Origin of the sequence: Exiguobacterium sp. s125 (assembly GCF_018618605.1) — a bacterium.
GTDB classification, from domain to species: Bacteria; Bacillota; Bacilli; order Exiguobacteriales; family Exiguobacteriaceae; genus Exiguobacterium_A; species Exiguobacterium_A oxidotolerans.
In genome coordinates this window covers 56,359-171,701 of sequence record NZ_JACSMI010000003.1, presented here as the reverse complement: position 1 = coordinate 171,701, position 115,343 = coordinate 56,359, and the positions used below count along the sequence as shown (strand labels likewise).

Annotated in this window: 115 protein-coding genes and 1 riboswitch (2 of these 116 only partly in view); of the genes, 59 read left to right on the top strand and 56 right to left on the bottom strand. The window is 46.4% G+C overall.

Annotation, left to right across the window (positions count from 1 at the left end):
* Positions 1-58: the start of a heme oxygenase gene (locus KNQ05_RS10540; protein WP_029332105.1), read on the bottom strand. Its footprint begins 272 nt before the window's first position; the window shows 58 of its 330 coding nt (coding positions 1-58); it begins with the start codon at positions 56-58; its stop codon lies off the left edge, out of view.
* Positions 59-142: 84 nt separating this feature from the next.
* Between KNQ05_RS10540 and KNQ05_RS10535 the strand changes: the two genes are divergently transcribed.
* The 5 genes from KNQ05_RS10535 (at position 143) to KNQ05_RS10515 (ending at position 5,287) form a co-directional block, all read left to right on the top strand.
* Positions 143-775, top strand: a complete 633-nt coding sequence (locus KNQ05_RS10535) for a methyltransferase (protein ID WP_214766294.1) — start codon at positions 143-145, stop codon at positions 773-775.
* 42 nt (positions 776-817) lie between these two features.
* On the top strand, positions 818-1,699 hold the full coding sequence (locus KNQ05_RS10530; RefSeq protein ID WP_214770251.1) for an ABC transporter ATP-binding protein: 882 nt from the start codon (positions 818-820) through the stop codon (positions 1,697-1,699).
* Positions 1,696-2,499 (top strand): ABC transporter permease subunit, encoded by an 804-nt coding sequence (locus KNQ05_RS10525; RefSeq protein ID WP_214805341.1) that lies wholly within the window; start codon positions 1,696-1,698, stop codon positions 2,497-2,499. The genes KNQ05_RS10530 and KNQ05_RS10525 overlap by 4 nt, the downstream gene beginning before the upstream one ends.
* Before the next feature lie 145 nt (positions 2,500-2,644).
* A complete protein-coding gene (rlmN, locus tag KNQ05_RS10520) occupies positions 2,645-3,718 on the top strand; it encodes a dual-specificity RNA methyltransferase RlmN (RefSeq protein ID WP_088838241.1) in 1,074 nt (357 codons plus the stop codon).
* A 123-nt stretch (positions 3,719-3,841) separates the two neighbouring features.
* The gene (locus KNQ05_RS10515) at positions 3,842-5,287 is read left to right on the top strand and encodes a DEAD/DEAH box helicase (RefSeq protein ID WP_214770247.1); all 1,446 of its coding nucleotides are present in this window, start codon (positions 3,842-3,844) and stop codon (positions 5,285-5,287) included.
* Between the two features lie 34 nt (positions 5,288-5,321).
* Here the strand turns inward: KNQ05_RS10515 and KNQ05_RS10510 are convergent, their stop codons facing one another.
* From KNQ05_RS10510 to KNQ05_RS10490, 5 genes are all read right to left on the bottom strand, one after another.
* Positions 5,322-6,644, bottom strand: a complete 1,323-nt coding sequence (locus tag KNQ05_RS10510; RefSeq protein WP_214805339.1) for an NAD(P)/FAD-dependent oxidoreductase — start codon at positions 6,642-6,644, stop codon at positions 5,322-5,324.
* Positions 6,645-7,213: 569 nt separating this feature from the next.
* Complete coding sequence (locus tag KNQ05_RS10505) at positions 7,214-7,849, bottom strand: nitroreductase family protein (RefSeq protein ID WP_214805337.1); 636 nt, start codon at positions 7,847-7,849, stop codon at positions 7,214-7,216.
* Between the two features lie 53 nt (positions 7,850-7,902).
* Complete coding sequence (locus tag KNQ05_RS10500) at positions 7,903-8,538, bottom strand: nitroreductase family protein (protein WP_088838238.1); 636 nt, start codon at positions 8,536-8,538, stop codon at positions 7,903-7,905.
* Positions 8,539-8,555: 17 nt separating this feature from the next.
* On the bottom strand, positions 8,556-9,005 hold the full coding sequence (locus KNQ05_RS10495; RefSeq protein ID WP_239456778.1) for a MarR family winged helix-turn-helix transcriptional regulator: 450 nt from the start codon (positions 9,003-9,005) through the stop codon (positions 8,556-8,558).
* A 156-nt stretch (positions 9,006-9,161) separates the two neighbouring features.
* Positions 9,162-9,830 (bottom strand): YczE/YyaS/YitT family protein, encoded by a 669-nt coding sequence (locus tag KNQ05_RS10490; RefSeq protein WP_214770241.1) that lies wholly within the window; start codon positions 9,828-9,830, stop codon positions 9,162-9,164.
* 158 nt (positions 9,831-9,988) lie between these two features.
* Between KNQ05_RS10490 and KNQ05_RS10485 the strand changes: the two genes are divergently transcribed.
* From KNQ05_RS10485 to KNQ05_RS10460, 6 genes are all read left to right on the top strand, one after another.
* Positions 9,989-10,768: a DUF817 domain-containing protein gene (locus KNQ05_RS10485; protein WP_088838235.1), complete on the top strand. Its 780-nt coding sequence runs from the start codon at positions 9,989-9,991 to the stop codon at positions 10,766-10,768.
* Positions 10,769-10,860: 92 nt separating this feature from the next.
* Positions 10,861-12,129, top strand: coding sequence for a DUF2325 domain-containing protein (locus KNQ05_RS10480; RefSeq protein ID WP_214805335.1), 1,269 nt, complete (start codon positions 10,861-10,863; stop codon positions 12,127-12,129).
* A 67-nt stretch (positions 12,130-12,196) separates the two neighbouring features.
* Entirely contained in the window at positions 12,197-12,871 is a 675-nt protein-coding gene (locus tag KNQ05_RS10475) for a DUF975 family protein (protein ID WP_088838233.1), read from the top strand.
* 191 nt (positions 12,872-13,062) lie between these two features.
* Positions 13,063-13,167: riboswitch (SAM riboswitch) on the top strand.
* A 72-nt stretch (positions 13,168-13,239) separates the two neighbouring features.
* Positions 13,240-14,298, top strand: coding sequence for an LLM class flavin-dependent oxidoreductase (locus KNQ05_RS10470; protein ID WP_214766310.1), 1,059 nt, complete (start codon positions 13,240-13,242; stop codon positions 14,296-14,298).
* Complete coding sequence (locus tag KNQ05_RS10465; protein WP_088838231.1) at positions 14,295-15,242, top strand: ATP-grasp domain-containing protein; 948 nt, start codon at positions 14,295-14,297, stop codon at positions 15,240-15,242. Before KNQ05_RS10470 ends, KNQ05_RS10465 begins: the two co-directional genes overlap by 4 nt.
* Positions 15,243-15,346: 104 nt before the next feature.
* Entirely contained in the window at positions 15,347-15,805 is a 459-nt protein-coding gene (locus KNQ05_RS10460) for an SRPBCC family protein (RefSeq protein ID WP_088838230.1), read from the top strand.
* A gap of 129 nt (positions 15,806-15,934) precedes the next feature.
* Here the strand turns inward: KNQ05_RS10460 and KNQ05_RS10455 are convergent, their stop codons facing one another.
* The gene (locus tag KNQ05_RS10455; RefSeq protein ID WP_088838229.1) at positions 15,935-17,557 is read right to left on the bottom strand and encodes an ABC-F family ATP-binding cassette domain-containing protein; all 1,623 of its coding nucleotides are present in this window, start codon (positions 17,555-17,557) and stop codon (positions 15,935-15,937) included.
* A 294-nt stretch (positions 17,558-17,851) separates the two neighbouring features.
* Here KNQ05_RS10455 and KNQ05_RS10450 point away from each other — a divergent pair, with 294 nt between their 5' ends.
* From KNQ05_RS10450 to KNQ05_RS10435, 4 genes are all read left to right on the top strand, one after another.
* The gene (locus KNQ05_RS10450) at positions 17,852-18,718 is read left to right on the top strand and encodes a prohibitin family protein (RefSeq protein ID WP_088838228.1); all 867 of its coding nucleotides are present in this window, start codon (positions 17,852-17,854) and stop codon (positions 18,716-18,718) included.
* Between the two features lie 255 nt (positions 18,719-18,973).
* Complete coding sequence (locus KNQ05_RS10445; protein ID WP_214805333.1) at positions 18,974-20,458, top strand: hypothetical protein; 1,485 nt, start codon at positions 18,974-18,976, stop codon at positions 20,456-20,458.
* Positions 20,459-20,473: 15 nt separating this feature from the next.
* A complete protein-coding gene (locus KNQ05_RS10440; protein WP_214805331.1) occupies positions 20,474-21,181 on the top strand; it encodes a WxL domain-containing protein in 708 nt (235 codons plus the stop codon).
* A gap of 16 nt (positions 21,182-21,197) precedes the next feature.
* A complete protein-coding gene (locus KNQ05_RS10435; protein ID WP_214805329.1) occupies positions 21,198-22,211 on the top strand; it encodes a WxLIP family cell surface protein in 1,014 nt (337 codons plus the stop codon).
* Positions 22,212-22,259: 48 nt separating this feature from the next.
* Here the strand turns inward: KNQ05_RS10435 and pepT are convergent, their stop codons facing one another.
* Positions 22,260-23,492, bottom strand: coding sequence for a peptidase T (gene pepT / locus KNQ05_RS10430; protein WP_214805327.1), 1,233 nt, complete (start codon positions 23,490-23,492; stop codon positions 22,260-22,262).
* A 108-nt stretch (positions 23,493-23,600) separates the two neighbouring features.
* Between pepT and KNQ05_RS10425 the strand changes: the two genes are divergently transcribed.
* Complete coding sequence (locus tag KNQ05_RS10425) at positions 23,601-24,590, top strand: zinc-binding dehydrogenase (protein WP_214805325.1); 990 nt, start codon at positions 23,601-23,603, stop codon at positions 24,588-24,590.
* A 110-nt stretch (positions 24,591-24,700) separates the two neighbouring features.
* Here KNQ05_RS10425 and KNQ05_RS10420 read toward each other — a convergent pair whose 3' ends face one another.
* The gene (locus tag KNQ05_RS10420) at positions 24,701-25,888 is read right to left on the bottom strand and encodes a class I SAM-dependent rRNA methyltransferase (RefSeq protein ID WP_214766324.1); all 1,188 of its coding nucleotides are present in this window, start codon (positions 25,886-25,888) and stop codon (positions 24,701-24,703) included.
* Positions 25,889-26,316: 428 nt separating this feature from the next.
* Here KNQ05_RS10420 and dcm point away from each other — a divergent pair, with 428 nt between their 5' ends.
* The 3 genes from dcm (at position 26,317) to KNQ05_RS10405 (ending at position 29,640) form a co-directional block, all read left to right on the top strand.
* On the top strand, positions 26,317-27,582 hold the full coding sequence (gene dcm, locus KNQ05_RS10415; RefSeq protein WP_214805323.1) for a DNA (cytosine-5-)-methyltransferase: 1,266 nt from the start codon (positions 26,317-26,319) through the stop codon (positions 27,580-27,582).
* 114 nt (positions 27,583-27,696) lie between these two features.
* Positions 27,697-28,164 carry a very short patch repair endonuclease gene (locus tag KNQ05_RS10410; protein ID WP_214805321.1) on the top strand — a complete coding sequence of 156 codons (468 nt, stop codon included), beginning with the start codon at positions 27,697-27,699 and terminating at the stop codon, positions 28,162-28,164.
* A 135-nt stretch (positions 28,165-28,299) separates the two neighbouring features.
* Positions 28,300-29,640, top strand: coding sequence for a Sau3AI family type II restriction endonuclease (locus tag KNQ05_RS10405; RefSeq protein WP_214805319.1), 1,341 nt, complete (start codon positions 28,300-28,302; stop codon positions 29,638-29,640).
* Positions 29,641-29,739: 99 nt separating this feature from the next.
* On the opposite strand, the gene KNQ05_RS10400 is transcribed toward KNQ05_RS10405, so the two are convergent.
* The 4 genes from KNQ05_RS10400 to KNQ05_RS10385 form a co-directional block, all read right to left on the bottom strand.
* Positions 29,740-30,186 carry an OsmC family protein gene (locus tag KNQ05_RS10400; protein WP_029332077.1) on the bottom strand — a complete coding sequence of 149 codons (447 nt, stop codon included), beginning with the start codon at positions 30,184-30,186 and terminating at the stop codon, positions 29,740-29,742.
* A gap of 109 nt (positions 30,187-30,295) precedes the next feature.
* Positions 30,296-31,228: an aldo/keto reductase gene (locus KNQ05_RS10395; protein ID WP_088838216.1), complete on the bottom strand. Its 933-nt coding sequence runs from the start codon at positions 31,226-31,228 to the stop codon at positions 30,296-30,298.
* 14 nt (positions 31,229-31,242) lie between these two features.
* On the bottom strand, positions 31,243-32,133 hold the full coding sequence (locus tag KNQ05_RS10390) for an aldo/keto reductase (protein WP_214770213.1): 891 nt from the start codon (positions 32,131-32,133) through the stop codon (positions 31,243-31,245).
* A gap of 75 nt (positions 32,134-32,208) precedes the next feature.
* Positions 32,209-32,694, bottom strand: a complete 486-nt coding sequence (locus KNQ05_RS10385; protein ID WP_214805316.1) for a cupin domain-containing protein — start codon at positions 32,692-32,694, stop codon at positions 32,209-32,211.
* Positions 32,695-32,838: 144 nt separating this feature from the next.
* Here KNQ05_RS10385 and KNQ05_RS10380 point away from each other — a divergent pair, with 144 nt between their 5' ends.
* The 3 genes from KNQ05_RS10380 (at position 32,839) to KNQ05_RS10370 (ending at position 35,623) form a co-directional block, all read left to right on the top strand.
* On the top strand, positions 32,839-33,120 hold the full coding sequence (locus KNQ05_RS10380) for a putative quinol monooxygenase (protein ID WP_088838213.1): 282 nt from the start codon (positions 32,839-32,841) through the stop codon (positions 33,118-33,120).
* 172 nt (positions 33,121-33,292) lie between these two features.
* Positions 33,293-34,699 carry a YfcC family protein gene (locus tag KNQ05_RS10375; protein ID WP_088838212.1) on the top strand — a complete coding sequence of 469 codons (1,407 nt, stop codon included), beginning with the start codon at positions 33,293-33,295 and terminating at the stop codon, positions 34,697-34,699.
* Positions 34,700-34,801: 102 nt separating this feature from the next.
* Complete coding sequence (locus tag KNQ05_RS10370; protein ID WP_214770202.1) at positions 34,802-35,623, top strand: DUF1028 domain-containing protein; 822 nt, start codon at positions 34,802-34,804, stop codon at positions 35,621-35,623.
* A gap of 40 nt (positions 35,624-35,663) precedes the next feature.
* Here KNQ05_RS10370 and KNQ05_RS10365 read toward each other — a convergent pair whose 3' ends face one another.
* Positions 35,664-37,298: a glycosyl hydrolase family 28-related protein gene (locus KNQ05_RS10365; RefSeq protein ID WP_214805314.1), complete on the bottom strand. Its 1,635-nt coding sequence runs from the start codon at positions 37,296-37,298 to the stop codon at positions 35,664-35,666.
* A gap of 145 nt (positions 37,299-37,443) precedes the next feature.
* On the opposite strand from KNQ05_RS10365, the gene KNQ05_RS10360 reads away from it, so the two are divergent.
* From KNQ05_RS10360 to KNQ05_RS10350, 3 genes are all read left to right on the top strand, one after another.
* On the top strand, positions 37,444-38,214 hold the full coding sequence (locus tag KNQ05_RS10360; protein WP_214805312.1) for a hypothetical protein: 771 nt from the start codon (positions 37,444-37,446) through the stop codon (positions 38,212-38,214).
* Between the two features lie 175 nt (positions 38,215-38,389).
* Positions 38,390-39,373, top strand: a complete 984-nt coding sequence (locus KNQ05_RS10355) for a YhdH/YhfP family quinone oxidoreductase (RefSeq protein WP_214805310.1) — start codon at positions 38,390-38,392, stop codon at positions 39,371-39,373.
* A gap of 69 nt (positions 39,374-39,442) precedes the next feature.
* Positions 39,443-40,306 carry a hypothetical protein gene (locus KNQ05_RS10350; protein WP_214805308.1) on the top strand — a complete coding sequence of 288 codons (864 nt, stop codon included), beginning with the start codon at positions 39,443-39,445 and terminating at the stop codon, positions 40,304-40,306.
* Between the two features lie 252 nt (positions 40,307-40,558).
* On the opposite strand, the gene KNQ05_RS10345 is transcribed toward KNQ05_RS10350, so the two are convergent.
* From KNQ05_RS10345 to KNQ05_RS10335, 3 genes are all read right to left on the bottom strand, one after another.
* On the bottom strand, positions 40,559-42,094 hold the full coding sequence (locus KNQ05_RS10345) for a M4 family metallopeptidase (RefSeq protein ID WP_214802294.1): 1,536 nt from the start codon (positions 42,092-42,094) through the stop codon (positions 40,559-40,561).
* A 413-nt stretch (positions 42,095-42,507) separates the two neighbouring features.
* A complete protein-coding gene (locus KNQ05_RS10340; RefSeq protein WP_214805305.1) occupies positions 42,508-42,942 on the bottom strand; it encodes a GyrI-like domain-containing protein in 435 nt (144 codons plus the stop codon).
* 22 nt (positions 42,943-42,964) lie between these two features.
* A complete protein-coding gene (locus tag KNQ05_RS10335; protein ID WP_214805303.1) occupies positions 42,965-44,458 on the bottom strand; it encodes an HD domain-containing phosphohydrolase in 1,494 nt (497 codons plus the stop codon).
* A 245-nt stretch (positions 44,459-44,703) separates the two neighbouring features.
* Here KNQ05_RS10335 and KNQ05_RS10330 point away from each other — a divergent pair, with 245 nt between their 5' ends.
* The 5 genes from KNQ05_RS10330 (at position 44,704) to KNQ05_RS10310 (ending at position 50,344) form a co-directional block, all read left to right on the top strand.
* Positions 44,704-47,082 carry an immune inhibitor A domain-containing protein gene (locus KNQ05_RS10330; RefSeq protein ID WP_159173227.1) on the top strand — a complete coding sequence of 793 codons (2,379 nt, stop codon included), beginning with the start codon at positions 44,704-44,706 and terminating at the stop codon, positions 47,080-47,082.
* A gap of 260 nt (positions 47,083-47,342) precedes the next feature.
* On the top strand, positions 47,343-47,543 hold the full coding sequence (locus KNQ05_RS10325) for a cold-shock protein (RefSeq protein ID WP_012371797.1): 201 nt from the start codon (positions 47,343-47,345) through the stop codon (positions 47,541-47,543).
* Between the two features lie 121 nt (positions 47,544-47,664).
* Positions 47,665-48,630 (top strand): ring-cleaving dioxygenase, encoded by a 966-nt coding sequence (locus tag KNQ05_RS10320; RefSeq protein ID WP_214805301.1) that lies wholly within the window; start codon positions 47,665-47,667, stop codon positions 48,628-48,630.
* Positions 48,631-48,706: 76 nt separating this feature from the next.
* Entirely contained in the window at positions 48,707-49,006 is a 300-nt protein-coding gene (locus tag KNQ05_RS10315) for a DUF3817 domain-containing protein (RefSeq protein ID WP_088838201.1), read from the top strand.
* Between the two features lie 102 nt (positions 49,007-49,108).
* Positions 49,109-50,344: a DEAD/DEAH box helicase gene (locus KNQ05_RS10310; protein ID WP_088838200.1), complete on the top strand. Its 1,236-nt coding sequence runs from the start codon at positions 49,109-49,111 to the stop codon at positions 50,342-50,344.
* Positions 50,345-50,428: 84 nt separating this feature from the next.
* On the opposite strand, the gene KNQ05_RS10305 is transcribed toward KNQ05_RS10310, so the two are convergent.
* From KNQ05_RS10305 to KNQ05_RS10295, 3 genes are all read right to left on the bottom strand, one after another.
* A complete protein-coding gene (locus KNQ05_RS10305; protein WP_088838199.1) occupies positions 50,429-50,836 on the bottom strand; it encodes a DUF2231 domain-containing protein in 408 nt (135 codons plus the stop codon).
* 80 nt (positions 50,837-50,916) lie between these two features.
* Complete coding sequence (locus KNQ05_RS10300; RefSeq protein WP_214766346.1) at positions 50,917-52,083, bottom strand: sensor histidine kinase; 1,167 nt, start codon at positions 52,081-52,083, stop codon at positions 50,917-50,919.
* The gene (locus KNQ05_RS10295) at positions 52,076-52,753 is read right to left on the bottom strand and encodes a response regulator transcription factor (RefSeq protein WP_214766348.1); all 678 of its coding nucleotides are present in this window, start codon (positions 52,751-52,753) and stop codon (positions 52,076-52,078) included. Before KNQ05_RS10295 ends, KNQ05_RS10300 begins: the two co-directional genes overlap by 8 nt.
* A gap of 112 nt (positions 52,754-52,865) precedes the next feature.
* On the opposite strand from KNQ05_RS10295, the gene KNQ05_RS10290 reads away from it, so the two are divergent.
* Genes KNQ05_RS10290 through KNQ05_RS10280 form a run of 3 tightly spaced genes read left to right on the top strand, consistent with a single transcriptional unit; the run spans position 52,866 to position 54,633 of the window.
* Positions 52,866-53,171, top strand: a complete 306-nt coding sequence (locus KNQ05_RS10290) for a hypothetical protein (protein ID WP_214770178.1) — start codon at positions 52,866-52,868, stop codon at positions 53,169-53,171.
* A gap of 11 nt (positions 53,172-53,182) precedes the next feature.
* Positions 53,183-54,073: an FAD:protein FMN transferase gene (locus KNQ05_RS10285; protein WP_214766352.1), complete on the top strand. Its 891-nt coding sequence runs from the start codon at positions 53,183-53,185 to the stop codon at positions 54,071-54,073.
* Positions 54,061-54,633, top strand: a complete 573-nt coding sequence (locus KNQ05_RS10280; RefSeq protein WP_214766354.1) for a ferric reductase-like transmembrane domain-containing protein — start codon at positions 54,061-54,063, stop codon at positions 54,631-54,633. Before KNQ05_RS10285 ends, KNQ05_RS10280 begins: the two co-directional genes overlap by 13 nt.
* Before the next feature lie 17 nt (positions 54,634-54,650).
* Here KNQ05_RS10280 and KNQ05_RS10275 read toward each other — a convergent pair whose 3' ends face one another.
* The 4 genes from KNQ05_RS10275 to KNQ05_RS10260 form a co-directional block, all read right to left on the bottom strand.
* Positions 54,651-55,436 (bottom strand): alpha/beta hydrolase family protein, encoded by a 786-nt coding sequence (locus KNQ05_RS10275; protein WP_214805299.1) that lies wholly within the window; start codon positions 55,434-55,436, stop codon positions 54,651-54,653.
* Positions 55,437-56,377: 941 nt separating this feature from the next.
* Positions 56,378-57,934 (bottom strand): ABC-F family ATP-binding cassette domain-containing protein, encoded by a 1,557-nt coding sequence (locus KNQ05_RS10270; RefSeq protein WP_214766358.1) that lies wholly within the window; start codon positions 57,932-57,934, stop codon positions 56,378-56,380.
* Between the two features lie 35 nt (positions 57,935-57,969).
* Positions 57,970-58,143, bottom strand: a complete 174-nt coding sequence (locus KNQ05_RS10265; protein ID WP_012371785.1) for a hypothetical protein — start codon at positions 58,141-58,143, stop codon at positions 57,970-57,972.
* Between the two features lie 87 nt (positions 58,144-58,230).
* Entirely contained in the window at positions 58,231-58,677 is a 447-nt protein-coding gene (locus KNQ05_RS10260) for a hypothetical protein (protein WP_214766360.1), read from the bottom strand.
* A gap of 144 nt (positions 58,678-58,821) precedes the next feature.
* Here KNQ05_RS10260 and KNQ05_RS10255 point away from each other — a divergent pair, with 144 nt between their 5' ends.
* The 4 genes from KNQ05_RS10255 (at position 58,822) to KNQ05_RS10240 (ending at position 62,733) form a co-directional block, all read left to right on the top strand.
* Positions 58,822-59,151, top strand: a complete 330-nt coding sequence (locus tag KNQ05_RS10255; RefSeq protein WP_029332046.1) for a hypothetical protein — start codon at positions 58,822-58,824, stop codon at positions 59,149-59,151.
* Positions 59,148-60,356 carry a glutathionylspermidine synthase family protein gene (locus KNQ05_RS10250; protein ID WP_214805297.1) on the top strand — a complete coding sequence of 403 codons (1,209 nt, stop codon included), beginning with the start codon at positions 59,148-59,150 and terminating at the stop codon, positions 60,354-60,356. Before KNQ05_RS10255 ends, KNQ05_RS10250 begins: the two co-directional genes overlap by 4 nt.
* Positions 60,357-60,370: 14 nt before the next feature.
* Entirely contained in the window at positions 60,371-61,006 is a 636-nt protein-coding gene (locus KNQ05_RS10245) for an NAD-dependent epimerase/dehydratase family protein (protein ID WP_214805295.1), read from the top strand.
* Between the two features lie 233 nt (positions 61,007-61,239).
* Positions 61,240-62,733 carry a peptide MFS transporter gene (locus KNQ05_RS10240; RefSeq protein ID WP_088838189.1) on the top strand — a complete coding sequence of 498 codons (1,494 nt, stop codon included), beginning with the start codon at positions 61,240-61,242 and terminating at the stop codon, positions 62,731-62,733.
* A 61-nt stretch (positions 62,734-62,794) separates the two neighbouring features.
* Here KNQ05_RS10240 and KNQ05_RS10235 read toward each other — a convergent pair whose 3' ends face one another.
* The gene (locus KNQ05_RS10235; RefSeq protein WP_029332042.1) at positions 62,795-64,066 is read right to left on the bottom strand and encodes a purine/pyrimidine permease; all 1,272 of its coding nucleotides are present in this window, start codon (positions 64,064-64,066) and stop codon (positions 62,795-62,797) included.
* A 161-nt stretch (positions 64,067-64,227) separates the two neighbouring features.
* Between KNQ05_RS10235 and KNQ05_RS10230 the strand changes: the two genes are divergently transcribed.
* A complete protein-coding gene (locus KNQ05_RS10230) occupies positions 64,228-64,923 on the top strand; it encodes an alpha/beta hydrolase (protein ID WP_214805293.1) in 696 nt (231 codons plus the stop codon).
* 55 nt (positions 64,924-64,978) lie between these two features.
* On the opposite strand, the gene KNQ05_RS10225 is transcribed toward KNQ05_RS10230, so the two are convergent.
* The 5 genes from KNQ05_RS10225 to KNQ05_RS10205 form a co-directional block, all read right to left on the bottom strand.
* Positions 64,979-65,914, bottom strand: coding sequence for a carbohydrate kinase family protein (locus KNQ05_RS10225; RefSeq protein WP_088838187.1), 936 nt, complete (start codon positions 65,912-65,914; stop codon positions 64,979-64,981).
* Positions 65,914-66,753, bottom strand: coding sequence for a PRD domain-containing protein (locus tag KNQ05_RS10220; protein ID WP_353048342.1), 840 nt, complete (start codon positions 66,751-66,753; stop codon positions 65,914-65,916). The genes KNQ05_RS10225 and KNQ05_RS10220 overlap by 1 nt, the downstream gene beginning before the upstream one ends.
* Positions 66,754-66,865: 112 nt before the next feature.
* A complete protein-coding gene (locus KNQ05_RS10215; RefSeq protein ID WP_088838185.1) occupies positions 66,866-68,278 on the bottom strand; it encodes a sucrose-specific PTS transporter subunit IIBC in 1,413 nt (470 codons plus the stop codon).
* Between the two features lie 175 nt (positions 68,279-68,453).
* Positions 68,454-69,257 (bottom strand): endonuclease/exonuclease/phosphatase family protein, encoded by an 804-nt coding sequence (locus tag KNQ05_RS10210; protein ID WP_214805291.1) that lies wholly within the window; start codon positions 69,255-69,257, stop codon positions 68,454-68,456.
* 92 nt (positions 69,258-69,349) lie between these two features.
* Positions 69,350-71,005: a PTS transporter subunit IIBC gene (locus KNQ05_RS10205; RefSeq protein WP_088838183.1), complete on the bottom strand. Its 1,656-nt coding sequence runs from the start codon at positions 71,003-71,005 to the stop codon at positions 69,350-69,352.
* Between the two features lie 255 nt (positions 71,006-71,260).
* Between KNQ05_RS10205 and KNQ05_RS10200 the strand changes: the two genes are divergently transcribed.
* The gene (locus tag KNQ05_RS10200; RefSeq protein ID WP_214770156.1) at positions 71,261-71,545 is read left to right on the top strand and encodes a helix-turn-helix domain-containing protein; all 285 of its coding nucleotides are present in this window, start codon (positions 71,261-71,263) and stop codon (positions 71,543-71,545) included.
* 90 nt (positions 71,546-71,635) lie between these two features.
* Here the strand turns inward: KNQ05_RS10200 and queF are convergent, their stop codons facing one another.
* From queF to KNQ05_RS10155, 9 genes are all read right to left on the bottom strand, one after another.
* Positions 71,636-72,124, bottom strand: a complete 489-nt coding sequence (queF, locus tag KNQ05_RS10195; protein WP_029332033.1) for a preQ(1) synthase — start codon at positions 72,122-72,124, stop codon at positions 71,636-71,638.
* Between the two features lie 15 nt (positions 72,125-72,139).
* The gene (queE, locus tag KNQ05_RS10190) at positions 72,140-72,856 is read right to left on the bottom strand and encodes a 7-carboxy-7-deazaguanine synthase QueE (RefSeq protein WP_214805289.1); all 717 of its coding nucleotides are present in this window, start codon (positions 72,854-72,856) and stop codon (positions 72,140-72,142) included.
* Positions 72,853-73,308, bottom strand: a complete 456-nt coding sequence (gene queD / locus KNQ05_RS10185) for a 6-carboxytetrahydropterin synthase QueD (RefSeq protein WP_029332031.1) — start codon at positions 73,306-73,308, stop codon at positions 72,853-72,855. The genes queE and queD overlap by 4 nt, the downstream gene beginning before the upstream one ends.
* Positions 73,292-73,960 carry a 7-cyano-7-deazaguanine synthase QueC gene (gene queC / locus KNQ05_RS10180; RefSeq protein WP_088838180.1) on the bottom strand — a complete coding sequence of 223 codons (669 nt, stop codon included), beginning with the start codon at positions 73,958-73,960 and terminating at the stop codon, positions 73,292-73,294. The genes queD and queC overlap by 17 nt, the downstream gene beginning before the upstream one ends.
* Before the next feature lie 256 nt (positions 73,961-74,216).
* A complete protein-coding gene (gene bshB2, locus KNQ05_RS10175; RefSeq protein WP_353048339.1) occupies positions 74,217-74,873 on the bottom strand; it encodes a bacillithiol biosynthesis deacetylase BshB2 in 657 nt (218 codons plus the stop codon).
* On the bottom strand, positions 74,873-75,238 hold the full coding sequence (locus KNQ05_RS10170) for a YojF family protein (protein WP_088838178.1): 366 nt from the start codon (positions 75,236-75,238) through the stop codon (positions 74,873-74,875). Before KNQ05_RS10170 ends, bshB2 begins: the two co-directional genes overlap by 1 nt.
* 64 nt (positions 75,239-75,302) lie before the next feature.
* Positions 75,303-76,118, bottom strand: coding sequence for a bifunctional hydroxymethylpyrimidine kinase/phosphomethylpyrimidine kinase (locus KNQ05_RS10165; RefSeq protein WP_029332026.1), 816 nt, complete (start codon positions 76,116-76,118; stop codon positions 75,303-75,305).
* Between the two features lie 132 nt (positions 76,119-76,250).
* Positions 76,251-77,255, bottom strand: a complete 1,005-nt coding sequence (locus KNQ05_RS10160; protein ID WP_088838176.1) for an inorganic phosphate transporter — start codon at positions 77,253-77,255, stop codon at positions 76,251-76,253.
* A 16-nt stretch (positions 77,256-77,271) separates the two neighbouring features.
* Positions 77,272-77,889, bottom strand: a complete 618-nt coding sequence (locus tag KNQ05_RS10155; protein WP_214805287.1) for a DUF47 domain-containing protein — start codon at positions 77,887-77,889, stop codon at positions 77,272-77,274.
* A 335-nt stretch (positions 77,890-78,224) separates the two neighbouring features.
* Between KNQ05_RS10155 and cbpA the strand changes: the two genes are divergently transcribed.
* The 5 genes from cbpA (at position 78,225) to KNQ05_RS10130 (ending at position 84,507) form a co-directional block, all read left to right on the top strand.
* On the top strand, positions 78,225-78,863 hold the full coding sequence (cbpA, locus tag KNQ05_RS10150; RefSeq protein ID WP_088838175.1) for a cyclic di-AMP binding protein CbpA: 639 nt from the start codon (positions 78,225-78,227) through the stop codon (positions 78,861-78,863).
* Positions 78,864-78,927: 64 nt separating this feature from the next.
* Positions 78,928-79,692, top strand: a complete 765-nt coding sequence (locus KNQ05_RS10145; RefSeq protein WP_088838174.1) for a pyrroline-5-carboxylate reductase family protein — start codon at positions 78,928-78,930, stop codon at positions 79,690-79,692.
* Between the two features lie 174 nt (positions 79,693-79,866).
* A complete protein-coding gene (locus tag KNQ05_RS10140; RefSeq protein WP_088838173.1) occupies positions 79,867-80,430 on the top strand; it encodes a TetR/AcrR family transcriptional regulator in 564 nt (187 codons plus the stop codon).
* Between the two features lie 38 nt (positions 80,431-80,468).
* Complete coding sequence (locus KNQ05_RS10135) at positions 80,469-83,612, top strand: efflux RND transporter permease subunit (RefSeq protein WP_088838172.1); 3,144 nt, start codon at positions 80,469-80,471, stop codon at positions 83,610-83,612.
* A gap of 232 nt (positions 83,613-83,844) precedes the next feature.
* Positions 83,845-84,507, top strand: a complete 663-nt coding sequence (locus KNQ05_RS10130; RefSeq protein ID WP_214805285.1) for a C40 family peptidase — start codon at positions 83,845-83,847, stop codon at positions 84,505-84,507.
* Positions 84,508-84,566: 59 nt separating this feature from the next.
* On the opposite strand, the gene KNQ05_RS10125 is transcribed toward KNQ05_RS10130, so the two are convergent.
* Positions 84,567-85,538: a LacI family DNA-binding transcriptional regulator gene (locus KNQ05_RS10125; protein ID WP_088838170.1), complete on the bottom strand. Its 972-nt coding sequence runs from the start codon at positions 85,536-85,538 to the stop codon at positions 84,567-84,569.
* Positions 85,539-85,556: 18 nt separating this feature from the next.
* Positions 85,557-85,811 (bottom strand): hypothetical protein, encoded by a 255-nt coding sequence (locus KNQ05_RS10120; RefSeq protein WP_088838169.1) that lies wholly within the window; start codon positions 85,809-85,811, stop codon positions 85,557-85,559.
* 170 nt (positions 85,812-85,981) lie between these two features.
* On the opposite strand from KNQ05_RS10120, the gene KNQ05_RS10115 reads away from it, so the two are divergent.
* Positions 85,982-86,440 carry a MarR family winged helix-turn-helix transcriptional regulator gene (locus KNQ05_RS10115; protein WP_088838529.1) on the top strand — a complete coding sequence of 153 codons (459 nt, stop codon included), beginning with the start codon at positions 85,982-85,984 and terminating at the stop codon, positions 86,438-86,440.
* 171 nt (positions 86,441-86,611) lie between these two features.
* Positions 86,612-87,244, top strand: a complete 633-nt coding sequence (locus tag KNQ05_RS10110) for an NAD(P)H-dependent oxidoreductase (RefSeq protein WP_029332013.1) — start codon at positions 86,612-86,614, stop codon at positions 87,242-87,244.
* Positions 87,245-87,293: 49 nt separating this feature from the next.
* On the opposite strand, the gene KNQ05_RS10105 is transcribed toward KNQ05_RS10110, so the two are convergent.
* Positions 87,294-88,016, bottom strand: coding sequence for a WecB/TagA/CpsF family glycosyltransferase (locus tag KNQ05_RS10105; RefSeq protein ID WP_214805283.1), 723 nt, complete (start codon positions 88,014-88,016; stop codon positions 87,294-87,296).
* An 81-nt stretch (positions 88,017-88,097) separates the two neighbouring features.
* Between KNQ05_RS10105 and KNQ05_RS10100 the strand changes: the two genes are divergently transcribed.
* Positions 88,098-88,757 carry a uracil-DNA glycosylase gene (locus KNQ05_RS10100; protein WP_029332011.1) on the top strand — a complete coding sequence of 220 codons (660 nt, stop codon included), beginning with the start codon at positions 88,098-88,100 and terminating at the stop codon, positions 88,755-88,757.
* A 156-nt stretch (positions 88,758-88,913) separates the two neighbouring features.
* Here KNQ05_RS10100 and KNQ05_RS10095 read toward each other — a convergent pair whose 3' ends face one another.
* The gene (locus tag KNQ05_RS10095; protein ID WP_214766381.1) at positions 88,914-89,720 is read right to left on the bottom strand and encodes a Cof-type HAD-IIB family hydrolase; all 807 of its coding nucleotides are present in this window, start codon (positions 89,718-89,720) and stop codon (positions 88,914-88,916) included.
* Between the two features lie 126 nt (positions 89,721-89,846).
* On the opposite strand from KNQ05_RS10095, the gene KNQ05_RS10090 reads away from it, so the two are divergent.
* The 6 genes from KNQ05_RS10090 to KNQ05_RS10065 all read left to right on the top strand — a co-directional run bounded on the left by KNQ05_RS10090 (position 89,847) and on the right by KNQ05_RS10065 (position 95,646).
* Positions 89,847-91,109: a hypothetical protein gene (locus KNQ05_RS10090; protein WP_214805281.1), complete on the top strand. Its 1,263-nt coding sequence runs from the start codon at positions 89,847-89,849 to the stop codon at positions 91,107-91,109.
* A 23-nt stretch (positions 91,110-91,132) separates the two neighbouring features.
* On the top strand, positions 91,133-91,825 hold the full coding sequence (locus tag KNQ05_RS10085; RefSeq protein ID WP_088838164.1) for a response regulator transcription factor: 693 nt from the start codon (positions 91,133-91,135) through the stop codon (positions 91,823-91,825).
* On the top strand, positions 91,822-93,207 hold the full coding sequence (locus KNQ05_RS10080; protein WP_214766385.1) for a sensor histidine kinase: 1,386 nt from the start codon (positions 91,822-91,824) through the stop codon (positions 93,205-93,207). The genes KNQ05_RS10085 and KNQ05_RS10080 overlap by 4 nt, the downstream gene beginning before the upstream one ends.
* A 97-nt stretch (positions 93,208-93,304) precedes the next feature.
* The gene (locus tag KNQ05_RS10075; protein WP_088838162.1) at positions 93,305-93,685 is read left to right on the top strand and encodes a DUF1499 domain-containing protein; all 381 of its coding nucleotides are present in this window, start codon (positions 93,305-93,307) and stop codon (positions 93,683-93,685) included.
* Positions 93,682-95,109: a dihydrolipoyl dehydrogenase family protein gene (locus KNQ05_RS10070; protein ID WP_214802241.1), complete on the top strand. Its 1,428-nt coding sequence runs from the start codon at positions 93,682-93,684 to the stop codon at positions 95,107-95,109. Before KNQ05_RS10075 ends, KNQ05_RS10070 begins: the two co-directional genes overlap by 4 nt.
* Before the next feature lie 3 nt (positions 95,110-95,112).
* Positions 95,113-95,646: a DUF420 domain-containing protein gene (locus tag KNQ05_RS10065; RefSeq protein ID WP_088838161.1), complete on the top strand. Its 534-nt coding sequence runs from the start codon at positions 95,113-95,115 to the stop codon at positions 95,644-95,646.
* A gap of 593 nt (positions 95,647-96,239) precedes the next feature.
* Here KNQ05_RS10065 and motB read toward each other — a convergent pair.
* From motB to KNQ05_RS10050, 3 genes are all read right to left on the bottom strand, one after another.
* Positions 96,240-97,013: a flagellar motor protein MotB gene (motB, locus tag KNQ05_RS10060; RefSeq protein WP_088838160.1), complete on the bottom strand. Its 774-nt coding sequence runs from the start codon at positions 97,011-97,013 to the stop codon at positions 96,240-96,242.
* Complete coding sequence (motA, locus tag KNQ05_RS10055; protein ID WP_088838159.1) at positions 96,988-97,773, bottom strand: flagellar motor stator protein MotA; 786 nt, start codon at positions 97,771-97,773, stop codon at positions 96,988-96,990. The genes motB and motA overlap by 26 nt, the downstream gene beginning before the upstream one ends.
* 100 nt (positions 97,774-97,873) lie before the next feature.
* Positions 97,874-98,113, bottom strand: a complete 240-nt coding sequence (locus KNQ05_RS10050; RefSeq protein ID WP_029331998.1) for a hypothetical protein — start codon at positions 98,111-98,113, stop codon at positions 97,874-97,876.
* A gap of 160 nt (positions 98,114-98,273) precedes the next feature.
* Here KNQ05_RS10050 and KNQ05_RS10045 point away from each other — a divergent pair, with 160 nt between their 5' ends.
* Positions 98,274-99,665 carry a TrkH family potassium uptake protein gene (locus tag KNQ05_RS10045; RefSeq protein WP_088838158.1) on the top strand — a complete coding sequence of 464 codons (1,392 nt, stop codon included), beginning with the start codon at positions 98,274-98,276 and terminating at the stop codon, positions 99,663-99,665.
* 75 nt (positions 99,666-99,740) lie between these two features.
* On the opposite strand, the gene KNQ05_RS10040 is transcribed toward KNQ05_RS10045, so the two are convergent.
* The 3 genes from KNQ05_RS10040 to KNQ05_RS10030 are packed head-to-tail and all read right to left on the bottom strand — an operon-like array spanning position 99,741 to position 103,698.
* Positions 99,741-100,481, bottom strand: coding sequence for a sugar nucleotide-binding protein (locus tag KNQ05_RS10040; protein ID WP_159172973.1), 741 nt, complete (start codon positions 100,479-100,481; stop codon positions 99,741-99,743).
* On the bottom strand, positions 100,478-101,563 hold the full coding sequence (locus KNQ05_RS10035; RefSeq protein WP_088838156.1) for an SDR family oxidoreductase: 1,086 nt from the start codon (positions 101,561-101,563) through the stop codon (positions 100,478-100,480). Before KNQ05_RS10035 ends, KNQ05_RS10040 begins: the two co-directional genes overlap by 4 nt.
* Positions 101,560-103,698, bottom strand: coding sequence for a PAS domain-containing sensor histidine kinase (locus KNQ05_RS10030; protein WP_088838154.1), 2,139 nt, complete (start codon positions 103,696-103,698; stop codon positions 101,560-101,562). The genes KNQ05_RS10035 and KNQ05_RS10030 overlap by 4 nt, the downstream gene beginning before the upstream one ends.
* A 191-nt stretch (positions 103,699-103,889) precedes the next feature.
* On the opposite strand from KNQ05_RS10030, the gene KNQ05_RS10025 reads away from it, so the two are divergent.
* Entirely contained in the window at positions 103,890-104,414 is a 525-nt protein-coding gene (locus KNQ05_RS10025) for a restriction endonuclease (RefSeq protein ID WP_088838153.1), read from the top strand.
* Positions 104,415-104,585: 171 nt separating this feature from the next.
* Positions 104,586-105,062 (top strand): LURP-one-related family protein, encoded by a 477-nt coding sequence (locus KNQ05_RS10020; protein ID WP_088838151.1) that lies wholly within the window; start codon positions 104,586-104,588, stop codon positions 105,060-105,062.
* 43 nt (positions 105,063-105,105) lie between these two features.
* On the opposite strand, the gene KNQ05_RS10015 is transcribed toward KNQ05_RS10020, so the two are convergent.
* On the bottom strand, positions 105,106-105,726 hold the full coding sequence (locus KNQ05_RS10015; protein WP_088838149.1) for a DUF1836 domain-containing protein: 621 nt from the start codon (positions 105,724-105,726) through the stop codon (positions 105,106-105,108).
* Positions 105,727-105,843: 117 nt separating this feature from the next.
* Between KNQ05_RS10015 and KNQ05_RS10010 the strand changes: the two genes are divergently transcribed.
* Entirely contained in the window at positions 105,844-106,491 is a 648-nt protein-coding gene (locus KNQ05_RS10010; RefSeq protein ID WP_214766390.1) for a diacylglycerol/polyprenol kinase family protein, read from the top strand.
* A 112-nt stretch (positions 106,492-106,603) separates the two neighbouring features.
* Here KNQ05_RS10010 and ald read toward each other — a convergent pair whose 3' ends face one another.
* Both ald and KNQ05_RS10000 read right to left on the bottom strand, forming a co-directional pair.
* Positions 106,604-107,728 carry an alanine dehydrogenase gene (gene ald / locus KNQ05_RS10005; protein ID WP_214802238.1) on the bottom strand — a complete coding sequence of 375 codons (1,125 nt, stop codon included), beginning with the start codon at positions 107,726-107,728 and terminating at the stop codon, positions 106,604-106,606.
* Between the two features lie 131 nt (positions 107,729-107,859).
* Positions 107,860-109,077, bottom strand: coding sequence for a PucR family transcriptional regulator (locus tag KNQ05_RS10000; protein WP_029331984.1), 1,218 nt, complete (start codon positions 109,075-109,077; stop codon positions 107,860-107,862).
* Positions 109,078-109,239: 162 nt separating this feature from the next.
* Between KNQ05_RS10000 and KNQ05_RS09995 the strand changes: the two genes are divergently transcribed.
* A complete protein-coding gene (locus KNQ05_RS09995) occupies positions 109,240-110,616 on the top strand; it encodes an alanine/glycine:cation symporter family protein (RefSeq protein ID WP_088838145.1) in 1,377 nt (458 codons plus the stop codon).
* Between the two features lie 64 nt (positions 110,617-110,680).
* On the opposite strand, the gene KNQ05_RS09990 is transcribed toward KNQ05_RS09995, so the two are convergent.
* Entirely contained in the window at positions 110,681-111,535 is an 855-nt protein-coding gene (locus KNQ05_RS09990) for a sulfite exporter TauE/SafE family protein (protein ID WP_088838144.1), read from the bottom strand.
* 633 nt (positions 111,536-112,168) lie between these two features.
* Positions 112,169-112,813, bottom strand: coding sequence for a TVP38/TMEM64 family protein (locus KNQ05_RS09985; protein ID WP_214771714.1), 645 nt, complete (start codon positions 112,811-112,813; stop codon positions 112,169-112,171).
* 239 nt (positions 112,814-113,052) lie between these two features.
* Between KNQ05_RS09985 and trhO the strand changes: the two genes are divergently transcribed.
* A complete protein-coding gene (gene trhO, locus KNQ05_RS09980) occupies positions 113,053-113,970 on the top strand; it encodes an oxygen-dependent tRNA uridine(34) hydroxylase TrhO (protein ID WP_088838140.1) in 918 nt (305 codons plus the stop codon).
* A gap of 109 nt (positions 113,971-114,079) precedes the next feature.
* On the opposite strand, the gene KNQ05_RS09975 is transcribed toward trhO, so the two are convergent.
* Together KNQ05_RS09975 and KNQ05_RS09970 are read right to left on the bottom strand one after the other, a co-directional pair.
* Entirely contained in the window at positions 114,080-114,856 is a 777-nt protein-coding gene (locus KNQ05_RS09975) for an alpha/beta hydrolase (RefSeq protein ID WP_214766394.1), read from the bottom strand.
* Between the two features lie 15 nt (positions 114,857-114,871).
* Positions 114,872-115,343, bottom strand: the end of a protein-coding gene (locus KNQ05_RS09970) for a GGDEF domain-containing protein (RefSeq protein ID WP_214802229.1). Its footprint extends 1,205 nt past the window's final position; the window shows 472 of its 1,677 coding nt (coding positions 1,206-1,677); its start codon lies beyond the right edge, outside the window; the stop codon is at positions 114,872-114,874.

Sequence of the window (115,343 nt, the reverse complement as noted above, 5' to 3'; positions counted from 1 at the left end):
GTGCTAGTGCAGCAGCCATCCCTTTTTTGACTTTAATCCGGTTCGTTACGACGATCATAAAAACATCCCCTTTTATCGAATTACGTACCTCTTTAGTATAGTACGATGGAGAAAACAATGCTTGAAAGAAGGAAGTTGAACTATGAATGAACAAGAATATGAAACGCGGCTCCACATTAAAACGATTGATGTCCAGCACCTCTACAATGCCTTCAGTCACTATAACCGTTATGAACCGACCCCATATGCAGCCCTGGATGAGCTATGCGCGGTCTATCCGTTTCATCCTGAGGATACGGTGATTGATTTTGGGTGCGGGAAGGGACGACTGAACTTTTATCTTCACGATCGGTTTGACTGTTCCGTCATCGGAATCGAGATGAACGGTCAGTTTTATGAGGATGCACTGACGAATCAGATGAATTACTTAAAAAAAGTTAAAAAACGGCGCGGGAGTCTTCAATTTGAACATGTCTATGCAGAAAGTTATCCGATTCCGGTAGAAGCGACAAAATTTTATTTTTTTAACCCTTTTTCCGTTCAAATTTTTATCAAGGTCGTCAACCACATCTTACAGTCGGTCGAGCAGGCGCCACGGACCATCGATTTGATTCTTTATTATCCGGCAGATGAATACCGGTATTTTTTAGAGAACCAGACGGCGTTCGAACAAATCGAGGAAGTCCGGTTACGCGATTTATTCGAAAAAAATCATGATGAACGGTTTGTGATTTATCGATTCGCTACGTCCGACACGATGACAGAACGGGTATAACTAACTGTAGCCATTTCTTAAAAAAGAAATGAGGCGGTTGAAGTGATTCATCTCGAACATGTCACGAAAGCGTTCGCGTCGGGTAAAGGAATATTCGATGTCAGTTTTTCTGTCGAGCCGGGAATGGTCTTTGGTTTCATTGGTCCGAATGGGGCAGGGAAATCAACGGCACTTCGTCAATTGATGGGCTTGATTGCTGCTGACTCCGGTCATGCGACGATTGGTGGATTTGATTGCTGGGTTGAAACAAAAGAAGTGAAACGACTCGTCGGTTATCTGCCGGGAGAAATCAGTTTGCCGGGAGACTTTACGGGAGACCACATCTTACAGTTGATGCAACAATTGCATGGTGGGGACCGGAAGCGTCAAGCGGATTTACTTGAGCGCTTTCCGTTCGATCCGAAAACGAAGGTGCGGAAGATGTCTAAAGGTACAAAACAAAAACTCGCACTCGTCGGATGTTTCATGAAGGACGCACCGGTCTATCTCCTTGATGAACCGACGAGTGGACTCGATCCATTGATGCAGGAACGATTTCTGACGTGGTTAGAGGAAGAACGTCGCCTCGGAAAAGCAATCTTGATGAGTTCGCACCACTTCCCGGAGATGGAGAAGTCGTGCGACCGAGCAGCGTTGATAAAAAATGGACGAATCATCGTTGAATCCGATATCCATGAACTGATCCGGTCGAGCCGGAAACAGTATACGGTCGAATTCGGTCTTGCTGCACAGGCGGAACAATTTGCGATTCAAGTCGGGGCGACGCAAAAACAACAACGTGTCTCCTTTTTGACAAGTGACCAATTGACACTGAATCAAGTTCTCCGTCTTCTGACTGCGTACGATATTCGTTCGATTCAGACGACGGCTGATGATTTGGAGCATGTCTTTTTGCACTATTACGGGGAGGGTGACGAATCATGAGCGTGGTCGTCTGGTCTTTACTCAATCAGAACGTCAAACCGATCGTTGCCTATTCACTTGGTACCAGTTTGTACTTATTGTTGCTCGCCGCCTTGTATCCATCGATGATGAAGACCGGTCTGCTCGAGGCAAAACTCGAAGCTCTCCCAAAAGAATTGTTACAGGCATTCCAATATGACAAGGTGACGTTCAATAATCTGCTCGATCTCTTAGCCGGCAATTATTACGGCTTGATTTTTCAAGTTATTGCGACGTTTTATATGTTGTCCCTCGCGGCACGGTTACTTGCCCGTCCGATCGACAATGGCGAATTGATTTTATATCTAGCATCCCCGATCACGCGGATTCAATATACGGCAGCAGCGCTCATCGTCATGCTGATTGCGAGTACCTGTCTCATTCTATTGAATGGGCTCGTTTTACTGATGGCGGACTGGACGATGTCTGGTATCTCGATTGATGGTATGACTTTATTGCGACTGCAAGTCAATGCTTTGTTTTTGCTGTATGCGGTTGCTGGTTTCACGTTGTTTATCACGACACTCTTTGACGATGAGCGTCGTGCCTTTTCCGTCGCTGCCGGTGTCCTCGTCTTCTCGATTGTCTTGACGATTGGAGCGGGCTTAAGTGAAAAAACGGACTGGATGCGTTATGGATCGATCTTCAGTTTGTTTGATACGGGACGATTGCTGGCGGGGACAGAACATTTACTGTTGCACATCCTTCTACTTGTGCTAATCTGTCTGATGTTCAGTAGTTTTGCTTTTATCAGTTTTCGAAAACGGAATTTATCGATTTGAGGCATTTTTTTGACAAAACAAAGCGAAACAGCCTTTCGAAATCTACAGAAAGTGAACATTTAGGATTTGAACGTTGCGTAAGTGCCCGATTTTTACTAAGATAAAGGAATGTTATAGTTCTGGAAAAAGAAATGAGGTCTCACTAATGAATAAACCATCCATTTATGGATTAACAATTGAGCAGATGACAGACTGGTTATCGCATCAAGGTCACAAGCCGTTCCGTGCGAAGCAGGTTTGGGATTGGCTTTATCGTAAACGTGTCACTACTTTCGCTGAAATGACGAATGTCAACAAGGATTGCCTTGAGTTGTTAGATCAGAGTTTTGCGATTGGCTCGATGACAGAATCAGTTAAACAGGAATCAGCGGACGGAACAATCAAGTTCCTCTTCAAGTTGTATGACGGCAGTTTGATTGAAACAGTCCTCATGCGTCACAAATACGGACTCTCTGTCTGTGTGACGACACAAGTCGGTTGTAACATCGGCTGCAGCTTCTGCGCGAGTGGATTGATTAAGAAGAGCCGCGATTTGTCAGCTGGTGAAATCGTCGAACAAATCATGAACGTCCAACATCACCTCGATGCTGTCGGTAAAGAAGAACGTGTCAGCCACGTCGTCGTCATGGGTATCGGTGAGCCGTTTGATAACTTCGACAACATGGTCGACTTCTTGAACGTCATCAAAGATCACAACGGTCTTGCGATCGGTGCACGTCACATCACTGTTTCGACAAGTGGTCTTGCTGATAAAATCTACAAATTCGCAGATTTAAAACTTCAAGTGAACTTGGCGATTTCATTGCACGCACCAAACAACGAGTTGCGCACACAAATCATGAAAATCAACCGTGCGATTCCACTCGAAAAATTGATGCCTGCCATCGATTATTACGTGAAGACGACGAATCGTAAAATTACGATTGAGTACATCTTACTTCGTGGAGTCAATGACCAAAAAGCACAAGCAATCGAACTTGCGAAATTATTCGAAGACAAACGTCACTTGACGTATGTCAACTTGATTCCGTACAACCCGGTTGATGAGCATGGTCAATATCAACGGAGTACGTCAGAAGATATCTCGACATTCTACGATACGTTGAAAAAGAACGGTCTCAACTGTGGTGTTCGTCTCGAGCACGGGACAGACATCGATGCAGCATGTGGACAGTTACGTAGTAAACAAATCAAAAAAGATAAAGTCGCAGCAAAATAAGCAAGTGGAGCTTCCTGTCACTCTGACGGGAAGCTCTTTTGACGTCCTGCGGAAAGTAGCGCATAATGAGAGGTCATGAGATGTACGGTCAATTCGAAACTATATAATAAATGAGGGATTCACATGCCAAAAAAACCATTCACTGATTTTCAACTCAGTTCACCAATTTTAGAAGCGATTGAACAACTTGGTTACCATACGCCGACGGATGTCCAACAAGCCGTCATTCCGGTCGCCTTGTCTGAAAAAGATATCATCGTCAAATCACGCACAGGAAGCGGGAAAACGGCATCGTTCGGCATTCCACTCTGTGAACTCGTCGAGTGGGAAGAAAATAAACCACAAGCGCTAATTTTGACACCGACGCGTGAACTGGCGCTGCAAGTCACGGAAGACGTGATGAACATCGGGCGTTACAAGCGGATTAAAGCGACAGCCGTTTTCGGGAAACAGCCGTTCCGTGGTCAGGTCACGGAATTAAAACAGAAGACCCATATCGTCGTCGGAACACCAGGTCGTGTGCTCGATCACCTCGAGCGAGGGACACTTTCGCTTGAAAAGGTCAAATACCTTGTCCTGGATGAAGCGGATGAGATGCTGAACATGGGCTTCCTCGAGCAAGTCGATACGATTTTAAAACAACTGCCGACACAACGGACGACGATGTTGTTCTCAGCGACGTTCCCGCAAGACATTCACAAGCTGAGCGAACGTTACATGCAGTCGCCGAAAGAGGTCGAAATCACGACAAATGCAACCGAAATCGCTCAAATCGATCACAGTTATATTTCTGTAACCGATAAGACGAAATTTGCAATCCTGAAAGACGTCACGGTCGTCGAAAATCCGGACCGTTGTATGATTTTCTGCCGGACGAAAGAACATGTCGATTTTGTCGCCCAAGGACTGACGGCGATGGAGTATCCGGTCGAGAAAATTCACGGCGGGATGGAACAGGACGAGCGCCTTGCGGTCATGAAGGCATTCCGTGCAGGCGAATTCCGTTACTTGGTCGCGACAGACGTCGCAGCACGTGGAATTGACATCGAAAACATCACCCACGTCATCCAGTACGACATGCCGGTCGAAAAAGAAAGTTATGTGCACCGGACGGGTCGGACAGGGCGTGCGGGCGCAATGGGGAAAGCAATCAGCCTCGTGACGGAAGCGGATATGCGCCGTCTTCGTGAAGTCGAACAGTACCGTGGCGAAGCAATCGAAAAACGTCAAGCACCGACGGAACGTGAATTGATTCGGACGGCAGATGCGTTCGAAGAGAAAATCACGACGACGGATGTCCGCACATCAAAAACACAACAACTGAACGCTGACATCATGAAGCTCTATTTCAATGGCGGGAAGAAAAAGAAACTTCGGGCCGTTGATTTTGTCGGAACGATTGCGAAAATCGAAGGGATGACTGCTCAGGATATCGGGATCATCACGATTCAAGATACGGTAACGTATGTCGAGATTCTGAACGGTAAAGGGCCACTCGTCTTACGCGCGATGAAGACGACGAAGGTCAAAGGGAAACAACTGAAAGTATATGAAGCGTTTAAAAAATAAGAACTGAATGAAAAACAGCCGTTTTGAGAGAGCTTTACTCTCCCGAAACGGCTGTTTTTTGCTGTAAGACTTGTCCGAGGTGGAGACCGCTCGCCGCTGCTTGCGAAAGCGAATGGGTCGCGCCGGAACAATCCCCGATTGCATACAGTCCCGTGATGTCTGTTTCGAAGTCACGGGAGGTCGCGAGGACCGGAGCGTAAAACTTCCCGTCCATTCCGTAAAGCAATGTATCAGGGGAGAGCGGAGTTTCGAGCAAACGTCCGAGCCGCTCGAAAAATCCGAGTAACACGGCGAGATCGGTGTCCGGGACCTCGTCGAGCAGGTTTCCTGGTGTTGCTTCGAGCGTCGGGACGACTTGATTGTGAGCGATTCCGGTTGCTGTAGAAGCTACACCGGCAAGCAAGTCACCGAGACGTTGGACGACGATCCGGTCCGACCCCTGGTTGATTTGTCCGATGACTGAAGTCGCAAATTGATTCGCTGCGGTCAACGTATCGAAATAGCGTGGTAAAAACAACGTGAAGTTTAAATTTGCCGTCCCCGTCGTCTGTTCGCGGAAATTTTGTCCGTCCGGCATGACGAGACCTTCTTGATATTTGCGGATAATCCGACCGGTCGGATTCATGCAGTAGGTGACGGCCGTTCCAGCGTCAGATGCGTATGCCAGTTTCGTTTCGAACGTGTCCTGTAATACAGTCCGAAAAGGCGCTTCATCCATTTCAATCCGAATCCCGAGGTCGAGTCGTGTTTTCGATTGCACCAGACCGAGCTGCTTTAGCTGCTGGCGCATCCAGTCCGTTCCGGAACGTCCGGTCGCAAGCACGACTCGTCGGCTCGAGAACGTCTCTGACGCTGTTTTGAGTGTGAATGTAGTATCCGCTTGCTTCTGTATCTGTTCGACTTGAGTCGAAAAGCGGAACGTGACCGTCTGCATCAACATGTCCTCCAGTCGGGCGAGCACCTGTTTCGTAAGTGAAGTTCCGAGATGACGGACGGACGTCTCGATTGTATGTAAACCAGCGTCTTCAGCACGCGCCGCAAATGACGCATTATGAGTGGAATACAAAGGGACCTCCAGTGCTCCGTACTGACATAGGACGGCATCGACTTGTTGCATTAAGCGGAGTGTCGTTTCCGGACCTAACTTTTGTTCGAGTTCGCCCCCGAACTCTGTTGAATAATTGTATTTTCCTTCTGATTTACCGAGTCCGCCAAAGCCGAGGTAAGCGTCTGTCACGGTTCTTTCGGCTAACGGTTTTCCGGCGTCAATCACTAAGACGGATTGTCCGTCCTGTACGAGTTCGTGTGCCAGAAAAATTCCGGCGACACCTGCGCCGATGATCGTTACGTCATACACCTGCATCCGCTCCTTTTTCGTTCAGTATACAAAAGGATTGAGCCGAACTGAATTTAAATGCAGAGGAGGGACAGGAGATATAGCAAAAAGCACCCCGTTAAAACGAGGTGCTCAGCGTGTAGACAACGTGTTATCGGGAGATCAAGCGTCTTTTTTCGTTGCTTTCCTCCGTAGGAGTCAACGGAAACGATGCTTTTTTAGGTAGAGCACAGTCGTACAGCCGCTTTGAAGACGGGACAGGGAAGCGCAAACTGATTGCATCTCGATATAGCTTTTTAGATCCGATACGTACTCCAATCTTCCGTTGTGGTGTATTTTTTTATTTTATAAATAGGAAGTAAAGCTAAAAAAGCCTCGATTTCCGATCCAATCGCTTCCTAGTGGAAAGCAAACAGGAGCGACCCTGCAGCTTTGCTGAAGCGGCGCGATGTTTGCCACAGGAAGACGATTGGGAAGGAAAGAGAGAGCAAAAAAAGATGGAAAATCACATTTAAGTGACTTTCCATCTAGTTTGTCTACAGTCGGAGCACCCCGTTAAAACGAGGTGCTCTCTTCGTCGTGCGGATTGCTTATTTCCAATCTGTGATGTCGTTGATTGGAAGACGGACTGATGGATATCCTGCGTCAACGGCTTTCCCGATTGAAAGGAGCATGACAGGGAGGTAACGATCTTTATCCATGCCGAAAGCTTCAGCGATTTGATCTTTTTCGTATCCACCGATTGGGTTTGTATCGTAACCGTGCGCACGAGCGACGAGCATCAATTGCATCGAAACAAGACCGGAGTCGATCAAGATGCTGTCACGAAGTGTGTCTGTATCTTCTGGGCGGTAGAATCCTTTGATTGCTGGTACTTGGCGATCGCGGACTTCTTGCGGCATAAGCCCTTTTTCAACAGCCATGTCGTAGATTGTATCGATGCTATCAACCGCATTCATGTCGCCGAACACAGCGATGACAGCAGATGATGTCTCGACTTGGACTTGGTTGAACTTCGCGAGTGGAGCGAGTGTCGCTTTTCCTTCTTCGCTGTCGATGACGAGGAAACGCCATGGTTGCATGTTGACGGAAGACGGTGCGAGTGTTGCTTCTTCAAGAATTTGTGTCATTTCTTCTTTTGAGATTTTTACGTCCGTGTCGTAGTTGCGGATTGAGCGACGGCCTTTTACGATTTCCATAAAGTCAGTAGTTGTTTGAGTTGTCATAGTATTCAATCTCCCTTGTTGTGTTCTCTATTTTTTGATGAAGCGAATCGAACTTATTTCCAGTCTGCGATATCGTTGATTGGAAGACGGACTGATGGGTATCCTGCATCAACAGCTTTCCCGATTGAAAGGAGCATGACTGGTACATAACGATCTTTATCCATGCCGAAAGCTTCAGCGATTTGATCTTTTTCGTATCCACCGATCGGGTTCGTATCGTAACCGTGTGCGCGAGCGACGAGCATCAATTGCATGGAAGCAAGACCTGAGTCGATCAAGATGCTGTCTTTAAGTGCACTAGCAGGAACGTTTTCATACATACCTTTGATTGCCGGAACTTGACGATCGCGGACTTCTTGCGGCATAAGTCCTTGTGCGACGGCCGTATCGTAAATGTTTTCGAGTTGATCGATGGCGTTCATGTCACCGAAGACAGCGATGACAGCAGATGATGTCTCGACTTGGACTTGGTTGAACTTCGCGAGTGGAGCGAGCGTCGCTTTTCCTTCTTCGCTGTCGATGACGAGGAAACGCCATGGTTGCATGTTGACTGAAGACGGTGCGAGTGTTGCTTCTTCAAGAATTTGTGTCATTTCTTCTTTTGAGATTTTTACGTCCGTGTCGTAGTTGCGGATTGAACGACGGCCTTTTACGATTTCCATAAAGTCAGTAGATGTTTGTGTTGTCATGAGTAAGCTCTCCTTTTTTATCGTGCAGTAGTTTTAGGTAATGTTAACGCGTTATCTTCAATGCGCTGAATCATTTGTGCGAGTTGATCTTGTTCTTCTTCAGTAAAGCCGGTTAACAGACTTTCCAAGAAGTCATCTTTTTGCTGGCGCAATTGTGTGATACGCGTGGCACCCTCTGCAGTTAATGAGACGAGGATGACACGGTTATCGCTCTCAGAACGGACACGTTGAATCATTCCGTTCGTTTCGAGATGTTTTAAATGTCGCGTCACGGCAGCGTTGTCGACATTGACGCGTTGCTGCAATTCTTTTTGACTAATTGTCTTTCCGACCTCGAGTTGGGCTAGTAAGTCCATCCGAGTCTGACTGAAGCCATCTGTACATAAATCAAATTTTTGCGCAATCGTCTTATTGACCGAGACGAGCGCATAAATGAGGCGTCCTTTTTCCGTACAAGAAATACTCAAATCATCACATCCTTCCCTTCGTCCCAAGAAACCTTTGACGTATCAAAGATTGATATGTAAACGAATATAACGTGTATTTTTTACAGGTGCAACTAATCTGCTTCATCCACAAAAAAAAGATACCATTTCTTTCGAAACGATATCGAGTCAGGCGGCTCAGCTGATTTTTTGTTCGTTCGGTCGAACGACCCCAGCATCGATTGCGGCAATCATCCGGCGGAAATAGACTAACCAAAATTGAAGAAACGGTCCAATCAAAAAAATCGATAGAATCGTCCCGAAAAAGACGGGACCACCGAGTAACCAACCAAGACCACATGCCGTTATCTCCATGATTGTCCGCATCATCCGGATTGAGGTTCCGAAGCGTTCGGCTAACGTCAAGGTCAATCCGTCACGTGGACCGGCGCCGTATCCGACGGCGACGTATAGCCCTGCCCCCATGCCGATGATGAAAATACCGAAGATGAGCCATAAGGCGTTCAACCAGACAGTTGAGAACGACGGAAGCAGATGAGAACCAAGTACGAGGTTCATGAAGACACCGACGAAAATTGCATTGACGAGTGTCCCGACTTGCGGTCGAATCCGGTCGAGTAAGTATTTGACGAGGACGAGCAGCAGACCGACGAGAAGAATGACCGTCCCGACTGACAAAGGTGTTTTGTTTTGAAGACCGAGATGCAGGACATCCCAAGTCGAGACACCGAGGTTAGCGGTGATCATGATGGAGGAACCGACGGCGAGTAAAAAGAGACCGCTTAAAAATAAGAACCACTTCAACGTTGCGCGCAGCAACCAGGACGTATGGAAACGTTTGAACATCGTTGCGTGTCACCTCGATTCAATAAGATACGTATTCGTTAACTGTATCACGTTCGTGGACTAAAGCAGAAGCAACAAATTGTCGAATGTCCAACTTGAGAAGGAGGGAGGTACGGCGAACGTCTCGTATACTTAAAGAAAGAAGAGGAGGGACGTCGATGCGATTGATCCGCCATCTCATCCGTTTTACATATCTTGAAGCGCTCTGTTGTATCTTTCCAGTAGCCATCTTTGCTGCACTCGCCTTATCACGTTATTTGCCGAGTGAACCGATTGCCCGTTATGACATCCTGTTACTGTGGTGTCTGTTCGTCCAAGTCGCCTTACTCGTGACTCGTTATGAAACGAAAGAAGAGTTCAAGCTGATTCTTATTTTTCACGTCATCGGATTAGGACTTGAGCTGTTTAAAGTCCACGTCGGCTCGTGGAGTTATCCGGAAGACGCTGTTTCGAAAGTGTTTGGTGTTCCGCTCTACGCAGGTTTCATGTATGCCAGTGTCGCGAGTTACATCTGTCAGGCGTTTCGGCGACTTGATCTTCGGTTTACGTCCTTTCCACGTCCGACCCTCGCACTTGCTGTCGGGAGTTTGATTTACTTAAATTTTTTTACGCACCACTGGATGCTCGATTTACGGTGGTTCTTGATGGGACTCGTCATCGTCGTCTTCTTTAAATCGTGGGTCTACTTCCGACTAGAGGATACGGTTTACCGTCTCCCGCTTGTCTTATCATTTTTACTAATTGCCTGGTTCATTTGGCTGGCGGAAAACATCGTCACCTTTTTTAAGGGCTGGGTCTATCCGCATCAGCAAGAGGGCTGGGCACTTGTCGATTTTGGCAAATTATCGTCTTGGTTCTTACTCGTCATCATTACCGTCTTGATTGTCGTCGTCGAAAAATACCGAAGTGGCGACTCCGCAGTCGAAGTTAAATCGTAACCCGTAATAAAAAAATACCCGGTTGTTTTTTTACACGGGTGAAGCATCTTGACCTTGCTATAGTTGGAAAAAATAGCAAAGGGGTTTTTAACATGATGCATCACGTAATCGAACGAGCGAAGGAGTTAGTTACAAGCAAACTGAACATCGTCGAGACAGCAGACGACTGGGGTTTGTTACTTGAAGAAATCAACGGAATCGATGAATGGGTCCAGCTGTCGCAGTACTACGCGCCACGTCAAACAACGACGAAACTAGTAGAACGTCCGGAAACACCATCTAGCCTCCCGATCAAAATGATCCAGGAACGGAAGGAAGAAGTTGAACGGACTGTCGAACAACGGTATTCCTATACGTTCGAACGGCAATTAAAGGGCGGCTCGTTACGGGAATGGCCAAACAGTCATGTCTCAGAAACAGAAATCCGTGACTGGAACCTGGAGCATGGGATGGAAGTCCGTGTCCAAGTCCTACATCAAGATGAGCGCCGGACGTCGCTTGAAATCTTAGCCGTCGTCGCGACGGATCAAGTAAAACCACTTGCAGAGCGAATCGTTTTTGAAAAGTGTATCGTCAAGAACCATGGCATCATCGAAGCGACGATTGACGGTCCACTGCAAGATGAGACGGGAAAACCGTTCTATTACACGACACCACTCGAAGACATGCGGTTCTTCCAACTGAAAGCAGGTCAACTCGTCGACCTCGTCATGTGGAAAGGTCATCCGGAGACATTGACGATTGTCTGGAAACACGCATTTCATTATGAAGTACCGACCATGACGGAATTACCGGCACGCGACGTATCGAATGGTTCGCCCGAGTCCGCCACTGCGTCACCTGCAAACAAACAGGCGAAAACAGGACGCTACGACAAGATGATGCAACGGAAACCGAAGGCGAAGAAAGTCAAAAAAGAGCGGCGCCTCCGGGAAAAGAAAGTCCAGCAACTCGAACGTCTCGATACGACGACATTACCAGGTCAACCAATCGAATTCGTCGATAAAACGGCACTCGATTTTGCTTCCTACGACGGCATGCGTCTCGTCATCGTCGGTAATGAGCAACAGCGCGCCGTCTACCGCGACTTCTTTGCGGAGACGGGAGTCGAATTAATCCATCTTGGCGGTGATGCCCAAGCTGCGAAAAAAATTGCCTGTCTCGCGAAAAAGACAGATGCGATCGTCGTCATCAAAAGTCGCGTCTCCCACGCAGCAGCGGCACATGTCCTCGTGCAAGCAAAAAAGCACGATATTCCGTTTGCGATTGAACGACTCGATGGACGAAGCTCTTTGTATACGGCGTGCCAGCAACAACTTGAAAAAGCAATGGTCCAACGTTTACTAAAAGACGAGCGTTAAAAAGTGAAACCTCCTCAAAAATAAACCGTAAAGAAAGGTAGCACTTATTTTTGAGGAGGATCTTTCGATGTCAAAACAATTAAAATTAGCAGCGCGCGAGTCGTTGCAGGGACGATGGGGCTTCATGGCATTAATGATGTTGTTGTTCTTAATCATTCAAGGCGTTCCGAACGGATTTGCGTCCTCACCCGAAGAGGATTTCCAATTTATCGACTTGATTGGTATGCTCTTGACGGTGTTGACCTTACCGGTTGCAATGGGATGGTCATGGCTCGCCCTATCTGTCGCCCGAGACGAGCAGACGAAAGTCGCCGATTTGTTTGAGCCGTACAAAATGTTCTTGAAAGCCATTGGAGTGTCAATCGTCCAAACCTTTTTCTTAGGGCTATGGTTCTTACTTTTCATCATTCCAGGAATCATTAAGTCATTCTCTTACATGTTGACGTATTACATCATTCGGGACGAACCATCGATTGGCATCCTTGATGCCATTACGCGTTCACGCCAAATGATGGATGGACACAAAAAAGAGGCGTTTTTCCTCGTCCTTTCGTTCATCGGTTGGTTCTTGCTCGGAATTGTTACGATCGGAATCGGTTTCCTCTGGATTGGCCCGTACTTCAGCGTCACAATCGCGAAGTTCTACGATCGCGTGCGTGGGGAAGAAGTTTCGACGACTGGTCACCGGACAGCCATGATGGATGCAAATCACAATGACTCACCGTTCGTATCACCAGAATGAATTGATTTTGAACAGCACCATACAAAGCAGGGATTGCCATCTTAAACCGATGTGCAATTCCTGTTTTTAGCTTCTAGACAAAGAAGTATCAAGAAACAGAGTGATTTTCCAAATGTTTTTTTAATTCCGATAGGAAAAGAAGGTTTAAAGGTTGCTTTACTCTGCTAAAAGATGTACGCTAATTTCAATTATTCTTATCACGAGAAGTCGAGGGACTGGCCCGACGACACTTCAGCAACCCCGCATGAGCGGAAGGTGCTACTTCCAAGAGGAATTTATTCCTTTGAAGATAAGAGCCGACAGTAGACATTCGTCGCTCTTTTCTAAACGAAAAGAGCGATTTTTTATGCAAAAAGGGGGCACAGGGGATGGAATACGGATTTTGGTTACCAATCTTCGGGGGTTGGTTACGAAACGTCGAGGATGAACAAATGCCAGCGACATTCGATTATGCGAAACAAGTCGCACAGACGGCAGAACGGATTGGCTTTTCTACGACATTGATTGCAGAATTGAACTTAAACGACATTAAAGGAATAGCCGAACCGAGTCTTGAGGCGTGGACGACGGCAGCGGCGATTGCGGCGACAACGGAACGGTTGGAAATCATGACAGCCGTCCGGCCCGGTTTTCATAATCCGGCGACGACAGCAAAAATGGCGGCGAACCTCGATCAGTTGAGTAACGGACGTTTTACGCTCAACGTCGTCTCGGCCTGGTGGGAGGAAGAAGCCCGTCAATACAATGGGATTTTTACAGCCCATGACGAACGATATGCCCGGACGGAAGAATTCGTGACGGTCATGAAAGGATTATGGGCGGACGCATCACCCTATAGTTTTGATGGGGCGTACTATCAGCTGGAACGGGCAGAGCTTCACCCGAAACCCGTTCAGCGTCCCGGAATCAAGCTCTACGCTGGTGGTGAGAGTGAGACGGGGAAACAGACGATCGTCAATCACTGTGATGCCTATGTCATGCATGGAGGAACGGTCGATGAAGTCGCGACGAAAATTACGGATATGAAAACCCGCCGCGCGGCGACCGGGAAGCAGCCGCTTGCGAGTTTCGGACTGGCGGCCTACATCATCTGTCGCGAGACGGAAGAAGCGGCGCTCGAAGAATGGCACCGGATTACGAACGTTAAAGAAGACGGTGCCGGATATGCCGGGTATGACGACTTCGTCAGTAAATCGCAACTCGAACAACAGGTCAAACGAAATGACTATTCGGTCTCAAACCGGGGACTGCGTCCGAACTTGATTGGGACGCCGGATCAAATCGCAGAACGGATTCTTGAATTTGAAGCAGTCGGCGTGACATTGCTCTTGCTTCAATTTTCTCCGCAACTCGAAGAAATGGAACGCTTTGCCCGCGAGGTCATGCCACGCGTCGAAGCGAAACGAAAGGTAGGTCAACTAAAATGACGAAAATTCATATCTTACACGAAAATCAGGAATGGACGGATCATTTAATCAAGCGACTCGAGGAACTCAACTTACCGTATGAACAGTGGCACCTCAACGAAGGGGTCGTCCCACTCGATGAAACACCACCGGAAGGCGTTTTTTACAGCCGGATGAGTGCCTCGTCCCATACGCGCGGGCACCGCTATGCACCAGAATTGACGGAAGGGGTCCTCGCTTGGCTCGAAGAACATGACCGGACCGTTTTCAACGGAACCCGTGCGTTACGACTCGAGGTCAGTAAGGTCAACCAATACACCGCCTTACGAAAAGCAGGTATCCGTGTTCCGAAAACGACGGCAGCCGTCGGACGTGATCAAATCGTCCAAGCCGCTCAAAACATCGGAGTATCGTCGTTCATCACGAAACACAATCGTGCCGGTAAAGGACTCGGCGTTCAATTGTTCCACTCGATTGAAGCACTCGAGACGTATCTTGACGGACCGACATTCGATGAGCCGGTCGACGGCATCACGTTGATTCAAGAGTACATTCAAGCACCTGAACCCTACATTACGCGTTGTGAATTCGTCGGTGGTAAGTTCGTCTATGCGGTCCGTGTCGATACGTCGGAAGGATTCGAGCTCTGCCCCGCGGATGCTTGTGTCATCGATGATTTGTTCTGCCCGGTCGGAGAAGAGGCGGCAGAGACACCGATGAAATTCCAAATTGTCGACGGGTTCGATGACCCGATCATCGCCCAGTATGAAGCGTTCCTGCAAGAAAATAAAATCGCGGTCGCCGGGATTGAGTTCATCAAGGATGCAGACGGGACGATTTATACGTACGACGTCAATACGAATACGAATTACAATTCGGACGCTGAAGCGGCAGCTGGGAAGTTCGGGATGCTGGAACTCGCAACATTCCTTGGTCATGCGTTAGAACGTCAAACCGTGAAGTGAACATCAAAAACCACTTGAAGTAAGAAAAATACCCTGATTGTGCCGGAGTCGAGCGTTAGAACGACGGACATCAGGGTATTTTTAAACTAAAAGGAGGTGGTGTCATGGTGACGTGGCGTGAAGAAAAAGTACTTGCGATTCCAATCGAACAGGCGTGGCATCTGTTTGATCACGATCGACTGCAACGACTCATTCCGGGTGTCGTCCAGCATGAGGTGATTGAACGTAAGCCGGGCGTCGTCGGATCGACGTACCGGCAAACCTACATGCAAGGGAATCGTCTTGAAACCTACATCGTGACCGATCTCGCTTATACGAATGAACCGGACTATAAACAAAATACGATTGGTTTTACGTTAGCGAAGATGTTTCGCCTTGAGATGTCGTTTGCGCTGAAGCGAATTGATGCGACGAGCTGCCGTTTGATTTACACGGGGAAAAATGAAGGCGTCAACTTCGTCGGTCGCAGTCTCTTATCGTTAGGCGGAGAACGTGAAAACGAGAAAATCGTCAAAGGATTTCTCGAGCGGCTCGAAAAAGAAGTGAAGCAAATCCAAGAATAAAAAGGTACGCTTACTCTCGATTACTGCGAGAATAGGCGTACCTTTTTAAGTAAGGAAGATGATACTTAACAAAAAAATATAAACGTATTTACAAAAAACTGCCCCCGATTAACGAGGACAGTCGACAAATCAATGTGCGTATAACGCAGTCAATTGTTGTTGGATTGAATCGTTGTTGAGGTACTCATCGTACGTCGTTTCTTTATCGACGATTCCGTTTGGTGTGAGTTCGATGATCCGGTTCGCAATCGTTTCGACGAACTGATGGTCATGCGAGCTGAAGAGCATCGCACCTTTGTAAGCAATCAAGCCATCGTTGAGTGCTGTGATTGATTCGAGGTCTAAGTGATTCGTCGGATCGTCAAGGACGAGGACGTTTGAACCACTGAGCATCGCTTTCGATAACATACAACGGACTTTTTCTCCCCCAGAGAGGACTGACGCTTTTTTCATGACTTCTTCTCCGGAGAAGAGCATCCGACCGAGGAAACCACGGAGGAATGTGTCACTTTCATCAGCTGGTGAGTATTGGCGCAACCAATCGAGAATCGTTTTGTCAGACCCTTCGAAGAACTCCGAGTTGTCTTTTGGCAAATACGATTGTGACGTCGTAACACCCCATTTGAATGTCCCGCTGTCTGCTTCCATTTCACCCATTAAAATTTTAAACAGTGTTGTGATGGCGATATCGCTTTGGCTGATGAATGCCACTTTGTCTGTTTTATTTAATGAGAAACGGACGTTGTCGAGGACTTTGACGCCATCGATTGTCTTCGAGAGACCTTCAACCGTCAACAAATCGTTTCCGATTTCACGTTCCGGTGAGAAACCGACGAACGGATAGCGGCGTGATGACGGACGGATGTCGTCAAGTGTGATTTTATCGAGCAACTTCTTCCGTGACGTCGCTTGTTTCGCTTTTGAAGCGTTCGAGCTGAAGCGCGCGATGAAGGCTTGAAGTTCTTTAATTTTTTCTTCTTTTTTCTTGTTTTGGTCGCCAGCCATCCGTGAAGCGAGTTGGCTTGACTCATACCAGAAATCATAGTTCCCGATATAGAGTTGAATTTTCCCGTAGTCGAGATCGGCCATGTGCGTACAGACGTTGTTGAGGAAGTGACGGTCGTGGGAAATAACGATGACCGTGTTCTCAAACCCGATCAGGAATTCTTCGAGCCATTTGACGGCTTTCAAATCAAGACCATTGGTCGGCTCATCGAGTAACAGAATATCCGGCTTACCGAACAACGCTTGCGCGAGCAAGACTTTAACTTTTTCTCCACCTGTTAATTCAGCCATTGTTTTTGTGTGCAGGCTTTCTTTGATTCCGAGACCTTGAAGGAGCATCGCAGCTTCAGACTCAGCTTCCCAACCATTCATTTCTGCGAATTCTCCTTCGAGTTCAGCGGCACGCATGCCGTCTTCATCCGAGAAGTTTTCTTTCATATAAATTGCATCTTTTTCTTTCATGACTTCATACAGACGTTTGTGTCCCATCATGACGGTTTCGATGACTTGGAACTCTTCATATTCATAATGGTTCTGACGGAGTACGCCAAGACGCTCACCCGGTGTGATGATGACATCGCCTTGTTGTGCTTCGATGTCTCCTGCAAGAATTTTGAGGAAAGTCGATTTACCGGCGCCGTTCGCACCAATCAGACCGTAACAGTTACCTGGTGTGAACTTGATGTTGACGTCTTCGAATAATTTGCGGTCCGCAAAGCGGAGGCCGACGTTTTGTACTGTAATCATATAGAGATGAACCCTCGTTTCTAGTGTGTGATGTGCTGTTACGAGTGTACCACAAAATGATACGGCTCGTTTCAAGGACAAAGTTCTTTACATGTTAAGACAGATTCTAAAAATAAGCAACCATGGTCATGAAACATTTTCTGAAATCAACCGTATAAGTTAAAGAGACAGGATGAAGGAGGGATGAGAAATCATGGCAACATTGTTTACCTTACTGTTTTTCGCACTCATCGCCTTGTTAGGAATCGAACTGTATAAATATATCCAAGACAAAATTGACAAAGGGGACTCATAATGAGAGAAATCAAACCAAAGAAAAGAATTAACCCAGCGATGATCATCGCCGGTGTCATCGTCGTTGCACTCCTTGCCATGACACCGTTCATCGTCGAACAGATTGAACCGGGGCAAGTCGGTGTCGTCTACAAACCGTCAAGCGGTGTCCAGGACGAAACACTTTCGCAAGGGTGGCACGTCGTTTCACCGATCACACGTGTGACGGAGTATCCGATTCGGACACAAACGAAGTCGCTCGACAATATGACACTCGCGACAAAAGACGGGAAGAACATTGTTGTCGACTTTACGTACAGTTTTGCAGTCTCTCCCGATCAAGTCACGAAAGTATTCAATAAGTTCGGACCGATCGATATCGATGAAATCGCAGATGGCTATTTGAAACAACGTTTATATGATGCGTCACGAGAGCAAATTTCGAAAGTAACGGTACTCGAATTGTTCGGTGAAGAGTCAGGAAATGTTTCAACGAGCATCCAAACGCAATTTGCAGAAGACGTTAAAAAAATCGGTTTCATCATTGAGGACGTTGCACTCGGTGCTCCGAAACCAGATGAAAAAACACAAGAAGCCATCGATTCTCGTGTTAAAGCCTCACAAGAGCTAGATAAGAAGAAAACGGATCTCGCGATTGCCAAAGCTGAAGCAGAACGACTTCGTGTCGAGGCACAAGGGGAAGCAGATGCGCGTTTGATTGAAGCGCAAGGTTTGGCGAAAGCACAGAAGGAACTTCAAAAAACGTTGACTGCCGAAATGATTCAATATGAAGCTGTCAAGAAGTGGGACGGAAAGTCACCACTTGTGAGCGGGTCGGGCAGCATGGTGCAGTTGCCGCTTCCGGATCAGGAAACAGAGAAGGAATAAGTAATGGAATACACCTTCCGATGGGAAGGTGTATTTTTTTGAAGATTTTAAACAGTAAATTATAATTTTGATAAAGTGATACGAGAGAATAAATGAGTTATATCAAGCATATAAACATATTTCAGGAAAAAAATAAGAAAGATACATCTTTTAAATTGTAAAATAATTGGTTTATTTTAGTGTTTATAAGGTAACTGTTGAAGTAAGTCGTGAATGAGTTAATCGTAATCGGTCGTTAGGAGGGGGAGGTAGTGGTTGATAAAAAAATCTCCAATCCAATCTATCCCAACAATATTAGTGCTTATTATTTTCTTGTCAGGCACACACGCTTTAGCGAATGCAACTTCGATTACGATTAAAGGTAATCCGACGTTAAAAGAATGTGTAAGCATTCTCGAAGCACAACCGCCACCTGACCAAAATGCAATCGATGTAGTCGATTATTGTGAAAACACCTTGAATGAAGCAGAAAATGAATCCAACGAAGAAGCAAAAAAGGAAGAAGACGATAGGGCAAAAGGTGAGGATCAAGCGGTCGTGCCACCAGAAAACGACGAACTTGATCACGCAGAGCCTGCGTCACCGGAAGCATCTTCAACACCCGAGAGTGAAATACCCCTGACACCAGAACCTCAAGCACCAGAAGAGGAAGAGTCCCCAACACCCGAGACTGAGATACCCCCGACACCAGAACCTCAAGCACCAGAAGAGGAAGAGTCCCCAACACCCGAGACTGACATACCCCTGACACTAGATCCTCAAGTACCTGAAGAGAAAGAATCACTAGAATCCGAGGATGAATCATCAACTGCATCAAAGTCACAAAATCCTGCATTAGAGGATAAGGAAATACCTGTCGACGAAGGAGCGGAAAAAGCAGAACAAAGAGGAGCACTCGATGTCGCGTTGGTAGGATCGGTCAACCTGACCGCCGCCTATGAAGCAGCGCAAAGGAAAATTACGTTGACTGCGGATATGCAATCCGTTTTGAGTTTAGGATTAGGAAGCAAATACGTGATTTTTCAACTCCCACAGGAAGTGATGCAATCGATTCAGGCAGGGACAATCAGTTTGAGTTATTCCTATACAGGATTGCTGGGCGCGAAGGTTGCAAATGTACCGGCCAGTTCGATTCAACAAAACGGTAATCAAATTTATGCAGAAGTCGGTTCTTTGCTTGCACTCTCACTTTTATCAAAAGATATCTTTACGTTAAGTTTCAAAGTCAATCCACTTCCGGTCGGAACAAATTCAGTGTATACATTTGAAAGTTCATTGACGAGTAGTGTAGTCGATTTGGATGTTTTAAATAGTGGTTTTGGAATGGCGACTTTAACAATCGGTCCCGTATTTAACCTTAAAGTACCTGAAGTTCTCGATTTTGGAACACAGGAAATTAGAGGGCGAGAAGGTGTAATCAATCGAAAAACAGCGATGACGATTGAAATCTCGCATCAAAATGCTTTGAATTATGATTGGAAACTTCGCGCTAGGTTGACGGCACCACTCTCGAGCGAGGGAGGTGATGTACTAGATGACGTGCTGCTCTTTAAAGTCGGTGCGACAAATCAAACGTTACAAACCATTGATAGCGAAATTGCATCCGGGAAAATGGGAGCGACATCAACAATTTTGACGTATGGACCAAGTGAAGGAATCATTCTCGATTTGACAGGGAAACGACAACGAGCTACTACGTATCAGACGCAAATTCAATGGACATTAGTTAATGCACCATGAGAAGGGGAGATTTGAATGAAAAAACAGTCAACCGTTACTTCATTGTTTGCTAGTGCACTACTACTAGGTGGACCGTCCCTCGTATTTGCAGAAACGTCGTCAGGAAGTTCAACCGCGACCATCACTTTTGAGACGAATAAAGCACCTGACATTCTGGATCCAGCCAATCCCGATGATTCGTACACACCTGACCCAGGTAAGGGTGAAAACACACCGACCGGTAATACAGGACCGTTGACATTAGATTATGCACCAAATTTTAACTTTGGGACACATGAAATTCTTGGAAGTGATGCTATTTTTGAATCGACTGACGAAAAACCCTTTTTACAAGTGACAGACCGGCGTGTCGTGTTGTCTGAATGGACGGTTACTGCCAAGCTGAATACGTTCACGAGTGGAGGGGAAAACACGTTGCCTGGAGCATCATTATCGATAGCGGAAGGCATCGTGAATACACCTACCTATAACGTCGGGGCGACGGCACCCGTGACAAGCGCGATTGAATTGCTTGCGGGTGGTGAAGCAGTAGATATTTTAACGTCGACAGCTGGATCGCCTTACTCTTGGTTACTATCTTGGTTGGGTACTGATGTATCACCTAAGACGGACGGATCACTTTGGTCGAATGACAACATTACATTGAATGTTCCATTGAATCAGCAAATCAAAGGAACGCACGTCGCGACAATCGACTGGGTATTAACGGATTCGATTCCTTGATTAAGGAGGGGATGGGTTGATTAAACGTGGTATAGAGTATCTTGTTGGATTCAGTGGAGTCATCTATCTATTCATGACCGGAGTAGTCGTCAGTGCCGAGAGTAACGTCAATTTTTCGGTTGAAGCGATACCGAATGAATTTCAAGTGGATTCCGGTGTCACGTATTTCGATTTAAGGATACCTCCGGAACAACGAACTGATATGAAAATTCGGATTTATAATCACGGATCAGACGATCAGTCCTATCTTGTCTCGCTCCGAAATGCGACGACGAACGGGAACGGGTTGATTGTATATGAAGAGAAAGGACCATTGACGCTCGCGGAAGTGTCCCTATCCGAGTTAGCTCGCGTGTCGGAAAAGCCAATTACAATTAAAGCAGGAGAGTCGAAAATCGTTTCGTTGAAGCTGACTTTGCCGAAACGAGCGATTGAAGGGGTCCTGCTCGCAGGTATTGAAATCAAGAAACAGGACAAACCAGAAGAGGCATCCGCAGAAGTCGGTGTTCAAAGTCGTCAAGCGTACGTCATTGGTGTAAAGGTTCGATCATCAATCCGGGAGATTGAACCGGATTTGCTGTTCGAGGGAGTAAAAGCAACTTCCTATCTGTCTCGTCCGAGCGTCCTCGTCACCCTCGCGAACCAAGCACCTGCCATCAGTGAAAAATTTCAGGTGGAAGCTGTCGTCAAAAAAGGTGGAAAGGTCATCGTTCGTAAAGAAATGACGGCTCAATTCGCTCCGACGACATACATGACGTTCCCACTTACATCAATGGGAATTTTGAAGCCGGGAACATATCAACTCGATGTTAAAGTAATCGGGAAAGAAAAAAACTGGACGTGGCAGGATGATTTTACAATTAGTGAAAAACAAGTGGAACAGATGAAAAAAACGGTTCCTGACGTCGAACAACATCCGAATTCGTTCCTTGGAGACACATCGAAAATGTTGATGATTGTTTCGCTTTCCATCATCGTTCTTTTACTCGGTTACATTTATCACTTGAAACGAAAAGCATCTTCCGAATAATAAGCAAGCGGCCCTGCTGATTCAGCAGGGCCGCACGTGTGAAGGTACTTATTTTTTTTCGGAGAACCCGTTTGCGATGGCGACGATGACTTCTGTCGCCTTCACCATGTTGTCGACAGAAATGAATTCGAATTTCCCGTGATAATTTTCGCCACCTGTGAAGATGTTCGGTGTCGGTAATCCCATGTAGGACAGCTGCGAACCGTCCGTTCCGCCACGGATTGGCTTGATGATTGGTGTGATACCACGCGACTCCATTGCAGCATGCGCGATGTCAATGATGTGCATGTGCGGTTCGATTTTCTCCCGCATGTTGTAGTATTGATCATTTAATTCCATTTCGACACTACCGGCGCCGTACTTTTTGTTCCATTCCTCGACGAGCGCCGTTAAGAAGTGTTTTCGTGCCTCGAAGTTATGGCGATCGAAGTCACGGACGATGTAGTGGACGATCGTCTTTTCGACGGATCCATCAAAGGAAATTAAATGATAGAAACCCTCGAACCCTTCCGTGAACTCGGGCGCTTCATCACCCGGCAAGCGGTTTTGGAAGGCCATCGCGTGTTTTTGTGAATTGACCATCTTATCTTTTGCTGTACCTGGATGAACGTTCGTTCCATGGAACGTGATTTTAGCACCTGCCGCGTTGAAACTCTCATATTCGAGTTCACCGAGTGGTCCACCGTCGACGGTATAAGCAAACTGGGCATCAAATGCTTCGACATCAAAATGATGCGGTCCGCGACCGATTTCTTCGTCAGGCGTGAAGGCGATACGAATCCGTCCGTGCTTCATTTCCGGATGGGCAATCAAGTAAGCCATCGCCGTCATGATTTCGGCAATCCCGGCTTTATTGTCGGCGCCGAGTAATGTCGTCCCGTCCGTTGTCATCAAGGTATGCCCGACGTAGTTCGTCAAGGATGGGAAATCGTTCGGTGACAGTACGACGGGAATCGCGTCATTTAAGACAATCGGTCCTCCATCATATGCATCGACGAGCTGCGGATTGACGTTCGTTCCTGTAAAATCCGTCGCCGTATCGAGATGGGCGAGAAAACCGATCGTCGGAATGTCGGCGTCTGTATTCGCAGGGAGTGTCGCCATGACGTAACCATTGGCGTCGACCGTGACATCCGTCATGCCGATTTCTTTTAATTCTTCGACGAGAAGACGAGCGAGTGTCCACTGTCCTTCCGTCGTCGGGACGGTCGTGCTTTCATAGCTGGATTGTGTGTCGATTTTTGCATATGTAGTCAATCGACGAATCAAATCTTGTTTCAATGAAAAAACGTCCTTTCTGAGTTGAGTTACGTTCATCATATCATGAAGCGATAATATTCGAGTATTCTGAACCATGCTAAAATGGGAAAGAAAAAAGGGGGAGTACAGATGAAAGCATTTGTTGTCGATCAGTATGGGACAGACGCTACGTTAACAGAAAAAGACGTCACACTCGCTGAAACGGGGCATTACGATTTACGCGTTCGTGTTACGGGGACGAGCTTAAATCCACTTGATACGAAGATGTTTTTCGGTCATGTGGCAGCAGCTCCGACAACTGGAATTCTCCAGGGCGATGTAACGGGGGAAATCATCGAAATTGGATCGAGTGTGACGACTTTTTCTGTCGGCGATCACGTCATCGCCTTCGGAGGCGGATTAGGCGAACGATCCGGTGCACTCGCGGAAGAGATGCTTGTCCCGGAAAGCATGGCCGTCTTAAAACCAGCAGCACTGCGTTCGGAAATTGCCGGATGCCTGCCCGTGATTGGTTTAACGGCGATGGAGGCTTTAAAAGAACGGGCTATGGTTCAACACGGGATGCGACTGTATGTCGTCGGTGGAACAGGTGGGGTTGGTCATCTCGTCGTTCAGCTTGCAAAACATTATGGATGCGACGTGACGGCGAGTGCCGCGAATGATGAAAAAGCGAACTGGCTAGAAGGACATGGGATACAAGTCCATCGGTATCGCGACGAAACGAGTGAAGCGCTACTCGAACGTGTTGCGCCTGACGGTTTCGACGTCGTCATCGATACGGTGGGCGGTGATCATTTACAAGAGTCGTTCGTCTTAGCGAAGGAACGCGGGAAAATCATCTCAATCGCGACACGGACGACACAAGATTTGACGCAAATGCATAGTAAGGCATTGACGCTTGAAGCCTTATTCGTCGCATTGCCGTTGTTAAAAGGAAAAGCAGATGAGATGCGCCGCCAACAAGAACACCTTACGGAAGTCGCCGGTTTAGTCGCAGACGGAACGATTGAACTTCGAATCGATTCGCGTGTCCCGCGCCAAGTGGAAGCGTTAAACGAAGCGTATAAAACCTTCGACCAACACTCGCATTTCGGAAAGGTCAGCGTATATGATGTGTAATCAGAATGTCGACTAACCTAAAAGATTCGGCGTTTGGTTTATTTTTCCTTTTAATACAAAAAATAATTCTGCTAATCGATAGAAGATTAGCAGAATTATTTGTTTTGAGCTTATTTACGGCGGACAAGAACGGCTTTACGTTCCGCTTCTTTCATCGAAGGATGCTCCGGAAAGTCTTCAAGCGAGGAACTTTCCCAAACGATTTCGTACGTTTGACGAAGTTTCTTGAAAGCTTGTTCGACCATTTTCATGAAGCGCTGTTGATCAAATAGCTGACAATCCGTCGTGATCAACAACAGTCCACCGCGATGGGTCATATGAATCGTTTGTTGGATTAAAGCGGGTAAATCGACTTCGGCACGGAAATGGCGTACTTGTGTTTTGACGAGTGCCGGTGGATGGACGATGACAAAATCAAAACGTGTTTTCTTATCAGCTTGATCGATATAATCAAACGCATCTTGGACGAGGATCGTTTGCGCCGCTGGATCAAGCTGATGCAGTTCAAGTTGTTCAATCGTCTTGTTCCGGCTCCGGGTCGAGAAATCGACGCTCGTCGTCTCAAGCGCTCCACCAAGCAGCGCAGCGGCTGTCAACGTCCCTGTATCGGAAAACAGGTTCAAGACATTTCGTCCTGTCGCATGTTGTTTGACGATGGCACGAAGGTCGCGTTGGTTAATGTCGAGACCCGTCCGCATGCCAGCGTCCAGGTGATAGAGAAGCGGAAGACTGTTCTCCTCGAGGACTTCCGGGAAATCTCCCCGTTCACCGGCTAAGAAATCATCGCCTTTGACGGGTTGACCATCAATTTGGAAGGCACGTTTTTCGTAGATGCTCTTAAAGTGGATTAACGACTCGAGGGCAGAGACGATTTCCTGCTTAAATGAATAGATGCCTTCATTTTCGAACGTGATCAAGTAGTGGTGATCAAAACAATCGATTGTCAAACCACCGATGCCGTCACCTGAACCATTGAAGACACGGAACGTATCGATGAGTTCGTTCTCAAAAAAAGCATCGCGCCGGTCGAGAGCAACCTCGATTTTTTCTTTAAAGAAGACGTCATCGATTTCTTGAATCTCGTCCGTCGAGAGCAACCAGCCGAGTCCTTTTTCTTGCTTGCCAAAATAGCCGGTCGCAAGGTATTCTTTATCTTCTGTAGTAAGTCGAAGTAGCGCACCGGCTTCTTTGAGGTGGTTACTTTTTTGGAACAGTTCTTTATAAAGTAAAGGCTGACCATTTTTGATTTGTTCGATAGCCGTCGCTTTGACGACGACAGGATAGATTTCGCGTGGCACGTGAGTTCCTCATTTCTAGTTGTGGATAAGTAGTCAAATTATAGCATAGGAAAAGTTGTCCACATGTGGATAATTCAAATCGATAGATATTTAACATGTCCTTCGTCGGTTTCTGTGGATAATTCAAGATGATTCAGGTGAAAGAGACGTTTTTCGATTGAAAATGTATATGGCTCAATTCATATACATCCATGATTGGGTTATCTTTAATGTAGAAGTGGTGTCTGCGTGGTATTAAAAATACCATAAGAGCGTTTAAACAATTAAATTCTTGTAATGGATAATGTATCTTCTTAATGAAAGAAAAGATACTTTTTAAAGGATTACGCTAATGAATTTGTGTAGTTATTCATGATTTCGATCTATGCAACTTATATTTTGTTTGTTATAATGAATTAAATTAGTAGTACGAAAGGACGTTCGTATTTATGGGAACTGAAAATAAAATGAACACAATCGAGTTATTCGCGGGCGTCGGCGGATTTCGAGTAGGTTTAGAGAAGGCCAATCCCGATATGTTTAAAGTTGTTTGGGGAAATCAATGGGAGCCTTCCAAAAAAGCACAGGATGCTTTTGATTGTTATGCTTCTAACTTTACAGAAGGAATTCATTCTAATGAAGATATTACAAAAGTAAGTGACGAATCTTTTAAAAATCTTGATGCGAAATTAGTTGTTGGTGGATTCCCTTGTCAAGACTATTCAGTCGCAAGAAGTTTATCTGGTGAAAAAGGGATTCAAGGTAAAAAGGGTGTACTTTTTTGGGAAATTAAGCGAGTGATTGAAGCGACTTCGCCTAAATACGTTTTATTAGAAAATGTCGATCGTTTGCTTAAGTCTCCTGCTAGCCAAAGAGGACGCGATTTCGCAGTCATGCTTGCGACTTTTCGTGACTTGTGCTACAAAGTCGAATGGCGCGTCATCAATGCGGCTGAGTATGGACAAGCACAGAGAAGAAGACGTGTATTCATCTTTGCGACACGAAACGATTCTGGCTTTTCAAAAGAACTCGAATCATATGAAGCGGAAGATATTCTTTTTGAAAAAGGATTCTTCAGTCCGGCCTTCCCGGTCAAACACGAAGTCATTAAAAATCGTAAGCTGATTGGAAAACTTCCTGAAGACATCGTTGAAATTTCGGATACATTTTCTGCATTATTCCATAACTCAGGTTATATGGAAGATGGTAATTTTTACTCGATTCATACTGAACCGGTTTTCGAGAAGCCAGTTTTACTCAAAGAAATCCTACAACCTGAAGAAACTGTCCCTGAGAAATTCTATCTGAGTGAAGCTGCTATAGAAAAATTTAATTTCTTACGTGGTGCTAAGAAGATTGAACGAACATCTGCAGATGGGCACAAATACATCTACTCCGAGGGTGGAATGTCGCCGATAGATGATTTAGATAAGCCAGGGCGCACGATGTTGACGAGTGAAGGTACGACGAACCGAAGTTCCCATGTAGTCGAAGTGGACGGTAAGCGTCGCTTCCTGACACCTCTCGAATGCGAACGACTAAACGGATTCCCTGACAACTGGACGAATACGATGAGCGACCGGATGCGTTATTTCTGCATGGGCAATGCTCTAGTGGTTGGTTTGATTGAACGAATGGGAAAACGAATTGAACAACTTGAACACAAATATATGGATGAAATTCCTTCACAAGAAAAATTTTTCTTGAACCAATAAGTTCGTTAGATGCTCCTACGATACATTAGGGGCATCTTTTTTTGTTTTCTTGTCACCTCTTCAAGGGAAAGTAATCATACATATGAGTTTGTGAAGGTGAGGTGGAGGATACCGATGAAAAATAAGAATTTAAGTAAGGTGCATGGAAAAGATACTAAAATGGAAATTCGTGTGAGGAAAGAGTTATGGAAACGAGGACTACGGTATCGCAAGAACTATCGGAAACTTCTTGGAACTCCTGACATCGCATTCCCGAATCTAAAACTTGTCATTTTTTTGGATTCATGTTTTTGGCACGGATGTCCGAAACACTATAAAGAGCCGAAATCGAATATCGAGTTTTGGAGAAATAAAATCAAACGAAATCGTGAAAGAGACAAAGAGCAAACTGAACATTATCTATGTGAAGACTGGACGATTTTAAGATTCTGGGAACATGAAGTAAATACAGAATTCAATCGCGTCATCACTGAAATCATCAAAAAACATGAAGAATTAGCAAGACATCCGAATAAAGAGATAGATAGTGACATCAACGACCCCTTGGAAGAAGAGATTGATTTTGGTAATCCATGTGATTGATACAAGAAAATCAACTTGATTCAATGTAATTCGACTTTCGTTAACGAGATATTTGATTTTATCACATTGTTTGGATAGGGTAATATTGTAAAATGGATAAAATTAAAATTTCGAAATGAAAGTGAGGGAATTGGATTGGATAAATTCTATTATGATTCGAAAGATCCGGCAGATATAGAACGACATGCGAAAGGACTTATCGGAAAAAGTTTTCGAGAAGTCATGCCAGAAGCGACTGAAAATCGTTCCTCAAAAGGAAATCTAGGTACACTTCTTGAGAAACACTACTTCGGGTATAAGCCGAATTCCGAGGCGGCACCAGATTTTGCTGATGCTGGTGTAGAACTGAAGGTCACACCTTATAAAGAATTGAAAAGAGGTAAAAAATTCTCGGCCAAGGAACGTTTGGTCTTGAACATCATCAACTATCAAGATGTAATCAAAGAAGAATTTGATAAAAGTAGTTTTTATCACAAGAATCAACTGTTGTTGATGGTTAATTATCTTTGGAAAGAAGAGTTAGAGAGGTTAGATTATCCAATCACGCATGCTCAACTTTTCCAATTCCCTGAATCGGATTTAGAGGTCATAAAAGCAGACTGGGAATTCATTGTTGATAAGATAAAAGCAGGACAAGCGCATCTATTGTCTGAAGGGGATACAAGTTATTTAGGTGCCTGTACGAAAGGCGCTAACAAAAACAGTCTTCGGTCACAACCTTATTCAGAACGTATGGCGATGCAGCGAGCTTTTTCCTTAAAAGGGTCTTACATGACAGTCATTCTAAATGAATATATCCTAAAGGGTGTCACTACTTATAAAAAAATGGTCGATGGATTAGGTGGCCGTAGATTAGAAGAATGGATTGTCGAGCGGATGAACGGTTTCACGGGGATGACCGTAGAGGAGTTGGAACATCGTTTCTCGGTTGATTCGACTGCAAAATCTAAGCTTTCCATGTTGGCTTCTCGAATGTTGAATGATACTTTTGACGATGCCGGGAAGTCAGAAGAGTTCCAAAAAGCAAAAATAAAATTGAAGACCATGCGCATTGGTATGAAAGGTAAATTGAAGGAAGAGATGTCGTTCCCGAACTTTAAATACACAGAGATAGTTAATCAGACCTGGGAAGAGTCAGATTTGAGAGAAATGTTCGAAACGACAAAATATTTATTTGTTGTTTTCAGAGAGATTAATGCGGACGAATATGTATTCGATCGGGTAGTGATGTGGAATATGCCGTTGAAGACGTTGGATTCAGAAGTTAAGGTTGTTTGGGAAGAAACCGTTAGAAGAATTCGGAACAATCAAGCGGATAAACTTCCTAAAAAATCAGAGTTCAGCGTTTGCCATGTTAGACCCAAAGCCTTAAAAAAATCAGATACATATCCTACCCCGTTCGGAGGAGCAGAGACGAAAAAATGTTTTTGGTTGAATCGAGAGTATATTCTTCAAGTCATCAATGGGGAAGCTTGATAAGTACGTCGAGGCATTTAGCATATCGATAAAAAATATTCATTATTAAGAGCAATACGAGGCCGCGCATTCATGTAGAAGGTGCGGTCTCGTATTCGATTAAGCTTCGACTTCAATCACCGCTTCAAGCGAGACTTTTACATTTCCTGCAAGCGCACGGGTAATCATGCACGAACCTTCCGCTTTTTCCGCGAGGCGACGTGCCATCTTGACCATTGCCTCTGTCGTATCGGCAGGTAAAATCAACGTGGGACGATGAATGATTTGATCATACGTAAAGACCCCGTTCGTCACATCGACGATGCCTTCAGACTCCATCGTCAGCGATACTTTTTTGATGTTGCTGCGCTCGAGCATCGCGGCAAGCGTGATGATGTAGCAGGTCGCGGCTGCGCCAAGTAACATTTCGTCCGGATTCGTCCCGACGCCAGGACCGTCCATCGCTTCCGGAATCGAAATCTTTGTTTTTAAGTCACCGGTCTCGATGTCGCCGATGTCATTTCGGTTTCCCGGCCAGTCTGCTGTTAAGTGAAAATGATGTTTCATTTCAAAATCGCCTCCTCTGTTGTTATCATACGTGTTGTCTTTTTGATTTTCGCGCTATTTGCTCATGAACAAGCCCCCGGTCATCTTGCGACCGAGGGTTTGCATGGCGTTAACTAAAGATTTGATCGATTTTTTTAATGTCTGCATCCGTCAGCTCGACTTCAATCGTTCGGAGCGTATCTGTTACTTGGTCGGCACGTTTTGCACCAGGAATGATGGCATCGATGCCATCTTGCGCAAGGTACCAAGCGAGGACGACATGCGCGACGTCAACCTCTTTTTCTTTTGCAATCGGGCGAAGTAGCTCGACTTTTGCTAAGTTGTCTTTGAAGACATCTTCTTGGAAAAGGGGATCCTTCGCACGTAAATCATCGAACTTCGTATTTTCATCATATTTTCCGGCAAGTAATCCGGCAGCGAGCGGGAAGTACGGAACAAATGAAATCCCGTGTTCGCGGATATAAGGCAGGATTTCTTTTTCTGCATCCCGCTTGAACAAGTTGTACTCGCCTTGATATACGTCGACGTGCCCGTCTTTATTGGCTTCTTTTAATTGTTCGAGTGAGAAGTTCGAGACACCGATCGCTCGGATTTTTCCTTGTTCCTTTAATTCGGCAAGTGCAGCGACTGCTTGATCTTTTGGTGTCGCTTCATCTGGGAAGTGGATGTAGAACAAGTCGATGTAATCCGTTTTTAAACGCTTCAGGCTCTCTTCGACCGACTGTTTCAAAAACTCGGGTGAGTTATCGATGACGACCTCGTCGTCGACGATTTTGTGCGCGCCTTTCGTTGCGAGGATGACGTCTTTGCGTTCGACCGTCTCGCTCCACGTTTCACCAACAAGTTCTTCTGAACGTTCTGGTCCGTAAATAAAGGCCGTATCTAAAAAGTTGATGCCGTTCATCAAGGCGACACGGACTAAATCGCGTCCTGCTTGTTCATCGAGATTCGGGTAAAGGTTATGCCCCCCGACGGCATTTGTTCCGAGACCGATCGGGTGAACCATGAGATCTGATTTTCCGAGTTTGACTTTCGTATCCATAAGCAAATTCCTCCTTAGACGATATCGAGCGATTCTTTTTTAGTTGGAGCAGGGAATGCTTCATCAAGTGCTGCGAATTCTTCATCAGTTAGTTGTAAGAGTGCGGCACGACCATTTTCTTCGACGTGCTTCGCCTGACCGGCTTTCGGAATGGCGATGACATCACCACTCCGCACGACGAAGGCGAGTAGGATTTGTGCCGGGTCGACACCATGTGTTTCAGCAAGGCGTTCAACGGTCGGGTGATCAAGTAGCTTCTCCCGGAGACTCCCGCCTTCTGCTAATGGGCAGTACGCCATGACTGGAATGCCGTGCTCTTTTAAAAGCGGCATCAATTCGTATTCAATCCCGCGTGAGCCAAGGTGATAAAGTACTTGGTTGACGGCACATTGATCGCCGTTTTCTAACGCAAGTAACTCTTTCATATCTGCGACGTCGAAGTTCGAGACACCCCAGCGGCGAATTTTTCCTTCTGCCTTCAACTGCTCGAGACCATCGATCGTCTCTTGAAGCGGGATGTCACCGCGCCAGTGGAGTAAGTAAAGATCGAGATAATCCGTCTTCAGGTTACGTAACGAACGTTCACATGCTTCGCGTAACTTGTCTCCGCTAGCATTATGAGGATAAACCTTCGAGACGAGAAACACTTCTTCACGTCGTCCTTCGATTGCTTCGCCGATTAATTGTTCCGATGCCCCTTCACCGTACATTTCTGCGGTATCAATTAATTCCATTCCACTGTCGAGTCCGACGTTCAAAGCTTCGATTTCCGCTTGTCGTTTTGTCGGTTCTTCACCCATGTGCCACGTTCCTTGACCGAATGCCCGAACGTGTGTTGAATCGGGAAATGCTACCGTCTGTTGTTTTAACGCGGCAAGTAGAATCGTCCGTTCTGTCTCATTCATTCTCGCTTCCTCCTCCAAAATTCACAATAATAGGCTTTACCACGGATGGATAAGAAAAAAACGTCAATCGTTTGTTTACCAATGCTCAAACAAAGGACCTGACTGGCCATAAACGGGGTCGGTCGATGGACGCTCGACGCGTTCAATCCGCTCGAGATTACTCGGTCGTTCGCAGGATTCACCTGTCAACGTATCGTAGTCTTGACCATTTGGATAGGCACCAACCACTTTGAAGCGACGACTCGTATCAAGCGCTTTATGTCCGGTTCCGGCAGGTAAGACGATGACATCCCCAGCAGTCAGCGTAAACGTTTTCCCGAGCGGTCCTCCAATCTGAATGCTGGCGTGTCCCTCGAGAATACCGATGACTTCATGAGCGACACTATGGTAATGATGGAAATCAAAAATACCGTCGACCCAGCTGTTTTGCCAATTGTTCGCACGGAAGGTTTTTTCGATGGCAGAAGGGTCTTCGAAGACATGACGATAAATCAAAACCGGGTAACGTGGATTATTTGGAATCACACCATCGTCCTCGAAACGAAAAAGCTCGATACTCATCGTGTGTGCTCCTCTCTGGTGTCAAAAAAGATACATTTTTTTACCCGAAATCGAATTAAATTAATCTTCTAAGCATCTTTATAGCACTTGCATAATCGAGGTGCTAAACTATGTAAGTTAACGAAAGTTGAAGGAGGAATTTACATGATCGCAATCGAAGCAAAATTAGAAGTTCAACCAGCAAAACGTACTGATTTTTTGGAGGCTACTAAAGCATTGATCGAAGGTTCACGCTTAGAAGCAGGAAACGTCAGCTATGACCTGTTCCAAAGCACAGAAGACGAAAATGTCTTCATGATGATTGAGAAATGGGAAGATCAAGCAGCAATTGAATCACACAACACGAGTGCACATTTCGGACAGTTCGTTGCATTTGCACAAACTGTTCTCGCTAAACCACTTGATGTTCAAATGTTCACTGCATAATAAGTAGGAGAAAAGTCTGGCAATGTCAGGCTTTTTTTTTATGTTTAAATCGAACGAAAGTTCTCTTTTTTGTTACAAAAAAATTAAAACACCTCGAATGCCTGTTACTTTTTCCAAAAATAGGGCATTATCTTAAGAGTAGCTAGATTCAGACTTGAGAGGAGGCAGCTAAATGAACGAACGTAAAGTCCAGGAAGATTCGTCTTCACGCTCTTTCTTTAAAATGCCTCATACATATGCCATTATCATGGGGATTTTACTGATTTCAGTTATCTTGACGTATACGTTACCAGCAGGTCAATTTGATCGTGAGAAACAAGATGGACAAACGGTCGTCATCGATGGTACATACCGGGCGGTCGAGTCGGCACCCGTTAATTTGTTTGGGTTGTTTGAAGCGATACCAAAAGGCATGGAAGCGGGTGCTGGCATCATCTTCTATATCTTTCTCGTCGGTGGTGTCTTCGGTATTATCCGTGAGACGGGAGCAATCGAATCCGGAATCAATCAATTGATTAATCGATTTGGTCAAAAGGGACATATCATGATTCCGATGACGATGTTTGTCTTTTCGATTGCTGGAGCGACGATCGGCATGGCAGAAGAGACGATTATTTTCGTCCCGATCGGTATCATGCTCGCCCGGGCACTCGGTTACGATGCGATGACGGGCGCAGCGATCGTCAGTCTCGGGGCAGCGGTTGGATTTGCCGGCGGAATGCTTAATCCGTTTACGGTTGGTGTTGCACAGTCGATTGCCGAAGTTCCATTGTTCAGTGGGATTGGTTACCGGACTGCAATCTACTTGGCTTTTTTATTCGTGACGATTTTATATGTCATGAACTATGCCCAAAAGGTTAAAAAAAATCCGGAGCGCAGCTTAGTCTATGACTTAGAGAAACATCGGAAAGAAGAAGTAACGACAACATTTTCACGGTTTTCGAAGAAACATGCGTTCGTCCTCATCGTTTTGATTGGTGGCATCACACTTAATGTCATTGGAATCTTTGAGTGGGGCTGGTACTTAACGGAGTTGACGGCATCGTTCCTCATCATCGGTATGCTTGCCGGAATCGCGACGCTCGGTATCAATCGGACGTTCGAAAGTTTGATTGACGGGGCGAAAGCAGTGACGTTCGGTGCCTTAATCGTCGGCTTCGCACGTGCAATCGTCGTCATCTTGGAAGACGGTCGTGTCATCGACACAGTCATCTACGGTTTATCGAACGCCGTCGGACATTTACCGACGTCGCTTGCCGTCATCGGCATGTACATCGTCCAGTTGATTACGAACTTCTTCATTCCATCCGGGAGTGGACAAGCAGCGACGACGATGCCTATCATGGCTCCGCTCGCCGATCTATTAGGGATTGAACGACAAGTCGCAGTCCTCGCCTTCCAGTATGGAGATGGGTTGACGAATATGATTTTCCCGACGAGTGCCCATTTGATGGCATTCCTTGCAATTGCCGGCATCCCGTATGAAAAATGGTTACGATTCGTCTGGAAGTTGTTTGCGATTTGGGTGACACTTGCCTGCGTCGCCTTGCTCCTCGCCGTCACCTTAGGCATTCAATGAACACCGACCTTCCGTGCAATGGGTGCGGAAGGTTTTTTTCGTGCAGGAATCGGGAACTTCTAAGACGAACGTTAGTTATAAGTTCATAAGGGGGATTTCAACATGACATATTCAATCGTTGGCTATTGTGAAAAAGAACAAGCATGGGGAGTCGCTGTTCAATCGAAGTTTCTTGCGGTCGGCAGCGCCGTCCCGTTTGCAAAAGCAGGTGTCGGAGCAATCGCGACCCAATCATTCGCGAATACGACATACGGTCCGGAAGGATTACGGATGATTTCTGAAGGGAAGTCGGCGGAAGAAGTCTTAAAATTGTTGACGGACGCGGACGAAGGACGGGCAGAGCGGCAAGTCGGAATCGTTGACGCAACTGGTCGGAGCGCAACTTTCACGGGAGACGCCTGTAACGACTGGGCAGGCGGAATTGCCGGTAAACACTTTGCCGCGCAAGGGAATATCTTAGTCGACGGCAACACGGTCAAGGAGATGGCCCGTGTGTTCGAGGCGACGGATGGACCGCTCGGTGAACGGTTGTTACGTGCCCTCGCTGCCGGACAAGCGGCAGGCGGTGACTCACGCGGAATGCAGTCGGCTGCGCTCCTCGTCGTCAAGGAAAACGGTGGATATGGTGGTTTCAATGACCGCTACATCGATTTGCGTGTCGACGATCACCCGAGTCCGATTCAGGAGCTCGAGCGGATTTATCAACTGCACACCCTTTACCTGCAACCAAGTAAACCGGAAGAAATCAAGCCGATTGATGATGCGCTTGAATCGGAAGTGATGGATAAATTACTCGAACTCGGTTACCGGGGATCGTTCGAAGAAGCTTTCCGGACGTACCTGCATACGGAGAATTTCGAGATGCGTGAGCATCAGGACCGTACGATCGATACACGTGTCCTTGCTTATCTCCGCGCCCAATGAGAAAAAGCTCTGCACTGACCGAGGTCAGGCAGAGCTTCTTTTATGCGGACGGATGGGTCCGGACAGGCACTTGATAACCGGTTGCGATGAAGCGTTCAAGCTCCGGTTCGGATTTAGCATTCAATCCGACCGTCCCGTCCCCTTTGATCGCGACGTTCATCAAACGGATGCGCTCAATGTGGGGGCCGATCGTAATCCCGTGGCGTGCGGAATCTTCAATCCGGACATCAATGAGCCGGACGTCATCTGCCCCGTTTTCACCACCAAAGACTTGAATGTCCGTTTTAGCCTGACGGAATCCCGTCATCTTGACTTGGCTCAAGGTGACGTTTTTCGCCTTGTACTGGATTCCGATCACCGGCTGTTCCTGGTAATCATAGTTCGGGTCACCGAGGACGGTGAAGTCATGGATGACGACGTTCCGATATGCCGAGACGACGAGTGCCCGCGGTTTTGAGTTTGCATAGAGCGGTGTGTATTGAGGCGTCTGCGCGACGAGCCGTGTCGCGATGATGTTATAGGCAGTTTGTGACGTCGGGTCCGTTGCTTGATGGTGACCGATATGGCGGAAGTTGAACGAGCGGTGGTCATCGATGGAGAGGTGCCCGACGATTTTGACGGTCGAAGCAGCGGACGATGTCGCATGCGCCTTGATTTCGAGTCCGCCGAAACAACGGGACGTCGCATTGTTGAACAACCAGACGTCGCGCGAGCCATCATCGATTTCGATTCCGTTCGAATTCGAAAAGCCGACGGCGTGGGCTCGCCCGCTCGGGTCATGCATGAAGCAGTTCGAGATGAATAAGTGATCGCTATGATGCGTCGTGATGCCATCGTCGCCGAATCCGGATCCCGTCAAGCCGTCGAACCAAATGAAGGAACTACTTAAATTCGCCCGTGCGCCGTCCCCGTTGTAATTGTAGTAAGGTGTCGAAATGTCGAAACAATGGAGCCCGGGATCGACTGCCTCGACGTCGAAGACCCAGCCGTACGTGACATGGGCGTAAGTCAGACAACTCGAATGGTTGCCCCATGTGCTGCTCTTTTTAGCATCACCGATCCGCTCGATGTTCCAGTCAAGGGTCATTTTTTCGACGAGCAGATGATGATTACCGAGTAAGTAATTTTGGTTCGTGATTAACCGGCGTCCTTTCGGGGCATCATCATGCAATTTTATAATCGTCCGGCCTTTCCCGTCACCCGTCAAAATCGTAAAGTTCGGGAGCCGGATCCCGCGGACGATGTATGTGCCGGCAGGGACGTGGACTTGCCGATGTCCGTCCGCAAGTGCTTCCTTGAAGGCAAGCGTGTCATCGGTCTTTCCGTCCCCAATCGCCCCATACGTCCGGACATCGACTTTTTCGACCTGACAGGCCAGTTGTTCGAATTCATAAGTTAGCCGACCGAACCAGCGCGGCCGGACCTCATCCTGTTGACTGACGAATGCTTTCGTCAGGGGCAAGATATGTTTATCGCGGTCTGTTAAAAAAAGTGGCGAGATTAACGAACGTAAGTAGCGGCTCGGATGCGGCGCGCGACGCGGTGCGACGAACGGGCTTTCGGTCATCAATTGTTCCGCACGGGTAATGGCCGCAAGATTCGTGTTACTTTCCGTATATTCAGCAATCAATGGCCCGTTTTGATAGGGATCGTGTGTAGCTTCTAATATGACCATGGTTGAACTCCTCTCTAAAAATCACTACATTCCTTTTCCCATCCCGTCTGTTGTTCAAGCCCTTTTTAAGTAAAATCAAAAAATTCCGTTAATTAGGCTTGAATCATTATATAATGGATAAAAATGACATTAAAGAGGTGGGAGCATGCGATTTCGAAGTCGATTACTCTTGATGATGGGTATAGTTTTGCTGGCACTTGGGATCATGAAACCGTTAGTCGAGACGGGTTATCAAGCACTGCGTGATGTCGAGGTTTTTCCGGCGACGGCAACGGCGCAACAGTGCAGAGAAGATTGTGAAAGCAAGCCGCTCGACTGGTGGTGGCTGAAGTTACTTTGGAAAAAAGAACCGAAACCTGAGGGTGTGATTTATGGTTACGATACGGATGAGAAGAGTGACCGGGGAGGGGAACCTAAAGATAAATTTAAATTCATTTCACTCGGAGTTAAACATGCTGAAAAAGGTGTGGGAGTCGAAGAGGACGGAGGCTTTCCTTACTTCTTAATCGGGTTTAGTGCAGCGGCTGTCCTGTTGCTTGTCCTGCTCATCCGTCGCTTCCGAAAACGCCGTGGCCGGCGAAAAGATGCACTCGAAGACGAAGTGACGCCACCGCAGCAATACCGACAGACTAAGGTGGATTCAGAGGAAACGTTCCCGCCATTGCCGGTCGAACAAGTTCGGCAACAGGTCGTTTTGTTCAATCGTCAGTTGCCGGCGCGCCTGAAACGCCGAGAGACGGAGTCGTTCAGCGAGTGGTTCGGACGAATCGGATTTTTACCGTCGCAGGAATTACGGACGCTGTATGGCATTATCCGTTATGACGAAGGAGCAGACAAAACAGTCGCGAAAGAAACCGTCGAAAAAATCGAACACGATTTCAGATCTTACTTAAAACAAGTTCATCCGAATACTTGAACCACTTCTTCCTCAAGTACTATCCTCGAATCCACAAGTGTCATCACTTGACGTTTTTTAAAAAGTCGGATGAACATGAGACATGATTTGTGCACTGTACGGGTAATTGGGCTATCATGGGGGCATCGCTAAGTCAAAGCATGTCAATTAAGCTTAATTCCTAGGAGGTAGACAGATGGAACAAACGTTTAAAGCATTCGTCGTACGTGAGGAAGAAGGACAATTCGTCGGGGCACTCGAACAAAAACAAGTCGACGACTTACCAGAAGGTGATGTGTTGATTCGTGTCGCCTATTCGTGCATCAACTACAAAGATGCGTTATCGGTCACAGGAAATCGAGGGGTGACGAAAAATTACCCACATACACCAGGCGTCGATGCGGCAGGTCATGTTGTAACATCATCTGATGAACGCTTCAGCGAAGGACAAGCGGTCGTCGTCAACGGCTTTGATTTCGGAATGAATACATCAGGTGGTTTTCAAGAGTATATCCGCGTGCCGGCGGACTGGATTACGTCGCTACCGAACGGCATCACGACGCTTGAAGCGATGAGTTACGGAACAGCCGGTCTGACAGCTGCCCAGTCGATTGATGAACTCGTTCAACGTGTAGCACCGCAAGATGGTCCGGTCCTCGTCACGGGAGCGACAGGTGGCGTCGGCAGTGTCGCGGTCGCACTCCTCGTGAAACTCGGGTTCACGGTTCATGCCGTGACCGGGAAAGAAGCAGAGCATGACCGCTTGAAGCAAGCAGGTGTCGCAGAAGTCATCTCACGCCAGTCACTTCTGGAAGAAACAACGCGACCTTTGAAAAAAGGACTGTATGCCGGTATTATCGACACGGTCGGTGGTCCGCTACTTGCCTCGGTCATCCGTTACGTCCAATACGGTGGACTCGTCACGACGTGCGGTAACGTCGGTGGTGCTGAACTGACGATGACCGTCTATCCGTTCATCTTACGTGGTGTTCGTTTGATTGGAATCGATGCTGTTCAGTTACCAATCACAGAGCGTGAGCGTTTATGGAATCATCTCGCGAACGACTGGCATTTATCGATTGCCGAGATGGTCCGAATGAAAGCGTTGAGTGATGTTCCGGCAGTCGTCAAGTCGTTGCTTGAAGGAACACATCAAGGCAGAACTGTCATCGAAATTTAAACAATTTGGTTCTGGATTAGATGGTATAGTGAATAAAACATCACTCGGTCAATTCAGGAGGAACCAAATATGAGTCAACAGGAACAAGAGCACGATCAGGCACGGCAATCGCGTCACATGCGTCGAAAACAAAAGCGCAACCGGCGTGGGATTGCGTTCGGTGGTCTATTGGCGACGGCTTTGATCGTCGGCGGATGGGGTTATATGGTCGCGCATAACGATCCTTCGCAAGCGACGTCGACGGTCGAAACACCGAAAACAGATGCTTCTGCCAAAGAAACGTCAAAGGATAAAGAAAAAGATTCGGACGATCAAGAGAAGAAAAAAGAGTCGAAGAAATCGAAAAAAGAAGCAGCACCTGAGATCAGTTCAGCAGCATGGATCAAACGACCGTTTGCGGATGTCTATCAAAATGCAAATCGGACCAGTGTCATCTATAAGGCGGATTTAGGGGATGTCTATGAAGTCCTCGACGCAAAAGACGGCATGGTACATCTGAAGTTAAGTGATGCTGTCGAAGGCTACATTCCGGAAGCGGACGTTCAGATGGAGGCTCCATCTGGTCTAAAAGATGAGAAACTCCTTTCGACACTCGGACAAGTCGTCGCGAATCAGCCGATTGACAAGCCGGAACAATACCTCGGGAAACCGCTTGAAACGTTTGAGGCGAAGTATGGCAAGCTCGGCAACACACAAAAAGATGCCGTCAATACGTACCATTTCTCGAACGCCGGGTACTTGCTCGTCGTATCAGATGGAGTAGTCGAAGCAATTGACTGGATGAATGTCTCAGCGTCAGGTTTAACAGCACTTGGTGATCCGGTCGTCAAGACGGATTACGGCACATGGTACGAGGGCGAGAAATTACAGCTCAAGGCATTCCCGGATAACGGTTCGACGCGCTTGCGTCTCGCACGTGATCTTGGGAAATGAATCGATTGAGACTGGAGCTAGTCAGTTTCTCTAGTCAAAAGCCGGACATAGCGAGTTGGATTTGAACGCAACGACAAAAAAGACAGGATCGTCATCTCACAAAGATGCACAGTCCTGTCTTTCATTTTATCTAAAGTCTGAAGCACGTTCATTCCGTCAAGTGAACGTGCTTTTTTGCGTTGGATTCACAATAAAAAACCTCCCGAGTCATCGACTCGAGAGGAAAGAGAAAATCCTTGGGAGGAGGTTTTCTTAGTAGACGCCAACTGCATCAAATGATTTTGCTGCAGCGGCTGCTTCAGCACTTGAAGAACCGTAAAGGTCTTTTGCCGATTGAACGACTGCTGCGCGGAGGTAGCTGAAGTTCGAAGTCGGAGTCAAGTAGACGTTAAGGGCACGGTAGTAGATGGCACCAAGTTTCGGTACGCCGACGCCTGGTACAGTGACACCGTAATGTGTACCACCGTTACCTAAGAGGTAAGCGGCTTTGTTGACGATACCAGAGTTCGTGTGGACACCACCGTTATCAGCCGTACCTGTGTAACGTTTTGAGTAGTGGTCTGGATCACCGTAAGCGGCAGGGTTAGACATTGAACGAAGAGCATCGCCACTTACACCTGGTGTGTAGATGTCTTCACCGACGAGCCAGTCGAAGTTTGATCCGACTGAGTACTCTGCAACTGTTCCCATGATATCCGAAACAGCCTCATTGATCGCACCAGATTCGTTTTGGTAAACGAGTCCTGCTGTGTATTCAGTGACAGCGTGCGTCAATTCGTGAGCGACTACATCAAGTGCGCCAGAAAGGTATGTGAATGTCGAACCGTCTCCGTCACCGTAGACCATTTTTGATCCATCCCAGAACGCATTGTTGTAGCGTGAAGAATAGTGAACCGTTGAATTGAGTGCTGCACCCGCATTATCGTAACTGTTGCGGCCATATGTGTTTTTGTAGAAGTCATATGTTTTCACTGCATTGACTTGTGCGCTGACAGCGGCACGGTCATAAGTAGCATTGAGAACGTTGTCGGCATCCGCCCAAAGTGATCCTGGAAGTGATGTCCGGTTTTTTGCATCGTACGTCGAGATGCCTTTACCGCGTGTTGAATCTTGAAGGTAGTAGTAAGAACCACTCTTCGTTGTGTTGAATGTAGCACTTGTTCCAAGAACCGTCGTACCTGAACCGACTGTCGTTGTTCCGGTGATTGTCGTAACTGGTTTCGCATGTGCCAGTTGGTCATATTTGTTGATGACCTTACCAGAGTTTGCATCGATGAAGTATGTCCAGCGTGACGGCTCGTCGCCGGCTAAGACAGTCGATGTGATTTTATAAGCATAGACAGCATCGTCTTTGACTGGATAGACAACGAGTTCACTCGTTGGAGCCACTTCGAATTCTGTTGCTTTGATTGATTTTTTATACAACTTTAAAGCTTTCTTTTCAGAGATTGCAATTTTCTTATCGAGACCTGGTTTCCCTTTGACCTTGACTGCATCATTGACGATTGCTTTTAAAGTACCGTCTTTCGCAACGTTACCGACGACGACACTACCGAAGACCGGGACGCCATCCACTTCTTGTTGGAGACGTACGATGTGAGATGATCCATCTTTTTGAACATCTTGTACAGAGAAGTCACCTTTACCTTCGACATACTCTTTAACGATTGATGCAGCTGGATCGGACGATGCTTTCGTCAACTTGCCAGATTGAAGACCTTCTGCGCCTACGACTGTAGGAACGACAAGTACACTTGCGACAAGCGATGTAGCGAGAAACTTTTTCAAAATAAATCGCCTCCTTGTTTGGGTTGAGTCTAACTATGCCAAACAAAATAGAGAACGAGAATAAGGCATTCGGATTAAATAGAATTTTCTGAAAATAGGTATTTAGTACCCGTACTGAACAATTTAGTCATTGAGACAAATCGAGTGAAGAAATACTCTTCTAGCACTCCTATCATTGAAGAAACGGGCTTTCTGGCCTTAAATTCTGTGAGTAGTCCTCAAATTGTAGACAACGAACTATCGGTAGATAAAGCGTCTTTTCCCGTAGCAGTCAACGAAACGTGACGCTTTGTAGGTAATACCAGGAGGAAAAGCCGGGCATGCAGACGGTTTAGAGCACAATCCGTCTCGATATCGTAAGTTCACGCTAAAGTTTGTCTACACGCGGAAAAGACTACTCATTTGAGTAGTCCTTAGAGAATTCGTTGATATAAGTGATGCGTGCCTTCGCGTGTCTCATCGATTTTAAAATCAAGTGGATCAAGTTCAACCCCTTGTTTGTGTGCAAAACGTTGAATCTTTTCAAACGACTTCCAAATCTCGATGTCTGGTCCTTCATGTCTCCAAAAGACATAGCGAGCGGGAGGGAGATGGTATCCTTTCATTCCCTTAGGAACCCGTTCGAGTGAAGAGACAGGTAAGCCGACGCATTGCGTATAGGTCGTTCCGCGATGGGCAAGCGAAACATCTAATGGAAAACTGTCCGGTACGACTGCCTGAATTTCATGCGCCCGACGTGAAAATTCACGCCATAGTTCAGGCATCAATGTATGGAGTTCATTTTCTTCGCACGTCATGCTGAGTCCGATTACATAAAGCTCGTGACGTTCAACAATTTTAGGATGCATTTGAGACTCCTTTCGTCAGAAATCAAGAAGCAGTAGTCAAGTTCCGTCGTTTTAAGTCTAAGAAGAGTTTAGTAAAAGTTGCGTCCCACTGCGTGCCGCTTCCTTCTTCAAGAATCGACAATGCTCGTTCAGCGGGCATCCCCTTTCGATAGGGGCGATCGGAAGTCATGGCATCATAGGCGTCGGCAATTGCCATGATTCGTCCGAAAAGCGGAATCGCGTCGCCGGTCAAGCCTTCCGGATAGCCTTTGCCATCATAACGCTCGTGATGGTACTTTACCCCGGGAAGAATCGGTTGTAACGTCTCTGGTAAATCAACTTGCGATAAAATATGGACACCGATTACCGGATGGCGTTTGATTTCATCGAATTCTTCTTCCGTTAACCGTCCTTCCTTCAAAAGAACGGCATCTCGGATACCGATTTTACCGATATCGTGAAGAAGAGCAGACTTTCGTAATAACTCGATTTGTTCATCAGGTAAGTCAGCGGCACGGGCGATTTCAACGGAATATTCCGCTACACGTAAAGAATGCCCTGCCGTATAAGGATCACGAGCATCTAAAGTCGCGGCAAACAACGTAAATAAACTATTTAAAAGGCGTTCATTTTCTAAATCGCGTCCTTCGATTCCTTCAACCATCAAATTAAATCCGCCAATCAAGTGTGCGAATTCATCGGAGTAGGGATTGGAAATCGTATTCAAATGACCCGACTCGATTTGAGCAACTCCTTCTTGCAAAGCAAGAATCGGTTTTTTAATGTTTTCATATAGTAGAAGACTGCAAAATGTCGCAAGGCAGAGGATGACAATCAAAATTAACGTCGCCCAACTCCAATAAGACTGAAGACTTTCGTTTTCCGTTAACTGAACGGCAGAAGCGAGGACGAACAGTAAGATTGGAAATACACCGATGACGAGTGTACTAATCAACATTTTTTGGCGCAAGCTGACCATATGTTGTTTCTTTAAGACGATGTCGCCGTAACCTGCCGCCTGAGATCGTTTCGTCAACTCGAGCAACATCGGTTCCGTGACCCGGTAAGTGAGGAAAAATTCAATCAGAGCATGAAGAATCGCGACGAGAATCGCCCCGAAACAAGCGAGACCAATCAAATAGTAGGGCATGTCGAGCCAACCACGGTATATGGCGAAAGCTGTCAAGGTAGAAGAAGGAAGTGATAATCCGAGAAAGTGTGGACCGAGAATACGTTGCATCGTCAAAACCGGGAAGCGATGCGTCGTCTGAAAAGCAATTGTCAATTCGTCAGCAGTGGGCTGTTTTGATTGAAATACTATATAAAGGGACCGAACGTGTCGGCGATAGATTGTATATTCCAAGCTGAACATCAGGGTGACAGATCCTGCCATGATACCAAGCAAGAGTATCCGCTCTTGTGGACTGAAGGTCAGTGTTTCGAAGATGAACAAACTGCCGACACCGAAAACGGCAACGAATGAGCCGATTAAATAGTTCGTTAAGACTTGTCGCTCAAAACGTTTTAAAGGTTGCATGGAATTCCTCCTCTTCTTAATCAAAGCGTGCAGCAAAGAATTTTTCTAGTACTATATAATGGTCTATCTTATTAATATCGGCACGATGTAAGAATATTAAACTAAATTCCAAAAATAGGTATAGTTATAAAGTCCTAATTATACAAAAACTAATTGATTAACGAACTAAAATAACATATGATTTGAATATTCAGAAAAGTATATTAAAAGTGTGCTTTTCACTACTACATAGGGGGTAAGTTCACGTGGGGAAAAAGAAACAGCTTAGCTTAGCCGTTTTATCTGGAATCACGGCAGCTGCATTCGCAGTTAGTCCGGTTTTACCTGGTGGGAAGGTAAAATCTGTTGATGCTGCTGAAAAAGCAGCAGTAGGAGCGCCGATGGACTTGAACACAGTCGATCAGGAACGTCTCTTAAAAGTATTGCAGGATCGTGGGGTCGTCTCAAAAGCATCATCTGCAGCTGAGAAACAAAAGGCTGTCCAAAAGTATTTGGATAAAAAGTCGAACGGTAAACCAGCAGCTGAACATGAGTCAGAAAAAGCGAAAGAATTCGATCAAAAAACAAAAGACTTTTTGACGAAACAAAAAGATCAACTCGCAAAACAGTTGAACAAGAAGCACGATAATTATAAAAAAGGTAAAAAAGATGGGTTTGTCAAAGTCGACAAAGCTAAACAAGCAAAATACAACGGTGATACACGGACAGATAAAGTCCTTGTTCTACTCGTTGAGTACAGTGACTTTAAGCATAACAATGTTGTGCAAGAAGATGGATACATGTATTCGAATGACTTCAACCAAAAGCATTATCAAGATTTAATGTTTGGTAATAAAGAGTTCGAACTCTTTAACGGAGACAAGGTCAAGACGTTTAAACAGTATTATGAAGAACAGTCAGGCGGAAGCTACACGGTTGATGGTAAGGTCTCGAACTGGTTAACAGTTCCAGGTACAGCCAAAGACTACGGTTCGGATAATCCAGCGGGCGGAAACGATAACCTTCCAGGCGCTAAGGGTCCACGTGGTCTCGTTAAAGATTCGTTGAATGCTGCAGTAAAATCAGGCATCAACTTAGCAGAGTACGATCAATTCGACCAATACGATATGGATGGAGACGGCGACTTGAACGAGCCGGACGGCCTCGTCGATCACTTGATGATCATCCATGCAGGAACAGGACAAGAAGCTGGGGGCGGAACGCTCGGAGATGACGCAATCTGGTCACACCGTTGGACACTCGGCAACGTATATCCTGTTGCTGACTCAGTAGCGAAAGTAAACTATTGGGGCGGTAAAATGGCTGCCTACGATTACACGGTTCAACCTGAAGACGGCGCGGTCGGTGTTTTCGCACACGAATTCGGTCATGACTTAGGTCTTCCAGATGAGTACGATACACAGTACACAGGTCAAGGCGAGCCGGTCGCATCATGGTCAATCATGAGTGGCGGTAGCTGGAACGGGAAAGTTGCCGGAACAGAACCAACAAGTTTCTCACCACAAAATAAAGAATTCTTCCAAAACGTGATGGGTGGAAACTGGGCGAATATCGAGACAATCGATTTTGATTCGTTATCAAAAGCAGGAACTGCTTCTTATATCGATCAAAGTGTTACAAAATCGAAAAACCCAGGAATCATCAAAGTAGACTTACCGAAAAAACCGGTCAAAGGAATTGCACCGGCGTTCGGTAAAAAATACTATTACAGCACAAAAGGAAACGATCTTCATACGTCAATGACGTCACCAGAATTCGATTTGACAGCTGCTAAAGCTGCTAAATTTGATTACAAAGCGTACTTTGATGTCGAGTTCGATTATGACTTCTTGACAGTTACAGCAACAGCTGGTGGAGTAGAAAAAGTCATCGACGTCATCGGTGACGAAGATACTGATGGTGATCAACGTGCTGAGTCTTCAAAAGGTGCATGGGTCGATAAATCATACGACCTCAGCGAATTTGCAGGCAAAAAAGTAACGCTTAAATTTGATTACACAGGTGATGCTGGTCTTGCACTCGACGGTTTCGCACTTGATAACGCGAAATTGACAGTCGACGGTAAAGTCGTCTTCGAAGATGATGCAGAAGGTACACCGAAGTTTAAACTCGACGGGTTCATCGCGTCTGACGGCTTCAGCTATGCTGACAATGCGTACTACCTCGAATGGCGTAACTACGCAGGCTCAGATAAAGCACTTGAGCATGCGCGTGGCGTGAAATACAACACAGGTCTCGTCGTTTGGTACGCAGATTCTAGCTTCACAGATAACTGGGTCGGTGTTCACCCGGGTGAAGGATTCCTCGGTGTCGTCGATTCACACCCTGAAGCAATCGTCGGTACGCTTAAAGGCAAGCCAGTCGTATCAGGTAGCACACGTTACCAAGTTGCGGATGCTGCATTCAGCTACGATAAAGCACCTTCTTGGTTGATCGATTCACCAACACGTGGTCTTTACGACTACAAAGGTCTCTCAGGTGTAACGAAATTCGATGATTCTAAATCGTATATCAACCAATTGATCCCGGATGCAGGGAAACTTCTTCCGAACAATGGTCTTAAAATTCAAGTCATCGGTGAAGCGAAAGATAACTCTGCTGGAGCTGTCTGGATCCACCGTTAAGAACAAAACAGATCTGGGAAACCAGGTCTGTTTTTCTTTTGAAAAGTGGAATCAATTGGAAAAAATATTGGTCAGACAACTTGACTTTTAAAGCGCATCCATACTATACTGACGTTAGCTTAATATTGTTATTGTCACTACTGATTCACATTGCGTCACGAACAATCTTTTCGTCGCTCCATGTATTTCGGGACAATAATGAATTTCTTTCATATGCATCGTCATATGTATTAAGTAATTTATTTTTGGAGGTTGTTCCCATGAACACAGGTAAAGTAAAATGGTTTAACGCAGAAAAAGGTTTCGGTTTCATCGAAGTTGAAGGCGGAGAAGACGTATTCGTACATTTCTCAGCAATCACTGGTGAAGGTTTCAAATCACTTGACGAAGGTCAAGAAGTTGAATTCGAAATCACTGAAGGCGCACGTGGAGCACAAGCTGCTAACGTCGTAAAACTTTAATTTCAACTATTCAATCGCTCTTCTTCGGAAGAGCGGTTTTTTTATTGTCTTAATATCTTGAATTTAAGATATCTGTGCGCTATGCTTTGCATATAATCAAATTCAAAAGGGAGTGGCAAAGATGGAATTACTCGGTATTCATCATGTTTCAATTTTGACCGGGATGGCGGAACGGAACTATCAATTTTACACGCAAGTCCTTGGAATGCGCTTAATTAAGAAAACAGTGAACCAAGACGACACGACGTCGTATCATTTATTTTATGGGGACGCGGAAGGAAATCCGGGGACTGATCTGACGTTCTTCGACATTCCGCATCTCGGAACAGGTGTACCTGGTGCATCGAGTATTTCTTCAACATCACTTCGCGTTAAGACAACGGCAGCACTCAAGTTTTGGGCACAGCGATTTGAGCAAAAAGAGATTGATCATGATTCAATCATCGAACGGGCAGGGCGACAAACGCTTGCCTTTCGTGACCAAGAAGGGACACGTTTGATTCTCGTCGCAGAAGATGGGGAACAAGGCGTCCCGGGTGGCGTACCTTGGAAACACGACGAGATTCCAGCAGAACATGCAATCGTCGGCTTAGGTGCCGTGACATTGACCGTTAACGACCCGGGACCAACAGCGCTCGTTTTGACGGAAGTCCTCGGTTTTAAAAAAATCGGCAGTTATCCGTCGCTTGCGGGTGAGTTTGCGGATATTGAAGTGTATGCAACGGGTCAAGGAGGAATCGGAGCCGAAGTCCACCTCGAAGCGCGACCGGATCTCGATCGAGAACGTCTTGGTCGCGGCGGTGTCCACCATGTCGCGTTCCGCGTACCGAACAGTGCGGAATATGATCTATGGGTCGAGCGTTTAAACCACTACCGTCTTCCGAACTCCGGAAAAGTTGATTGCCATTACTTTCAAGCCTTGTACTTCCGGGAACCGAATCATATTTTATTCGAGCTTTCGACGGATACACCGGGATTTGCGACAGATGAATCGATTGAGGAGTTAGGCGAGACACTCGCACTACCACCATTTTTAGAACCACAACGTGAGCAGATTGAAGCACGTCTTCGTCCACTCGAAATCTGACAATCCTGTGACACGGGTCACAGAGACGTCGACGTCCCGTATACTAAAAGAAAGAATCACGAAAAGGAGTGACGGGATGTTAAGAACTACGTTAGGTCAATTTCGGTTAATTGCGATTGTAGAGGGAATTTCATTTTTAGTATTGTTGCTGATTGCGATGCCGTTAAAATATATGGCAGGAATTCCTGAGGCGGTCTCGGTCGTTGGAGCCATGCACGGTGTGTTGTTTGTCATGTATGCGTTATGGCTTGTCGTCGTTAAATTTAAATACCGCTGGTCGTTTGTCAAAGCAGGTATCGCCTTTATCGCATCCTTCATTCCGTTTGGTACGTTTGTACTCGATCGAAAGCTAAAACAGGAAGCAACAAACGCGTAAATTGTGTATACTAGTAAAAGCACGGCTGTGGATAACTGTTTTTGTCTATGCGAAGCAGGTTATCCACAGCTTTTTTCTGTGGATAATTTTTAGGAGGATACTATGTCAACATTCGAAACATTAAACATTCAAGAATTGTGGATAAAAAAACTACAAAAGCAAGGCATCAAACAACCGACACCGATTCAAGAACAAGCTATTCCGCATTTGCTTGCGGGACGTGATTTAATAGGAAAAGCACAAACAGGTACAGGGAAGACACTTGCCTTCTTGTTACCGATTCTCGAGCAAATCGATTTAGAGAGTAAAACGGTTCAAGCATTGATTGTCGCACCGACACGTGAACTTGCGCGTCAGATTGCCGACGAAACACATAAGTTGATTCGGAATATGGAAGACATTCGGGCACTTGCTGTATACGGCGGACAAGATGTCTTTAAACAAATCCAACGTCTCGGACGGATGCCGCAAATCATCATCGGGACACCTGGACGAATTTTAGACCATGTCGGACGGGGAACACTCGATTTGAGCGCGCTGAAGACACTCGTCTTAGATGAAGCCGATCAGATGCTTCAAATTGGTTTCTTACCGGAAATCGAAGATATCATCGCAGCAGCACCGGTCGATCGTCAATTCGTCATGTTATCTGCGACGATGCCACCAAAAGTCGAGCAACTCGCGAAAACGTACCTTCGTGACCCGATTGAAATTCAAGTCGAAGCTGAAAAAGTAACGGTCGATGCGATTGAACAATTCGTCGTCGAAACGACGGATCGTCGTAAGCAAGCGACACTTCGGACGATGCTCGACGAAATGCGCCCGTATGCCGCAATCATTTTCTGTCGGACGCAACGTCGCGTAACGAAATTAAACGAAGAATTGCAAATGCAAGGGTATCCGACGGACGAGTTACACGGTGGATTGACGCAAGGAAAACGTGAAAAGGCGATGTCGAAGTTCTATCAAGGGAAAACACCATTCTTGATTGCGACCGATGTTGCGTCACGCGGACTGGATGTCACAGGTGTCACACACGTCTTCAACTATGACTTGCCGGACGATGCAGAAAGCTATGTCCACCGGATTGGGCGGACGGGACGTGCCGGGAACGACGGCGTCGCGATTTCGATCGTCACACCGAAAGACGGTCGGAGTTTCCGTGACATGGAACGCGAACTTGGGGTCGAAGTTACACCAATCGTCGTCGAATTGTCAGATGAAATGATTCGGGCACAGCATGACCAGAGTAAAGGCACGAAAAAGCCGACAACGGAAGGCCGTGGCAATACACGCCGGTCGAATAATCGTCGCCCAGGACGGACACACCGGAAGTAAGCAAATCAATCTACAGAAAAATCCCGTTTCCATTCATCGGAAATGGGATTTTTTATCGTTGAAGAGACGCTTTACTGGTCTGTGTTATTTATAGACCATCTGTCCGCCGAGATGACCGGCATAAGCAAGTAATCCACTACCAATCACAGCGACGATTAGACTGAAGATAAGAAGCATTTTTTTATTTGATCGATAATTGAAAATCAACAATACAAAGGAAATACCGAAAGCAATCAGACTGTAAAGCGCAAAGTGTTCATGATCTTCAATCGCAGCCCGTGTCGCATTGAACGTCGAACGGGCATAGTCTTTTGTCTCATCTCCGGATAGATACGCAGCGACCCCTGCGAGGAGACCGGTGAATAGGGTAATCAGAGCAAACAATTTCAATTGAACCCATTTTAAACTAAAGAATAATAGTAGTGTAGCGAACAGTAACAGACCGATTGGAGCATGGACGAGTAAGGGGTGGAGCGGAACACCGAATAGCATGATAAATCCTCCTTAAGTAATGAGTGTATGACTATTCATTACTTTACCCCTGCTACCTGATAGTTAGCTGACGGCTTTATTTAATGAGGGAAATGAATCGTAAACCGTGTTCCTTCATTTGGACTGGAGTCGACCTCGATGCTCGCGTTATGGGCATCAGCAATCGAGCTAGCGATTGCGAGGCCGAGACCGGTCCCTGTTCCGTGGCGAGCGTGGTCCCCGCGATAGAAGCGTTCGAAGATTTTTGCCTGATCACTTTTCGGGATACCGATTCCCTCATCAGCGATTGTCAGCTGAACTTCGCCAGGGGCTTTTGACAAGCGGACCTTGATTGGTCCGTCACTGTAGACGGAAGCATTTTCTAGAAAGACCATTAATAAGCGCGTCAATTGGTTAGCGTCCCCTTTAATTAAGAGGTTCGGTTCAATCTCGATTCGCAGTGTCCGGTTGGATAATGTATGGGCGAACCGTTCAGCGGTCTTTGAGACGAGCGTACTGAAATCAACGGATTGCAGGGTCATGGATTGACCCCCGCGGGCAAGCAACAGCAAGTCCGCGACGAGTAATTGCATCGAAGTCGTCTCGGCTTTCAAATCGTCGAGAATCGTCTGTCCCTCACGACTGAGCGGTTCAGCTTCAAGCAATTCGATTCCGCTATATAAAATCGTCAGCGGTGTGCGCAGTTCATGGGAGGCGTCCGACGTGAAGCGACGTTGCCGGTCGAAAGCTTGTTGGACGGGCTGGACGGCTCGACCGGCGAGAACATAACTGAGTCCCATCAAAATCAACGTCGATAAGACGGCGATTCCAGATAAGACAGCGATTAAACGTTGGAGTGTATCGCGTGTAGCGGACGTTTCTTTTAAAAGAACGATGGAGCCTTCGTTCGTGTCGCGTTTGTACAATAAAAAATGGTGATCCTCGACAGTCACTTTTTCAGTTTCTTGAGCAGAGGATACGAAACGCTGAACGGTCTCTTCCGTTAAATCATCCGGAAGACTCGAATACTGTTCTTCACCCGTTTCGTCCAGCACTTGAAAATAAATCGGATTAGGTGTCAAGCGATCTTCACCATGTTCGATTCGTTCGAAGACGTCACGGTTCGAGATGTTTTTTAATTGATTGAGCTCTGTCTGGTCGAGTAACCGTGCCGTCGTAAAATAGACGCCAACGAGTATGAGGATTAATAACAGTAAGAAGGTCCCACTGAATAAAAGGGTCAGCCGTTTTCGGATCACTTCAAGCATGGTGGTCACCAAGACGATACCCGAAACCGCGGACGGTCTTGATGAGTGGTGGAGCGCCAACCGCCTCTAATTTTTTACGGACGAGACGGACCAAGGCATCGAGAGCGTTGTCCGTAATGTCGGCACCAATTCCCCAGACGACTTCGATAATCAGTTCGCGACCCATCACTTGTTCCGGTCGACGTAATAAGAGTGATAGAAATTCAAATTCACGACGTGTCAATTCAAGTGGATGATGATTATAGGAAATCATTTGCGATGAAACATCGAGTTCAAGTCCTTGAAAAGATACCGTATCGACGAAGGCCTTTTTTTGTCGACGACTTAATGCGCGGAGACGGGCAAGCAATTCATTCGATTGAAACGGTTTGACGAGATAGTCGTCGGCACCACTATCGAGACCATGGACGAGGTCGATTTCTGTATCACGTGCCGTCAACATTAAAATACCACCTTCAAAACGATTTTTTCTAAGTTCAGCTGCGACCTCAACCCCACTTTTATGAGGCATCATCCAATCGAGAACAAGCAAATCGTAACGAAATGTCTGGCATTGATTGAGTGCATCGACACCATCGTGTGCGACATCGACTTGGTAGCCGGCACGTTCGAGATGGAGTCGAAGCATTTTTGCGAGCCGCTGATCGTCTTCTGCAATCAATACACGCATGAATTTTCCCCCCGCGTTCATTTTTTCTTATTATCCCATAGTTGCCGTCAGCTAGTTATCAGTTTTTAGCGCTACAGTAAAGATAACAACAAACGAGAGAGGATGAAGGAAGATGAAACCAAAGCCGTTTGCAAAATGGATGGTCGGTTTAAGTAGTACGGTGTTTATCGGTCTAGCGATTGGTCAATTAAGTGTCAGCTCAGATGGACAATCGACGACACCGGTCAGTACAGGGGATACGTATTCGAATGAAACGAATTTCCCGAGTCAACCGACGCAAGGGGATTCTTATGGTGACGAGGAGTCAGACGATGATGGCGGATATTATGATGATGATGAGGGATGGTCAGGAGAGGATTCTTCCGGATTCAGCCAGCCGAGCGGAAATAGCGACGGACGCTCGAGTCACTCGAAATAGGAGGTCAAGTGATGGAACGACAACTCTATTCGATGCATAATACGATTCGATTCGTGACGGAAAATCAGATTCCTGAAGAAGAATGGCAGGAGATTGAACGATTTTTCAGCTACGTTGATCGAGAGTGGTCACGGTTTGCTGAAGCGAGTGAAGTGAATCGGTTGAATCGCCTTCGAATCGGTGAAACCTTATCGATTTCGTTACCACTCGCTCGGTTACTAAAGCGTTCGATTCGTTATTTTGAACAGACGGAGCACTATTTTTCTCCGTTTCTTCTTGAACAACAACAGGCGAACGGATACCGGGATTCCTTTCCGTTTCACTATGCGACTGAGTCGGAGCGGGTTGGTCCCCCAGAGATTACACCCTTCATTCTCGAAGGACTTGAAGTGACACGTGTCGGTGGAGGAGCAATTGACTTAGGTGGAATCGGGAAAGGCGCAGCAGCAATGATGGTGGCGCAACGGCTTCGGAAAGAACGACGACGCGGATTGATTGAAGCTGGCGGTGATGTCGTCGTCTGGTCGGACGAAACACCATGGAAGATTGGCATTACACATCCGCATACAGACGAAGAAATCGCGGAAATCAGCCTTCGACAAGGGGCGATCGCAACCTCGAATCGAATTTATCGCTCCTGGCATGTCGGCGAACGGATAAATCATCACTTACTTGACGGTAAAACGGGGCGACCGATTGAGACACCGCTCATTCAAGTGACGGCTTCTGCTCCACAGCTGTATGAAGCAGAAGTAATGACGAAACTTGCTTTTCAGATGACAGAACAGGAACGGCAAGAGAAGTTATTCAAATGGTTTCCGAATGGACGATTATTGTTACTCGACGCGTCAGGTGAAATCATATCCGAGAAGAAAGGGGAGTGTGCACTATGGACTGGTTGAAATGGATGTTTTCGACCTGGACGATGATTCGTCTCAGTGGGCTAGCGGGTCACTTTTTGATGACATTATCCGTATTAGCTGGATTACTAGGCTCATTTCCGAATCTCCGAAAACAAAAAGCACGACTTCATAACATCCATCTCTATGGCGGATGGGCCGGACTGCTCGCGATTGTCCTCCACGCGACGTTGATTATCGTGGATACGTATGCACCGCTATCCATCCTCGAGATTTTGATACCGGGCAACGCTTCTTACGAACCACTGTGGAATGCCTTTGGGACAATCAGTCTTTATCTCTTCGGTTTTGTCCTGATCACGTCGGACTTCCTAAAAGAGACGCTCGGAAAAACCTTATGGAAATTAACGCACTGGCTTGTCTTACCGGCTTGGGGGTTGATGACGCTCCATGGTCTCTTCATCGGGACAGATACGGGAACGTTGTTTACGACAATCTGGTACGCGACTTCGACACTGACATTCATCGTACTGATTCTTTACCGGATGCGTCTGCGTCCTAAAACAAAAGTTCAAATAAAACCGGAATCCTCGACGTCTTAAGAGGATTCCGGTTTTATTCATTGTTGCTCGAGCCACTTCGTCCACGCGACAAAAGCGTCTTCCCGATTTTCGATGTAGTTGTGATCACTGTCGACGACCAGTTCTTCGAAATAACCGGCGTTTTGAAGGAGGTCGTGGTGGAGCGCTTTGACAGATGTTTCATCCCGTTCAGATGTGACGAGCAATGCCGAGCGGTTCTTTAGTTCTTCCTTGAGCGCAAGAAGGTTCCAACTCGCATGGTTAGCTTTTAACTCCTCGAGTAACGTGTCACCGTCAGTCGCTGTAAGGAAAGACGCACCGCGGCTGAGAACACCGCGTAAGGCGTCCTCGTGTTCCGGGTAGTCGAGGATCAGTTGACCGATTAGACCGAAGTTGAACGGAGAAATTCCGATGTAGTGTTTGATGTGCGGAACAGCAGCAAACGCGTGTAGACCAGCAAATCCACCCATGCTGTGACCGACAATCGTAATTTGGTCGCCGAGCACATCATGCTGTTCTATAAAGGTCGGAGAAGCGACGTGCTCCATGATCGCTGTCGCATCTTCCAGGACATGACGAAAACGGAACGCACCCGGGCTGCCGATGCTGCCGCGGTAAGAGGTCACGAGGACATGGTAGCCGATTTCTTGGAGACGGACCGCCCAGTCCATGTTCAATTGTTTCCCGGGAAACCCGTGGAAGAGGACGATTAACGGAGCGGGACCTGTACTTGCCGGAGAATATAGACGACAAAATAGCGCTTCGTTCCCTCCGCTCGGTATGGCAATTAAAGAAAGACTAGCTTTGTTCGTGATTGTTTCCATCTCATTCGCTCCTTTAAAAAGTTTCGTATGTTTCATAGTGTGATACAAGTTAGGAAGCAAAGCAATCGTTAAGTCTATGAACAAAAAATAAAGTAAGAAAAGAACGTTTTGCGCCCCGCCGTTTGAGAGCCGGGATAGGGGTGTGCTTGAAATCGACTAGCTTGTAGTCTGCCGCGCGTCTCCGCCTTGTCTCGTCTCCGAGCGGCGGGCGTTCACGCCGCTTCACTGCGTTGCAGGGTCGCGGACGCCCGCTTTTCGCTACGGAAGCGATCCAAGCCGGAATGCGCTTCAAGATATTCGCGTTACATGTCGTGCTTCTTAGGGAGAACTAAAAAAAGCTTTCTTTTTTTGTTGACTCCAGGTCAGAGATCTTCCGTTTCGAATTGCAGCATACTGATATAAAGAGGTGCGTAGTGTGCCGCGCGTTTCCACCTTGTCTCGTCTCCGAGCGGCGAGCGTCCACGCCGCTTCACTGCGTTGCAGGGTCGCGGACGCCCGCTTTTCGCTACGGAAGCGATCCAAGCCGGAATGCGCTTCAAGATATTCGCGTTACATGTCGTCCTTCTTAGGGAAATCTTAAAAAAGCTTCGCTTTTCCGTTGACTCCTACGGGATAAGGCGCGTTTTAACGCGCTGTCAGAGGCAGGCGAGACCCTGCTTCTTGTCCTTACGGGACAAGAAGCAACGGCTTGCGCCTCGCCCGAGGAAAGCAACGGAAAGGAAGAAGCTTTGAATCACTACCATTCGTCCAAAGGAGCTGACAAGTCATGCGCTTGAGAAAAGCAACGGAAAGGAAGAAGCTTTGAATCACTACCGTTCACCCAAAGGAGCTGACAAAATCCGCATTACTGCCATTCTCTTTTTCGATAAAAAACAAAAAGAGCCGCCCCAATCAACAGGGCGGCTCAAATCATCGTTCTTAAAAGAATAAGAGGGAATCAATCAAAAGACTTTTGTCGTCCATGATTCACAGTTCCATAAGTCAGTTGCGACTGCTTCATAAAATTCAGGTTCGTGTGAAATCAAGAGGACCGTTCCTTTATATTCTTGCAAGGCCCGTTTCAATTCCTCTTTCGCTTCGACGTCCAAGTGGTTCGTCGGCTCATCGAGAACCAGAATGTTTGATTCCGTGTTCATCAGCTTACAAAGACGGACTTTCGCCTTCTCTCCACCGCTGAGTACTTCGATTTTAGATTCGATGTGTTTTGTCATCAAACCACATTTCGCGAGCATCGCCCGGACTTGTTGTTGCGTCAAGGATGGGAACGTCCCCCAAATTTCTTCGATACACGTGTTCGAATTCTTCTCTTTGATTTCTTGTTCGAAATAGCCGATGTGCAAGTTTTCACCGCGATCGACCATCCCTGAAACAGCGGGGATTTCACCGAGTAAACTTTTCAGTAACGTCGACTTCCCGATTCCGTTCGCACCATGCAATGCGATTTTCTGCCCCCGTTCGATTGTTAAATCGAGCGGACGCGAGAGGGGTTCGTCGTAGCCGATGACAAGACCTTTTGCTTCGAACATCAGCTTGCTTGGTGTCCGAGCCGTCTGGAAATGGAATTCCGGTTGCGGACGTTCTTGTGCAAGCTCGATGACATCCATCTTGTCGAGTTTTTTCTGACGGGACATCGCCATGTTTCGTGTCGAGACACGCGCCTTGTTACGGGCGACGAAATCTTTAAGTTCAGAAATTTCTTGCTGTTGGCGCTTAAAGGCAGACTCCAGCTGTTTCTTTTTCGCTTCATGGACCGTCAAGAAATTATCATAGTCACCAACATAACGGCTCAAGCCTTGATTTTCCATATGGTAAATCAAGTTGATGACGCTGTTTAAGAATGGAATATCATGCGAAATCAAAATGAATGCATTCTCGTAATCGTTGAGATACCGTTTCAGCCATTCGATGTGTTGCACATCAAGATAGTTGGTCGGCTCATCCAGTAACAAGATATCTGGTTTTTCAAGTAAGAGCTTCGCAAGTAAGATTTTTGTACGCTGACCGCCACTTAATTCATGGACATCACGGTCTAAGCCGATTTCATCGAGACCAAGTCCGCGGGCGATTTCTTCGACTTTTGCGTCGATCGTATAAAAATCATTATTCGTTAAAATGTCTTGTAAGACACCGACTTCCTCAAGCATCTTTTCGAGTTCTTCGGGCTCGACTTCACCCATCTTCGCATACAGGTCATTGATTTCTTGTTCGATATCGAACAAGTATTGGAATGCCCCTTTTAGCGCATCACGAATCGATAAACCTTTCGCAAGGATGGCGTGCTGATCGAGATAACCGACACGAACGTGTTTCGCCCATTCGACTTTCCCTTCATCCGGTTCGAGCTGAGAAGTGATGATGTTCATGAAGGTTGATTTCCCTTCACCGTTTGCTCCGACGAGGCCGATGTGTTCACCCTTTAACAGGCGGAACGAGACATCTTCGAAAATCGCACGATCACCAAAGCCATGGCTTAAGTTTGATACCGTTAAAATACTCATAACTACTCCCTTATTTCATGAATTCAACGCTGTGATTAGACACCTGTACGTTTTTTCTGGTTGTTCGTCTTTTTCGTCTTCTGGCTCGTCATTTGTTTCGTTTCCGTTCCACGAAGACCAGTCGGACGTTTTGTTTGTGATTGTTTTTTTGCTTTCAATTGTTCAATCATCGCTTCTTGAAGTGATAATTTTTTTGGTTGTTCGCTCATGTGTGTTCACCTCGATTAATTCGTTCTTATCTTATAGTATGCCAAAAAAAACGCTTTTTGAAAACGAACTCTACTTAATTCATCCTTTTAACGGACAACCTGACCGAGATAAATGACATAACAATTCCGGTCGATGTCGATTTCGCAGCTGTCACGTTCAAAGGTTCCATGCTCTGGCACGGTCACCTTATCCTTAATTAAATAGCGCATCGCTTGGACGTGGTTCGGGACGGTCATCGTTTTGATAAGTGGTGATGTACTGCTTGGCATGTACCGGCGAAACTCGATGTGAATTTGATGAGGCGGATAAATCCGGTCCTCTGCATCGAGCGGAGAGGCTTCGACGTGATCGACGATCAGCTGATCGTACTCGCCCTCCATTTCGTTGGAGCGTAATTCATACAGTTGGCCTTCGATGATATGAAATTCACATAATTGATGAGCGATGATTTCATCCGGTTCGATTGCGAAACGACTGTATTGATAAATCGACTTATATTCATCTTGATCTTCGACATAATAAGCAAGTGACATCGTGATTCCTCCTTGTAACGGCATGATATGTTCTACTCGGACGATCAGAAAAAAGTTCCGGTACGACAAGGAAACTTTTTTAAGAGAAAAAGCGTATACTTAGAATAACAAATTGTTAAGAAAGGGGTATGAATCGTGAGATGGATGAAACAAGCATCACTTGCGGCGACGCTTTTGATTGGAACGACACTCAGTGGTTGCGGTGCAGACGATGCGCAAGCCGAACGTCCGGATGATCCGGATTGTGACGATTATGAATATGATAATGAAGAAGGCGTCTGGTATTGTGATGATGCAACATCGACCCATTCTGGTTTTTATTACTGGGGAGGCAGTTATTTTGCATCCCGTGCCCTGATGCATAGTGCGATGCGGACGAAAGGCTATACGCCGAAGTCGAACGCAGTCAAAAGTTATAATGCGAAGACAAAAGGATTCGGGACGGGATCGTCGTCTGGTTTCTTTGGCGGATGAGTGAACGAGAGGATTTATATGGTGACATTGAGTCGTTTTGGGATGAGTTGGATGGTGAAATCTATGCGTTGACTGATGTTTTAACGGTTTCGTCGCGGACGCTGGAGCGCTTGCGGGTAGCTGCCCGAGACGTGTATCTGATTTTTGAGAAAGTCGCACCGATTCTACGAACGATGGAAGACGATGCGTTACTCGAGCTCGGGTATCCAAAACAAGCACTTCCCTTTCTCCGTCTAGAGACGATGCGCCCCTTATCAATCATCAGTCGGCTCGACTTCATCGTGACGGATGATCGGATTTCCGTCATGGAGTGGAATGCCGATACGCCGACGTTCATTAAAGAATCGTTTGACGTCAATGACCGGATTGCGCAAAAACGCCACATGATGGCAGTGAACCCGGATGAAGCGGCGAAATTAGCGACAAGCATCCGTCGCGCCGTCGCAGCAGCGACACATCGAACGCAGCAACGCCCGCATGTCGTCTTTACGTCACATGGGGACAATATCGAGGATCGTCTGACGACAGAATACTTGCAAGGGTTCGTGGACGGGGCAGCGTATTGCCCGCTTAACGCCCTTGAAATTCGACCGGAAGATGGATTGTACGACCAGGACGGACGACGGATTGATATTTTATACCGTCAGACCTTTCCGATTGAAATGGCGCTTCTCGATCGCGATGACACGGGACGTGAACTCGGTGTCTTATTGTTACAACTCGTCGAACAAGGATTGCTCGAGATCATCAATCCACCATCGGCGTTTCTGATGCAAGCAAAGTCCGTTCTTGCAGTGATTTGGGCACTGCATGAAGCAGACCACGCTTATTTAACAGGACGTGATCATCAAATCATAGAACGTTATTTTTTACCAACGTATCTTGAACCAGATGTATTTCTTGAACAGCGACACGCCTTTGTCGAGAAACCGGTTTTTGGCAGAGAAGGTGATACGGTAACGATCTATCAAGCAGATGGTCGTATCCTGTTATCGAATGAACAGTGTTCCTTTAGTGACCAAGCATCGGTTTATCAACAGTATCAAGCATTGCCGACGCATGTACTTAGTAATGGAGTGGAAGTGGCCTATATGTTTGGCGTGTTCGTCCTCGGTGGTCGGGCAAGTGCGATTGCTGTCCGAGCAGGCGAACGAATCACCGGAAATCGTTCTTACTTTTTACCGATTGGGCGATTGCAAGATTGAGAGGAGGAGACAAGATGAAAGCAGCCATTTTAGGAGCAAGCGGTTTAGTTGGACAAGAGTTAGTCGATCAATTATTAGCGAATGATGCGTATGAGGAAGTTCATGTGCTCGTTCGTCGACCCATGAACCGGTTTCATCAAAAGCTGGAAGAATGGGTGATTGACTTTGATCGCGTGACGGAAATCGAATTGCCGACGGTGGATCACGTCTACTGCGCGCTCGGAACGACGATTAAACAAGCGGGGTCACAAGCAGCATTTCGTCAGGTCGACTACACGTATCCGATTGAAGTCGGACGTGAATTGCTCGATTTAGGGGCGACACGCTTCGCGCTCATTTCAGCGCTCGGCGCACATCCGAATGCAAAAACGTTCTACAATCGTGTCAAAGGAGACACAGAGAACGGACTACGGGTTCTTGGCTACGAAGCTTTATTGATTTTCCGTCCATCGCTCTTGTTAGGGGAGCGAGAAGAGTTCCGGTTTGGCGAACAGGCGGCGGCTCGTGTCTCAACGGTTCTTCGCCCGTTATTAAAACGGAGTCCTTATGCCCCAATCGAAGCGAGTAAAGTAGCGAAAGCGATGATGGAGCAAACACTCCATGCGCCCCCGGGTATTACCATCGTTGAATCAAAAGACATGCAAAAATGAGCGAACGGATTCCGTTACGCTCTTTTTTTTTGCTTAAAATTAATATTTGACTAGTCAAATGATTTACGGTTGAATGATAAGGTGCTGTCTCCTATATAAAAAGAAGTGAGACAATTCAGTTAAAAACGTGTAAATCTTTTAATCGATTACGAGACGCTTATCATTTGGGGAAAGCGGGAAAAAAGGTTTTAGATTATGCACGAATACAATGGTAGACGAAAGGAGCCTTCATTATGGCAGATTTTGATCGCGATCAGGTCTACAAGACTGTTCCGCAAAAAGGGTTCTTCGGAAACCCGAAAGGATTGTTCACACTCTTCTTCACAGAGTTCTGGGAACGATTCTCCTACTACGGGATGCGCGCCATCCTTATATTCTACATGTACGACTCTGTTGCGAACGGTGGACTCGGAATTGATAAAACGACTGCCGCTTCCATCATGGCCGTATATGGTTCACTTGTCTATATGTCGGGAATCATCGGAGGATGGGTCTCCGACCGTCTGTTAGGGACATCACGGACCGTCTTTTATGGTGGTATTCTCATCATGCTTGGACATATCGTGTTAGCTCTACCAGCCGGAATCACGGCATTATTCATCTCGATGGGCTTAATCGTCATCGGGACGGGATTCTTAAAACCGAACGTATCGAACATCGTCGGAGATTTGTACAGCAAAACGGATAACCGCCGTGATGCTGGATTCAGTATCTTCTATATGGGAATCAATGCCGGTGCATTTTTAGCACCACTCGTCGTCGGTAAAGTTTCAGATACGGCAGGATACCATGCTGGTTTCGCACTCGCTGCGGTCGGGATGTTCGCCGGTCTTGTTGTGTTCATATTGACGAAGAAAAAGAATTTAGGTCAAGCCGGAACATACGTCTTGAATCCGCTAGAAGGCGAGGAACGGAAACGTTTCTTTAAAATTGCGACAGTTGTCGTCATTGCGCTAGCAGTTCTCGGAACGATTGCCGCATTGACAGGTTTACTAACGATCGACCGCTTTACGTTGATGGTGACGTTCCTCGGAATCTTGATTCCGATTGCGTATTTCACATTCATGTTACGCAGTCCGAAAATTACAGATGATGAGCGTTCGCGTTTATTCGCCTACATCCCACTCTTTATCGCAGCAGCTGTTTTCTGGGCGATTCAAGAGCAAGGGTCATATGTCTTATCAATCTTTGCAGATGAACGGACAGACTTATCTTTCTTAGGCTTTGAGATTCAGCCTGCGTTCTTCCAGTCATTGAATCCATTGTTCATCATCGTGCTTGCACCAGTCTTTGCAAGCTTTTGGGTCCGACTCGGTGATCGTCAGCCGACGACGATGCAAAAATTCTCGTTCGGTCTGATTTTCGCAGGACTTTCGTTCATCGTCATGATGTTGCCTGGACTATTGTTTGGTACAGACACAATCGTTAGTCCGCTCTGGCTCGCACTCAGTTTCTTCCTCGTCGTGATTGGTGAGTTGTTACTATCACCAGTCGGTTTATCGGCAACGACGAAACTGGCACCAGCGGCTTTCTCGGCACAGACAATGAGTCTTTGGTTCTTAACGAATGCAACGGGACAAGCCGTCAATGCACAGATCGTTAAATATTACGGGAAAGAAACAGAAGTCGCGTACTTCGGAATTACAGGTGTCGTCGCGATTGCACTCGGACTTCTCTTGTTTGCTTTTGCACCAAGGCTCCAAAAATATATGCGTGGTATTCGCTAAGCTCGAATCCACAAAAAAAGGCAGGAACTCGGATTCTTTTTCCGAGTTACCTGTCTTTTTGTTAGTCATTTGTCCGAATATGGCGTAATGATTCTGCGAACAGGGCAACAAGCGTCCCGAGCACCAGTCCGTTCGACATCAGTGTCGTGACGAGTGGAGGGAGATCGGCTGTCGCACCTTTTGGTAAGAGCAAGGCACCGATTCCGACGAGGACCGGTAACCCGACCGTAATCATTGCCGTTTGCCGATTTAAGTCGCGTGCTGCTTCCGTGACGCCGATGATAGCCATCCCGGCAACAATCGGGGCAACCATCGCATAACCGACGGCAACAGGAATTTTTGCAATCAAACCGACGAATGGCGTGACGATACTTAAAAATAAGCAAATGACGTTCGCAATCGCAAACGATTTACGATCCGTGTTATCCGTCGAAGCGATGAATCCGGCTGTTCCGGAAATCGCGACGGGACCGACCGTACCGAACATCCCGGCAAAAATCTGTCCGACACCGGCCGTGACACCGGCTGTTCCGACTTGTCCTTTGACGTGTTCGCCACGTTTCGCACTGATGATGCGCTCGATGACTTTGATGTTCGCGAGCACGTTCGTCATCAACAGTAAAGAAATGATTAAGGCTGTCGGGAGAAGGGTCCAGTCCAGATGAATTCCGCCGAACGGGAATAAATCAGGAAGAGTAAAGAATGGACCATCGAAGCTCGGCATCTCGGCGCGTCCGATCAAGGCAAACATGCTCCAACCGACGAGCAGCGTGATGAGTAAGGCATACTGACGCAAACGATCGCTACGTTCGAGATAAAGTGAGATGATGACGGTCAATACGGAAATGACGGCAGGTAACACTTGAATCTTACCGTTTTCCAGGTTGAGTAGCCCTTTCATGACGGAGCCCGACAGTTGGGCAGACAACAGGAGCATATAAACGCCGATGACTTGTGGCGTGAACAAGGGAACGAGTCGTCGTAAAATACCCGTTACTGTCAAAATGATACAGATGATGCCACTTAAGATGAGGAGAAAACCAAGTGATTGGAGTGTGTTCGAGTAACTCCCGTACAATGTAATGCCGATTGAGGAGTAGAGGGCGAAGACACCCCACCAAATCCCGGCCGGTCCTTCCATGATCGGTAGACGATGACCGAGGAACACTTGGAATAAGCTTAAAATCGCAAAAACGAACAGACAACGAGATAGGAAAGCCAATGTGTCCGCGCTCGATAGTTCAAACGATGCGGCAATGGCGAGTGGCGGGGCGATGTTAGTACAGATAATAAACAAAAACCACTGAATCGTGGAGACTACGGTACGTGGCAAAACAAATGATTCCCCTTTCAAAAGAAACGATACTTTTTTCATCTTAAACCAATTATTGAAAAAGCGATAGATACGCTTACATTGACTGAAAATTTAGAAAATAATTTTCATATGTGATTTTTCACATGAGATGGGGTAGGAGTTAAGAGGGAGGAATGAATATGAAAAAGTGGCTCAAGCGAATCAGCATCGGTTTCATCATACTCATCGGGCTTGTCATCGGAGCCTTCATGGTCTGGGCGCAATTTGATTATGATCCGTCAAAAGAAGCAAACACATATGTTGAACAACAGATCGGACAGGATTATCAGTTTGGTGATCCGGAGAGTGAAGTCGGATTTGTGTTTTATCAAGGGGCGAAGGTCGATCCGGGTGCCTACAGTTATATCGGGAGTCAGTTAGCGAAGAACGGACATTTCGTCGTCATCCCGAAATTACCATTTAATATCGCATTACTCGACGCAAACGCGGCCTTACCGATTATCGATGCACATCCGAAAATCAAACGATGGTATGTGATGGGACATTCGTTAGGTGGAAGTGCCGCTTCGACGGTACTTGAGGATAATTCGAAGATTAAAGGAATCATCTTTCTCGCGTCCTATCCGATTGATACCATCGATACACCGTCCTTGACGGTCTATGGCGGACGGGATGGCGTCTTACCTGTAGCGGACATCGAAGCAAGTAAAAAAAATCTTCGATCGGACGCGACATTCCATTTCATCGAAGAGGGCAATCACGCGAATTTCGGGATGTACGGCGCACAAAAGGGCGACAACACGAGTCCATTAATACCAAAAGTACAACAGGATGAGGCGATTGAAGCAATTGAGTCATTCCTTTCATCGAATTAAAAAAGCCTTTCCGTCTAGCCATTTTACGAAGCTAGACGGAAAGGTTTTTTACGTTTTAGTCGAGACGACGTGATACCTCGTCGAGTGTCGGTAAAGCAGCCATCGCCCCTTTGACGGACGCGGCAAGCCCGCCGGAAATCGCGGCAAACCGCCCGATGTCCTGCAGTTCATCTTCATCCCAATCGAATGCAAAGGACCGCGTCGCACACTGGTGTAGCAAACCAGACATAAAGGCGTCACCTGCTCCGGTCGTATCGACGGCATCCACCGAAATCGCGTTGATCTCTGCCATCGCACGATTCGTATAGAGTAAGGATCCCTCGCTGCCCCGTGTGACGGCGAGCAACTGAATCGGATATTCAGCAAGCAGTTCGGCTGCCCCTTCATCCAGGTTCGTTTGGCCGGTCAAGAAGGTCAATTCCTCTTCTGCTAACTTAACGATTTGCGCGTCAGGCAGGACGGACTGAATCGTCATCCGGGCGACATCGAGATTCGACCATAACGATTCGCGGAGGTTCGGGTCGTAAGAAATCGGGACCTGATGCTCTTTTGCGAGCGCGATGGCACGACGTGTTGCTGCGACGGCATCACCGGAGATTAAGGAAATCGAACCGATGTGAAGTAAATCGGCTTCCGCCAGTGCGTCCGGAACATCTTGTTCATGAAAGCTCATATCGGCACGATACGTGTTGATGAATTCAAAGGACCGTTCGCCGTTTTTAGCATTTGTGACGAGGACAAGCCCCGTTTTATTCGTTGCGTCAAGAACGATGTGATCCGTCTTGACCCCATAGTGGTGGAGTGTATCTTTCAAGAAATGCCCCATCGAGTCATCCCCGACAGCACCGAGAAAATAACTGTCGGCGCCAAGGCGGGCAAGTCCGACGGCGACATTGGCGGGAGCACCGCCGGGATTTTTTTGGAACGTCGTATTGCTGTCATCGAGTGGAATCAAATCGATTAATGCTTCTCCAAGACTAAAAATTTTCATCATAGTTCGCTCCTTTCTGAATCCGGTCGAATCCGTTCGACATGAAGTGCCATATAGCCAACTTCAGAGTCGGGGACGGTCGTTTTTAATTCCTGTTCGAGCCAAGCGGCCATACTTTCTGCACAACGAAACGCATCCGCGTAACGTGTTTTGACAGCAGATAAAATGACATCATCCATATCGTGGAGTGTCTGTCCCTGCTCAATCCGGGCGAGGACAAGTTTCATATGTGTGAAGAATCGGTAATACGTCATGGAAGTCGTTTCGATCGTTTGACCAAAGAAACTCTCGATTTGTTCACGTAATTCGTTCAACAGAGTAGCAGTTTGTAGTGCCGTCGCCATATTCGGATGCTGTTGGCGGGCGTTAAAGAGGTGAAGTGCGATGTTCGCGGCTTCCTCCTTTGGTAATACAACAGCAAGTGTCTGTTCGATTTGCGCAACCGCCCATGCTCCGATTTTGTACTCGGCTGTATATAACAAGCGAATTTCTTCCGCGAGCCGATTGTGGACGACAAGATTTTCACGTGCTAAGCGAACGGCATGGGCGAGGTGATCCGTCAGACTGACATGGATATAATCATGAAAAGGTGTCTGAAGTTCGCCTTCCGCATAAGAAATGATTTGTTCGGACAAATCAATGATTTCTAATGGGGTCGTCGTTAAGATTTCTTTAAACAGTTCAGCATTTTCGAACGAGGGAATGAACATCTTTTCGATTTTCGAGGGATCGACGGGATCTTTTTTCTTTTTACCGAAAGCGATCCCCGGTCCCATGATGATGCGTTCTTGTCCTTGTTCTTTTGTGACGATGGCATTGTTGTTGAGTACTTTATGAATAATCAGCCTGACTCCTCCCTTCTCCCTTTATTATACGGGTAACAGTGCTCAGAACAAAACCGACAAATGCGACCCGACGAGTATACTCGTGAGGGTCGCATGTCTTTTTTACTTAAGCGGCTAAATCGGTTTGTTTTTGTTTTCGTGCATCAAGACGCATGAGGATGACAGTCGCGATGAACGCTGTCGCGACAGCAATCGCAAAACCGACAAGGTAGTTGATTAAGTTCGAAGCACCAAGTGGAGCGACGATTGCAATCATCGGTATGCCCGTCAAACCATAAGCGTTTGCAGCGACTTGCGTCAAGACGACGTAGCCACCGCCGATTGCGCCACCAATCGCACCACCGATGAACGGTTTACCGAGTCGAAGATTCACCCCGTAGATAATCGGTTCCGTAATACCAAGAAATGCTGAGAAGGCAGAGGGTAAAGCGAGCGTTTTTAATTTAACGTTTTTCGTCATGAAGTAGACAGCAAGACCGGCTCCACCTTGCGCGACGTTCGCCATCGACCAGATAGGTAACAGGAAGTTTTTCCCGATGCTCTTATCAGCAAGCAGTCCCGCTTCAATCGCATGGAAACTATGGTGCATTCCTGTGATGACAATCGTTGAGTAGAGACCACCGAACAAGAGACCGGCGACGACCGAGAATTGTTCATAGAAGAAGACGAGTACGAATGAAATCCCTTTACCGAGCAATGTACCAAGTGGTCCGATGACGATGAGGGCAAGGAATCCTGTGACGAGAATCGTCACGAACGGTGTGACTAACAAATCAAGTGTTTCCGGTGTCCGTTTACGGACTTGCTGCTCAATTTTCGCCATGACCCAAACCGTTAAGAGGACAGGGAAGACCGTCCCCTGATAACCAATCAGTTCGATGTTCATCCCAAGGAAGTGCATCACTTCCGGTTCACTGTTTCCGAGTGTCCAAGGGTTGAGCAGAGAAGGGTGCGTCATGATTCCACCAATGACCGCACCGAGATATGGATTGGCACCGAACTCACGCGCGGCAGAGAAACCGATCAAAATCGGTAAGATGATGAAAGCGGAAGACGAGAACATGTCAAGCAGTTGGACGATCGGTGAAGCCCCGTCGACCCAACCGAAGGCTTTAATCATTCCGAGTAAGCCCATCAACAGACCGGCGGCGACGATTGCCGGAATCAATGGTACGAAGACATTTGAAAGCGACCGGGCAAGGCGCGCGAACGGATTTAATTTTTGGGAAGCTGCTTTCTTCACGTCGACTGATTCTTCACCATTGACGTTGACACCAGCGAGGGGAGCGAACTCCGCGAATACTTTGTTGACGGTCCCGGTCCCAAAAATGATTTGATATTGACCTGAACTCGAGAAAGCACCACTGACGCCGTCAAGATCTTCGAGTGCCGCTTGATCGACCTTCGATTCGTCATGAAGGACGAGACGGAGACGTGTCGCACAATGCGCTGCTGTGATGATATTTTCACGACCACCGACAAGGGTAAGGACCTGCGCAGCTGTTTTTTTGTAATCCATTTGAATTCCTCCTTTTAGGAAAGGTGTGCGACTGGTCAGCCCACAAAAAAAGGCAAGACCGAACAACACCTAAACGTTCTAGGTGTTGCATCGGTCTTGCCAGCCGTACTGTCACAATCCGCACTATTTGCTTGTTGGCTTTATCATAAAGCAAAAAAGAAAGCGTTGTCAACAGTCAAATTGGATCTTTTTGAATCGCGATATCGACTTCGACACCAAAGTGATCGGAAACGATTGGCGCCAGTACTCCGTCAAACGTCACACCGACACGCGCGCCATCAATTTTGCGATTCGAGAGCACTAAATCAATCCGTAAGCCATGCTGGTTCTCTTCCCAACCGTCAATCTTACCTTCGACGGTTTCGACACCAACCGTCTCTTCCGCTAGAAGGAACAGGTCATGGAGACCCCGTTCAACCATATAATCGTAACCGGTCTCCCGTTCGAAGGCATCATTGTTGAAGTCACCTAAGAAGAGGGTCCATTCGAGTGGATCCATCCGAGCAATCAAATGATTGAACTGCTCGCTGAACGGTTCGTCGGCATCTTCCCACCAACCGAGATGACAAGAGTTGAACGTAATTTGTGTTCCATCGACATCAATCGTCGCGCGGACGATTTTGCGTGACTTCCAGTCCATCGTATCTTGGCTTCGGCTGACATAGTACGAATCGGATTTCAAAATCGGATGTTTCGTCAAGAGGGCGAGTCCCTCTTCGTACGCATCGTATCCGATGTGCGAGAAGTCCCAAACGAATTCATAGTCATGCCCACGTTCTTTAAGTGCTTGTTGAATCATGTAGACGAAATTATCTTCACGGATTGCACCATAAACGATTGGTGTATCCATTAATTGGCTTACTTCTTGTAAGGCGACGACATCATAATCCTGTTGGATGATTTGAGCGACGATTTGATTGATTTTTTCAAGCTGGTGTTCTTCTTGCCAGGAATGGCAATTGAGTGTGAGTAGGCGCATCTGTCGTTCCTCCTGAGTGTTGATTCTGAATAAAGAAAGGTGAAACTCACGGATGAGCTCCACCTTTTTTTATTTACCCTAATTCGTCTGGTTTATGCGCCGATCCGATCTTGGATATCAGACTTCAAGACATCCGCTTTCGGACCATAGATGGCTTGCACGCCGTTATTTTTTAGGATAAGACCAAGTGCGCCATTCGCTTTCCAGTCTTGTTCTTTTGCGACGAGGCTTGGATCTTTGACCGTGACGCGTAAACGTGTCATGCAGGCATCGACGTCTTCGATGTTTTGTTGACCACCGAGCAGTTCGATGATGCGTGCTGCTTGCGAACCGTCAGCGACGACAGTTGCAGCGACTTCACTTGTCCCGTCCTCTTTGACGACGATGTCATCGAGGTAGTTTCCGTTACGACCTGGTGTCGCGTAGTTAAACTTCTTGATGACAAAGCGGAACGTAAAGAAGTTGAGGAAGAAGAAGAACACGCAGACTCCGATGAAACGTAACAAATCACCGATCAGACCAGCTTTCGCGATCAATGGAATCCGGGTCAAGAGTTCAATTGCCCCGAATGCATGGATCCGAAGGTGCATGACGTCAGCAAGTGCGAACGCGACACCCGTCAAGACAGCGTAGACGACGTACAGGACAGGTGCGATGAACATGAACATGAATTCGATTGGCTCCGTGACACCTGTCAAGAACACAGCGAGACCGGCAGACAGGAAGACGGGTTTGTATGCTTTCTTTTTATCTTCGTCGACCGACATATACATCGCGACTGCGACACCAATCAAAGAAGCAAGTGACGTGACGACCTGTCCTTCTTTGAAGCGGGCAGGCACGACGCTGTTGAGTAAGTCGTTATAGCCTTGTGTGTTACCGGCTTGCTTTAAGTTGACGAGATCGGTCACCCAGGCGAGCCAAAGTGGATCTTGCCCGGCTACTGTCGAGCCTTGTGCAGCACCCGTCAGAATTTTATACGTTCCGCCGAGTTCCGTATAATTCATCGGCACAGTCAACATATGGTGAAGACCGAATGGCAGTAGGAGACGTTCGAGCGTTCCGTAAACGAATGGGGCGATGATTGGGGCTGTATCACGTGACGTTGCAATCCAACGACCGAAATCGTTTAGGAGGCCTTGGACGAACGGCCAGACGAGCGATAAAACAAATGCTGCGACGACGGAACCACCGATGACGACGAATGGGACGAACCGTTTGCCGTTGAAAAAGGCGAGTGCATCTGGTAATTTGCTGAAGTTATAGAATTTATTAAAGAGAACGGCACCGAGGAAACCAGAAATGATTCCGACGAAAACGCCCATATTAAGAGCGGGTGCACCGAGTACAGAAGTGAAATAATCTTTTACGATCAAGTCAGATCCGAGTAACGAACTAACCGTTGCTTTCGGATCAGCGAGCATCGTTGAATTGACACCGAAGATTGCACCCGTTACGCGGTTGACTAAAATGAACGCGAGTAATGCGGCAAAGGCACCACCGGCACGTTCTTTAGCCCATGAACCACCGATCGCGACGGCGAAGAGGACGTGGAGATTCGTAATGATGGCCCAACCGAGATCTTCAACAATTCTTGCAATCGTTTGCACAATGGTGATATCGCCACCGTACATCCCGATTAATTTTCCGATTGAAATCATGATTCCGGCAGCTGGCATAACTGCAATGACAACCATTAAAGCTTTTCCGAGCTTTTGCCAAAAGTCGAATGAAATTGTTTTACGCATGTTTTCTCACTCCTCAGACAGACTATTTTCTCTTTATTGTGCAAATATGTAAGCGATTAATGCAACCGTTTGCATTTAAAATTGTAAGCGATAACCTTTTAAAAAGCTAGTCTTTTTTAATGAATAATTTGAAATTATATTTCATATAGTGAAAAATATTAAACTAAAATGTGTTTTGAAAATGAAAAGCGGGAATAAACTAAAAGTAGCATCGGGTAGGAGTAGCTGGGAGACGATAAAGGAGACTGAAAACTCATGAATCAAGCGATGAATCCACTTGCGAATTATGGAGAGCGTATCCAAACATTACGTGAGCGACAGAACATCGACCAAGAAAAACTTGCGCTTATGACGGAAACAACGTTTGAGATGATTCAACGGATTGAGTCAAGTATCGCGCATCCGTCCGTTTCGATGATTGATCGCTTAGCGAAGGCGCTGGGCGTTCCTTATGAGCACCTCTTACGACATACTTGGTCAGCAGAAGCGATTCATGCTCAGGCAGAACGAGAAAAAATCGTGGATTTACCATCGAGCTGACGTTCATACACAGTCGATTAGATAGAAGAAAAGCCAAATTCTCGTGAAATGATCACGTCAGGAATTTGGCTTTTTTTGATGGTTTTCGGATTAACGGTTATCGACCGTTTCTGGATAAAGATCATGGTTGAACAAACGGTGTTCTGCCATTCTTTCGTATTTTGTACCGGGTTTTCCGTAGTTATAGTACGGATCAATCGAGATGCCACCGCGTGGTGTAAATTTCCCCCAGACTTCAAGGTAGCGCGGCTCCATCAATTTGACGAGGTCTTTTCCGATGACATTGATGCAGTTCTCATGGAAATCCCCGTGATTACGATAGCTGAAGAGGTAAAGCTTCAATGATTTTGACTCGACGAGTTTTTCGTCAGGAATGTACGAAATATAGATGGTCGCAAAGTCCGGTTGATTCGTGATTGGGCAAAGGCTCGTGAATTCCGGTGCATTGAACTTAACGAAGTAATCGTTCTCTGGGTGACGGTTCGGGAACGCTTCGAGCACTTCCGGTTGATATTCAAAAATATAAGGAACGGCCTTTTGACCGAGCAAAGATAAGTCGTTTAAATCTTCTGGACGCATGAATAGAACTCCTTTTTAAACGCCACGATCGTTCGCGAAAACGAGGGCGTGCAGTTGTGGTAGAACACGGGCATGATTAAATCGTTCATCTTGCGCAACGCGTTCCCATAAAGTTTTTAAGTCGGACAACATCCGCGGAGCAATCGTACCTTCTTCCGCCGGATCCGGATTACCGAGTGATAGATACAGTGTTTTTAACGCATATCGTTCAGAAATCGCTGCTGCGAAGTCGAGGTCCGCTTCGTCGAAGATGACGATTTTGACAGCACGTTGCAGTTCAGGGAGTCGTTTGAAGAAGACGTCGAGCCGATCGTAATCGACCGTCATGCCACTTGACGGCGGCTTCGGGCTGACGGTGACGTCTTCGATATCGAGTAACCAGTTTTGCCAATACGAACCCTGTGTTTCGACAGACATCGTGATGCCACGTGCCTTTAAGGCGTCGACGAGCGTACCGATTGATGCGTGGAGCAATGGATTCCCCCCGGAGATCGTCACGTGCCCATACGAACCGAGCGCATCGAGACGCGTTAGGATATCTTCTGCCGTCAGGAGGTCCGGTTTTTCTGATCCGTCCCAGGTAAAGGCAGAATCACACCAGGCACATGAATAGTCGCATCCGCCTGTCCGGACGAACATTGTTTTTTGTCCGATCGAACGACCTTCTCCTTGAAACGTTGGACCAAAAATTTCAAGCACAGGAATCTTTGGTATTTTTTTCAGTTGACTCATGCTTCATTCATCCATTCGCGGCGGACTTCAGCGAAGGCAGTCGGTGTCTCATATAACTTGACGAATTCGACACGGAGACCGCGTTCGTCCGGTAAATGCTGTCCGAGCGTTTCAAAAATCCAGGCCGACATGTTTTCTGCCGTCGTATTCATATAGGGAAGCGATTCGTTTAAATAACGGTGATCGAGCAATGGTTCGAGATGTTCTTTGAAGATCTTTTTCAGGTCACCAAAGTCAAGTGTCATCCCGCGGTGGTCCAGGAATCCACTGATTCCGAGATCGACGTGATACGTATGACCATGCAAGGCACGGCATTTTCCATCGTAGTCATACAGGTGATGGGCAGCATCAAACGTCAATTTTTTGACGATCATGACGCGTGATTTTGTATAGATGAGCGAGTCGCCGGTCGGGCGCTCGACAGTTTCGGGTGCTTCATAGTTGAATTTCATGGGTAGTTCCCTCCTCGATGTAGGCGTCTAAGCCTTTTTTCCGTAATTCACAAGCTGGGCAGTCGCCGCAACCATCTCCGATAATACCGTTGTAACACGTCAGTGTCCGTTCACGGACGAAATCAAAAGCATCTAGCGAATCGGCTAGCGCCCATGTTTCTTTTTTATCGAGCCACATCAGTGGCGTGTGAATGACGAATGGATAATCCATCGCGAGGTTGAGTGTCACGTTAAGTGACTTGATGAAGGAGTCACGACAATCCGGGTATCCGGAGAAATCAGTTTCGCATACACCCGTGATGATATGGCGGATGCCACGTCCCTTAGCAAGGACGGCTGCGAAAGATAAGAATAGATGGTTTCGGCCATCTACGAATGTAGAAGGAAGTCCATCTTCGTTCGTCGTGATTGTTTGAGTGTGATCGGTCAACGAATTGCTTGTGAGTTGACTGAGGAGTGAGAGATCGAGCTCATGGTGTTTGACACCAAGTTCTGCTGCGATCGTTCGCGCGACTTCGAGTTCCTCGGCATGACGCTGTCCGTAGTTGAAGGTAACGACTTCGACTTCGGAATAGTTCGCGAGTGCCTGAAACAGACAAGTCGTCGAGTCTTGGCCGCCACTGAAGACGACAAGAGCACGTTCATTTTTCATAGTTTACACTTCCATTCCTAGTTTTTGTGACGGAGGAGGTTACGAACTCCGGAGACACAGTCTCAACTATTCACACTAGCAGACGAGCAAAGAAAAGTCGACTCTTTCTCGCGTTGATCGTTGCGGGTTTCAAAAGATTCAGCCTCCTGTGACGCCTGCAGGGAAAAGCGCGCAGAGTCAGCGTCTTGAGTCGTGTGAATCTTTTGTTCTACGAAAAAAACCTCGAACGACGTCGGAGTCGTTTCGAGGTTCTTCATTATAATGGATAGTGGTAATAGCGTTCTTTGACAAGGAGGTCCCGGATGTTCGAGTCTTCCGAAATGACCTTCATCAGTCCACCTGTTTGAGAAGCGTGGGCTTCAAGTGCAGCAACTTTTTGATCCGTATATGCACTGACATCATGAATGAACGTACCTTCGCCAAGTTCGTCTTTTGTGTTGTTCGCAAAAGCGACGGCAAGAAATTCAGGACGATCGGCTTCGTCGATTGCGCGAAGGGCACGAACGACAGCACGTGCTGTTGCTTCGTGGTCCGGATGGACGGCATAGCCCGGATAAAATGAAATCACGCGAGTCGGACGTGTTTTTTGAATCAACTGTCCAATCCGTTCAGCGAGTGCTGCTTCATCTTCGAATTCGACCGTCTTATCCCGTAATCCCCACATTTGAAGATCGGTAATCTGCATTTTTTCAGCTGCTGCGATTAATTCACGTTTGCGGATCGTCGCGAGTTGTTCCCGGTTCGTAAAGACGGGACGTCCCATGTTGCGTCCCATTTCACCGAGCGTCAAACAGGCGTACGTAACAGGTCCGCGGTTCGTTGCATGCTCGATGATTGTCCCGGCCGAGCTGAATGCTTCATCGTCCGGGTGAGGGAAGATGACGAGCAGGTGATCGTGTTCATTGTAAGCCATCATTCTACCTCCTCTGCGCCTTGAGCGAATGGTGTCGGACTGAGCTCAAAAGCAATCGCGAGGCGGCCTTCGACATCATGTCCTGCGATCAAGAGTTGCTCTCCCGCGAATTCATAATCGGTTAATCCTTCACCGTATAGCCATCCGTGGGCAAGTTTAAGACCAATCCGGTATGGACCGTTTCCTGTGATCAAGCCGCGTTCGTATGTGATTTCCGCATTGCGGAAAAACATCCCCGCACTGTGGAACGTCGGGTCTTGGTGCGTCGCATACGCACCGTTCGTTGTTTCGACATGGACGTAAAGTGGTGTGTTCGCATGATCGTCAATGTACTGTTGAACGACCTTTAAATCAAGTGTTTGCAATAGTATCTCTCCCTTCGAATACAGAAAGAAGCCCGCGAATCACTGCGCGGACTTCCTGAACGTGTTAAGACTTAACTGTACGATGTGCAGCATGATCAGTCGGACCGACATATTCATTCAAACGGAATGAGTTACGAATCGCTGCTGTGATAAACGATTTGGCAGTTCGGACAGCTTCTTCGACCGAAGCGCCTTTAGCGAGTTCTGCTGTAATCGCTGCAGAATACGTACATCCTGCCCCGTGCGTATATGGTGTCTCAATGCGTTCATCCTCAATTAGGATAAACTCTTTCCCATCATAAAGCACGTCAACTGCTCGAGGGTGATCAATCTTGCTGCCACCTTTAACGAGGACATATTGTGCACCTTTTTCATGAATCCGTGCTGCTGCAAGTTTCATCTCGTCAATCGTCGAAGGTGTTTTTCCAAGACCGGACAATTGTCCCGCTTCGAAAACGTTCGGTGTGACGACTGTCGCGAGCGGTGTCAAAATGTCACGTAAGGCATTCGCTGTATCCGGGTTGAGTACTTCATCTTCACCCTTACAGACCATGACCGGATCGATGACGACGTTTTTAACGCCTGATGCTTTAATTTTTTCAGCAATGACTTCGATGATTTCGACAGTCGGAAGCATCCCCGTTTTCATTGCATCGACACCGATTCCTCCGAGGACTGTATGGATTTGTGTCCGGACGAGTTCTGCATCGATTGGATAAACCGCATGGTGCCAAGCCTGATCAGGATCTTGCGCGACGATGACTGTCAGCGCGTTCATGCCGTAGACTTCAAGTTCTTGGAACGTTTTTAAGTCTGCTTGGATACCGGCTCCGCCACTCGTGTCAGAACCAGCAATCGTTAATGCTTTACGTTTTGTCATTTGGAATTCCTCCTAATAAAATAGCGCTACTTCTTTTTCTCATCATAGCGAATTATGACCAGAGCGACAACTGCGGCAACTTATGAAGTGTAAGTAAAACCCCCACCTCAAATGAACGAGTGGGGGACGAGACTATTTAATGAAAAGAAAATCAAGAATCGTATAAATCAGAGCGGCGAATGCCATCGAAATCGGTAATGTGATGACCCATGTGATCAGCATTCGTTTAGCCGTACCCCATTTAACGCCTTTTTTACGATGCGATGTTCCGACACCCATGATGGCAGAGGAAATCACATGCGTTGTTGATACAGGAAGGTGAATCGCCGTCGCACCAAAGATGATGGCAGCAGACGTCAAGTCAGCCGCTACGCCGTTGACAGGACGAATTTTCATGATTTGACCACCAACTGTTTTGATGATCCGCCATCCACCGACAGACGTCCCGAGTCCCATCGCGATGGCACAAGAGAGTTTTACCCAAAGGGCCACATCATGATCGGTCTGAAAACCAGAAGAAATCAGGGCGAGGGTGATGATCCCCATCGCTTTTTGCGCATCATTCGTTCCGTGTGTATATGATTGAAGGGCTGCAGTCGCAATCTGCATATGACGGAAGCGACGATTCGTCTTCGCCAAGTTCCCTTTTTTGAAAACTACTTTAAAAATGCCGTAGACGAGAAAACCGAGTGTAAAAGCAAGGATTGGCGAAATCAATAAGGCTTGGACGATTTTTAAGAAGCCTTTTGTTTCAATACCGCCGAATCCGACTGAAGCAACCGCAGCACCGGCAATCGAACCAATCAACGTATGCGAAGAACTGGACGGAATACCGAAGTACCACGTCAATAGATTCCAAGCAATCGCAGAGAGGAGAGCAGCGATGACGACATAACTTCCGTGTTCTAGTGTTGACGGGTCAACAATGTCCCCGGAAATCGTCTTAGCGACTCCAGTAAATGTGATTGCCCCTAAAAAGTTCATCGTCGCAGCAAGGATAATGGCGTGACGTGGTTTCAATGCACGAGTCGACACTGAAGTCGCGATCGAGTTCGCCGTATCGTGGAAACCATTAATGAAATCGAAGCCAAGTGCGAGAATCACGATTATAGCGGTGATGATAAACAGACTATCCATCTCGTTAGCTCCTCACTTATGCGTTTTTCATGATGATCGTTTCAATGACGTTTGCTGCGTCCTGGCAGTAATCGGCGATTGATTCGAGCGATTCATAGATTTCTTTATATTGAATGATTTTAATTGGATCAGTTTCAGTCGCGAACAATGCTTTGATTGATTTACGACGTAAGTCGTCACAAATCGTTTCTTGTTCTTTTACTTTGATGACATGTTCACGCATCGGTTGAAGCTTACGTGCGACAAGAAGGTCCATCGCTAAAGCGAGTTCGTTGACGGCGATATGAATCTCATCGACGAATTTAATCATATGTTCGTCGGCACGGACGATGTTATAAATCTCAAAAATCGCGGAACATTCTTCAAATCCATCGAGTACATCATCCAGTGAGTTCGCGAGTGCAAGCAAGTCTTCGCGATCAATCGGTGTGATGAATGCATTGTTCAAGTCGATGATCAATTGGTGCATCAAGTCGTCACCAGCAGTTTCAAAGTCTTTGACTTTATGCGCGAATTCTTTAACGTCCGCAATACCATTGATTTTAAAATCAACGAAAAACTGAGACGTCTGTTGCAAGTGTTCGGCAATCTCGGATAATTTCACTGCGAATGGATCTTGTTTTTTACTAAACATTTCTTCTGCCTCCATATTAAGAACAAGAATAGAATAGTGAAGTAACTTCACGAGTTCGATTGTATCAGACGTTATTGTAAAAGAATACAACTATGTACCGCGTTTACGAAAACTTAATAAAACTTAAAGTTAATAGGGTTGATAAATTAATAAATAATCTGGATAAAGATTTTTCAAGACTATTTTCTTTGTATTCAATGGGTTTTATCTGTGTTTTTGTTATTGTAATAGTAGGGAATAGAAGAGAAGCAGGAAAAATGTATAACAGAACGAATAAGTACAAAGGATAAAGAAGTAGGTTACAACACAAAGTGAAATAGAGGAGGACGTTTTGTATGCTCGTGCAAAGTTTATGTATACCAAAACACCAATGTATCAAGATTTCAGAGACGGCAACGCTTCGTGAAGCGTTAAAGACGTTAGAAGATACAGGATATCGTTGCGTACCTGTACTCGACCAGTCAGGTCAAGAATTTAAAGGAAATATCTATAAAATGCATATTTATCGCCATGGGATGAATGGTGGCAGTTTAGATGACAATGTCATGACACTCATTAAGAACACATCAAAATTCATCTATACAGCAAGCAATTTCTTTGAAGTCTTCTTTTCGATCAAAGAATTACCATACATCGCCGTACTAAATGATGACGGTCAATTCTTTGGTATTTTACCGCACGGGAAAATGCTTGGGATGTTGGAAGAGGCATGGAATCGTGATTCAGGAAGTTACGTGTTGACGATCGCACTGAGTGAACAAAAAGGTGCTCTTGAAAAAATCGCAAAAATCGTCAACAAATACTCGACGGTTGCTAGTCTCATGACACTTGATGCCAAAAGTAGTGTCATGCGTCGTGTTCTCATTACCCTTCCGCTTGATTGTGATGAGAAAACAAAAAATAAAATCGTGAAGAAATTGAACGAAAAAGGGCTTCGTGTCGTCGCTGTCGAAGACTTGGAACTTCGTGTATAATTAAAAAGGAAAATACGAAAAGGACCTGGCACAACAGGTCCTTTTTTGTTGTGGGAGGAACGTTATGAACATTTTAATGGTTGGTGCAGGATCGATGAGTGAATCGTTGGTCAAAGGATGGATTGATTCAGGAATTGCGCCCGAATCAATTACGATGACGAATCGTGCAGATCGTAAGCGTTTATCAGAGCTCGCTAATGAACATGGTGTTCAAATCATTGAAGAAGAGAATATCGAGTCATTCGATATCGTCGTCTTAGCCATGCAACCTGACGGCGTACTGGAATACGTAGAGCGTCATGAGTGGACGAATCAACTGCTTGTTTCTGTCGCAGCACATATCACACCGGATGAAATTGAACAGATATCAGGTTGCGGTGCAGTCTGTGCGATGCCGAATACACCGGTCGCTTTTCGGACAGGGATGACAGGGCTTTGGTTCGGTCATCAAGTAGCGATGGAACAAAAACAATTGGCGACGGAACTTTTTCTACGCGTCGGTGAGGTGGTAGAAACGGATGAAACGACTATGCCGTTCTTAATGGCTGCTGCTGGCTGCAGTCCGGCTTTCTTCTATGAAATCGTAGGTGCGATGACTCCTGTTTTGACGGAAGCCGGATTTGAAGCACAACAAGCGCGACGGATCATCGCCCAAGCAATGAAAGGGTCGGCCGAACTTTTGCTTCAAGACGATCGACCGACTGAGGCATTGATTGATGATGTCGCGGCGGAGGGTGGACCAACTGATCGTGGGGTTCAAGTGTTACGTACGCATGAATTGAAGAAAATAATGCGAGCGGCATTAAGTGAGAGTGCACGCGAAGCGTAAATCGAACGACTTTAGGCATATTCCGTCACGGTTCAGACGAGAATGTGTCTTTTTTCGTAAAAATTGAAAACGTTTCACGTGAAACATGCATTGACGGTTGCATTATCAAATGAAAATTCGTATAGTGAAGAAATAAACCGTCTGGACGGTATAGTAAAAGAAAGGAGGTAACGTATGGTTAGTGCGAAAGCGTTAGAAACGAGACGGCGAATCACTGACGCGACTGTTCAAGTCATGATGAGCCGTGGGTTTCCGCAATTGACGTTAGAAGAAGTCGCGAAACAAGCGAATGTTTCTAAGGGTGGCTTATTGTATCATTTCGCTTCTAAAGAAGAGTTGCTGATGGGTGTGATTGAAGAACAAGAATCCCGTCAGTTTAAGCAGTATCAAGAATATCTGGATCAAGGTTTAGGTCAGATGGAAGCGTTTGTCACGTTACAAGCGAATCACGAGGAAGAGTTTCACTTGGATATCGATACGGTCTTGTTTTTGTTATCGTTCTTGAAAGAAAATGAAGCGTTTGTCGAAGAACGAAAAAAGCAAGTTAATCAGTTCTTTAATCAATTGATGGAGAGCGCTGATCCGGTCGAAGCGATGATGATTCGATTCGTATTAGATGGGTTGAAAATGTCGGAGCACTTTAAGTTCGCTCAGCCGTCAAAAGCAGAGCGTCAACAATTGGTCGAGCGTCTATTAAAACGGGCGCGCGAAATCGACCAAGCTTCAGATAAAGAGTAAATATGAAATAAAAAACAGAGAGAAGGCGAATAATTACCATGAAGCGTATCATTCAATTTTCAGTGAATAATAAATTTGCTCTTTGGTTGCTGACGATCATCATCACCGTCGCTGGGATTTATGCAGGAACGACGATGAAACTCGAAACGCTACCAGACATTACGACACCGACTGTTTCGGTAACGACGATTTATCCAGGGGCGACGCCTGAACAAGTCCTTGATGAAGTCAGTCGAGAACTCGAAAGTAAGGTCGAAAATCTAGGAGGCGTCGAGACGGTCCGATCGACATCTTTCCAAAACGCCTCAAATCTACAAATCGACTACAGCTTCAGTACGGATATGGATGAAGCAGAACAACAAGTCAAAGAAGCATTAGCGAATGTTGAATTACCAGAAGGCGCGCAAGAACCAAATGTCTCACGGATTTCATTCGATGCTTTCCCCGTTGTCGGTTTCGCAGTATCAGACGAAAAACGTTCACTCTCCGAGTTGACGAAGCTCGTCGAGACAGAACTTCAACCGAAACTTGAAGGGATCGAAGGCGCTCAAACGGTTCAAATCGCTGGGCAAGAGATTCGTCGGATTGAAATTCGATTCGATGATGAAAAGCTACAGCAATATGGATTGACAGAAGATAACGTCAAGCAACTGATTCAAGCGAATGATTCGCGTTTAGCACTCGGCTTATACGAGCTTGGTGACAAAGAGCAAGCTGTTGTGCTTGATGGAAAAGCTACGACGGTCACAGAATTAAAAAATCTTCGTTTGCCTTATACGCCGCAACAGGCAGCAAGCGATACACCGGCAGCTCCTTCACAAGCTCCGACGACGCCACAAGCGCCAACAGAAGGACAAGCACCAACAGAAGGACAAGCGCCAACACCAACACAAGTCCCGACTGTTAAATTGTCTGAGCTCGCAAAAGTAGAAGATAAAGGAATCGAAGAATCGATTTCGCGGTCGAACGGTGAACGTTCAATCGGAATTCAAGTGACGAAATCACAGGATGCGAATACCGTCGATGTCGTCACTGCCGTCAAAGAAACGATTCAAGATTTTGAAAAAGAAAACGGATCGGTCAAAACGTCAGTCACACTCGACCAAGGAAAACCGATTGAAGAGTCTGTCTCAACGATGATCAGTAAAGCCTTGATTGGTGCATTATTTGCGATCATCATCATCCTTTTATTTTTACGCAACTTTAAATCGACAATCATTGCAGTCATTTCGATTCCGTTGTCGTTACTGATGGCGATTCTTGTCTTGAAACAGATGGATATCTCGTTGAACATCATGACACTTGGTGCGATGACGGTCGCAATCGGTCGTGTCGTCGATGATTCGATCGTCGTCATCGAAAATATTTATCGTCGCTTAACGGATCCCGGCGAAAAACTTAAAGGTAAAGCCTTAATCATCGATGCAACACGTGAAGTGTTCATTCCGGTCGCATCATCAACAATCGTGACGATTGCTGTTTTCTTACCACTCGGGTTCGTAACAGGATTTGTTGGTGAACTGTTCCTGCCGTTCGCACTGACAGTTGTCTTTGCATTATTCGCATCGCTGATTGTTGCCGTAACAGTCGTACCGATGTTTGCTGACTCACTGTTCAAACGTGGGAAAGCACCGAAACCGGAAAAAGAAGATGGCGGGAAATTAGCGAGCTGGTACCGTGGCGTGTTGAACTGGTCCTTGAACCATAAATTAATCGTCTTCGGTCTTGCAGTCTTAATGCTTGTCGGAAGCTTTGCTCTCGTACCGGCGATTGGGGTCAACTTCTTGAATCAAGAGAGTGAAAAAACGTTTTATGTGACGTATAATCCGGAACCAGGTCAAACGCTTGATGACTCGCTTGAGGCAGCGGATCAAGCTGAAGCTTATTTTGATAAACAAAAGAATATCGACAATCTCCAGTTCACGGTAGGAGGCGAAAATCCACTTAATCCGGGAAATACGAAACAAGCGGTCTTCATCGCCCAGTATGATCCAGATACAGAGGAATTCGCAGACGTGAAACAACAGGCAGTGAAAGACTTGAATGAAGCCATCCCGACTGGAGAATGGAAAGAACAAGACTTCAGTGGTGGTGCCGGTTCATCTGGTGTTTCGTATTCAGTCTTCGCGAATTCAATCGAAGATCTAGAAACGATCACACCGAAGTTCGTTAAAGCAATCGAAGGTGAATCAAAATACGTTCGGAAGGTAACGACCGACTTAAAAGATTCATATACGCAGTACACGTTTGAAGTCGACCAACAAAAAGCTGCCGAGTTCGGTGTGTCGACAGCCCAACTCGCGCAAGGAATCGCTAACGTGCAAGGCGTCGAAAAACCACTTTCTACTATAAAAGTAGACGGGAAAGAATTGGACGTCATCGTACCAAACGAACAAACGACGTACGACTCGATTGATGATTTAGAAGAAGCCGATATCACGACGCCGCTCGGTGTTAAAAAGTTATCTGATTTCGTCTCTGTCAAAAAAGGCACGACACCGGACTCGTTAAATGAACGAGACGGGAAACTCGTCGCAACCGTGACGGCAGAACTGAAAACAGATAAAGCGACGGAAGCATCACAAGCAATTGACGATGCTGTCAAAACAATTGACCTTCCGACAGGTGTTTCTTACAAAGTCGGTGGGGTGACGGAGCAGATTCAAGAATCGTTCACACAACTTGGTCTTGCGATGGCAGCAGCAGTCGCGATCGTCTATCTCGTTCTTGTCGTGACTTTCGGTGGAGCATTGACGCCGCTCGTCATCTTGTTCTCACTTCCGTTCGCAATCATCGGTGGTTTACTCGCCCTATTGATTACTGGCGAAACGATCTCGGTTTCCTCACTAATCGGAGCCTTGATGTTGATCGGAATCGTTGTCACGAATGCAATCGTCTTGATTGACCGTGTCATTCATAAGGAAAATGAAGGTCTAGCGACACGTGAGGCCCTGCTCGATGCAGCAGGCACACGACTTCGTCCTATCTTGATGACGGCACTCGCAACAATTGGTGCCTTATCACCACTCGCCCTCGGTCTAGAAGGCGGCGCGTTGATTTCGAAAGGACTTGGGGTCACGGTCATTGGTGGGTTAACGAGTTCGACGTTACTCACACTTCTCATCGTCCCGATTGTCTATGAGTTCTTAGCACGTTTTCGGAAAAAGAAGTCAATCGATTAATTGATTTCAAACAAAAACCTCTCTGAAACAGGAATTATAGAATGGCTTCATAAAGCCGTTCTATAACCTGTTTTTTTTATTTTGTTACAAAAGTATTACAGGAAGGCATTCCTGTCAATAAACTGTAACACGAGCGATGGAATCAAAATGATAGGATAAAAACAGAAATTATCTGACAATTTAATTCGTTTTACATAACCGTCAACTTTACTTAAAAGGGGATTAGTAAAAGATGAAAGTATCGCTCTGGATCCGTTTATTTATACTCGTGACATTAGTCGTTAGCAGTTGGAGTTCCGTCCCACAAGCAACCAAAGCAGCATCGGTAAAAAAAGTAGTCGTTTCAGTCGATGTGTTGAATATCCGTTCGAAAGCCACGGTCAGTGGGAAGAAACTCGGTCAGCTGAAGCTCGGCCAGTCAGTCACTGTCACGAGCAAAACCTCAAACAACTGGTATCGGTTGCGTTATCAAGGTAAGACAGCGTACATCGTTGCGATGTACACGAAGAGCTACAATAAAAAAGCAACAGCGGGACTCTCAAAAACAGGTGCGACGATTGTATCTGTCGCTGAAGGGTTAAAAGGACGTCCATATGTCTTTGGTGCAACGGGTCCGACGAGCTTTGATTGTTCTGGATTCACAAGTTACGTTTACCGTGCGCTCGGTAAATCTTTACCACGTACGGCAGCCTCACAATATGCAGCAACGAAACGGACGGCACCAGCAGCCGGGGATCTCGTGTTCTTCACGCATGGCAGTGGCATCCAGCACGTCGGTATTGCAGTCGATGGTTCGACGATGATCAATGCTAACTCGTATTATGGTCAAGTCGTCAAAGAATCATTCCGCGGTGGGTATTGGGGATCGCGTTACGTCGCGGCAGGAACTTTATAAGAACAAGACAAACACCCGCTCTTGTGCGAGACAAGAAGCGGGTGTTTTAGTTCTCATTCTCAATCGGCAAAGGGAAGCTGTGCCGCAGTATTCCCCATCCGAAGGGTTGCCGGGATTTCGATTTGTAACGGTTGATTCGTGACATCACGCGTTACGAGCGAAAAAGCTTGTTGACCAATTAACGCATACGGAATCGCAATCGTTGTCAAATCGAGCACTTCTGCGAGGTCACTGCCATCGAATCCGATAACAGATAGGTCCTCCGGGATACGGTACCCTCGTTTTCTGAGCGCGATGATCAGTCCGGCAGCGACGTGGTCACTCGTCGTCATGATAGCGGAAGGGCGCTGTTTCTGACTGAGCCAATGTTCGGCGACGCGGGTACCATCTTCAATCGTCAACGTTTGCTCATACACCCAATCATTCGAATTAGGTTCGACGAGGTCGTGATAGGCTTGCTTGCGGGCGCGGCTATTCGTACTATCAGCCCGTCCAAGGCAAATACCGATCTGGTGGTGACCGAGTTGCTGGAGTGCCGTCAAGCCTTTACAAAACGCAGTGTAATGATTGATATAGACGGATGAGACATATTCATGCAACTCGCAAAAGACAATTGGACCGTATTGTTCGTACGAAAGAATTTCAGAGACGGCAAGACTGTGTGAGACGATGATTAAGCCATCGACTTCACGTTGCGCAAGCGCGCGTAAAACAGTTCGTTCATGTTCTTCGAAATAGTTCGTTTGCCACGTTAAAAAGCGATAGGCGTCCTCGAAGGCACTTTTAGCGATTCCTTGAAGAATCGCGGCATGATAGGGATGGTCGACGAACGGTAACATGACGCCAATCGTTTTCGTCCGTCCAGTCGAGAGATGGACAGCTGTCTGATTTCTGATGTAGCCGAGCTTTAAAATGGCTTCTTTGACGGCACGCCGTTTTTCTTCAGCGACATAAGGATGATCGTTGAGGACGCGTGAAACCGTCGTCACGGAAACGTTTGCTTCGTGAGCCAAGTCACGAATGTTCGTCATTCAAAATCCCTCCTATCCTTAGCTAGATAGTTGTTGTTCGAGTTGAATCCAGTGTTGCTTCGTGATCGGTCCGGACGACGAATCAGAGCGTTCGATTTGCTCCGTAATTCTTTCGAGAAGCTTCATTTTTTCAGCCGGTGTTAAATGGGGATATTGTTCAATCAAGGTATGTTTGCAAAGGTAATAACCGGTCGGCGTCCCGAGCTGCTCAATCGCAAGTTCGAAGGCGACGTTCCATTTGTAGAGACGTTTTAGTCGTGTATGAAGCGACATATAGAAGACCTCCTTAGTAGTGTATACCATGACGATAGACTATGGAACGCGTTCCACGGCAAGAACAATTTCAAGAGGAAGAAGGCATGAGGATTTTGACCGCAATTGACCAATGTAAAAAAGAGGACTATGATTATTTGCGAATCAAGATAAAGAGGGGCGAACGTAAAATGGAAGCGACAGATTCGAAACTAGCACTAAAATTGCTCGTAGTCTTATCGCGAACGATGCATGCTGTGACGGAACAAGTAAAAGCAGACATCAAGACCCATCAATTGAATCCTTCAGAATTTGGTGTGCTTGAGTTGTTGTATCATAAAGGCGATACACCGCTCCAGCAAATCGGCGACAAGATTTTATTGACGAGTGGAAGTGTCACTTACGTAGTAGATAAACTTGAAAATCGTGGACTACTAGCACGCAAATCTTGCCCGACAGACCGTCGCGTCACATTCGGTACGTTGACTGAGGCAGGTCAAGCGTTGATGGAAGAAACGTTCCCGAAACATGAAGCATTTTTGATGGACTTATTCAGCGACTTGACGGTTAGCGAAAAAGAACAATTGATTGATCAACTTAAACGAGTCGGGTACCGGGCAGATAATTATACGCATTCTGAAAAAGCGTAATGCCAGCCGATCCATTCAATCTAGATGGAATGTCACCGAAAGGTGAGATTTCATCTTTTTTGTTTGTCTTTTCATAGAGTTAATACTTTGAAATCAAACGAATTGACAAATGAAAATGATGTTGGTATGTTTAGTTACAGAAATTACTTTAAATAAAAAGGGGAAATAAAAATGACTAAATTACTTTATGTAACTGTAAACCCAAAATCTACGGAACATTCGTTCAGCCTTCAAACAGGTGAAGCGTTCCTTGAAAGCTATAAAGCAGCAAACCCGAATGCAGAAGTAGAAGTACTTAACCTCTACAGCGAAGACGTCCAAGAAATCGATACAGACGTATTAAGTGCATGGGGCAAATTCGCGACAGGTGAAGAGCTTTCAGAAGTCGAAATCGCTAAAGTCGGGACAATGACGAAACACCTCGAGCAGTTCATGGCAGCTGACGAATATGTTTTCGTTACACCAATGTGGAACTTCTCATTCCCGGCACGTCTCAAAATGTACATCGACAGCGTTCTTCTTGCTGGAAAAACATTTGCCTACACAGCTGAAGGTCCAAAAGGATTGATGGAAGGTAAAAAAGCACTCCACATCCAAGCAACAGGCGGCGTTTACACAGGTTCTGGTTTGAACTTCGGTGACGATTATCTCCGTCAAGCACTCGCATTCACAGGTGTGACTGAATACGACGCGCTCTTCATCGAAGGTATGGCGATGAACCCAGAAAAAGCAGAAGAAATCAAAGAAGAAGCAATCGCAAAAGCGAAAGAACTAGGTCGTGCGTTCTCAACGGTCAACGCGTAAGTTAAAAAAATCCCTTCGTCCGAATGACTGGACGAAGGGATTTTTTTGATTAGATGTGTGATTTTTTACGTAGAACAAGCAATGCAAACAAAACGAGGTCCTTCAGTTTCTCGAAACCGCGAGGGTGTGTCGAAATACGGTAAAGCCATTCTAGTTTTAGTTTGCGGAACACTTTAGGGGCTCGTTTGCTATGACCGGACCAAACATCGAAGGCACCACCGACCCCGATGAAGATGCCGCGATCGACGAGATCATAAACGGAAGCAATCCATTGCTCCTGCTTGGGTGCTCCGAGCGCGACAAGGATTAAATCAGCCTGTGCAGAGCGAATGGCGTCGGCAGCTTCCTGATCCTTACCGAATCCATGAAATGTCCCGACGAACTGGATATTCGGAAAACGGATCGATAATTGTTTAATCAACGATTTCATGACTTCCGGGCGACCTCCGAGTAAGAAGACACGTTTGTGTAAATTGTCAGCCGTTCGCAACAATTCCCGTGCTGTTTCAATTCCAGGAAGCGTCGCCTGCAATGGGTTGCCTAGACGTTTACTGGCGGCAGTCACACCAATGCCGTCTGGTGTGATGAACGTCGCCCTCTTCAGGATGGCGTTGTATTCCGGATCACGCAAAGAGCGGAGAACGAGCTCAGGATTTGCCGTCACAAGAAAAGCTTTTTCATTGTCGTGTAAGACTGTTTTAATATGGGTATACCATGTCGATGGTGTGGCATTGACGAACGGTAACCCGAAGAGTTCTGTTGTTTGAATCATTGTTAATCCACCTCATTTTCCATCATAGCAGAACCCATCTAAACAAACAGGGTCCTAAGACCGAAAAAGGAGTGAAGTTGTATGCATCCTGCTTGGCAAACGATTTTAAAAGAAGAAAAAGAAAAAGAATATTTTCAACAACTTTGGTCGTTCGTTCAATCGGCCTATCAAGAGACAACGGTTTATCCGGAGAAGGATCGGATTTTTCATGCGTTTGATGCGGTCGCACCGTCAGCCGTTCGATGCGTCATTTTAGGACAGGATCCTTATCATGGACCTAATCAAGCGAACGGATTAAGCTTTTCCGTGAACGACGGGGTCAAGATTCCACCGTCGTTACGAAACATGTATAAAGAACTTGTAACCGATTTAGGATGCACGCAACCAACGACTGGAAATCTCGAAAAGTGGTCGGATCAAGGGGTGTTCCTCTTGAATACATCGTTGACGGTCGAAGATGGGAAGGCCGGATCCCATGCTAAAAAGGGCTGGGAGGCCTTTACTGACCGAGTGATCGAAGTACTCAGTGCACAGGAGGAACCGATTGCGTTTATTCTTTGGGGAAATCATGCAAAAAGTAAGAAAGTATTAATTGATACCTCGCGTCATCTGATAGTGGAGTCGGTCCATCCGAGCCCGTTATCGGCGAACCGTGGTTTTTTTGGAAGTCGGCCTTACTCGCGTGTCAATCAGTGGCTCGAAGAACAAGGGCGCCAACCGATTGATTGGTGTATCTCATGAAACAGAGAATATTCTAAACGGGATTAGACGGTTGACAAACGAACAGGAAATTCTGTTTTGGGTAGGAGGTTCACTACAAAAAGCCGAATGATTTCCCCCTTTTAAGTGCGGGAAGACATTCGGCTTTTTGTAGTTAGCGCATCGTCATCTGAAAACTCAATCCATCATGAATTGTTCGATGACGAGTGCGATGCCGTCTTCATCGTTTGAAGCCGTCATATGCTGAGCGCGCTCTTTGACGGTATCGGCAGCATTTGCCATCGCAACACCGAGGCCTGCCCATTCAATCATCGATAAGTCGTTGTTGCCGTCCCCGCAGGCGATGACGTCTGCTTGTTTAATACCGAGGTGACGAGCGAGAAGTTCCAAACTCGTACCTTTCGTCACACCAGCTTCTGTGAACTCAAGGAAGAAGGGTTTAGAACGTGCGACTGCGAGTTGACCCGCAAGTTCGACTTGAAGTTGTTGTTCGACTTCCGCTAAGCGTTGTTCTTCAGCAAGCATCAGACATTTGACGACTGGCTCTGTTACGGAAGCTTTAAAGTCCGGTACCGTGATGACGTCCATCCCCGTCAATTGACCTTCAAGCGTCGTATACTCGTTCGGTGTCTCCGTAAAAATTTCGTGACCGACGTACGTATGGATATAGATGCCTTCACGACGACTTAAATCGTAAAGCCCATGAACCGTTTCCGGGCTGAGTGTACTCGAAAACAGTGATTCGTTTGTCTGACAGTTGATGATGGATGCACCGTTGAAACTAAGGATGAAACTTCCGTAACGTTCGAGTTCAAGTTCCTTCGCTAAATCAGTCATCGCATAAGTAGGTCGTCCGCTCGCGAGGACGACTTTTTTTCCACGACGTTGTACGTCGAGTAGTGCCTGTTTCGTTTTTTTGGAAATCGTATGGTCGCTCGTCAACAATGTATCATCAAGATCGAGCACAATCATTTCGTAAGCCATTCAGTGTAAGCCCCTTTCAATTATCTGTTCTATCGTATCAAGCTGCCTCCTATTCGACAATATACTCTCCTTAGGAAGAGTATGATACAGTTTGATTAGAGCACGAATGGAAAGGATTCAACCACTATGAGATATGTTGCCATTATTTTATCGACCCTATATTTAGCAGGATGTGGTCTGAGCCTGCCGCACCCTGCGACCTTACTACAGCATCCGGCCCTACCGAAATGGGAGACTGCATTAAAGGAAAAAATTGAGCACGACCTCCCGGAACGAGCAGAAATCATCGCCCCCCGAAACCAGTCGATATCACGGTTATATGAATTGATCGACCTGAATCAGGACGGTCATCAAGAAGCGGTCACCTTTTATCGGACTGAAGTGAACGGAGACTTCCAAATTCATTTATTGGTTCACGAGCGTAAACAAGAGAGTTGGTCATTAAAGGTACGACGACCGATTGCAGAAGGAAAGACAATCGACCAACTGCATGTTGTGTTGAATCCGATGAAAACGTCTAATCAATTAGTGATTGGTATATCGAACCTTGAGACGAACACGGTTTATCTCTTAAAAAATCTCCTTCAACCAACGGCAGACATTACGAAGGTAGATACATACGATCGAGTCACGATTGCTGACTTAAATCAAGATCAGCAACAAGATATGCTTCTTTTGAAAAAAGGGCGACCGGCAAAAGTGATGTACTACAAGGATGTGTTAAATCCATCTGATCGCCAGGCGATGTCTTTGACGACAAAAGAGGGTGACTTGTTCGCGGATCATGATTTGTTTGAAGTTGATTCGATTGATGTGTCTAAAAAAAGAGGATTGCTCATTTCTTTTACACGTGATGCCGCGATGCATGTGGCGCTGTTTCAACTGGACGAAGGTCGGCTTGTGCAGCATACATTCGGCAATCAAACAGAAATCATCGAACCGATGTATACGTATCCGAAAGACGTCGATAAAGATGGAATCGTAGAGTTTGCACACCAGTACACACCAAAAAACAGCAGTGGTCCGATTGGTGAGGATAAACCGCGTATCACGGCCTATTACACATGGAACGGCTTGGACGTGTCGCCTTTTCTCGAATCGGGATTTGAACTCCGAGAAGAACAATACATCGATTTAGAATACAATTTCGTCATGCGCTTCCCGGCGCGCTGGGCGACGCGAGAGACGATTGATAAAAAAGATAATCGGATCCGCTTCATCAATCAGGAGACGAACGGAATCGATTTCGAAATCGAAGTGATTCCGAAAAATCAGTACATTGCCAGTCCGCAAAAAAAGAAAATCAAAGAAGGCATTGACTACGTTTATGTCGTGAATGTCACAAAATCATATGAAGAGTACGCAGCGAACGTAACGCTCGTCGAATAGAGTCGAAGTAGGAGGAAGCGAACATGACAAAAATATTAGTGGCTGAGGATGAACACGCGATTCGAAGTTTCATCGTCATTAATTTAAAACGGGCAGGGTATGAAGTGAGTGAAGCGGAAAATGGACGAGAAGCGTTAGAACAATTTAAACAAGAGACATTCGATATTATGTTACTCGATATCATGATGCCTGAAGTCGATGGATTTGCTGTATGCGAGCAAGCACGGGCGCAAGATGAAGTCGTCGGGATCATCATGTTGACAGCGCGGACACGTGAGGAAGACAAAGTCATGGGGCTCAGTGTCGGGGCGGACGATTACATCGCGAAGCCGTTTAGCCCGGCCGAATTACTGGCTCGGATTCAATCGTTGTTACGACGCGTCGAAACGTTACGTCGTCGGAAGCAACCACGCGAGCTGATTTCAGGACCATTCCGGATTGATCTTGGCGCGAAGCGTGTCCAAAAAGGAGGCGTCGATGTCGAAGTGACGCCGACAGAGTACGATTTACTTTGTCATTTCATTAAAAATGAAGATCAAGTCATGTCACGGGATGAATTGCTTGATGCCGTCTGGGGAGAAAACTATTTCGGCGATCGAAAAACCGTCGATGTCAACATTCGTCGTCTTCGTCAAAAAATTGAAGAAAACCCGGCTGAACCACAGTTTATCGAAACGTTGTGGGGGCATGGCTACAAGTGGCGTAACGAAAAATGAAACGACAGATATTGATGCGGTTCATGACGATTATTACGGTGACCGTTCTGCTCGTCATCGGGATTTTATCGTTTGTGACCTATAACTATTATTATGTGACGGCGACAGACGTCTTGAAGCGGCATGCGAATGCGAGCGCTGTCCTATTCGCAAATAGTGGCTTGGCATATGACTACATGGATTCAGATGCGACGATTCATGACGTCCTCGATTCCTATGCGTATGAAGATGCTGAGATTGAGGTGCTGGATGCGAAGGGCGTCCCCCGCTATTCGTCGACTGGCTTCATCTCAAAACGAAAATTAGTGAACGAAGAGATTACACAACTCCAAGCTGGGGAAACAATAACGAAGCGTTATGATGATGTTGCAACGGATGAACATCTGCTTGAAGTGACAGAACCCGTCGTCTCTTTCGGACAGACGACAGGGGCGTTACGCTATACGACGTCACTCAATCAAATCGATCAACGGGTTATGGAGATTTGTTTAGCAATCCTTTTGCTCGGAATCCTCATTTGGGGGCTCGCCTATATTTATTCTTCCCGACTCGTCTCCTCGATCGTCCGACCGATTCAAGAAGTCATCGGGGCGTCAGATCAAATTGCAAAGCAACATTACGACGTTAAAGTGAATGAGGCCTATACGTTCGAACTGGGAGAACTCGCGCGGACGATCAACTACATGGGACAACAGATCAAGCAACAAGAAACGTTGAAAGATGAATTTATTTCTGGGATATCACATGAGTTACGGACACCGCTGACTTCAATCAAAGGATGGAGTGAAACATTGCTCGCAGAGAAAGAGCGTCTACCGGAAGAAGCCTCGCTCGGTATGGGCATCATCCACTCGGAGACGGAACGACTGATTTCACTCGTTGAACAGTTACTCGACTTTTCGAAGCTTGAGACGAGTCGCCTCGTCTTATACCGTCAGGAAGTCAACTTGACGGAAATCATCGAAGCCGTCACGGCTCAACTGCGTCAAAAGGTCGAAGAAAAAGAAGTCACCATCGTGCGGAAGTTACCAGCACAAGTCATCGGTCTCTACGACGAGAATCGACTGAAACAAGTCTTCTTGAACCTCTTAGATAATGCGATTCGTTTTTCGCCCGTAGGTGGCGAAATTACAATCCGTCTCGTCCGTTCAGAACGTGTGCTCTTTTTATCCTTTAGTGACGAAGGACCAGGAATCCCGAAAGAACATTTACGTCATGTCACGGAGAAATTTTATCAAGTCCAAAAAGGAAAAGGTGGGACCGGGCTGGGTCTATCGATTTGCCGTGAACTCGTTGAAGCACATGAAGGAAAACTATTTATCGATAATCAACCAGAAGGTGGTGCTATCGCGACAATCTTGCTTCCGGTGACGAAAGCATAACAGGGGAGTCGAATGAGAAGCGCTTTCGAAATCGAACTGGTAAAGTAAAATGGGAATAGTATTTATTTTTTCAAGAAATGAAACGGAGGAATCAGACATGGCACTTGGCGTCTCAAATGGAGCATTAAGTCTGCTAAATGGAAAACCGAACGCAGTATCGACACAAACGGATCAACAAGCGTTAAAGATGGACCCATTACCGTTCAAAGGTACGATGAAAGATTCGAAATTCCAAGTCATGCGGATTTTGCAAAGTCTCGATCGAGTTAAAATCGTGAAAGAAACACCAGACTATATCCATGCTGTCTTCTCGAGTAAGTTTTTCCACTTTAAGGATGATGTCGAATTTTATTTTGATCAGTCGACTCATCTTGTTCATTTCCGGTCTGCCTCACGCGTCGGTTACTCCGACTGGGGCGTCAATCGAAAGCGGATGGAAGATATCGTTAACCGTTATCAGAAGGAGGAGTCACAATGAAAAGTTATCAACTCGTTGTTATCGGTGGTGGAGCAGCAGGCATGACTATTGCAGCTGGTGCTGCAAGTCTTGGTGCGCACGTCGCTTTGATTGAACGTCATACGCATCTCGGTGGAGATTGTTTACACTACGGGTGTGTCCCGTCAAAAGCGTTGATTGAAGCAGCACACGATGTCTATGTCATGAAGCAGACTGCTGAAAAATATAATGTCACATTAAATGGTGACGCGGTCTACTCGAAAACGAAAGCGAGCGTCGACCGGGCACGAAACATCATTCAATCACATGACGGAACAAAACGGTTCGAAGACTTAGGCGTAGATGTCTATATCGGTGAAGCGAGTTTCCTCAGTGCAAACGAAGTCGAGGTAGCAGGACAACTTGTTGTCGGGGAAAAATTTGCAATCTCGACAGGCTCGCAACCAATCATTCCGCCAATCGATGGTCTTGATACGGTTCCGTATTTGACGAACGAAACGATTTTTGAACAGACGGAGCGTCCAGAACGTCTGCTCGTCATCGGGGGCGGCGCAATCGGGATGGAGCTGTCGCAAGCCTACGCGCATCTTGGAACAGAAGTGACGGTCATTGAAGGTGCAAAATCACTGATGCCGAAAGAAGATAAAGACATGGTTGAAGTCTTGCAACGCCAAATTGAGCAAGAGCTTGTGTTGCATCTGAACACGACGGTGACGCAAGTTCGAAAAGCGTCAGGTGGGATTGAAGTCACGGTCGAAACGGATGGAGAATCACGTGTCATCGAAACGGATGCCGTACTCGTCGCTGTCGGACGTAAACCGCGGATTGAAGCCTTACGCCTCGATCGCGCCGGTGTTGATGTGCAAAAAGGGTACGTGCAAGTCGACGCATCACTTCGGACGAGTCAACGGCACATCTTTGCTGTCGGTGATACGATTCAATCGTTACCATTCACACACGTCGCGGGTCTTGAAGGTAAGACGGTCGTTACGAACGCCTTGTTCGGTTTACGGACGAAGCCCGATTACCGTGCCGTCCCGTGGGTCACATTCACGACGCCTGAGCTGTTCCATCTTGGATTGACCGAAGAAGAAGCACGCGAAAAATATGACGAAATCAAGGTTTATCAAACAGGCCTCGATGAAGTCGATCGTTTCGTCATCAATGGTCGGACAGAAGGCCGCGTCAAATTGATTGCGAACAAACGTGGTAAACTAATTGGTGCTCATGCGATTGGGGAGCAAGCTGGCGAGTGGATGCAAGAAGTCGTTTATGCGATGGCTCGTAAAGATAAAGTCGGTCAATTGTCACGTGTCGTCCACCCGTATCCGATTCGTGGTGCGGCTGTGCAACGTGCGGCTGATCTTTACTGGCGTGAGCGTCTCTTTGATGGTCCATTGCCGAAATGGTTGAAACGATACTTTGACTGGAAACAAGGAGAATGATTCATGCAAGAACCTGCTAAACGGCGTAATTTTGTGCCGGTCGTCATTATTTTGACGCTCGTCATCAACTTACTTGTCGCCTTACTTTTTTTCGCGCCACCGCTTCAGGTGAGTGATGGCTTTGATTGGACGTTGTTACCGTTTTTCAATGCGATTTTTAACAGTTTTACGTTCATGCTCCTACTTGGAGCATGGATTTCGATTCGTCGTGGAAACCGGATCAATCACCGTCGTTTCATCGGTGGTGCCATGACGACGACGACACTCTTTTTAGTTTCTTACGTGACGTATCACGCCGTGAGTGAGTCGACGAAGTTTGGCGGCGAAGGATTCGTTCGCCCGGTCTATTTCTTTATTTTGATTTCGCATATCATTTTGGCAGCGGTTATCGTGCCGCTCGTCTTGATGTCGCTCGCACATGCGCTCAATCAAAATTTCGAGAAACATAAAAAATGGACACGTTTTACGATGCCGCTCTGGCTGTATGTCAGTCTGACGGGTGTCATCGTCTACATCATGATTCGTCCATATTACTAAAAATGAATGTTCGAGTTAAGTGGGTCTTCACGCAGCTTGTCTGTGTTTGGGACTCACTTTTTTTGTTCCTCACTTAGTGCAATGTGAATTGCTTCTTTGAAGACAAGGCGAGAAAATTGACATTATTCCTGCAGCATGTTCACGCTTCATAAAAAGGTTTTTACAGTCTAAAGGGATTGCTCATCAATGTTAGATGGCAATCCCTTTAGACTGTAGACAACGTGCTATCGTGACATTAAGCGTCTTTTTTCGTTGCTTTCCTCGGGCGAGGCGCAAGCCATTGCTCCTTGATCCTAGCGGACAACGAGTAGGGTCTTGCCTGCCTCTGAAAGTGCGTTTTCAACGCACTTTTTCCCGTAGGAGTCAACGAAACGTGACGCTCTTTAGGTAATACCGTGACGGCAAACCGGGCATGCAGACGATTTAGAGCGTAATCCGTCTCGAATCGTTTTAGAACCGCGAAAAGCAATCGGTCGCGACCCTGCAGCATGTTCACGCTTCATAAAAAGGTTTTTACAGTCTAAAGGGATTGCGCATCGATGTTAGATGGCAATCCCTTCGTGTGTATCTTCATCTTCGAAATTAGTTGTTTCTTACGGTTTGACCGTTGTTTCATCTAGCAAATTCGCTGCTTTGATATCAAGTAACGGACGGACGAGGACTTCGACGCGCCGATTTTGACTCCGTCCACTTTCTGTTTGATTCGAAGCGATGGGTTGGTATTCGCCGTATCCGGTGACGGTGAACCGTTTTGGTTCTAACTTTGGATTTTTTTGCAACGCACGCATGAAACTGATGGCGCGTTCCGTACTGAGTTCCCAGTTCGACGGGTATTGTGCCGTACGAATGGGGATGTTATCTGTATGACCAGACACTTGAATTTGACGTTGTCCAGATTTGACGAGTAAGTTACTCATCCCTTGAGCAATTTGGATGGCTTCGCCTTTGACTTCAGCTTGCGCAGGAGAAAATAGAGCGCGATCTCGAATCGTGAAGACGAGACCTTCATTCGTGATTTCGACTTTAATATCTTTTTCGAGCTTTTCTTTTTTGATATAGTCGGACGCTTGGGCTTTAATTTTTTCGAGCTCTGAGATTTCAAAACTTTGTGCTTTCGTCCGAGCATCCGTCTTTTTTTCGTCCTCTTCTTCTTGTGAAGTCGCGAGCGAGCTATTGGTAATCATGCCGGAGCCACCGTTGAAGACGGAACTGAATGATTGAGACATCGCTTTTAGTTTGACGGCATCGACGTTACTCGAAGCAAAAAGGACGATGAAAAGCGCAAGTAACAGAGTCAAAAGATCGGCATACGGAATCAGCCAACCTTCCGAGATGTGTTCATCATGCGGCTTCTTTTTCCGCTTCATAAGTTTCACGCTCCTTCGGCGTCAGATACACGAGTAGCTTATCCTCCAAGTTTTTTGGAGATTCCCCGTTTTGAATCGAAAGAATTCCTTCAATGATCATTTCATAGAGTTGAATTTCATTTGCTGATTTTTGTTTGAGTTTCGTCGCGAATGGAAACCATAAAACATAGCCGGTGAAAATCCCGAATAATGTGGCGATGAAGGCACCCGAGATTGCGTGTCCGAGCTTCTCGATATCCGACAGATCGGATAGGGCGGCGACTAGACCGATGACGGCCCCTAAAACACCGAGGGTCGGAGCATATGTACCAGCTTGTGTGAAAATGTTCGCGTTCGCATGGTGGCGTTCTGTCATGTTTTCGAGGTCGCGTGTCATGACATCTTCCACATATTCAGAAGGTTGACCATCGATGACCATCATGACACCACGTTTCATGAACGCGTTGTCGACTTCTTCAATCGCTGTTTCGAGCGATAAGAGACCTTCTTTACGCGCTTGCGTCGATAGTGTCAAAAATTGAAGCATGAGATTTTGTTTGGTCATTAAATTTTGTTCGAAGAAGATGACTTTGAACAGGGCTGGAATCAATTTGAGCCGTTCCTTCGGGAAGGAAATCATGATGGCTGCTGCTGTACCTGCGAAGATGATGACGAGTGCCGCAGGGTTCAGTAAGGCGATTGGAGGAGCACCTTTTAGAATCATTCCTCCGACGAGCGTGATGAGTCCAAGAATAATACCGATTATCGACACGATATCCATTGTTAATTGTGCCACCTTTCCACATGTTGTTAGGGTCGTGAACGAAAAAATAAAAAGAGCAGAAGACGCATCTTCTGCTCGGAAATCCAAAAACCGAGAATTAAGCGCCGTTTTCGTCGATTAGCAATTGAATGCTTTCGTTTCGTTCGTCACGCTCTATATCGGTTAATACGTCGTATTTTTTTAATACATTATACAATTCATTTAGAATCGGTTGTTCCAGATGTAACGATAATAATTCCTCGAACTGATAATATAACTGTGCGGGCATCCATTGTGATTGTCGTTCTAGCCTTCGCGAGACATCCTCAATCGAATGGTCAGCCGTCCTAGGGTCCACTGTTTCCCTCAACCTCCTTTAAAGTTAACACGTCTGCTTTTATCTATTTTACCAAAAAAAAACGAAAACGTTTAGTTGATTGCAAATTTCGATAGAACTAATGTTTTCGAGAGAGTATGATAAATGCAATTGAGTAATCTCATCTAGGAGGAGTCAACGCATGTTTTCGCATAAAAGACATACACGTTTAGCGAAATTTGGAGATTTTGGAGAACGAACGTATCATCAATTATTTGATAAACCAGCCCGTTTCATCGCGACTGGATTCACATTGACGATTTTGCTCGGAGGATTATTGTTGTGGATCCCCTGGTTTCAACAAAGCGATAGCCACGTTGCATTAATTGATTGTCTGTTCGTCGCGACATCGGCTGCGACGGTGACGGGGCTTTCGCCGATTAACATTGCAGAGTCCTATAATTTGTGGGGGCAACTGATTTTAATGATTTTAATTCAAATCGGTGGTCTCGGATTCATGACGATTGCACTTGTTCTACTTAGTGTCACAGGTCGAAAAATCGGGATTCGTCAGCGGATCATCATTCAAGAGATGTTCAACTTAGATAGTCCGGGAGGAACGATTCGACTCGTCCGGAACATTCTCTTGACGACCGTCATCCTGGAGTTGATTGGGATGATCTTACTTGCTCTCGATCTGTTCATTCAATACAAATATACGCTCTCAAAATCACTGTATTATGGTCTGTTTCATGCGGTCTCCGCCTTTAATAATGCCGGTTTTGCGTTATGGGGAGACAGTTTGACGTCCTTCCAACAAGATACGACATTCATTTTTACGATTTCTGCTCTATTGATGATTGGGGGATTGGGCTTCACGGTCATCGCTGATGTTTCGGCTAACCGCAGCTTCAAGAAAATTTCATTACACTCGAAATTAATGATTTTATCATTACTCGTCATCAACGGTATCGGGACGGTCGCGATGATGGTGTATGAGTGGGTCTCACATCTCGGTTCCCTTCAAAATTATTCGTTCTTTCAAGCACTACATATCGTTTTCTTCCAAGTCGTGACGACCCGGACGGCAGGGTTCCAGACGATTGATTTGACGACGATGGTGCCACTTTCGATCGGTTTGATGATGGTTTTGATGTATATCGGAGCGGGGTCGGCGTCGACGGGATCAGGCATTAAAGTCACGACAGCAGCCGTCATCTTAAAGAACGTCTGGACGTATCTACGGGGACAACGAGAAACGGTCCTGATGCGTCGGACCGTCCAGGCGCAGGCCGTATCAAAAGCTTATGCGATTGCTATTTTCAGCATTTTATTCATCGGTGTCATCACAACGCTCTTGGCACTGTCGCAACCGAATATCTCGTTTACAGGGCTCTTCTTCGAAACGGTTTCCGCATTCGGGACGGTCGGACTTTCGTTAAATGTGACATCAGAGTTGAATGATTTTGGAAAAGGACTAATCATGTTCATGATGTTGCTTGGACGTGTCGGTTCCTTGACGATTCTCTTCACGGTCGCGACGCAACACAATCGCTTGATTCGTTATCCGAAAGAAAATATGCTGATTGGTTGATTGGCTGTCAGTAGCAGATGTCTCCTAAAAAGTGCCTCACCGTTCGATAACGCATCGAATGGCGAGGCACTTTTCTTACATAAATGATAATCGATCTGAGATTGGGGCAATGGTCACCCGAGTATCCTTCATTCGATCATCACGCTGGATTGTATTATCTTCTTCGATTTTCCATTTCGAACCGTGGTATACATTTAATGCTGTAGCGATTTCAAAGAAGGAATGGGTCGAATTTCCATTGGCAAGATAAAGGCCAGGTGTTTGAGTCGTCAAGATTGTATAGAGCGTTTGCGCCGTATCTTCTAAAAAAGAGCAAGCGGGATACCAGTTTTTACTTGCCGGAATGGGACCCGTTGAGGCATGTCGTTCTAAATAATCAATCATATTATTTGATCCGGCAACCTGACCGATTTGCCAGCCGATCCGGACGATGTAGGCGTCAGGATTGACTGCTTGGATAAGTCGTTCGCATGTTCGTTTATAAAAACCGTAGTCATCGTCTGCTTCCGGAAGTACAGATGGATCATGCGGTCCCTGTTGATGATTTGCGTAGACAGAAGCCGTGCTCGTAAAGAGAAAGGGAATGTTACGCTCAAAAGATAGCCGTGCCAATGATTCTGCAAATTCAGCAGAACCCATTCCGATGTGTAAGAGTAGATCAGGTTGGACCTGATCAATAAAAGCTTCCATGATTGCGGGATCAGTCGTCGAGACAACCGATCGATCCCAAGCTGTAACTTCATACTGATGCATGCGTAAGACGTCTGCAAGTACAGGTGCGACTGTACCATTCATACCGGTAACAAGAGCATTCATTGTGTTTTCTCCATTTCGGGATGTTGAATTTTATAGTAATCGACAAGTCGTGGAAGAAACTCAGCAAGATCAGGACACACAATACCAGTTCCGTCTAAATCACGAAGTGTGTTCGTCGTATCGTAGTGAACAGGGTGAACAAAGTAATCAAGCGTCTGCCGCTGCATCTGTAAGCGCGTAGCGATACGCGGGGTCAACAGGGACGTCACGAGGCGAAACGGGACGACACCTCGTGGAGAAGCACCATAGTAGGTATCATGTAACAGCTCATAAATCGTCCGTGCGCCGTGTGGGAATGGATCCGTTAGGTGATACGTTTGACGGACGCCGCTTGGTACATGGCTTAAATAGGTCGTCGCAGCGATGACATAATCATACGGAACGAGATTGACGAGTGCATTGACTCTACCTGCATAAGGAAGGGGGGCGAATTGCTTGAGCAGGCGCAGGGCGTTCAAGACGAAATAAACCCCATCCCACTTTGGTGTCTCCCCTGTCTCGGAGTGACCGACAACGATACCTGGACGAATGATCGTGTAAGGAAGTGAACCGACTTCTTCATGAAAGCGAACTTCTGCCAGGTACTTCGTTTCTTCGTACGCATTTTTGAATGATGCGGCATGTTTGAGGTTTTGTTCAAGAACCGTCCCGGTCCGGAGCCCGGAGACATAGGCGGTGCTGAAGTAGATGTAGCGTTCAAGATAATGCAACGTATGAGCAAACTGCGTCACGTTCGATGTTCCGATGACGTTAATTCGAAAAGCGATATCAAATGTCGTCGCCAAGTCATACAGTGCTGCCAGGTGAAAGAGATGCGTCACTTCAGTCGACAGTCGTTGCTTCGTCTCTGTGTTCAATCCTAATCCGGGTGTTGTGATATCACCTTCTAATAAAACGAGTTGTGCTTCTTCAAGACGCGTGTGTTCGAGTAACGATTCCTTTTTTGCTAAGGCACTTGTTCGTTCGCTCGGTAGATGAAGCAAATAAAACCGGTCAATTTGTTCCGGCACAAGAGCGAGACGTTCAATTAATTTGGTAGCAAGGAATCCGGGGAATCCTGTCATGAAATAAGTCCGTTTCATTTTGCATAATCCTTTCTTGAATCTAAATCGAGTACAACCGTGAAAGTCGACCCTTGATGGAGCTCCGACTCGACGGAAATCGCCCCACCATGTGATTCGATGATTTCTTTACAAATCGCAAGACCGAGGCCGGTTCCGCCAATCTTACGGACGGCTGAATTATCGACACGGTAAAATTTCGTGAAAAGCTTATCGAATGCATTTTGAGGAATTCCGAGACCGTGATCAGTCACAGTAATGATGGCTTGCTCGCCTTGTGTGTGTAGACTGACCGTTACGTGGTCGGCGGATGGTGAATATTTGATTGCATTCGAGAGTAAGTTCAAAACGACTTGTTTAATTTTATTTTCATCAGCGACGATCATGACAGGATCTTCCTTTACATCAAGCACGATGCGATGGGTTTCGGCCGTTTCACCAAAAGCGTCCGTTGTATCGAGGAGCAGTTGACGTAAAGAGAATGATTTAAAATCGTACGGTTGTTTGCCGCCTTCCATCCGTTGAATATCTAAAAATTCATTGAGGAGCGTCGTTAACCGCTTGGCTTCTTCATGCATGATTTCGACATAGCGTTGTATTTTTTCAGGTGTGAGCTTACGATAGCGCAACAACTCCAAATAACCGAGAATCGATGAGAGGGGTGTTCGGAGCTCATGCGATACGGTACTGATGAGTTCATCTTTGACCTGGTCCATTTTTTGCTCTTCTGTCCGGTCGCGGAAGACGAACAAAAAACCATGACGGGAGATGCGACTACGTTCCTTCTTAATTGAAGTCGCATAAAACTCGAAGTAAAGATGATTGGATTCATTCGGACGTTGTAGTGTAAACCGAAATGACAGTTCAGAATGCTTGCCGGCAAGGAGTTCTTCGACTTGTTGTAGCATCTCATAGCGGGTCGCGAGATCGAGATTCGGAATCATACTGATCCGCTCTTGAATCTTGCTTGGTGCAATCCCTGGAACATCGAGCAGTTTTCGGGCTTTGACGTTCATGAAGATGAAGCTGCCATCTTCTTCTGTCAGTAAAAACCCTTCGTTTGAAGCTTGCAGAATCGATTGGGTGATATCGCGTTGACGCATGATGGCATTTTTTTCACGTTCCAACATGCTCTCGATTTTTTTACGCTCACTGATATCCCGAATGACGGCGACACGCATCCGTGTTTTTTCGTACATGATTTCGCGCGGGAAAATTTCAATTTCGACAGGTGTCCCGTCTGCCCGTTGTCCGATGACCTCGTACGGATCATTACGGTGGAGTTCGATACGCCGGCTGACCTCTTCATGAAAGTCAGGATGGATGAAATCCAGGGCATTGCGTCCCTTGATTTGTTCAAGTTTTGTACGGAAAATCACTTCAGCTGCTCGGTTCGCGTCGAGAATGGTACCACGGTCGTGGAAGATGACCGCTTCGACGATTGATTCGGAAAACAGACGGAAACGGCGTTCACTTTTCGTCAGGTGTGACTCAATTTGTTTTTGGGCACTCATATCAACGATGAACAAGAAAAATTGTCCGTCTGCTAGACGGGTCATATACAATCGACCATAGAAGGTCGAGCCGTCTTTACGGTGATACACCCATTCGTTTTCCGCATCACGCCCGTGCAACAATAAGACATCGGCTGGAGATAAGTCTTTTAAATTCAACTGCTCCAAGTGTCGCTTCCGCTCATCAAACTCTGCGTGATCGTGTAAGTCATCAGGACATCTTCCGATCAGCTCGTGTTCTTCGTAACCGAACAAGGTACCTGCTGTTTCATTAAACGCGGTAATATGGAAGTCTGCGTCTGTGACGAGTAGGGCAGCATCTAATGTCGATTCGAGCAAGCGGTCGATCGCGAGCGATTTAACGGAAACGACGAAAAGGGAAGTCTGCGCAATCGGTGAGACGATGAGTTCGTAAGGGATTACCCGGAAGTGGACCGAATCAGATAATGGAAGAGACTGTTCGTCGAGTGAGAAAAGTGAAAACAGTGACTTGTCATTGGAGTCGGTAGGGAATTGGGCGTGAAAGGTATCATTCACAAAGTTAATTCGGCCCATCCGATCCACTAAAGCGAGCGGTTCTGAGACGGCACGTAAGGTCGCACGGATAAGTGCTTCTGCGGATGTGGATGAGTGTTCAGTCATAAGCGACCTCCTTTCAAAAAATAAAGTCCGGTGCATGATGATTATTAAAAAACGTAATCTTCTCTCAACACTTATTCTCCATCTGCGTTGTTCGTTCCTTTCGAGGAAGCGAACCGAAAGAGAATTTAGTATATTAATTTTAAAGAAACCGATTGAATTCGAGTCAACTCAGAGTGAAGGAGAATCAAGTCATGCAAATACGTACGAAACGCAGAATAATCGCACTACTGTTCGCGGTGCTCGGAGTCGCCGGAACTTATTTTTTTTCGAGTTCCTGGGAACTTTTAATTGTCGGAATCAGTATAGTAGGATGTATCGTTTTTTTATTACTTTCCTTCTTTACCCCTTCACTTGCGAATCGAATTGATCGCATGGAAGGCAGGGAGTTTGAAGAGTGGCTCGTCGAACTATTTGAAGGTGCCGGCTATCGCGTTGAACTGACGCCGGCCTCAAGAGATTTTGGGGCGGATTTATTGATTGAAGACGCACAAGGGTATAGAATAGCGATTCAAGCAAAACGTTATGGTGGACCGGTTGGATTAGAGGCGGTTCAACAAGTCGCCGCGGCAGTACCTTTTTACGACATGGATGAAGGATGGGTCGTGACGAATTCGACGTATACGGACGCCGCATGTCGCTTGGCAGAACCGAATCGGGTGCGCTTGATTGATCGAGAAGAATTGCTTGAGTTTGCACGAGAAATTGGCTTTCGCTGATGTTGTCGAATGATTGTCGACAAAAGGGGGTTGTCAATTTGTTCAAACGGTGCAATAATCATTTTCGTTAACGAAATATCATAGAGATAAAGAAAGTTAAACTATTCAGGATGTCTAAATATACTGGGGACGAAATACCAGCACTTTTTAGCAGTGAGAGGAGAATTTCTGTTGCGCAAAGTTGTCTATGTGCAGGGTTGCGTTTTTTCGCAAGGTCATGCCGCGATTTATGATGAAGCACACCAAATGATTGGTGCGGTTCAACACGACGAGACAGGTCGTGTTCAAGTAATGAATGGTGAAGGTAGAGGGGTAGCGTTTGGAAAGTTCATCCCGACATGTAAGAAATGGGTCGTGATGAACCATGATGGTCAAGAGGTAGGTCAAATGCGTGAGAAGTTTTCACTCTTCTCGAAGAAATGTGAATATAACGTGTACGAACGAGGCACGTATGTCATTTCCTTCGACCTGACAAAAGGGAAATTCTCAGTCCGAAGTGCGGCAGGCGAAGTCGTCGCAGAATTGCTGCAAGACGGCGATGAATATCGTCTCGTAAAAGATGCTGACAAACTCTCAATGTATGAACTGCTGTCCGTCTTAAAAAGCTTGACGAACTCCGTCAACTATAAACCACTTACAGCTGTATAAAAAAAGATGTCCTTCAGTTTATTCTGGAGGGCATCTTTTTACTTCAAGATTGTAAAACTTGCTGGAGGCGCTGTTTTGCTTCGTGCGTCAGGTGCGAAATACGACGGGCGTACAGACAGAGCTGTAAGACGTGGACCGTCTCAGGTCGATAGGCATGGATACGCTCTAAAGAGCGTCTCAGACGCTTCTCCGTCAGTTCGATTGGTCCACTCGTCTCTGCATGCTGTGTATAGACGAGATAAAAGTCGAGCGGACTGATTAAATCATCTTCATCGATATTGGGGTTCTTAAAAACGATCGTCAATAATTCACGTGTTTCTTCTAAAGAAAAGAGATGCTTTAAGTCATCAAGTAAGTAGATGATGGCTGCCTGATTGATCGAGTATTTTTTCCCGCGATGCGGAACACCGATGATGTCCCGTACTTCACGCTTCGTCCAGTTTTGAATCGTCGTCGCAGACATATGTTCTCCAATTAAGGCATTCGCGAGATGGACGATTTCGTTAATCGATAAACCATTTTTCGTCGCATCAAATTGTTTGAGGCGATGGATGACTTTCGGAAGATCCGATTCATCCTCGGAAACGAGTGTGCCGATCCCTTTTCCTTCTTTCAAATGTGATAGGCAGTTAGATAACGTTTGCACGGCTTGAGCATCATACATTCAGAATACTTCCTCTCTAGGACGTCATTTGACCCTATGTTATCAAATGAAGGTTCGAAAGAGCAAACGGCAATCAGACAAAGTACAATAGAATGGAGCAAAAGAAGGAGGATTCATATGGAATGGGTTGCTGCTGTTGGAACAATCGTCATCATTGGACTCATCTTGTTCTTGTTGGAAGCGATTGGTCGACGCGTCGGAGCAGAGCCGGAAACGGTTCGGAAATGGATTCATATCGCAGTCGGGCATTGGGTCTTTCTGGCGCTTGCCTGGATCGATCATTGGTACATTGCAATCGTCCCGTTATTATTTTTCACGGTCGTTAATCTGCTGACCTTAAAACGCGGGACGGGTCAAATGAATCAAGTGGAACGCATATCTTACGGGACGGTCTACTACCCGATTTCTTTACTGATTCTAGTCGGACTTTTTTTTGAACGAGAACCAATGGCACTTGTTGCCGGCAGCATGGTGCTCGCGTGGGGCGACGGAATGGCTGCTTTAGTAGGTCGACGCTACGGAAAGACGTTCTATACACGTGGGGCGATTAAACGATCGTTTGAAGGAAGCATCGCGATGTTTTTATTCTCGTTCCTCGTCCTGACTTCCACGTTTCTTATATATGCATTACCGGCTTGGATTGCAATCAGTTACGGTTTTTTGCTTGCGAATATTGCTGCTTTGATTGAAGCCGTGTCCTATCGCGATTTAGATAATGTTTTCATCCCGCTTTCAATCGGTGCACTCGTTGCGTTTGCGCTTTAATAGATGTTGCTACTTGCTTCACCGGTAAGACGTCGCGCGATTCAGGTAAAAACAAAAAAGCAGCGGATTTCTTCTATAAAGAAGAAACCTGCTGCTTTTTTGCTGTTTTCTATTAAGCGTGAAGGTGCAATACATCTTCAACGGATTTATACGCGTAACCGAGGTCGCGCGCGACTGCTTCGTACGTCACGAATCCTTGCGCGACGTTGAGACCTTTTTCAAGCGAAGTATTTTCAGCAAGTGCACGGTGTGTGCCTTTGTTCGCGAGTTCGAGAACGTAAGGAAGTGTTGCGTTCGTAAGCGCGAGTGTCGACGTCCGTGGAACAGCACCCGGCATATTCGCGACGGCATAGTGAACAACACCGAATTTTTCATACGTTGGATCATCATGTGTCGAAATACGGTCAACGGTTTCGAAAATTCCGCCTTGGTCAATCGCGACATCGACGATGACAGCACCTGGTTTCATTCGTTCAACCATCTCTGCTGTCACGAGCTTCGGTGCTTTCGCTCCTGGAATCAAGACGGCACCAATAACGAGGTCACTTTCAGCGACGGCTTCTGCAATCGTATACGGATTCGAAATCAACGTGTTGATTGAGTTACCGAAAATATCATCAAGTTGACGAAGGCGCTCAGGACTGACGTCGATGATCGTCACGTCAGCACCAAGACCGACTGCGAGTTTTGCTGCGTTCGTCCCAACGACACCACCACCGATGACAGTAACTTTTCCGCGGCGCACACCAGGGACGCCTGCAAGTAGAATCCCCATTCCACCATGCGGTTTTTCAAGGAACTGTGCACCGATTTGTGAAGCCATCCGACCAGCGACTTCACTCATTGGTGTCAGAAGTGGCAATGTCCGATTTTTTTCGACCGTTTCATAAGCGATTGCCGTAATCTTCGAGTCAACAAGTGCCCGTGTGAGTTCTGGCTCCGCTGCAAGGTGTAGATAAGTGAACAAGGTTAAGTCGGGACGGAAGTATTGATATTCTGAAGCGATGGGTTCTTTGACCTTCAATGCAAGCTCAGCAGTCGCCCAAACTTCTGCCGCTGTTTCGATGATTTGTGCACCAACTTCGATATACTCTTCGTTTGTAAAGCCGCTCCCCATACCAGCAGATGTTTCGACGATGACTTGATGTCCATGAATCGTTAACGCTGCTACCCCGGCAGGTGTTAACGCAACACGGTTTTCGTTGTTTTTAATTTCTTTTAATACTCCAATGATCATAAGAGCGATCCCCTTTCGCAAATGAACAACCAATAACCCTTTAACTACTTACTTCTCCCTCAGTATACGAGAAATGAAAGCGTACGACTTTATCGGTGTTTTCAAAAAATAAGAGGATTGTTTGTGAGAAATCACAAAAGGTAACGGTCGGCTTTCAAGTAAAGATAAAGTAACGAACGTTCAGGTAATGATTCCATCCGAATGCCGGCTTCTTCTTCGATGCGCCGCATGCGGTATAAGATCGTATTCGGATGGACGTGAAGGTGGGCGGCAACTTGTTTGACGTTTCCATCGTAATGCAAAAACCACTCGAGCGTTTCGCATAAAGAAGCTGTGTGTTTCAAGTCGTAAGCGCGAAGACGTTCGATTTCTTCCAGTCGAACCGTCCGTCTCCGTAGGCGTTCTGAAAAGATAGGTAATAACTGGAATAGTCCGAGTCGCTCGTATCGCGTCACATTTTGAAGTTCGAAAGGATAGGCGTCTTTGAGACGTAAGACGATACCTGCTTCTTCGTAACGTTCTGGAATCGACTGCACGCCGGTGAAAACTTCACTGCTCGATACAACAAATTCTGTATAAGAAAACCGTTCGGCGAGTAGTTGGCGGAATGACTGGATGAAAGCATCGAACTGAATGCGTTCATGCTGAATGTCACGATCGTTTGTGCTGATCCACAAAATAAAATCTGTCGTGTCGTATGCATACAGCAGGGGACGTACCGTCTGTTGAATCGTCAATAAATAACGGAGGCGATCGGCTAGACGCGGCGTAATGGCTTCCGGGAAACGGATGACCATTAAGCGACTGATTCCCGGCGGAGCGAGATGAAGTTTTGAGAACGTCTTTAGGATTTCACTTTCGGGTAACTCTTCATGGAGTAACTCAAAAAAGAATTGCTCCGTCTGTTCTTCTTGCCGTTTTTTTTGCATGTCGATTGCAAGCAACTGTCGTTGTGCAAGCATGGCACCTTTCTTTAAATCGCCTAGCTCTGAAGCCGTGAAGGGAGTGTTGCGAGCGATTGACCAAATGTAACCGAGAATCTCCATATCTTGTTTAATGGCAATGGCGACGCGGTCGTTCAAACCAACGCTCGTCCGGGCAGTGATGACGAGTGGATCATCTTGAGCCGCTAAGCTTTGGATGACCTCATCTTTCCAAAGTTGATCGATGACGGATTCAGGGACACGGCGGCCGATGATGGTAGCGACACGGGCAGGGTCTGTATCAGTCGTATGCGTACTGTAGGCGAGCAGACGATGATTGCGGTCTTCAATCGTTATCGGTGCATTGAGTGCGAGGCCGATCGCTTCTGCTAAATCATCGAGGGAATGGTACGTTGCTTCTAACATAAATGAAGTTCCTTCTTTCTCTATCGTATTCCTTATGTTTAGTATACAACCGTTTGTGTATAACCACAAAAACAATCGATTTATATTGTAGGAATAAACAAAAATATGCTAAGGTGAGCGGCAGAGTCAACTGAGATAGAGATAGAGAGGATTTGGAGTGCGATGGAAGTGTTACACATGATTTCATCATGGATTTGGGGAATCCCGAGCATGGTGTTATTGGTCGGGACGGGCTTATATTTTACGGTTCGTCTTCGAGGATTACAGTTTCGCCGGTTAAAACAAGCGTTTCAACTCGCATTGACGAAAACGGGGCATGGTGAAGGGGAAATCAGTAGCTTTCAAATGCTGATGACGTCACTGGCTGCGACAATCGGGAATGGGAACATCGCCGGAATTGCCGTCGCTTTGACGATGGGGGGGCCAGGTGCAATCTTTTGGATGTGGGTGATTGGTCTCGTCGGGATGGCGACGAAGTATGCCGAGAGTCTGTTAGCGATTTTATTTCGTCAGCGAAACGATCGTGGTGAAATTGTCAGTGGACCGATGTACTACATCGAGAAAGGTCTTGGAAAAAGTTTTAAGCCGTTAGCGGTTGCGTTTGCCTTGTTTGGTCTGATTGCTTCTTTTGGCGTCGGAAATACGGTCCAGGCGAATGCGATGTCGACGGTATTGAAGCAGACGTTCCACATCCCGTTACTTGCTTTTGGAGTTGTACTAGCCGTCGCGGTCTATTTCTCGATTCGTGGTGGGCTTGAGCGTGTGAGTTCAATCTCGACGATTTTTGTACCGGTGATGAGTTTGCTCTACATCGTGGCGGCACTCATTATTTTAGTTCTTCAAGCGAACCAAATCATTCCCGCGTTAGGGCTGATTGTACAATATGCGTTTCAGCCGCTGGCACCAGTCGGCGCATTTGCGGGTGTGTCCATCATGGTTGCCATGCAGGTTGGTGTCGCACGTGGTATTTTTACGAACGAAGCCGGACTGGGAACAGCTGCTTTAATTGCCGGGTCTGCTAAAAGTGAACGACCTGCAGAACAAGGATTGATTTCGATGACGAGTACGTTTATCGTGACGTTGATCGTTTGTACGATGACGGCACTCGTTTTAATGACGACTGGATTTTGGGATCCGACGGGAGGGACGTTATCAGGTGTCACACATGACGGCTCATTGACAGGAGCGGCACTTACATCGGCCGCATTTGCCAGTGTACTTGGACCACTGGGTCAATGGACGGTTGCCTTCTCGGTCTTCTTCTTTGGGTATTCGACGATTATCGGGTGGTATGTCTATGGTGAGAAATGTCTTGAATATTTAAGTGGTGCGACGAAATTCAATCGCCTCTACCAAGTCATCTTTGCATTAGCAGCCTGTTATGGAGCAATCGCAAATTTAGAATTGTTGTGGCTGGTCGCTGATATTGCGAACGGTCTGATGATGATTCCGAATTTAATCGGGATGTTATTATTATCGAAAATCGTCATTGATCATACAAAAGAGTACGAAGCCGGTACGATTCGAAAAGTTGCTTAACAAGAAATAGAGAAAAATAGCCGTCCCCTTTTTAACGGGAGACGGCTATTAGTATGAGAAACAGTTAAGAGGATGTTGAACGTTTACGGCTGTATACAAGTAACGTCACTAAGAAGACGACGCTAAGGGTCACTAAGACGATTAACGAAGCTGTATTAAAGCCTAACACTTCAAGCAGCACGCTTGTCGCGACCGTTAAGTAAAAGATCCCTAAATACTTTTTGACGAACGGACTTTCAAAGTGTCCCAATTGTTTGGCGCCGATCGGTGCACCGAGTAAGGCGCCGATAATTAACATGACACCGACGAGCAAATCGACATCCGTACTCGCCACTGTATAATTGACGAGTCCAGATAGGACAATCAATAAGGCAGAGGCGATACTTGTCCCGACCGCTCGTTTCAGTTCATAACCGACGATTCCGACGAGTAGTGGCGTGATGATGAAGCCTCCGCTGACACCGAGTAGCGACGATACGAAACCAGCGAACAGACCGGTAAAGGCGAGAGCGACGTAACGATTACGCCATCCGTCTTGCGAACCGTTCGTCGACTTTGGACGAAGGAACTTATTCGCGAAATAGAGTAATAAAGCAATGTAAACAATCGAGATGACGAGGTGTGCCCCGTTGACTTCTTCGAGTCGAAGGACGAGGGGCGTTGCAATCGTCGAACCGATAATCCCGACACCACCGATGACGAGACTATCACGCCAAACAACGTTTTTTAGACGAAGATGAGAGAGTGTTCCGGAAACGGTTGAACCAAGTGTCAACATGAGGCTTGTCGCGATGGCGATACTCGGGGTAAATCCAAGAATCAACAAGAGCGGCGTCAAAATGATTCCGCCCCCGATTCCGAAGAAGCCAGAGATAATGCCAATAAAAAATCCAAGCGGTAAAAAATAATAAAATTCCATGCAGGTCCATCCCTTCACAATCCATAGTACGTTAAGTATCGCAAGGGCGGAGCGGAAAGTAAAAGGGAACGGCTCCTTCAAGGGGGTTGAAGGAGCCGTTAAGGGGATTATTCTGTTGATGGAGTGACAGATGCCGCTCCATCGATTCCGGTACAAAAATTACGTACGCTCAATGATACCGGTGACATTGAACGAGGGTGCAAGAGAGACGATGCTTGGACTTGCTGACGAGAGGAATACCCGTCTTAAGGAGTCGATGAATCGTAAATATAGATTCATTATAGGAATGAAGAAGTTGGAAAATCCATCCTATTTTATTGAGTCGAAACGTGAACATTATTCTAATATTGGTCTTACCAATTAAATGTAAGCGTTATCAATAATGTCTAATGTGTGAACAGTATTTTTATATAATTATAGCGAATGAAAATGATTCAAAAGACCTAGCCTTAATCGTAAGTCGATTTAGGCGTAGTTCAGGTATTGTTCTATCATGAACTAAAATAACATCTGATTCATAAAGAAGGGTGGCATAACCAAAAAAAGATGGAACATCACATGTAAGCGATCTTCCATCCGGATAGTGAAATAAAATAAACACTTGGGAAAGTCATGTGTTTTTGAGAAAATTGTTTATTTGTTCTTACCTTCAATTACATTTTCTAGTTCACGTAAGTTTTTCGTACGACGTGCGAGTGCCCGGCGTTTAATCCATTCTTCCATACCGCGACTGATTCCCCAAATCGCAAGTAGGATCAGGAAAAGGAACAGTAGACGAACAGGTCTTTCTAAAAAACTGGACCACTCTTTGCCGATCAAAGAAAACAAAATGACGACAATCAGGCGGCCGGCGCCAGCTGCAATTAAATACGTACGGAGTGATAACTGAATCATCGCCGAGATGGATGTAATGATAAAGGCCGGCATGAACGGGAGCGAAAAGAAAAAGCCGAGCGAAATCGGACTCATGTGACGAACGCGTTCAATCCAGTGTTGTGCTGCCTTATGATTTTCAAGCCACCGAGTGACTGGACGGCGAAATAAATAGCGGATACAAGCAAACACGACGAGTGAACCTAACATGCTGCCGACCCAAGATACGAGCACTCCCATCCAAAAACCATAGGTCGCCGCGTTCGCGGAGATGATCAGGACGAGTGGGAGGAATGGGAATAGTGATTCTAAGAAGGGTGCAATCAATCCAGTCGAAGCTCCACCCGGAAGATCTTGTAGAAATATAATCATGTGCTCGATCCATTGACGGATAGTTTGGAGCATTCGGAATCCTCCTTACAAAATAAACTGCTGATTTCTATTTTACCTCTTTCCGCATCAGAAAGGGAATTGAATTACGATGTAAGTGTCATGGATTTGTCGATTGTACAATTGAATCGGAGTTGGTATTATACTTAAATGGGTGCGTTTTGCAGGCGTTCCCAGCTAGCTATTAGCTATGACGCTTCGTTCGCCAACGTTCGTTTTACTGCAAAAAACTGACATGGGGGCCAATGAGGATTATGAAACCTTATCGCGTACTATTATTTTATAAGTATGTTCCGATTGAAAATGCGGAACAAGTAACAAAAGAGCACCTGGCATACTGCAAGGAACTCGGAATCAAAGGAAGAATCTTGATTGCACCAGAAGGTATCAACGGAACACTTTCTGGAACGGTCGAACAAACAGAACAGTACATGCAAGATTTACTAGCGGATCCGCGCTTTAGCGACATCGAATTTAAAATCGATGAAGTCGAAGAGCATACCTTCAAAAAAATCTTCGTGCGTTACAAAAAAGAGCTCGTCACATGGCGTTTTGAAGATGAGTTTAATGTCCCGAAAGAAAATGCAGCCTATCTTGAGCCTGCTGAGTGGAAAGAGATGATGCAAAATGAAGACGTCGTCATCTTAGACGTCCGAAACAACTACGAATACGATCTCGGTCATTTCAAAAATGCCGTCAAGGTCGACGTTGCGGCGTCACGTGAGTTTCCACAGTGGCTCGATGAAAATGAGCATTTGTTCGAAGGGAAAAAAGTCTTGACGTATTGTACGGGTGGCGTACGTTGTGAGAAGTTCACGGCTTATTTCCGTAAACGTCAAAACAGCGACGACATCTTCCATCTGAAAGGTGGCGTCGTCATGTACGGAAAAGATGAAGTCACGCGTGGAGAAGACTGGGAAGGGGAGCTGTACGTGTTCGATGAACGCGTTCAAGTACCTGTCAATGAAGTCAATCCGACTGTCGTATCCGAGTGTTACTACTGTGGTAAGGCAGAAACACGTTATGTTAATTGTGCGAACCCGGAATGTAATCGTCAGCATTTCTGCTGTGAAGAATGTGAACCGAAAGTAATGCGTTCATGTTCCGACGAATGCCGGGAACATCCGCGGAATCGTTATGAAAAAGAACTGACTGAAGAGCTCGTGAAATAAGATGAAAAAGGATGATGTGTGCTCGTTAGAGCGTACATCATCCTTTTTAGGTTGTACCACTGAAAAAGACGTGTCACGCAGATGATTCAAATGCGTTAACACTTAATTCTTATGAAAAGAGAAATCGGAGCACGTCCGGCATACGTTTCGCCCACGCTGTCTCATGGTGAATACCGTCTGCGATGACGGTGTATTGCATCTGCTCGACTTTTTGACGTACTGCCGCCGAGATGACATCATTCGTGTGCAAATAATCTTCTTCCGTCATCGGACCGCTGACTTCTTTTGTCCCGATATCCATGTAGCAACGGTGCGCGTCAGACAGTGGGAGACTTCGCTCGATGAACTCAAGTAAAGAAGAGAAGTTCGCCCATCCGGCTGTCGATAAGGCGGCGGCACGCGTGATGACTTCCGGATAAGCAAATAGGCCATATAAGGAAATCACGCCGCCCATCGAGCTGCCAATCATCGTTGTATCAGTCGGAATCGTCGCATAGTGCGAATCGATGTACGGTTTCAAGTCATAGATAATCCATTCCATATAAGCTTTCCCGTTTCCACCGATCGTCGTCCGGTGTGACGGATATGCGGTTCGCATCAATAACGCGTCATCCGTCCAAGGCGCATATTCATCGTACCGGTCCATCGGGTCATCCGGGCTATCGATGGCGACGATCATTGCCTGTAGACCGACTTCGTGGAGGGCGAGATGAACATCCCATCCTTTACCGAAGGAAGCACTCGCACCACTGAAGACATTTTGTCCGTCATGCATATAGATGACGGGTAATGCAACATCCGTCGCGACCTCAGGGGGACGATAAATCCGCAATGTCCGCCGTTGTTGATTCATCGGAAGCGATAACTCAATTTCAGTAATAGACATGTAAAACACAACCTTTCAAAGATTAGCGTAGTGGGCTGTACAATTTCGACCATTGTGTTTTCCGCCGACATACAGTGCGTGATCTGCCTGACGTAATGATTCTTCAAATGTGCGTTGGTAAGGATGTTCTACTGTATCGACGCCAAGACTGACGGTAATAGAGAGAGGGTGATCGTCGACAATGAAGGGGCGATCGAGAACGGTGTGACGAATTTCTTCAGCAATGGAGATTGCTTGGTCTTGTAAGCAATCCGCAATCAAAACAACGAATTCCTCCCCCCCATAACGTGCCGCGAAGACGGAATCGTTGCGGTGGATGACGTATTTAATCCGTCTTCCGAGCTCACGTAAGACGAGATCTCCGACTTTATGTCCGTACGTATCATTGACGTATTTAAAGTGGTCGATATCAAATAGGATGATCGACAGCGGAAAGTGTTCGGAAGCAAACTGGCGTGCCCCCTCTTCATAAAAAGCACGGCTGTTC

Excerpts from the sequence above, each read along its gene's own strand:
- queC (WP_088838180.1), bottom strand. The coding sequence starts at position 73,960 with ATGAAAAATGAACGTGCTCTTGTCGTCTTCAGTGGCGGCCAAGACTCG.
- KNQ05_RS10335 (WP_214805303.1), bottom strand. The coding sequence starts at position 44,458 with ATGCAACCTTTAAAACGTTTTGAGCGACAAGTCTTAACGAACTATTTA.
- KNQ05_RS10210 (WP_214805291.1), bottom strand. The coding sequence starts at position 69,257 with ATGCGCCTACTCACACTCAATTGCCATTCCTGGCAAGAAGAACACCAG.
- KNQ05_RS10010 (WP_214766390.1), top strand. The coding sequence starts at position 105,844 with ATGGAATGGGTTGCTGCTGTTGGAACAATCGTCATCATTGGACTCATC.
- KNQ05_RS10455 (WP_088838229.1), bottom strand. The coding sequence starts at position 17,557 with ATGATTACAGTACAAAACGTCGGCCTCCGCTTTGCGGACCGCAAATTA.
- KNQ05_RS10240 (WP_088838189.1), top strand. The coding sequence starts at position 61,240 with ATGGCAGATTTTGATCGCGATCAGGTCTACAAGACTGTTCCGCAAAAA.
- KNQ05_RS10425 (WP_214805325.1), top strand. The coding sequence starts at position 23,601 with ATGAAAGCATTTGTTGTCGATCAGTATGGGACAGACGCTACGTTAACA.
- KNQ05_RS10340 (WP_214805305.1), bottom strand. The coding sequence starts at position 42,942 with ATGCATCCTAAAATTGTTGAACGTCACGAGCTTTATGTAATCGGACTC.
- KNQ05_RS10315 (WP_088838201.1), top strand. The coding sequence starts at position 48,707 with ATGTTAAGAACTACGTTAGGTCAATTTCGGTTAATTGCGATTGTAGAG.
- KNQ05_RS10485 (WP_088838235.1), top strand. The coding sequence starts at position 9,989 with ATGCGATTGATCCGCCATCTCATCCGTTTTACATATCTTGAAGCGCTC.
- KNQ05_RS10465 (WP_088838231.1), top strand. The coding sequence starts at position 14,295 with ATGACGAAAATTCATATCTTACACGAAAATCAGGAATGGACGGATCAT.
- KNQ05_RS10285 (WP_214766352.1), top strand. The coding sequence starts at position 53,183 with ATGGAACGACAACTCTATTCGATGCATAATACGATTCGATTCGTGACG.
- KNQ05_RS10075 (WP_088838162.1), top strand. The coding sequence starts at position 93,305 with ATGGCACTTGGCGTCTCAAATGGAGCATTAAGTCTGCTAAATGGAAAA.
- KNQ05_RS10270 (WP_214766358.1), bottom strand. The coding sequence starts at position 57,934 with ATGAGTATTTTAACGGTATCAAACTTAAGCCATGGCTTTGGTGATCGT.
- KNQ05_RS10155 (WP_214805287.1), bottom strand. The coding sequence starts at position 77,889 with ATGTTTAGTAAAAAACAAGATCCATTCGCAGTGAAATTATCCGAGATT.
- KNQ05_RS10280 (WP_214766354.1), top strand. The coding sequence starts at position 54,061 with ATGGACTGGTTGAAATGGATGTTTTCGACCTGGACGATGATTCGTCTC.
- KNQ05_RS10370 (WP_214770202.1), top strand. The coding sequence starts at position 34,802 with ATGACATATTCAATCGTTGGCTATTGTGAAAAAGAACAAGCATGGGGA.
- cbpA (WP_088838175.1), top strand. The coding sequence starts at position 78,225 with ATGCTCGTGCAAAGTTTATGTATACCAAAACACCAATGTATCAAGATT.
- bshB2 (WP_353048339.1), bottom strand. The coding sequence starts at position 74,873 with ATGGCTTACAATGAACACGATCACCTGCTCGTCATCTTCCCTCACCCG.
- KNQ05_RS10350 (WP_214805308.1), top strand. The coding sequence starts at position 39,443 with ATGAGTCAACAGGAACAAGAGCACGATCAGGCACGGCAATCGCGTCAC.
- KNQ05_RS10320 (WP_214805301.1), top strand. The coding sequence starts at position 47,665 with ATGGAATTACTCGGTATTCATCATGTTTCAATTTTGACCGGGATGGCG.
- KNQ05_RS10360 (WP_214805312.1), top strand. The coding sequence starts at position 37,444 with ATGCGATTTCGAAGTCGATTACTCTTGATGATGGGTATAGTTTTGCTG.
- KNQ05_RS10160 (WP_088838176.1), bottom strand. The coding sequence starts at position 77,255 with ATGGATAGTCTGTTTATCATCACCGCTATAATCGTGATTCTCGCACTT.
- KNQ05_RS10490 (WP_214770241.1), bottom strand. The coding sequence starts at position 9,830 with ATGTTCAAACGTTTCCATACGTCCTGGTTGCTGCGCGCAACGTTGAAG.
- KNQ05_RS09975 (WP_214766394.1), bottom strand. The coding sequence starts at position 114,856 with ATGTCTATTACTGAAATTGAGTTATCGCTTCCGATGAATCAACAACGG.
- KNQ05_RS10065 (WP_088838161.1), top strand. The coding sequence starts at position 95,113 with ATGCAAGAACCTGCTAAACGGCGTAATTTTGTGCCGGTCGTCATTATT.
- KNQ05_RS10400 (WP_029332077.1), bottom strand. The coding sequence starts at position 30,186 with ATGAAACATCATTTTCACTTAACAGCAGACTGGCCGGGAAACCGAAAT.
- KNQ05_RS10380 (WP_088838213.1), top strand. The coding sequence starts at position 32,839 with ATGATCGCAATCGAAGCAAAATTAGAAGTTCAACCAGCAAAACGTACT.
- rlmN (WP_088838241.1), top strand. The coding sequence starts at position 2,645 with ATGAATAAACCATCCATTTATGGATTAACAATTGAGCAGATGACAGAC.
- KNQ05_RS10100 (WP_029332011.1), top strand. The coding sequence starts at position 88,098 with ATGCATCCTGCTTGGCAAACGATTTTAAAAGAAGAAAAAGAAAAAGAA.
- KNQ05_RS10355 (WP_214805310.1), top strand. The coding sequence starts at position 38,390 with ATGGAACAAACGTTTAAAGCATTCGTCGTACGTGAGGAAGAAGGACAA.
- KNQ05_RS10505 (WP_214805337.1), bottom strand. The coding sequence starts at position 7,849 with ATGACAACTCAAACAACTACTGACTTTATGGAAATCGTAAAAGGCCGT.
- KNQ05_RS10440 (WP_214805331.1), top strand. The coding sequence starts at position 20,474 with ATGAAAAAACAGTCAACCGTTACTTCATTGTTTGCTAGTGCACTACTA.
- KNQ05_RS10470 (WP_214766310.1), top strand. The coding sequence starts at position 13,240 with ATGGAATACGGATTTTGGTTACCAATCTTCGGGGGTTGGTTACGAAAC.
- dcm (WP_214805323.1), top strand. The coding sequence starts at position 26,317 with ATGGGAACTGAAAATAAAATGAACACAATCGAGTTATTCGCGGGCGTC.
- KNQ05_RS10515 (WP_214770247.1), top strand. The coding sequence starts at position 3,842 with ATGCCAAAAAAACCATTCACTGATTTTCAACTCAGTTCACCAATTTTA.
- queD (WP_029332031.1), bottom strand. The coding sequence starts at position 73,308 with ATGAAATTCAACTATGAAGCACCCGAAACTGTCGAGCGCCCGACCGGC.
- KNQ05_RS10535 (WP_214766294.1), top strand. The coding sequence starts at position 143 with ATGAATGAACAAGAATATGAAACGCGGCTCCACATTAAAACGATTGAT.
- KNQ05_RS10450 (WP_088838228.1), top strand. The coding sequence starts at position 17,852 with ATGAGAGAAATCAAACCAAAGAAAAGAATTAACCCAGCGATGATCATC.
- KNQ05_RS10305 (WP_088838199.1), bottom strand. The coding sequence starts at position 50,836 with ATGCTATTCGGTGTTCCGCTCCACCCCTTACTCGTCCATGCTCCAATC.
- KNQ05_RS10375 (WP_088838212.1), top strand. The coding sequence starts at position 33,293 with ATGAACGAACGTAAAGTCCAGGAAGATTCGTCTTCACGCTCTTTCTTT.
- KNQ05_RS10000 (WP_029331984.1), bottom strand. The coding sequence starts at position 109,077 with ATGTTAGAAGCAACGTACCATTCCCTCGATGATTTAGCAGAAGCGATC.
- KNQ05_RS10255 (WP_029332046.1), top strand. The coding sequence starts at position 58,822 with ATGAAACAAGCATCACTTGCGGCGACGCTTTTGATTGGAACGACACTC.
- KNQ05_RS10295 (WP_214766348.1), bottom strand. The coding sequence starts at position 52,753 with ATGCGTGTATTGATTGCAGAAGACGATCAGCGGCTCGCAAAAATGCTT.
- KNQ05_RS10410 (WP_214805321.1), top strand. The coding sequence starts at position 27,697 with ATGAAAAATAAGAATTTAAGTAAGGTGCATGGAAAAGATACTAAAATG.
- KNQ05_RS10460 (WP_088838230.1), top strand. The coding sequence starts at position 15,347 with ATGGTGACGTGGCGTGAAGAAAAAGTACTTGCGATTCCAATCGAACAG.
- KNQ05_RS10040 (WP_159172973.1), bottom strand. The coding sequence starts at position 100,481 with ATGAATGCTCTTGTTACCGGTATGAATGGTACAGTCGCACCTGTACTT.
- KNQ05_RS10145 (WP_088838174.1), top strand. The coding sequence starts at position 78,928 with ATGAACATTTTAATGGTTGGTGCAGGATCGATGAGTGAATCGTTGGTC.
- KNQ05_RS10480 (WP_214805335.1), top strand. The coding sequence starts at position 10,861 with ATGATGCATCACGTAATCGAACGAGCGAAGGAGTTAGTTACAAGCAAA.
- KNQ05_RS10265 (WP_012371785.1), bottom strand. The coding sequence starts at position 58,143 with ATGAGCGAACAACCAAAAAAATTATCACTTCAAGAAGCGATGATTGAA.
- KNQ05_RS10120 (WP_088838169.1), bottom strand. The coding sequence starts at position 85,811 with ATGTCGCTTCATACACGACTAAAACGTCTCTACAAATGGAACGTCGCC.
- motA (WP_088838159.1), bottom strand. The coding sequence starts at position 97,773 with ATGGATATCGTGTCGATAATCGGTATTATTCTTGGACTCATCACGCTC.
- queF (WP_029332033.1), bottom strand. The coding sequence starts at position 72,124 with ATGCGTCCAGAAGATTTAAACGACTTATCTTTGCTCGGTCAAAAGGCC.
- KNQ05_RS10070 (WP_214802241.1), top strand. The coding sequence starts at position 93,682 with ATGAAAAGTTATCAACTCGTTGTTATCGGTGGTGGAGCAGCAGGCATG.
- KNQ05_RS10205 (WP_088838183.1), bottom strand. The coding sequence starts at position 71,005 with ATGCGTAAAACAATTTCATTCGACTTTTGGCAAAAGCTCGGAAAAGCT.
- KNQ05_RS10385 (WP_214805316.1), bottom strand. The coding sequence starts at position 32,694 with ATGAGTATCGAGCTTTTTCGTTTCGAGGACGATGGTGTGATTCCAAAT.
- KNQ05_RS09985 (WP_214771714.1), bottom strand. The coding sequence starts at position 112,813 with ATGCTCCAAACTATCCGTCAATGGATCGAGCACATGATTATATTTCTA.
- KNQ05_RS10325 (WP_012371797.1), top strand. The coding sequence starts at position 47,343 with ATGAACACAGGTAAAGTAAAATGGTTTAACGCAGAAAAAGGTTTCGGT.
- KNQ05_RS10500 (WP_088838238.1), bottom strand. The coding sequence starts at position 8,538 with ATGACAACACAAACATCTACTGACTTTATGGAAATCGTAAAAGGCCGT.
- queE (WP_214805289.1), bottom strand. The coding sequence starts at position 72,856 with ATGAGTCAACTGAAAAAAATACCAAAGATTCCTGTGCTTGAAATTTTT.
- KNQ05_RS10525 (WP_214805341.1), top strand. The coding sequence starts at position 1,696 with ATGAGCGTGGTCGTCTGGTCTTTACTCAATCAGAACGTCAAACCGATC.
- KNQ05_RS10110 (WP_029332013.1), top strand. The coding sequence starts at position 86,612 with ATGACTAAATTACTTTATGTAACTGTAAACCCAAAATCTACGGAACAT.
- KNQ05_RS10130 (WP_214805285.1), top strand. The coding sequence starts at position 83,845 with ATGAAAGTATCGCTCTGGATCCGTTTATTTATACTCGTGACATTAGTC.
- KNQ05_RS10035 (WP_088838156.1), bottom strand. The coding sequence starts at position 101,563 with ATGAAACGGACTTATTTCATGACAGGATTCCCCGGATTCCTTGCTACC.
- KNQ05_RS09990 (WP_088838144.1), bottom strand. The coding sequence starts at position 111,535 with ATGGAATTTTATTATTTTTTACCGCTTGGATTTTTTATTGGCATTATC.
- KNQ05_RS09995 (WP_088838145.1), top strand. The coding sequence starts at position 109,240 with ATGGAAGTGTTACACATGATTTCATCATGGATTTGGGGAATCCCGAGC.
- KNQ05_RS10140 (WP_088838173.1), top strand. The coding sequence starts at position 79,867 with ATGGTTAGTGCGAAAGCGTTAGAAACGAGACGGCGAATCACTGACGCG.
- KNQ05_RS10245 (WP_214805295.1), top strand. The coding sequence starts at position 60,371 with ATGAAAGCAGCCATTTTAGGAGCAAGCGGTTTAGTTGGACAAGAGTTA.
- motB (WP_088838160.1), bottom strand. The coding sequence starts at position 97,013 with ATGAAGCGGAAAAAGAAGCCGCATGATGAACACATCTCGGAAGGTTGG.
- KNQ05_RS10275 (WP_214805299.1), bottom strand. The coding sequence starts at position 55,436 with ATGGAAACAATCACGAACAAAGCTAGTCTTTCTTTAATTGCCATACCG.
- KNQ05_RS10290 (WP_214770178.1), top strand. The coding sequence starts at position 52,866 with ATGAAACCAAAGCCGTTTGCAAAATGGATGGTCGGTTTAAGTAGTACG.
- KNQ05_RS10085 (WP_088838164.1), top strand. The coding sequence starts at position 91,133 with ATGACAAAAATATTAGTGGCTGAGGATGAACACGCGATTCGAAGTTTC.
- KNQ05_RS10395 (WP_088838216.1), bottom strand. The coding sequence starts at position 31,228 with ATGGATACGAAAGTCAAACTCGGAAAATCAGATCTCATGGTTCACCCG.
- KNQ05_RS10200 (WP_214770156.1), top strand. The coding sequence starts at position 71,261 with ATGAATCAAGCGATGAATCCACTTGCGAATTATGGAGAGCGTATCCAA.
- KNQ05_RS10300 (WP_214766346.1), bottom strand. The coding sequence starts at position 52,083 with ATGCTTGAAGTGATCCGAAAACGGCTGACCCTTTTATTCAGTGGGACC.
- KNQ05_RS10105 (WP_214805283.1), bottom strand. The coding sequence starts at position 88,016 with ATGATTCAAACAACAGAACTCTTCGGGTTACCGTTCGTCAATGCCACA.
- KNQ05_RS10030 (WP_088838154.1), bottom strand. The coding sequence starts at position 103,698 with ATGACTGAACACTCATCCACATCCGCAGAAGCACTTATCCGTGCGACC.
- KNQ05_RS10165 (WP_029332026.1), bottom strand. The coding sequence starts at position 76,118 with ATGACAAAACGTAAAGCATTAACGATTGCTGGTTCTGACACGAGTGGC.
- trhO (WP_088838140.1), top strand. The coding sequence starts at position 113,053 with ATGAAACCTTATCGCGTACTATTATTTTATAAGTATGTTCCGATTGAA.
- KNQ05_RS10230 (WP_214805293.1), top strand. The coding sequence starts at position 64,228 with ATGAAAAAGTGGCTCAAGCGAATCAGCATCGGTTTCATCATACTCATC.
- KNQ05_RS10045 (WP_088838158.1), top strand. The coding sequence starts at position 98,274 with ATGTTTTCGCATAAAAGACATACACGTTTAGCGAAATTTGGAGATTTT.
- KNQ05_RS10115 (WP_088838529.1), top strand. The coding sequence starts at position 85,982 with ATGGAAGCGACAGATTCGAAACTAGCACTAAAATTGCTCGTAGTCTTA.
- KNQ05_RS10025 (WP_088838153.1), top strand. The coding sequence starts at position 103,890 with ATGCAAATACGTACGAAACGCAGAATAATCGCACTACTGTTCGCGGTG.
- KNQ05_RS10095 (WP_214766381.1), bottom strand. The coding sequence starts at position 89,720 with ATGGCTTACGAAATGATTGTGCTCGATCTTGATGATACATTGTTGACG.
- KNQ05_RS10475 (WP_088838233.1), top strand. The coding sequence starts at position 12,197 with ATGTCAAAACAATTAAAATTAGCAGCGCGCGAGTCGTTGCAGGGACGA.
- KNQ05_RS10260 (WP_214766360.1), bottom strand. The coding sequence starts at position 58,677 with ATGTCACTTGCTTATTATGTCGAAGATCAAGATGAATATAAGTCGATT.
- KNQ05_RS10365 (WP_214805314.1), bottom strand. The coding sequence starts at position 37,298 with ATGGTCATATTAGAAGCTACACACGATCCCTATCAAAACGGGCCATTG.
- KNQ05_RS10090 (WP_214805281.1), top strand. The coding sequence starts at position 89,847 with ATGAGATATGTTGCCATTATTTTATCGACCCTATATTTAGCAGGATGT.
- KNQ05_RS10390 (WP_214770213.1), bottom strand. The coding sequence starts at position 32,133 with ATGAATGAGACAGAACGGACGATTCTACTTGCCGCGTTAAAACAACAG.
- KNQ05_RS10225 (WP_088838187.1), bottom strand. The coding sequence starts at position 65,914 with ATGAAAATTTTTAGTCTTGGAGAAGCATTAATCGATTTGATTCCACTC.
- KNQ05_RS10215 (WP_088838185.1), bottom strand. The coding sequence starts at position 68,278 with ATGGATTACAAAAAAACAGCTGCGCAGGTCCTTACCCTTGTCGGTGGT.
- KNQ05_RS10015 (WP_088838149.1), bottom strand. The coding sequence starts at position 105,726 with ATGTATGATGCTCAAGCCGTGCAAACGTTATCTAACTGCCTATCACAT.
- KNQ05_RS10135 (WP_088838172.1), top strand. The coding sequence starts at position 80,469 with ATGAAGCGTATCATTCAATTTTCAGTGAATAATAAATTTGCTCTTTGG.
- KNQ05_RS10125 (WP_088838170.1), bottom strand. The coding sequence starts at position 85,538 with ATGACGAACATTCGTGACTTGGCTCACGAAGCAAACGTTTCCGTGACG.
- KNQ05_RS10310 (WP_088838200.1), top strand. The coding sequence starts at position 49,109 with ATGTCAACATTCGAAACATTAAACATTCAAGAATTGTGGATAAAAAAA.
- KNQ05_RS10080 (WP_214766385.1), top strand. The coding sequence starts at position 91,822 with ATGAAACGACAGATATTGATGCGGTTCATGACGATTATTACGGTGACC.
- KNQ05_RS10250 (WP_214805297.1), top strand. The coding sequence starts at position 59,148 with ATGAGTGAACGAGAGGATTTATATGGTGACATTGAGTCGTTTTGGGAT.
- ald (WP_214802238.1), bottom strand. The coding sequence starts at position 107,728 with ATGATCATTGGAGTATTAAAAGAAATTAAAAACAACGAAAACCGTGTT.